The 115,343-nt window shown below is 64.4% G+C and carries 82 protein-coding genes, 2 other RNA genes and 1 riboswitch (2 of these 85 running past the window's edge); of the genes, 39 read left to right on the forward strand and 45 right to left on the reverse strand.

All coding sequences use genetic code 11. From position 1 onward, the window contains the following. From ACZZ0O_RS00955 to ACZZ0O_RS00975, 5 genes are all read right to left on the reverse strand, one after another. Positions 1 to 917: the 5' portion of a pyridoxal phosphate-dependent aminotransferase gene (locus ACZZ0O_RS00955; protein WP_463591965.1), read on the reverse strand. 286 nt of this gene lie to the left of the window's left edge; only the first 917 of its 1,203 coding nucleotides appear in the window; the start codon lies at positions 915 to 917; its stop codon lies off the left edge, out of view. A gap of 30 nt (positions 918 to 947) precedes the next feature. Next, entirely contained in the window at positions 948 to 1,451 is a 504-nt protein-coding gene (locus ACZZ0O_RS00960) for a RidA family protein (protein WP_323522226.1), read from the reverse strand. Between the two features lie 22 nt (positions 1,452 to 1,473). After that, complete coding sequence (locus ACZZ0O_RS00965; RefSeq protein ID WP_115528831.1) at positions 1,474 to 1,899, reverse strand: c-type cytochrome; 426 nt, start codon at positions 1,897 to 1,899, stop codon at positions 1,474 to 1,476. Continuing rightward, on the reverse strand, positions 1,896 to 3,503 hold the full coding sequence (locus ACZZ0O_RS00970; RefSeq protein ID WP_463591966.1) for a flavin monoamine oxidase family protein: 1,608 nt from the start codon (positions 3,501 to 3,503) through the stop codon (positions 1,896 to 1,898). The genes ACZZ0O_RS00965 and ACZZ0O_RS00970 overlap by 4 nt, the downstream gene beginning before the upstream one ends. 67 nt (positions 3,504 to 3,570) lie before the next feature. Further along, positions 3,571 to 5,853: a TonB-dependent receptor gene (locus ACZZ0O_RS00975; RefSeq protein ID WP_463592528.1), complete on the reverse strand. Its 2,283-nt coding sequence runs from the start codon at positions 5,851 to 5,853 to the stop codon at positions 3,571 to 3,573. Between the two features lie 392 nt (positions 5,854 to 6,245). On the opposite strand from ACZZ0O_RS00975, the gene ACZZ0O_RS00980 reads away from it, so the two are divergent. Then, positions 6,246 to 6,863: an HAD-IA family hydrolase gene (locus ACZZ0O_RS00980; protein ID WP_463591967.1), complete on the forward strand. Its 618-nt coding sequence runs from the start codon at positions 6,246 to 6,248 to the stop codon at positions 6,861 to 6,863. Between the two features lie 494 nt (positions 6,864 to 7,357). Here the strand turns inward: ACZZ0O_RS00980 and ACZZ0O_RS00985 are convergent, their stop codons facing one another. Continuing rightward, positions 7,358 to 8,584: an acetylornithine transaminase gene (locus tag ACZZ0O_RS00985; RefSeq protein WP_463591968.1), complete on the reverse strand. Its 1,227-nt coding sequence runs from the start codon at positions 8,582 to 8,584 to the stop codon at positions 7,358 to 7,360. 72 nt (positions 8,585 to 8,656) lie between these two features. Between ACZZ0O_RS00985 and ACZZ0O_RS00990 the strand changes: the two genes are divergently transcribed. Continuing rightward, positions 8,657 to 9,529 (forward strand): ion transporter, encoded by an 873-nt coding sequence (locus tag ACZZ0O_RS00990; RefSeq protein WP_115584534.1) that lies wholly within the window; start codon positions 8,657 to 8,659, stop codon positions 9,527 to 9,529. A 276-nt stretch (positions 9,530 to 9,805) separates the two neighbouring features. Here the strand turns inward: ACZZ0O_RS00990 and ACZZ0O_RS00995 are convergent, their stop codons facing one another. The 5 genes from ACZZ0O_RS00995 to ACZZ0O_RS01015 form a co-directional block, all read right to left on the reverse strand. Then, positions 9,806 to 10,747, reverse strand: coding sequence for a YiiG family protein (locus ACZZ0O_RS00995; RefSeq protein ID WP_463591969.1), 942 nt, complete (start codon positions 10,745 to 10,747; stop codon positions 9,806 to 9,808). A 125-nt stretch (positions 10,748 to 10,872) separates the two neighbouring features. Then, complete coding sequence (locus ACZZ0O_RS01000; RefSeq protein ID WP_463591970.1) at positions 10,873 to 11,859, reverse strand: YiiG family protein; 987 nt, start codon at positions 11,857 to 11,859, stop codon at positions 10,873 to 10,875. 21 nt (positions 11,860 to 11,880) lie between these two features. After that, complete coding sequence (locus tag ACZZ0O_RS01005; RefSeq protein WP_463591971.1) at positions 11,881 to 12,024, reverse strand: hypothetical protein; 144 nt, start codon at positions 12,022 to 12,024, stop codon at positions 11,881 to 11,883. A gap of 174 nt (positions 12,025 to 12,198) precedes the next feature. Further along, complete coding sequence (locus tag ACZZ0O_RS01010; protein ID WP_463591972.1) at positions 12,199 to 13,014, reverse strand: SDR family oxidoreductase; 816 nt, start codon at positions 13,012 to 13,014, stop codon at positions 12,199 to 12,201. Between the two features lie 127 nt (positions 13,015 to 13,141). Continuing rightward, on the reverse strand, positions 13,142 to 13,801 hold the full coding sequence (locus ACZZ0O_RS01015; protein WP_115562814.1) for a serine/threonine-protein kinase: 660 nt from the start codon (positions 13,799 to 13,801) through the stop codon (positions 13,142 to 13,144). A 162-nt stretch (positions 13,802 to 13,963) separates the two neighbouring features. On the opposite strand from ACZZ0O_RS01015, the gene ACZZ0O_RS01020 reads away from it, so the two are divergent. Continuing rightward, positions 13,964 to 16,051, forward strand: coding sequence for a bifunctional DedA family/phosphatase PAP2 family protein (locus ACZZ0O_RS01020; RefSeq protein WP_463591973.1), 2,088 nt, complete (start codon positions 13,964 to 13,966; stop codon positions 16,049 to 16,051). A gap of 152 nt (positions 16,052 to 16,203) precedes the next feature. Here the strand turns inward: ACZZ0O_RS01020 and ACZZ0O_RS01025 are convergent. The 5 genes from ACZZ0O_RS01025 to ACZZ0O_RS01045 form a co-directional block, all read right to left on the reverse strand. After that, a non-coding RNA gene (locus ACZZ0O_RS01025) (sX9 sRNA) lies at positions 16,204 to 16,280 on the reverse strand. A gap of 569 nt (positions 16,281 to 16,849) precedes the next feature. Next, entirely contained in the window at positions 16,850 to 17,734 is an 885-nt protein-coding gene (locus ACZZ0O_RS01030) for a bestrophin family protein (protein WP_115562816.1), read from the reverse strand. Positions 17,735 to 18,021: 287 nt separating this feature from the next. Further along, the gene (locus ACZZ0O_RS01035; protein ID WP_463591974.1) at positions 18,022 to 18,618 is read right to left on the reverse strand and encodes an LON peptidase substrate-binding domain-containing protein; all 597 of its coding nucleotides are present in this window, start codon (positions 18,616 to 18,618) and stop codon (positions 18,022 to 18,024) included. Further along, the gene (mpl, locus tag ACZZ0O_RS01040) at positions 18,618 to 19,985 is read right to left on the reverse strand and encodes a UDP-N-acetylmuramate:L-alanyl-gamma-D-glutamyl-meso-diaminopimelate ligase (RefSeq protein WP_463591975.1); all 1,368 of its coding nucleotides are present in this window, start codon (positions 19,983 to 19,985) and stop codon (positions 18,618 to 18,620) included. The genes ACZZ0O_RS01035 and mpl overlap by 1 nt, the downstream gene beginning before the upstream one ends. A 342-nt stretch (positions 19,986 to 20,327) precedes the next feature. Next, on the reverse strand, positions 20,328 to 20,891 hold the full coding sequence (locus ACZZ0O_RS01045) for an adenylate kinase (RefSeq protein WP_463591976.1): 564 nt from the start codon (positions 20,889 to 20,891) through the stop codon (positions 20,328 to 20,330). Positions 20,892 to 21,050: 159 nt separating this feature from the next. Here ACZZ0O_RS01045 and ACZZ0O_RS01050 point away from each other — a divergent pair, with 159 nt between their 5' ends. Continuing rightward, on the forward strand, positions 21,051 to 22,307 hold the full coding sequence (locus ACZZ0O_RS01050) for a 6-phosphofructokinase (RefSeq protein ID WP_463591977.1): 1,257 nt from the start codon (positions 21,051 to 21,053) through the stop codon (positions 22,305 to 22,307). A 359-nt stretch (positions 22,308 to 22,666) separates the two neighbouring features. Here the strand turns inward: ACZZ0O_RS01050 and ACZZ0O_RS01055 are convergent, their stop codons facing one another. Then, complete coding sequence (locus ACZZ0O_RS01055) at positions 22,667 to 23,338, reverse strand: hypothetical protein (protein WP_463591978.1); 672 nt, start codon at positions 23,336 to 23,338, stop codon at positions 22,667 to 22,669. A gap of 446 nt (positions 23,339 to 23,784) precedes the next feature. Next, positions 23,785 to 24,309 (reverse strand): hypothetical protein, encoded by a 525-nt coding sequence (locus ACZZ0O_RS01060; protein WP_463591979.1) that lies wholly within the window; start codon positions 24,307 to 24,309, stop codon positions 23,785 to 23,787. Between the two features lie 248 nt (positions 24,310 to 24,557). Here ACZZ0O_RS01060 and ACZZ0O_RS01065 point away from each other — a divergent pair, with 248 nt between their 5' ends. Further along, positions 24,558 to 26,585, forward strand: a complete 2,028-nt coding sequence (locus ACZZ0O_RS01065; protein ID WP_463591980.1) for a sodium-translocating pyrophosphatase — start codon at positions 24,558 to 24,560, stop codon at positions 26,583 to 26,585. Between the two features lie 205 nt (positions 26,586 to 26,790). Here ACZZ0O_RS01065 and ACZZ0O_RS01070 read toward each other — a convergent pair whose 3' ends face one another. Further along, complete coding sequence (locus ACZZ0O_RS01070; protein WP_463591981.1) at positions 26,791 to 27,273, reverse strand: hypothetical protein; 483 nt, start codon at positions 27,271 to 27,273, stop codon at positions 26,791 to 26,793. Positions 27,274 to 27,469: 196 nt separating this feature from the next. Between ACZZ0O_RS01070 and ppa the strand changes: the two genes are divergently transcribed. After that, on the forward strand, positions 27,470 to 28,006 hold the full coding sequence (ppa, locus tag ACZZ0O_RS01075; RefSeq protein ID WP_005990841.1) for an inorganic diphosphatase: 537 nt from the start codon (positions 27,470 to 27,472) through the stop codon (positions 28,004 to 28,006). Positions 28,007 to 28,153: 147 nt separating this feature from the next. After that, entirely contained in the window at positions 28,154 to 29,269 is a 1,116-nt protein-coding gene (locus ACZZ0O_RS01080; protein ID WP_055848462.1) for an HDOD domain-containing protein, read from the forward strand. 304 nt (positions 29,270 to 29,573) lie between these two features. Here ACZZ0O_RS01080 and ACZZ0O_RS01085 read toward each other — a convergent pair whose 3' ends face one another. The 4 genes from ACZZ0O_RS01085 to thiC all read right to left on the reverse strand — a co-directional run bounded on the left by ACZZ0O_RS01085 (position 29,574) and on the right by thiC (position 38,150). Then, on the reverse strand, positions 29,574 to 32,462 hold the full coding sequence (locus ACZZ0O_RS01085; protein ID WP_055848459.1) for a TonB-dependent receptor plug domain-containing protein: 2,889 nt from the start codon (positions 32,460 to 32,462) through the stop codon (positions 29,574 to 29,576). Positions 32,463 to 32,510: 48 nt separating this feature from the next. Further along, a complete protein-coding gene (locus ACZZ0O_RS01090) occupies positions 32,511 to 33,404 on the reverse strand; it encodes a helix-turn-helix domain-containing protein (protein ID WP_055848457.1) in 894 nt (297 codons plus the stop codon). A 110-nt stretch (positions 33,405 to 33,514) separates the two neighbouring features. Further along, a complete protein-coding gene (locus ACZZ0O_RS01095) occupies positions 33,515 to 35,854 on the reverse strand; it encodes a winged helix-turn-helix domain-containing protein (RefSeq protein ID WP_463591982.1) in 2,340 nt (779 codons plus the stop codon). A gap of 418 nt (positions 35,855 to 36,272) precedes the next feature. Next, positions 36,273 to 38,150, reverse strand: coding sequence for a phosphomethylpyrimidine synthase ThiC (gene thiC / locus ACZZ0O_RS01100; protein WP_463591983.1), 1,878 nt, complete (start codon positions 38,148 to 38,150; stop codon positions 36,273 to 36,275). A 115-nt stretch (positions 38,151 to 38,265) separates the two neighbouring features. Then, positions 38,266 to 38,363: riboswitch (TPP riboswitch) on the reverse strand. Between the two features lie 273 nt (positions 38,364 to 38,636). Between thiC and ACZZ0O_RS01105 the strand changes: the two genes are divergently transcribed. Beyond that, positions 38,637 to 40,607: a S9 family peptidase gene (locus ACZZ0O_RS01105; RefSeq protein ID WP_463591984.1), complete on the forward strand. Its 1,971-nt coding sequence runs from the start codon at positions 38,637 to 38,639 to the stop codon at positions 40,605 to 40,607. 12 nt (positions 40,608 to 40,619) lie between these two features. Here the strand turns inward: ACZZ0O_RS01105 and ACZZ0O_RS01110 are convergent, their stop codons facing one another. Together ACZZ0O_RS01110 and ggt are read right to left on the reverse strand one after the other, a co-directional pair. Next, positions 40,620 to 42,458, reverse strand: a complete 1,839-nt coding sequence (locus ACZZ0O_RS01110; protein ID WP_323537715.1) for a methyl-accepting chemotaxis protein — start codon at positions 42,456 to 42,458, stop codon at positions 40,620 to 40,622. Positions 42,459 to 42,537: 79 nt separating this feature from the next. Then, positions 42,538 to 44,247 (reverse strand): gamma-glutamyltransferase, encoded by a 1,710-nt coding sequence (ggt, locus tag ACZZ0O_RS01115; protein WP_055850281.1) that lies wholly within the window; start codon positions 44,245 to 44,247, stop codon positions 42,538 to 42,540. A 644-nt stretch (positions 44,248 to 44,891) separates the two neighbouring features. Here ggt and ilvC point away from each other — a divergent pair. The 5 genes from ilvC (at position 44,892) to ACZZ0O_RS01140 (ending at position 50,668) form a co-directional block, all read left to right on the forward strand. Further along, positions 44,892 to 45,893 carry a ketol-acid reductoisomerase gene (gene ilvC / locus ACZZ0O_RS01120; RefSeq protein WP_115528851.1) on the forward strand — a complete coding sequence of 334 codons (1,002 nt, stop codon included), beginning with the start codon at positions 44,892 to 44,894 and terminating at the stop codon, positions 45,891 to 45,893. A gap of 44 nt (positions 45,894 to 45,937) precedes the next feature. After that, positions 45,938 to 47,659 (forward strand): acetolactate synthase 2 catalytic subunit, encoded by a 1,722-nt coding sequence (gene ilvG / locus ACZZ0O_RS01125; protein WP_463591985.1) that lies wholly within the window; start codon positions 45,938 to 45,940, stop codon positions 47,657 to 47,659. After that, positions 47,643 to 47,900: an ACT domain-containing protein gene (locus tag ACZZ0O_RS01130; RefSeq protein WP_055848439.1), complete on the forward strand. Its 258-nt coding sequence runs from the start codon at positions 47,643 to 47,645 to the stop codon at positions 47,898 to 47,900. The genes ilvG and ACZZ0O_RS01130 overlap by 17 nt, the downstream gene beginning before the upstream one ends. A 90-nt stretch (positions 47,901 to 47,990) precedes the next feature. After that, positions 47,991 to 49,109 carry a threonine dehydratase gene (locus ACZZ0O_RS01135; protein ID WP_055848436.1) on the forward strand — a complete coding sequence of 373 codons (1,119 nt, stop codon included), beginning with the start codon at positions 47,991 to 47,993 and terminating at the stop codon, positions 49,107 to 49,109. Further along, entirely contained in the window at positions 49,106 to 50,668 is a 1,563-nt protein-coding gene (locus tag ACZZ0O_RS01140) for a 2-isopropylmalate synthase (RefSeq protein WP_115528854.1), read from the forward strand. Before ACZZ0O_RS01135 ends, ACZZ0O_RS01140 begins: the two co-directional genes overlap by 4 nt. Before the next feature lie 770 nt (positions 50,669 to 51,438). Here the strand turns inward: ACZZ0O_RS01140 and leuB are convergent. The 4 genes from leuB to leuC are packed head-to-tail and all read right to left on the reverse strand — an operon-like array spanning position 51,439 to position 55,478. Further along, positions 51,439 to 52,512, reverse strand: a complete 1,074-nt coding sequence (gene leuB / locus ACZZ0O_RS01145) for a 3-isopropylmalate dehydrogenase (protein WP_311238517.1) — start codon at positions 52,510 to 52,512, stop codon at positions 51,439 to 51,441. 37 nt (positions 52,513 to 52,549) lie between these two features. Then, positions 52,550 to 53,335: a class I SAM-dependent methyltransferase gene (locus ACZZ0O_RS01150; protein WP_161961685.1), complete on the reverse strand. Its 786-nt coding sequence runs from the start codon at positions 53,333 to 53,335 to the stop codon at positions 52,550 to 52,552. After that, a complete protein-coding gene (gene leuD / locus ACZZ0O_RS01155; protein WP_463591986.1) occupies positions 53,332 to 53,979 on the reverse strand; it encodes a 3-isopropylmalate dehydratase small subunit in 648 nt (215 codons plus the stop codon). The genes ACZZ0O_RS01150 and leuD overlap by 4 nt, the downstream gene beginning before the upstream one ends. 59 nt (positions 53,980 to 54,038) lie before the next feature. Then, on the reverse strand, positions 54,039 to 55,478 hold the full coding sequence (gene leuC, locus ACZZ0O_RS01160; protein WP_463591987.1) for a 3-isopropylmalate dehydratase large subunit: 1,440 nt from the start codon (positions 55,476 to 55,478) through the stop codon (positions 54,039 to 54,041). A 122-nt stretch (positions 55,479 to 55,600) separates the two neighbouring features. Between leuC and ACZZ0O_RS01165 the strand changes: the two genes are divergently transcribed. Further along, positions 55,601 to 56,479: a LysR family transcriptional regulator gene (locus ACZZ0O_RS01165; protein WP_463591988.1), complete on the forward strand. Its 879-nt coding sequence runs from the start codon at positions 55,601 to 55,603 to the stop codon at positions 56,477 to 56,479. A 36-nt stretch (positions 56,480 to 56,515) separates the two neighbouring features. On the opposite strand, the gene ACZZ0O_RS01170 is transcribed toward ACZZ0O_RS01165, so the two are convergent. Beyond that, positions 56,516 to 56,797 (reverse strand): hypothetical protein, encoded by a 282-nt coding sequence (locus ACZZ0O_RS01170; RefSeq protein ID WP_463591989.1) that lies wholly within the window; start codon positions 56,795 to 56,797, stop codon positions 56,516 to 56,518. A 98-nt stretch (positions 56,798 to 56,895) separates the two neighbouring features. Further along, positions 56,896 to 59,907 (reverse strand): two-component regulator propeller domain-containing protein, encoded by a 3,012-nt coding sequence (locus tag ACZZ0O_RS01175; RefSeq protein ID WP_463591990.1) that lies wholly within the window; start codon positions 59,905 to 59,907, stop codon positions 56,896 to 56,898. A 325-nt stretch (positions 59,908 to 60,232) separates the two neighbouring features. Here ACZZ0O_RS01175 and ACZZ0O_RS01180 point away from each other — a divergent pair, with 325 nt between their 5' ends. The 3 genes from ACZZ0O_RS01180 to ACZZ0O_RS01190 all read left to right on the forward strand — a co-directional run bounded on the left by ACZZ0O_RS01180 (position 60,233) and on the right by ACZZ0O_RS01190 (position 63,074). After that, a complete protein-coding gene (locus ACZZ0O_RS01180; protein WP_463591991.1) occupies positions 60,233 to 60,886 on the forward strand; it encodes a TetR/AcrR family transcriptional regulator in 654 nt (217 codons plus the stop codon). A 128-nt stretch (positions 60,887 to 61,014) separates the two neighbouring features. Next, on the forward strand, positions 61,015 to 61,671 hold the full coding sequence (locus ACZZ0O_RS01185; RefSeq protein WP_463591992.1) for a protein-L-isoaspartate O-methyltransferase family protein: 657 nt from the start codon (positions 61,015 to 61,017) through the stop codon (positions 61,669 to 61,671). Between the two features lie 20 nt (positions 61,672 to 61,691). Continuing rightward, positions 61,692 to 63,074 (forward strand): TolC family outer membrane protein, encoded by a 1,383-nt coding sequence (locus tag ACZZ0O_RS01190; protein ID WP_463591993.1) that lies wholly within the window; start codon positions 61,692 to 61,694, stop codon positions 63,072 to 63,074. Between the two features lie 559 nt (positions 63,075 to 63,633). Here ACZZ0O_RS01190 and waaA read toward each other — a convergent pair. Beyond that, positions 63,634 to 64,938, reverse strand: a complete 1,305-nt coding sequence (waaA, locus tag ACZZ0O_RS01195) for a lipid IV(A) 3-deoxy-D-manno-octulosonic acid transferase (protein ID WP_463591994.1) — start codon at positions 64,936 to 64,938, stop codon at positions 63,634 to 63,636. A 76-nt stretch (positions 64,939 to 65,014) separates the two neighbouring features. Here waaA and ACZZ0O_RS01200 point away from each other — a divergent pair, with 76 nt between their 5' ends. Further along, on the forward strand, positions 65,015 to 65,935 hold the full coding sequence (locus ACZZ0O_RS01200) for an LpxL/LpxP family Kdo(2)-lipid IV(A) lauroyl/palmitoleoyl acyltransferase (RefSeq protein WP_463591995.1): 921 nt from the start codon (positions 65,015 to 65,017) through the stop codon (positions 65,933 to 65,935). Positions 65,936 to 66,020: 85 nt separating this feature from the next. Here the strand turns inward: ACZZ0O_RS01200 and ACZZ0O_RS01205 are convergent, their stop codons facing one another. The 3 genes from ACZZ0O_RS01205 to ACZZ0O_RS01215 are packed head-to-tail and all read right to left on the reverse strand — an operon-like array spanning position 66,021 to position 68,656. Further along, positions 66,021 to 67,355 (reverse strand): O-antigen ligase family protein, encoded by a 1,335-nt coding sequence (locus ACZZ0O_RS01205; protein WP_463591996.1) that lies wholly within the window; start codon positions 67,353 to 67,355, stop codon positions 66,021 to 66,023. After that, positions 67,336 to 68,448 carry a glycosyltransferase gene (locus ACZZ0O_RS01210; RefSeq protein ID WP_463591997.1) on the reverse strand — a complete coding sequence of 371 codons (1,113 nt, stop codon included), beginning with the start codon at positions 68,446 to 68,448 and terminating at the stop codon, positions 67,336 to 67,338. Before ACZZ0O_RS01210 ends, ACZZ0O_RS01205 begins: the two co-directional genes overlap by 20 nt. Positions 68,449 to 68,458: 10 nt before the next feature. After that, positions 68,459 to 68,656: a zinc-finger domain-containing protein gene (locus tag ACZZ0O_RS01215; RefSeq protein ID WP_055848389.1), complete on the reverse strand. Its 198-nt coding sequence runs from the start codon at positions 68,654 to 68,656 to the stop codon at positions 68,459 to 68,461. Positions 68,657 to 69,370: 714 nt separating this feature from the next. Here ACZZ0O_RS01215 and ACZZ0O_RS01220 point away from each other — a divergent pair. Continuing rightward, positions 69,371 to 72,712, forward strand: coding sequence for a GH92 family glycosyl hydrolase (locus ACZZ0O_RS01220; protein ID WP_463591998.1), 3,342 nt, complete (start codon positions 69,371 to 69,373; stop codon positions 72,710 to 72,712). A 593-nt stretch (positions 72,713 to 73,305) separates the two neighbouring features. On the opposite strand, the gene ACZZ0O_RS01225 is transcribed toward ACZZ0O_RS01220, so the two are convergent. Both ACZZ0O_RS01225 and ACZZ0O_RS01230 read right to left on the reverse strand, forming a co-directional pair. Continuing rightward, a complete protein-coding gene (locus tag ACZZ0O_RS01225; protein WP_055848385.1) occupies positions 73,306 to 75,615 on the reverse strand; it encodes an NADP-dependent malic enzyme in 2,310 nt (769 codons plus the stop codon). 198 nt (positions 75,616 to 75,813) lie between these two features. Beyond that, positions 75,814 to 77,160 carry a dicarboxylate/amino acid:cation symporter gene (locus ACZZ0O_RS01230; RefSeq protein WP_463591999.1) on the reverse strand — a complete coding sequence of 449 codons (1,347 nt, stop codon included), beginning with the start codon at positions 77,158 to 77,160 and terminating at the stop codon, positions 75,814 to 75,816. 285 nt (positions 77,161 to 77,445) lie between these two features. On the opposite strand from ACZZ0O_RS01230, the gene ACZZ0O_RS01235 reads away from it, so the two are divergent. From ACZZ0O_RS01235 to ACZZ0O_RS01260, 6 genes are all read left to right on the forward strand, one after another. Then, entirely contained in the window at positions 77,446 to 78,618 is a 1,173-nt protein-coding gene (locus tag ACZZ0O_RS01235; RefSeq protein ID WP_463592000.1) for an OprO/OprP family phosphate-selective porin, read from the forward strand. Between the two features lie 204 nt (positions 78,619 to 78,822). Then, entirely contained in the window at positions 78,823 to 81,462 is a 2,640-nt protein-coding gene (locus tag ACZZ0O_RS01240; protein WP_323522191.1) for a hybrid sensor histidine kinase/response regulator, read from the forward strand. 412 nt (positions 81,463 to 81,874) lie between these two features. Continuing rightward, on the forward strand, positions 81,875 to 83,995 hold the full coding sequence (locus ACZZ0O_RS01245) for a TonB-dependent receptor (protein WP_463592001.1): 2,121 nt from the start codon (positions 81,875 to 81,877) through the stop codon (positions 83,993 to 83,995). A 1,259-nt stretch (positions 83,996 to 85,254) separates the two neighbouring features. Then, complete coding sequence (locus ACZZ0O_RS01250; RefSeq protein WP_115562840.1) at positions 85,255 to 86,325, forward strand: aldo/keto reductase; 1,071 nt, start codon at positions 85,255 to 85,257, stop codon at positions 86,323 to 86,325. A 16-nt stretch (positions 86,326 to 86,341) separates the two neighbouring features. Next, positions 86,342 to 86,887 (forward strand): nuclear transport factor 2 family protein, encoded by a 546-nt coding sequence (locus ACZZ0O_RS01255; RefSeq protein ID WP_463592002.1) that lies wholly within the window; start codon positions 86,342 to 86,344, stop codon positions 86,885 to 86,887. An 11-nt stretch (positions 86,888 to 86,898) separates the two neighbouring features. Next, the gene (locus tag ACZZ0O_RS01260) at positions 86,899 to 87,270 is read left to right on the forward strand and encodes an Atu4866 domain-containing protein (RefSeq protein WP_463592529.1); all 372 of its coding nucleotides are present in this window, start codon (positions 86,899 to 86,901) and stop codon (positions 87,268 to 87,270) included. 236 nt (positions 87,271 to 87,506) lie between these two features. Here the strand turns inward: ACZZ0O_RS01260 and ACZZ0O_RS01265 are convergent, their stop codons facing one another. The 4 genes from ACZZ0O_RS01265 to ACZZ0O_RS01280 all read right to left on the reverse strand — a co-directional run bounded on the left by ACZZ0O_RS01265 (position 87,507) and on the right by ACZZ0O_RS01280 (position 91,468). Next, the gene (locus tag ACZZ0O_RS01265) at positions 87,507 to 88,145 is read right to left on the reverse strand and encodes a response regulator (RefSeq protein ID WP_055850273.1); all 639 of its coding nucleotides are present in this window, start codon (positions 88,143 to 88,145) and stop codon (positions 87,507 to 87,509) included. A 194-nt stretch (positions 88,146 to 88,339) separates the two neighbouring features. Then, positions 88,340 to 89,389 (reverse strand): ABC transporter substrate-binding protein, encoded by a 1,050-nt coding sequence (locus ACZZ0O_RS01270; protein WP_463592003.1) that lies wholly within the window; start codon positions 89,387 to 89,389, stop codon positions 88,340 to 88,342. Next, positions 89,389 to 90,774, reverse strand: a complete 1,386-nt coding sequence (locus ACZZ0O_RS01275) for a sensor histidine kinase N-terminal domain-containing protein (protein WP_463592004.1) — start codon at positions 90,772 to 90,774, stop codon at positions 89,389 to 89,391. Before ACZZ0O_RS01275 ends, ACZZ0O_RS01270 begins: the two co-directional genes overlap by 1 nt. Continuing rightward, the gene (locus ACZZ0O_RS01280) at positions 90,767 to 91,468 is read right to left on the reverse strand and encodes a response regulator (RefSeq protein WP_463592005.1); all 702 of its coding nucleotides are present in this window, start codon (positions 91,466 to 91,468) and stop codon (positions 90,767 to 90,769) included. Before ACZZ0O_RS01280 ends, ACZZ0O_RS01275 begins: the two co-directional genes overlap by 8 nt. Positions 91,469 to 91,721: 253 nt before the next feature. Here ACZZ0O_RS01280 and ACZZ0O_RS01285 point away from each other — a divergent pair, with 253 nt between their 5' ends. The 4 genes from ACZZ0O_RS01285 (at position 91,722) to ACZZ0O_RS01300 (ending at position 96,815) form a co-directional block, all read left to right on the forward strand. Next, positions 91,722 to 92,915 (forward strand): OprO/OprP family phosphate-selective porin, encoded by a 1,194-nt coding sequence (locus ACZZ0O_RS01285; RefSeq protein WP_463592006.1) that lies wholly within the window; start codon positions 91,722 to 91,724, stop codon positions 92,913 to 92,915. A 216-nt stretch (positions 92,916 to 93,131) separates the two neighbouring features. Further along, positions 93,132 to 94,460 (forward strand): CitMHS family transporter, encoded by a 1,329-nt coding sequence (locus ACZZ0O_RS01290; protein ID WP_055848358.1) that lies wholly within the window; start codon positions 93,132 to 93,134, stop codon positions 94,458 to 94,460. Between the two features lie 175 nt (positions 94,461 to 94,635). Then, a complete protein-coding gene (phbB, locus tag ACZZ0O_RS01295; RefSeq protein WP_055848354.1) occupies positions 94,636 to 95,376 on the forward strand; it encodes an acetoacetyl-CoA reductase in 741 nt (246 codons plus the stop codon). Positions 95,377 to 95,783: 407 nt separating this feature from the next. Next, on the forward strand, positions 95,784 to 96,815 hold the full coding sequence (locus ACZZ0O_RS01300) for a LacI family DNA-binding transcriptional regulator (protein ID WP_115554568.1): 1,032 nt from the start codon (positions 95,784 to 95,786) through the stop codon (positions 96,813 to 96,815). A gap of 126 nt (positions 96,816 to 96,941) precedes the next feature. Here the strand turns inward: ACZZ0O_RS01300 and ACZZ0O_RS01305 are convergent, their stop codons facing one another. After that, positions 96,942 to 98,261: an MFS transporter gene (locus ACZZ0O_RS01305; protein WP_463592007.1), complete on the reverse strand. Its 1,320-nt coding sequence runs from the start codon at positions 98,259 to 98,261 to the stop codon at positions 96,942 to 96,944. Between the two features lie 266 nt (positions 98,262 to 98,527). On the opposite strand from ACZZ0O_RS01305, the gene ACZZ0O_RS01310 reads away from it, so the two are divergent. From ACZZ0O_RS01310 to ACZZ0O_RS01320, 3 genes are all read left to right on the forward strand, one after another. Further along, positions 98,528 to 100,981 (forward strand): TonB-dependent receptor, encoded by a 2,454-nt coding sequence (locus ACZZ0O_RS01310; RefSeq protein WP_463592008.1) that lies wholly within the window; start codon positions 98,528 to 98,530, stop codon positions 100,979 to 100,981. A 35-nt stretch (positions 100,982 to 101,016) separates the two neighbouring features. Next, positions 101,017 to 102,936: an amylosucrase gene (locus ACZZ0O_RS01315; RefSeq protein ID WP_463592009.1), complete on the forward strand. Its 1,920-nt coding sequence runs from the start codon at positions 101,017 to 101,019 to the stop codon at positions 102,934 to 102,936. A gap of 421 nt (positions 102,937 to 103,357) precedes the next feature. Continuing rightward, positions 103,358 to 103,428: non-coding RNA, sX9 sRNA (locus ACZZ0O_RS01320), on the forward strand. A gap of 8 nt (positions 103,429 to 103,436) precedes the next feature. Here the strand turns inward: ACZZ0O_RS01320 and ACZZ0O_RS01325 are convergent. The 3 genes from ACZZ0O_RS01325 to rsgA all read right to left on the reverse strand — a co-directional run bounded on the left by ACZZ0O_RS01325 (position 103,437) and on the right by rsgA (position 106,631). Further along, entirely contained in the window at positions 103,437 to 104,117 is a 681-nt protein-coding gene (locus ACZZ0O_RS01325; protein ID WP_055848341.1) for a type 1 glutamine amidotransferase domain-containing protein, read from the reverse strand. A gap of 160 nt (positions 104,118 to 104,277) precedes the next feature. Continuing rightward, positions 104,278 to 105,540, reverse strand: coding sequence for a flavohemoglobin expression-modulating QEGLA motif protein (locus ACZZ0O_RS01330; protein WP_463592010.1), 1,263 nt, complete (start codon positions 105,538 to 105,540; stop codon positions 104,278 to 104,280). Continuing rightward, positions 105,540 to 106,631 (reverse strand): ribosome small subunit-dependent GTPase A, encoded by a 1,092-nt coding sequence (gene rsgA / locus ACZZ0O_RS01335; RefSeq protein ID WP_463592011.1) that lies wholly within the window; start codon positions 106,629 to 106,631, stop codon positions 105,540 to 105,542. Before rsgA ends, ACZZ0O_RS01330 begins: the two co-directional genes overlap by 1 nt. Positions 106,632 to 106,783: 152 nt before the next feature. Between rsgA and ACZZ0O_RS01340 the strand changes: the two genes are divergently transcribed. From ACZZ0O_RS01340 to ACZZ0O_RS01370, 7 genes are all read left to right on the forward strand, one after another. Beyond that, a complete protein-coding gene (locus tag ACZZ0O_RS01340) occupies positions 106,784 to 108,055 on the forward strand; it encodes a pyridoxal phosphate-dependent aminotransferase (protein WP_055848333.1) in 1,272 nt (423 codons plus the stop codon). Then, positions 108,055 to 108,705: an SGNH/GDSL hydrolase family protein gene (locus ACZZ0O_RS01345; RefSeq protein ID WP_463592012.1), complete on the forward strand. Its 651-nt coding sequence runs from the start codon at positions 108,055 to 108,057 to the stop codon at positions 108,703 to 108,705. The genes ACZZ0O_RS01340 and ACZZ0O_RS01345 overlap by 1 nt, the downstream gene beginning before the upstream one ends. Before the next feature lie 135 nt (positions 108,706 to 108,840). Continuing rightward, complete coding sequence (locus tag ACZZ0O_RS01350) at positions 108,841 to 109,512, forward strand: class I SAM-dependent methyltransferase (RefSeq protein ID WP_055850271.1); 672 nt, start codon at positions 108,841 to 108,843, stop codon at positions 109,510 to 109,512. A gap of 23 nt (positions 109,513 to 109,535) precedes the next feature. Continuing rightward, a complete protein-coding gene (locus ACZZ0O_RS01355; RefSeq protein ID WP_463602858.1) occupies positions 109,536 to 109,919 on the forward strand; it encodes a hypothetical protein in 384 nt (127 codons plus the stop codon). 376 nt (positions 109,920 to 110,295) lie between these two features. Next, the gene (locus tag ACZZ0O_RS01360; RefSeq protein ID WP_463592014.1) at positions 110,296 to 111,210 is read left to right on the forward strand and encodes an AfsR/SARP family transcriptional regulator; all 915 of its coding nucleotides are present in this window, start codon (positions 110,296 to 110,298) and stop codon (positions 111,208 to 111,210) included. A gap of 525 nt (positions 111,211 to 111,735) precedes the next feature. After that, positions 111,736 to 112,059: a hypothetical protein gene (locus ACZZ0O_RS01365; RefSeq protein WP_463592015.1), complete on the forward strand. Its 324-nt coding sequence runs from the start codon at positions 111,736 to 111,738 to the stop codon at positions 112,057 to 112,059. A gap of 9 nt (positions 112,060 to 112,068) precedes the next feature. After that, a protein-coding gene (locus ACZZ0O_RS01370) for a papain-like cysteine protease family protein (RefSeq protein ID WP_463592016.1) crosses the window boundary here: on the forward strand, positions 112,069 to 115,343 show its 5' portion. The gene runs 304 nt beyond the window's last position; only the first 3,275 of its 3,579 coding nucleotides appear in the window; the start codon lies at positions 112,069 to 112,071; the stop codon falls past the right edge of the window.

Consider the following 115,343-nt stretch of genomic DNA (forward strand, 5'->3'; position numbering starts at 1 on the left):
TGACTGAGGAAATCGATGACGTCCTGCCGCGTAGCTGCAGTGCGTGCACGGCGCTGCGGCACCAGATCGGGGTCGCGCAAGCTGGCCAGACCTGCAGCGGCCGCCGTCACCGGCAAGCTGTTGACGCTGTAGAACATCAGCTTGGCAAGCAACTCCGGGCGCGCGGCTGCATAACCCAGTCGGATGCCGGCCATGCCGTAGAGCTTGGAGAAGGTGCGCAACACCACCACGTCCTCGCCGGCAGCCACCATGTCCACCACGCTGCGGGTGCTGCGCGCGAAGTGGATATAGGCCTCATCCACCACCAGCACGCTGCCCTTGGGCTTGTGCGCCAATGCGTAGTCCAGATCCTTGCGTGCGGTGACCGATCCGGTGGGATTGTTGGGGTTGCAGATGTAGATCACGCCGGCATTGGCATCGGCGGCGCACATCGCTTGCACGTCGTGCGAAAAATCCTTGCGCAACGGCACCTTGATCAACGCGGCGCCATTGCGCGTGGCAGCGCGCCACCCCGATTCGTAGGTCGGGTCGGCAGTGACCAGCGCGGCACTGGGCGAGGTGAAGGCCAGCATCGTGTAATCCAGCGGCTCGGTGGAGCCGGCGTAGGCCATCAGATGGTTCACCGGCAGCTTGAGCTCGGCCGCCAGCGTGGTCATCAGTTCCATCTGGACCTCGCGCAGATAGCGCCCGCCCTGCGGTGCAATCTGCGCAATGGCCCTGACCGCTGCTGCGGACGGGCCATCCGGGAACTCGTTGGAACCGATCATCACCGGCGACAGCGCGCTGGCGGTGGGAGGCACAACGGCAGCGGTGCGTTCGGCGGCGCTGGCCAGTAACGGGAGTGCCGCGCTCCCGGCGGCACCTGCAAACAGTGCGGAATCACGCAGAAATCTGCGGCGCGACAGCGGGGTATTCATGGTGACCTCCGGCAGGGCGGTGAGGTGAACTCAAGGACGCACGGCGACCACTTCGATCTCCACCCGATACAGCGGATTGCCCAGCGCAGCGATCTGGAAGGCCGAGCGTGCCGGCAGATTGGGCTGTTCCTTGGTGCCGAAGAACTGCCGGTAGCCTTCCATGAACCCGTTGAAATCCATCTTGCCGCCCATCGCCGGGTCGCCGACCAGAAACACCTGCATCTTCACCACATCGCCCATGCCCAGGCCGAGCGATTTGAGCTGGTCCTGGATCTGCTTCAACACGCTCACCGTCTGCGCCTTGGTGTCGCCGTAGGCGGCCGCAGAATCCTTCGGCACGCTGGTATCCACCACTGCCGGCACCTTGCCGCTGACATACACGGTGGCCTTGCCGGCCGGAACTTCCACCGCGGCGGCAATGGGGAAATCGCTATTCGGAATCTTGTGGCGGATCACCTCGGCAGCAGTTGCAGGGCTGAGGCCTGCAGATAACACGACGGTGGCAACGAGGGCATTGACGGCGGGACGGAACATGGCAACTCCTTGGAAGAGAGAATCAGTGACGCAGCAGCTTGACGTCGTCGGCGGTGACACGCTCGGCATGGTCGTTGCCGAAATGGGTGCGCACATAGCTCACCACTTCGGCCACCTGACGATCTGTGAGCATGTCGCCAAATCCCGGCATGCCGGCGTTGCCGTCGAGCACCATCATGGTGACGTAGGGCGCAGCCGCCAGCTTGGGATTTCCCGCAAGCGCCGGGTATTCACCGGCGCCTTGCGCACCGCTGCCGGCCGGCATGTGGCAGCCCTGGCAGACCGCACGGTAGACATGCTCGCCGGAGGCGGTGGCGAACCCCTTTTGTGGATACAGCGCGGTGGCGTCGGAACTTTGCGCCTGCGCATCGCGCAGACCGGGCGGAAACAGCGCAGCGCCGATGACCAGCGCAACGGCCGCAGCACACACACGTGGCAACAGACTCATGCGCGACCTCCGCCGGCAATGACCTTGCGATGCAGGCGGCCGACGACATCGTGTGCCGACAGGATCGCGCCCTCCTGCCAGGCCGGGATATAGGACACATGCTCGCCGGCCAACGCCAGGCGGCCGTCGATCTGGCAGAGCGGCTCGTAATGTTCGGCACGCGCCTGCTCGCTCCACATGCCGAAGCAGCCGTGGGTAAACGGCACACGGTGCCAACCGACCGCAATGCCGTTTTCGAATTCGCGCGGATATTGCGGGTGCAATTGCGTGCCGTATTCGACCGCCTTGCGCACCCGCTGCTCGGGACTCATCGAAGTGAATTGATAGGCATCCAGCCCCCACACGTAGGCCCCGAGTAGCACCCCCTTGCCGGCGCTGTGATAACCGGTGCTGGGATAGCTGATCAAGGTGATCGGCAGATCGGTGTAGCTGATGCCGCCGTAGATGGCCTCGTCCTCTTCCCAGAAACGTCGTTTGAATTGCAGGCCCACCTTGACCGATGCGGCGTACGGGACCTTGCCGATCGCGGTGGTCATCGCGTCGCTGGCGGTGGTGGGAATCCGGCTGAGCACCGACAACGGAATCGTGCAGATGCACCAGTCCGCGCTGGCCACGTGTTCTTCGCCGCCGCGGCTGGCGTCCTGCCAGGACATGCGCACGCCGCTGCCGTCCTGATCGATCTTGGTGACCTTGGCGTTGTAGGTGATGGCATCGCCGAGCTGGCGCGCGAACGCCTTGCCGATCTGGTCCATGCCGCCCACCGGCTGAAACATGGTGGTCTGCATTTCGTAGTTGTTGCCGGCCGCCAGCGTGGTCCATAGCCGCGAACGCAGCACGTCCTGCACGCTGAAGGGGTCTGAAAATTCCGGTTTGCCCGACAAGCCACCACCGGGGTAGCGCGCAAAGCCACGCCGCTCGCTGCTGTCCTTGCCTTTGACATAGCCGAAGTTGCGATCAAGCGCCCCCCAGGTGCGTAGCGATTCCAGCAGCACTTCCTGATCTTCGCGGCTGACTGCCGTATCCAGTGCGTGCTGCTGTGTGCACTTGGCCAGCAACTCGGAGACATGGCCCTTGTAATCGGCATCGATCGCGCGGAACCGCTGCGGTGTGCCATCGAAGCCTTTCTGGCTATGCAGCAGCGCGTTGTAGTTGACCTGGTTGAACGCTTCCAACGCCACACCGAACTGCTTGCAGTAACTCAACACCGCCTTGTGGTGATGCGGAATGCGCCACGGCCCCGGATTGAGATACAACCCATCGTCGAACTGGCAGTGCTGGGTTGCGCCACCGAGTTCGGTGTAACGATCGCCGCCACGCAACGTCCAGTTACGGCCACCGGGGCGGCCGTTGTATTCCAGCAGCTGCACGCGATAGCCGGCCTTGCGCAATTCGAAGGCCGCGGTCATCCCAGCCAGGCCCGCGCCCAGAATCAGTACCGATGCACCCTTCGGGTCGCCATCCAGCTGCAATGGGCCGGTAAAGCGCGATTCGGCCGCCATGCCCAGGCTGCTCATCGCCTGATACATCATCGCGCCGCCAGCGGTCATGCCGATGCGCGCCAGCAATTGCCGCCGCGTCATCGCCCCAGTGTGATTGCCTTGCATCAACGCACATCCCCTGCATGTCATGGACAGTCGCGCGGCCGGCCGCAATGCCGGCCGCGTCGATCACTCAGAATCGGTAAGACAGGCTTGCGAACAGCTGGCGTGGTGCGATCAGCTGGTAGGAGCCAGAGCTTTCGTTGGGAAACACCGCGCCGATCGCATCGTCTTTGTCGAACAGGTTGTAGGCCGACAATTGCAAACGACCACCGGCAAGAAACCCGGCAGCGCCGCCTTGATACCCAACGCTGCCATTGACGATGAAGGTGGCATCCACCTGGTCGGTATTGAGCGTGTCGCCGTAGCGCTTGCCGGTGTATTTGGTATCGAGGTTGGCGAAGAAGTGCTCGCCTTCCCAACCGCCGTTGACGCTGAACATCAGCTTGGGCGCATCGGGCACTTCATTGCCTTCCACCTGCACCAGCGCGCCGCTGACCGGGCCGAAATAGTTGTCCTGGAACTCGGAGGTGTTCCAGGTCAGCGATGCACCGAGCCGCCAGCCCGGCGCCGGCTTCCACATGCCGGACAGTTCCGCACCATAGGTCTGTACGTCGCCGACGTTGGCGTACACGGTGGGCGCCACCACCAGCGGGTCCGGGTCGGTCAGCGCGATGATGCGGTTGGAATAATCGATCTTGTAGGCGGCCAGATAACCGCTCCACTGCGTGGATTCGGCACGGATGCCGATATCGATGTTGGTGGATTCTTCCGGCGCGATATCCGGATTGAATGCACCGGAGGTCAGCGCCAGCCGCGGCGCGGAACTAAAGTTTTCCGCGTAGTTGGCAAACACTTGCACACCCTCGGCCAGCTGGAAGCTTGCACCGACCTGCGGCTGAAACCAGTCGCTGTTCTTGATCGTCACCGCGCGACGCACACCGACATTGAAGTCGTCCAGATTGGCGATCCCGTTGTAGTCGCGTTTGACATCCAGCCCCTTGGCACCGAACTCCATCGTCAACCGATCATCCAGCAGGCGCAGCGTGTCCTTGACGTAGAGCTGCTTCACCTCGGTGGAGAAGTGGTTGTCGTAATAGATGACGATGGGCAGAGCGTTCTTGAGTAAAGCGCCGGTGGCCGGGTCCAGGTTGTACAGCGGGCGCACCTGATCGAAGTCGTAACTCTCGTACCAGGCACCCACTTCCAGCTTGTTGTGCTCGGTCTCCCACGCCACGGCCGTGGTCAAACCGTAGCGATCGCCGCCCATGATTTCTTCGCGCCGCGTCATCGCACCGACGCGGGTGACATTGCCAGTGGCATCGACGATCTGCGGATCGTTGATGGCGATATCGGTGCGCCCTGGGGTGCCGGCAATCGCATCGTTGTACAACCCGGTGGCGGTACTCGGCGGCGTGCCGCCGACGCCGTAGCCGTGCTTGTTTTCGTAGTAGCCGGTGAAGGTAACCCCGATGGCGTCGTTGAACATAAAATCGCCATGCAGGCTGAGCAGCGAATCGCGGCGGCCGTTCTGCCATTCGCTGTAATGCTCGGCATCCACTTCCGGATTGCCGGTGATGCGTTCGTGCAGATCCCACGACACCGAACCGTCGGAGTTGTACGACTGCACGTCGTAATCCTTGCGGTTGTTGTAGATCCAGCCCAACGTCAGGCTGCCGGCATCCCAGGCCTGGCGCACCTTGGCTTCGAAGTGATCGCTCTTCTGCGTGGCCGGTTCCATGTCCCACACACCGCCCTGCGTGCGCGATGCGGAAAGGTAGGCACTCGGCCCGCCGTCCCACCACTCCGGCGTATCCAGACGCACAAAACTGCGCACCAGATCGTCCGAGCCGATGGTCTGGGTGAGATTGCCGCTCCAGCTATCGCCGCCCTTGGGTGGCAGGCTGGTGTAGCGGATCGCGCCACCGAGTGCGTGATAGGAGGGCTGGGTGACATCGCCCGAGCCGGCGGACACCGTGACATCGAGCAGGTTTTCGCTGGAGACGTAGCGCGTGATCGGCCCGCCTTCGCGGGTGTCGAAGGTTTCGATCGGAATGCCGTCCAGTGTCACGCCGATCTGGTTGGCGGAAAATCCGCGGATGGTCATCGAATCGCCGAACTCGTACAGCCCGAACGGGTCGGTGGTCTGCACGTTGACGCCGGGCAGACTGGCCAGCAGCTGTTGCGGTGCCACGCCCGGTACCTGGGCCTGGATCTCGTCCATCGAAATGGAGGCGGTGGTGCGTGTGGAGCCGGTGCCGACCACGCTGACCGCGTCTAGGGTGCGTGCGTCCTGCGCCAGTGCCGGCAGGCTGTGCGCACCGGACATCAGCAGGGTCATCGAGGCGAGCGTGTGGCGACGCGTGGCGGCGGTGAGAATGGCGGCCATCGCGGTCGCCAACTGATCGGTGTTCAAGCGCTTAGGCATGCAATCGACCCCTGGAAAGTGCTGCGTGCTGAGTGACCGGACCCGCTCCCCAAGACCGGCTGATACCGCACATGCGGCATGGATCGACCATACCCAGCGAGGTTGCGCCGCAGACGCGGTGCGGAGGGTAGGGTCTGCGCGTGCGGGTAGGTTCTTACCGAGCTAGAACCTTTGAATCCGTAGCGTAGATGCTCAGGTTGGCGTGCCGATGAACGTGCAGGGCTTTAGCGATAAGGCGTGCGCGACCGCCGTACGCGGGTGTGAGACGTCGCGCGCCACGCGCCTACCCGTTCGCGCGTATCCGGGCATAGGAGATCCCGCATGCTTGCGATGCAGCGGCAGATCGACAACGCTGCGTGCCCACCTCATGAGCACGCCCCATGTCGCCTGTACGCCCGTCCTTGCTGCTGCTCGATTTCGATGGCGTGTTGGCCAGCTATTCGCGTCCGCGCCGGCTGGCCGCATTGGCAACTGCAGCTGCATGTCCGCCGCAGCGCGTGCAGCAGGTCCTGTTCGAACAGGGACTGGAGCGTGCCTACGATGCCGGTGAGCTCGATACGCAGGCCTATCTGACGCAATTGAGCGACGGGCTGGGACATCCGATCGACCGCGCCACCTGGATCGCGGCACGCGTGGCAGCGTGCTGCGCGGATCCCGCGGTGGTAACGCAGGTGCTGGCGGTGTCGGCGACGACCGCGGTGGCGGTGCTCACCAACAACGGCCCATTGATGGCGGAGGCGATCGCGCAACTCGTGCCGTCGCTGTTTCCGTTACTGCAGGGCCGCGTACTGTGCAGCGGTGCGTTAGGCGGCAGAAAACCGCAGCTGCAGGTGTATCAGCGCGCGCTTGCGCAGCTGGGTGCGGAACCGGCACGCACCTTGTTCGTCGATGACCTATTCGTCAACGTCCGCGGCGCCCGCGCCGCCGGATTGCATGCCGATACCGTGCGCGATGCACGTGCATTGCGGCGTGTGTTGAAGCGGTATGGGTTGGGGTGAAATTGGGAATTGGGAATTGGGAATGGTGAGTCGGAAGTCGGAAGTCTGAAGTCTGAAGTCTGATCAGCGTTCGCCGACCTGCGTGAGAGATCAACGCTGTGCCGAGCGACCAGAGGCGGCTACATCTGCACGCGAATACGCTGCCAAGTACCACGCCCCCCGAGTGGACGCACGCTAGCCACGCAGCGATGGATCAGGCCAAGCACGCAGTCATCGATATCCCATCCGCCCGCGTGCACTCCTCCGCACACGTGCGCGAAAACACGGTCAATCGTGCACAAATACGCAACCAGACCAGTCGCAGTAAAACCCAACTGCACCAACTAGCCCCTCTCCCGTCGGGAGAGGGGTTGGGGTGAGGGTACGGTGTTGCGATGCAGGGCCGTCACCTAGACACCGCCTTACGCAATCCACAAACGCACCCGCTCACGCGTCACACGCCTTACCAATCAGCGCCCTACCAGCCGCCAACACGCAACCGACCAAGCAACCCATCACCGCTGCGCGGCGTACTCGGCAATCGCCAGGCGCAGACGCGCCAGGCCGTCGGCCAGCTCGGCGTCGGTCAGATTGAGTGCCGGCACAAAACGCAGCACATCCGGGCCGGCCTGCAATACCAACAAGCCATGCTTGGCTGCCAGATCCAGCAGCGCACCGGCCTGCCCGGCATGCGCCGGTGCCAGCACCGCGCCGAGCATCAACCCACGCCCGCGCACCTGTGCGAACAGGCCGAACTCGGCATTGAGCGCTTCCAGGCCCGCACGCAACGCCGCCGACTGCCGCTCCACATTTTCGGCAATCTGCGGCGAGGCCAGCTTGCGCAGCGCCACGCGCGCCACCGCAGCAGCCAGCGGATTGCCGCCGAAGGTGGTGCCATGCGCGCCGAACTGCATCGTCTCGGCGACCTTGGGGCCAGCCAGCATCGCGCCGATCGGGAACCCGCCACCCAGCGCCTTGGCCAGCGTCACGATGTCCGGCGTCACCTGCTCCTGCCAATGCGCGAACAACGTGCCGGTGCGGCCCATGCCGCATTGAATTTCGTCCAGCACCAACAAGGCATCGTGTCGATCGCACAATGCGCGCGCCTGCGCCAGGAAGCCCGGCGCCGCCGGCATCACCCCGCCCTCGCCCTGAATCGGCTCCAGCATCACCGCAGCTACGTCGCCACTGGCCATCGCCGCTTCCAGCGCTGCCACATCGTTGAAATCCACATAGCGGAATCCGCCCGGCAGCGGCTCGTAGCCTTCCTGATATTTCGGCTGCGCGGTGGCGGTGACCGAGGCCAGCGTGCGGCCGTGGAAACTGCCGCGGAACGTCACGATGACGCGCTTGTCGGCCGGGCGGCCCTGATTGCTGGCCCACTTGCGCACCAGCTTGATGGCCGCCTCGTTGGCTTCGGTGCCGGAGTTGCACAGAAAGACTTTCTCGGCAAAACGCGACGCGCCGACCAGTTCCTCGGCCAGCCGCAGCGGCGGCTCGCTATAGAAGATGTTGCTGGTGTGCCACAGCTTGCCCGCCTGCTCGGTGAGCGCGGCGACCAGATCCGCATCGTTATGGCCCAGCCCGCTCACCGCGATGCCGGAGGACAGATCCAGATACTCGCGCCCCGCGTCATCCCATACGCGACTGCCCTGACCGCGCTCCAGCACCACCTGGCGCGGGCGATACACCGGCAGGTAGTAGTGCGCGAGGGACAGGGGCGAATCGGCAGCGGTGCTCATGATGGTGGGTCGCAGAAGCGGAGGGAGAACCCGCATTCTCGCGCATTCGCCGGCCTGCGGCACAATGTGCGCATGCGCCCTTTCTCCGATCCTCAGCTCACTCCCGCCACTGCCGACGGCTGGCGCCGGCAGTGGTTCGACATCATCTACCGTCACGACACGCGCCCATCGCGCAATTTCGACCTGATGCTGGTGGTGGCGATCCTGACCAGCGTGATCGTGATCATGATCGACAGCGTGCCGCGCATCCACGCGCATTCGGCGCACTGGCTGGTGCCGCTGGAATGGGCATTCACGGTCCTGTTCACCATCGAATACGTGGCGCGCCTGGCGGTGGTGCGGCGCCCGCTGCACTACGCGCTCAGCGTGTGGGGCGTGATCGACCTGCTGTCGATCCTGCCCAGCTATCTGTCGTTCTTCGTGCCGGGTGCGCAGACCCTGCTGGTCGTGCGCGTGCTGCGCATCTTGCGCCTGTTCCGCATCCTCAAACTCACCCGCTATATCCAGGAAAGCGGGCAATTGGTGGACGCGCTATGGCGCAGCCGCCGCAAGGTGCTGGTATTCCTGTTCACTGTGCTCACCATCACCGTGATCGCCGGCGCCACGATGTATGTCATCGAAGGCCCGCAACACGGTTTCACCAGCATCCCGACCAGCATGTACTGGGCCATCGTCACCATGGCCACGGTGGGCTTTGGCGATCTGGTGCCGCAAACCACGCTTGGCCGCTTCGTCACCTCGGCACTGATCCTGATCGGCTATAGCATCATCGCCGTGCCCACCGGCATCTACACCGCCGAACTTGCCACCACGCTGCGCGAAGGCGGCCACACTGGTCGGCGCGACGTTCGCAACTGCGCCCGCTGCGGGCTGGAAGGCCACGCATCGGACGCGCGCTATTGCCGGCAATGCGCCGAGCCGCTGCCGGATATCGCCAACGGCTGACGCAAGGCGGCAGCGCGCAGGCAGCGCCGGGAGGCAAATCACGTGGTGGGCATCACCACCGTAAGCTGTGTGACCGGTGCGCAGGCAATCGACGCTCACACTGCCGCAGCACGAGCTTGGCGCATCCGTCTCGCAGCACAGTGGCCAACCAACAACCGGCGCGCGATCGCCGGCACGTTGCGGACCGCATGACCGAAGCAACCCACGTCCTGCCCATGCAGCCCTGGCACCCGAAAGAGCGCGCCAGGTGCTGAGCGCAGCCGCTGCAGGTCGCGCTTACTGCGACATGCGGTTACTCATGTCGATCAGATCGTTGTAGCTGGCCAGCACTGCCTGACGCGTGCCGCCCGGCGGGATCGAGCCGCTTTCCAGCAGCATCTGCTCGCTCTTGCTCAGCGGGGTGTTGGTGCGGATGCGTTCGACCAGACGTCCGGACTCGCGCGCCAGCTTATCGGCAGCGCGTTCCATGTGTCCCCACATCGCATCGCCCTGGCCCACCTTGGCCTTCTGCGCCTCTTCCAGAATGCTCTGGTAACGCGCGAGCTGGCTTTGCGCTGCCGCAAGATCCGGTGCATTGCTATCCAACACCTGCACCAGATGCTTGCCTTCGCCGGTGATCTTCAAGTGATACCAGGACGCGCTGCGGCCTTCTTCCTTCTCGATCGCATCGATCCGAGCCTGACGCCGGGTGTCTTCGTTGCGGTCCAGCGCCGCATTCATCGCGTCGCCCGCATCGAAGAACGCTGCGTAGGCCTGCATCAACGGCGCATGCAGCGCACGCATACCCTTGCCGTCGTCGCGCAGATAATCCTCGCGATCGTAATACCGCACCGCTTCGCCGATGCGCTCATTGAGCGTGGCAAACCGCTGCTGATAGGTCTTTGCTACCGGGTCGAGTTCGGCGTTGGCCGGTTGCTGCGCCAATGCAGCAGTCATCGGTGCGCCGCAGGCTTCGACCCGATGCGACAGCACCGTTCCCGGCGCACGGATATTTTCTTCCTTGCCCGTTGGCCCGGCCTGCGGGTCCTTCATCCAGCCGGTGTAGGTCTGGTAACTCTCATGCAGCGGCTGCTGGACACCGTTGAAGCAGGCGATGTAGGCATTGATCTTGTCGGCATCGGGCGCAGCCGCAACCGGCGCATCTTTCTGGCAGCCGGCGAGCAGTGCGGCAAGTGCAACCGCTGCGCTGAGCGGTGCGTAACGACGTGGATGGCGCATGCGGTGGTTCCTGTGCAGTGGTGAAGAAATGAGGTGAGGTGAGGTGAGCAACGGTCGATCGCGTGCGTTGTCGTCAGCGCCCGGCGTATGGCCGCACGCGCTGCATCGTGCGATGACGCTGGCAGTTACTGCCGATTGCTCTCGGACACCAACGCGTTGTAAGTATTGAGCAACTTGCGCGGCGATCCTTCCGGCGCCAGCGAGGGGCTATCGAGCCAGCCCTCTTCGATGCGGCTGTAGGGCGTCTTGTCGACCACGCGTTTCACCCGCGCCTTGGCCTGCCTGCGGAAGTCTTCTGCAGCGGTTTCGAAGCTGTTCCATTTGAGTTTGTCCGGCTCCTGGTCCGCCACCTTGGCATGCGCCTCGTCGGAGAGGCGGTTGAAGCCGTCCAGCAGCGTGTTTACACGCGCGGTGTCGAACTGATCTTCCTGCAGTACGTCGGTCAGTTGCTTGGCATCGAGCATCATCGACAGCCGGTAATACTCGCGCGTGCGTCCCTCCTCGCGTTCCAGTGTCTTGAGCGTTTCGCGATGCGCTGCATCGTTCTGCGCTTCCAGCTCGGCACCGAATGCGCTGCTGGCCTCGGCATAACGCTCCAGCGCCGCCATCAACGGCGCGTGCAGTTGCTTGCCCTTGGCGAACTGGTCGTCTTCATCATCCTGGCGCGCGTAGTAATCGGCCACCTGGTGACTGATCGGCCGCAGCGCCTGCAATGCCGCGTGATACTCCCGAGCCGCAGCATCCAGTGCCGGCAGCGACGGTTGCGCCGCAGCCGCCGCGCTGACCGGCGCATCGCACGCCTTCATGTCGACGTCGCTGATGTCGTAGGGGCCGGCCACGCGCGTTTCGCGCCCGCTAGGGCCGGCGGCTGCATCGTCGATCGAACCGATGTAATGCTTGGCACCGGTATGCACCGGCAGATCGACACGGTTGAAGCAATCGATATACGCACCGAGCTTGGCGTTGAGCGCATGCTGCGCATCGCTCGGCGCATCGGCGCTCTTGCTTGCCGCCGCGTTGCCGGTTGGCGTGGTCTGTTTGCTGCAGCCGGCGCAGAGCGCAAACACAAACAGGGCGGGCGCAAACGCGCCGGACTTCAGGAACACGGGCAAACGTCCTTGTTGGAAACGATTTCAGCCGCGCACGATAGCAAACTGCGGCGTGAAATCATCGTGCTCGGCAGTGAAGTGGACGGCGGCGTTCGTCTGCGCGGCAGGCGGTGATGCGCGCAAGGTCAATCCGTTTTTTCGTGGACGAATGACTCGCAGCGTCTGCATCGATGGATCGGCGCGCGGCCACCTGCACTGCGCTTGGAGCTATAAAAATCAGAGCGAACAGTCGTCAGGCAGAGGTGGACGGCGCGCCCAGCACCGCAACGGATGAGTGGTACACACCGCATCGAGCACTCGCCTTGCCAGCTTGGGGATGAGCACAGGCGTTCTGTCAGCCACTCAGTCGAGAAACAGATCCGGCAACAGGCTCCGTGACGGATCGACCGCATAACCGCTGAAGTCGGTGACGCCGGCCTGCGTCAGCACTTCTTCGTCGATCAGAAACTGCCCGTGGAAACCGGCCGCAGTGCGGGTCAGCAACGCATGCGCCGCATCTGCCACGATCTCCGGGCGACGGCAGGCAGCGGCGTCCACGCCCGGCAGCATGTTGACCGCATCGGTGGCAATCACCGTGCGCGGCCACAACGCATTGACCGCCACGCCCTGCGGGCCGAACTCAGCGGCCAGCCCCAGTGTCACCAGACTCATCCCCATCTTGGCCAGCGTGTAGCCGGTATGCGCACCCCACCACGCCGGATTCAACGATGGCGGCGGGGCAAGGCTGAGGATGTGCGGATTGGGCGCCTTCAACAGATGCGGCAGGCAGGCTTGCGCGCACACAAAACTGCCGCGCGCGTTGACCTGTTGCATCAGGTCGAAGCGCTTCATCGGCGTGTCCAGGGTGCCGCGCAACCAGATCGCACTGGCGTTGTTGACCAAGATATCGATGCCACCAAACGCTTCCACGGTGGCGGCAACAGCGGCCTGCACTTGCGCTTCGTCGCGGATATCGCATTTGAGCGCCAGCGCCTTTCCACCTGCCGCAACGACTGATGAGGCAGCGCTGTGAATGGTGCCGGGCAGCTTGGGATTGGCCACCGCCGATTTGGCCGCGATGACCACATTCGCCCCATCGCGCGCCGCCCGCAACGCGATCGCCAAGCCAATCCCACGCGAGGCACCAGTGATGAAGAGCGTTTTGTCTTTTAGCGTCATGGGAATCGGGAATCGGGATCGGCAATCGCAAGAGCTTAGCGCCTTGAACGTCCAGCAGCCGACCAACAATCAACTCACGCGATACGCTTTTGCGAATCCCCAATCCCTAATGCCCAATCCCGGCTACTCAGGGCTTCGGACCCTGCCCCTCGTTGTCTTCCCAGTGCAGGATGCGCCGAGTCACAAAGCGGTAGACCGGTTTGCCGGTGGCGAACCACAGCTCGCGCACCCACGACCTGCGCTTGAGCACGCGACGTTCCACTGGCGTGATCGCGGCCGGGCAATACATGCGCTTGTGCTTGAGCAGGTGACGCAGGTCCTCGCGTGCAAGCAGACGCATCCAGCGCGCGCGTGGGTGGCCGCGCACCGCCAGCTGGAAATCGATCACCGCCGGGCTGCCATCGTCCTGCACCAGCCAGTTGGCTTCCTTGGCCAGATCGTTGTGGGCAACGCCACACCGATGCAGCTGCTGCAACAGCCTGCGCGCCTGCCTGAAATACGCCAGATCACCGCGAGGCGGGCGCTGGTACATCGCATCGCCAGCCAGATAGCTGCGGTCCAGATGGCGCCCATCCCAATGCAACAAGCGTGGCGTGTGCGGCAGGCCATCCAGCTGCCGCAGCGCCAGCGCTTCGCGACGTGCCAGCCACCAGGCCACCCCACGCAGAAGCCATGGCGCCACGCTCAGGTCGCGCCGCACGAACACCCGGCCAGCGTCGCGGATCAACAAAATGCGCCCGAACGTATCGGACTTCAGCGGGAGATTGTCGGCGGGCTCGTGACTCATTCCCCATTGTAGGCGGGCGGCCCGCATCGCCGTACTGCCGTTGCAGAGCGTGCCGATGACACACGCCCGCACCTGGGCCTGGTTGCAACCTCAGGTGAAGCCAACCGGCCGATGTGAGCATGGCGCAAGTCAGTCGTCGCCCTGCCCACTTATAATTCGGGAATGAACTCATGGATCGACGCCACGCTGGAGTGGATCGGACACCACCCCACCTTGGCTGGCGTGGTGATCTTTGCCATCGCATTCTGTGATGCGGTGATCGTGCTCGGTGCCATCGTGCCCGCGCTGCCGTTGCTGTTCGCCATCGGCGTGCTGATCGGGCTCGGCCAGATCAACGGCCCGTACGCAGTGGTGTGCGCCACCCTGGGTGCGTTTATCGGCGATGCGTTGAGCTTCTGGGTGGGCCATCGCTGGGGCCACCAGTTGCACACGTATTGGCCGTTTAGGCGCTATCCCCAGTTGCTGGAACGCGGTGAGCTGCTGTTCCGACGCAACGCCTTCAAGAGCATTTTGATCGCGCGCTATGTTGGCGCGGTGCGGCCGTTCGTGCCCGCCATCGCCGGCATGTCGCACATGCCGTTCAAGCGCTATCTGTTCGCCAGCGGGCTGGCCTGCGTGTCGTGGGCGCTGCTGTTTCTGGTGCCGGGCTGGGTGTTGGGCACCGCCTACGACGCGGTCGCCGCAGTCGCCGGGCGCCTGTTCGTGGTGGTCACCCTGCTGGCCGCGGTGATCGGCCTGGCCTGGGCGGTGGTGCTGTATTCGTACCGCTGGTCGGCGGGCCATCTGGATGCCCTGCTGGCGCGATTGCTGGAGTGGTCGCATCGGCACCCGGTGCTGGGCAACTGGTCGGTCAGCGTGTTCGACCCACGCCGGCGCGAATCGGTCCCGCTGGCGATGATGGCGCTGATGCTGTTGCTGCTGGGCTGGGGTTGGTTCGTGTTGCTGATGGTGGTGCTGGCGCATGGCGAACCGCTGCGCGTGGACTTGGCCGTACACGACCTGATGCTGGCGCTGCGCAACCCGCTGGCCGACTACCCGATGGTGGCGCTGGCCTCGCTGGGCGATTGGCAGGTGTTGTTGCCGGCGATCGCCGCAGCGATGGGCTACCTGGCCTGGCGTCGGCGCTGGATGGCGGTGGCGCATTGGGTGATCGCACTGGCGTTTGGCCTGGCCCTGACGCAGTTGCTGGGCGCCACCGTGCAGGTGGTGCGCCCGCCGGCTGCCAGCAGCGGGTTCGGATTTCCGTCGGTGGCAGTCACCATGGCCACAATCGGGTTCGGGTTTTTCGCGCTGTTGATCGCGCGCGAACTGCCCGGCCGCCGCCGCGTCTGGCCGTATCTGGTCAGTGGCGCCATCGTTTCGCTGATCGGCTTCGCACGCCTGTACCTGGGCGCGCACTGGCTCAGCGACGTGGTCGGCGGCATGTTGTTCGGCATCTTCTGGCTGCTGGTGCTGGGCATTGCGTATCGCCGCCGCGCCACGCGCGCGTTCTGGGTCAAGCCGGTGTCGTGGATCTTCTACGGCGTGTTCGTGAGCTGCGCGATCTTCTTTGCGCCACGTAATCTCGGCACCAAGCTGGCCAAGTTCGAACCGCCACCGCCGCTGCTGATGGACCTGCCCGCCAGCGACTGGTGGGAGGGCCAATGGCGGCTGCTGCCGGCACGTCGCAATGAATTCGACGACGACCAGCGCTGGCCGCTGGACGTGCAAGTGGCCGGCCCGCTCGCGCCGCTGCAACGCCAGCTCGAAGCACGCGGCTGGCGGACACAACCGCAGGCCGGATGGGAACAGGCATTGCACCTGCTGAATGTCAGCGGCCGCCCGGACGAAGTACCGATTCTGCCGGCCACGCTGGACACACAAGTGGAAGCCCTGCTGATGGTGCGTCACGCCGCGCCCGGGCACGTGCATGTGTTGCGTCTGTGGCCTGCAGCCGCGCGACTGCAGCCCAGCGCACAGCCGCTGTGGGTAGGCAGCACGCAGACCTTGCGCTACAGCCGCCACTTCAGCCTGATCGGCCTGTGGTACCCATTACGCGGCGTGGACCCTGCACTCAGCGCGTTGCGCGACGCACTCGGCCCGCTGCCGCATCGCGTGGAGCAGCGTCGCCGCTCGCAGGTGCCGGTGATCCTGATCGACAGTACGTCGGGAAATGCGGTGCGGCGAGAGGACAAAGACAACGCCGCACCGCAGACGGAAACCTCTGCGTCCGATCCGGCTGCATCGGGTCAGCTACAACAGCGCCGTTGATCGATCGGGTAACGGCGGCGATTGGCTGGCGAACGCGCAGTCCTGTAGATAAGAACTGCTAGTAAAACTTTTTGAACGCTGTCTCGATGGTGGCAACGCGTTGCGTCGCTTAGATGCAGCCGGATGTTTAGGTCAACAGCCTTGGTAAGAGCGGCTAATAAAACGTAGCGAGCAGTCGTCAGGTGGGTGTGGACGGCGCGCTCAGAACCGCAGTGTACGAGTGGTACTTGAGGATTCCGAGCACCGGCCGCGCCTGCCTGGCGGCTGCACAGTCCTTTTGTTAGCTGCTCTTAATCGAGGGCGCGGCGCCCTCGCCGCTCGCGGGACACGCCGTGAATCCATCCCTGGAGGCTCGGTGGCGGCATCCATGCCGCCACACGGTCCCGCAAGCGGCGAGGACACCGCACCAGGACGTTGGTCGGTAGCTGCGTAAAAGAGCTGGTCGTCTCGCGCGTCGCAGTGGCCTGCTGATGCGGATCGCACACACATGTGAGCTAGCAAAGTAGAAGCACATCATGCATTGCTTGCACCATGCACACCGACCATCTCGACCGGTCCTTGCCCGCCCACCGTCGCGGGACCTTACGCGGCATGGATGCCGCGTAAGAGCCTCCAGGGACGGATTCACGGCGTGTCCCGCGATGGTGGGCGGGCAAGGGCCCTGCACCCAAGCCGCAAATCAGCCGCTCTACAACCAACGCATCCGCACCGTTCCATTACCTCTCAAGGTGACCGAGAGCTTGTGCTTCAGCGCCGTTTGGATGCGCACAAGCCGCACTGGTCAGGGGCGCGACGCACTCACCACAACACCCCATCCACCGGCTGCATCGGCTCCGGAGCGGGTTCACCAATCGCCTGCAGGGCATCGATTTCCACCGTGCGGCACATGGTGTCCAGCGGCAGATCGTGGATGGTGTTGGCGAACGGATCGACCAGCTCATCGCCGATCTTCAGCACCGCCAAAAACATCAAGCCGGCGACCGTCGATCCTACCGGCGTGGCGTATTGCAACGTTTCCACCAGGCCGATCGGCAACAGCACGCAAAACAGGCGCGTAAACAGGTTCGGATAGAAGCGGTACTGATACGGCAACGGCGTATTTTTCAGACGCTCCATGCCGCCCTGCGCGTTGGCGATATCCACCAGAATGCGCTCGACGCTGGCCTGCTGGATGCTGTCGATCCAGCCATCGCGACGCGCCTGTTCCACCGCACGGCCGGTCGTGTCGAGCAAGCCATTGGCCACGTTCGTGCGCGTGATCACCGCTGCCACTTCGTCGGCATCCAGCCGCGACTGCAAGGCCATCGCCACCGGCAACCGCCGCAGCTGGCAGCGCAATGCATTGACATAGGCAATCTGCCGTAGCGCGATCGTGCGCCCCAGCGCTGCAGCTTCTGGCGCAGACAGGATGCTGACGCTCAGGCGCACCAGATTGCGCGATGCATTGATCATCTGGCCCCACAGCACGCGGCCTTCCCACCAGCGTTGATAGGTGGAATTGGCGCGAAAGCCCAGGAATAACGCCAGTGCCGAACCGAAAATGGTCAACGGCAATGCCGGCGCGCGGAACGGCAGCACGTAATAGATGATCGTGATCAACACGTCCCAGACAAACAACACTGCCAGGGTCCGCCAGACCTGACTGAACACATCCGCCACACGCGGTTTCACATCGATGATCAAGGCACACTCCCTCACTAAAAACGGGTATCGCCCTTGCGCGCATCCAGTGCATGGATGCCATCGCTAGCGCACTCAAGCGTAAGAAGTCTGCCGCCACGGCGGTGCAAGTGCGGTGATGGGGGCGATAAAAGCAGTGCCTCGCGAGTGCAAAACACTTCTGCGCGATCATTGACTAGGTGCGGCCGATGCCCGGAAGCGGCATGCAGTGCCTATCCACGTTCGTCTCCTTCGCACCCGATGCGCAGCGGCGCCTGCTGATTGGCCGCACTACGTGATTGCCCGCGCGCTCAGGGCATCCAGGCCAGCAACTGCTCCAGACGCTGATGCGGGTCGTCCTGCTGCAACAACGACAAGCGTTGCTGCTCGGTCAATGGCAACAACTCGGCCAGCCGCCACCCCACCCACGCGGACTGATCCAGCAACCCCGGACCGACCGAGGCAAATTCGCCGCCCACCTGTTCGAGCATGCGCTCGAGCACGGTTGCCAACAGGCTGTGCTCGGGGCGCAATTCGTCATCGGAGTCGGGCTCGCACCAGCTCACCTCGCCCACCAACAAGCCGTTGTCGCGGATACGCGAGCGCTGCACATGAAAGCGACGCGTGCCGCGTAGGCGCAGCACCAGCACGCCATCGGCGCCGACATCGAAATCCTCGATCCGCACCTCGGTCCCGAACGCCGCCGGCGTTGCCGGTACGCCCACCTCATTGCCATCCAGGATCAGACACACGCCGAAGCTGGTGCCGTTGCGCCCGCATTCGCGCACCAGATCCAGATAGCGGCGCTCGAATACGCGCAGCCCCATCGCCGCGCCCGGCAACAACACGCTGTGCAACGGAAACAGCGGCAAAGCGCTGGTGTCGGCAGTGTCTGCGATCGATGCCATCACGACAGCTGCGCCAGAAAGCGACGCGGTGCGCCGTCGAATCCGCCATTGGACATAAACACCACATGGTCGCCCGGCTGCGCGATGTCGCCCAGCGTCTGCAGCAACGCCTCCACGTCATGCGCCACGTGTGCCTGCCCGCGCACCTGCGCGATGATCGGCGCCGCATCCCATGGCAGCTCGGGACGATGCAGGAACACCACCGCATCGGCATCGTGCAACGACGGTGCCAACGCCTGCGCATGCGCGCCCAACCGCATCGAATTGCTGCGCGGCTCCATCGCCACCAGCACGCGCGCCGCGCCCACCTTCGCACGCAGCCCCTGCAAGGTGGTCGCAATGGCGGTGGGGTGATGCGCGAAGTCATCGTAGACGGTGATGCCGCGCGCCTGCCCCAACACTTCCAGTCGGCGTTTGACACTCTGAAAGTGCGCCAGCGCCGGCATCACCGTTGCCGGATCCACGCCCACCGCATGCACAGCGGCCAGCGCCGCCAATCCGTTGAGCACGTTGTGCCGGCCCACCAGCGGCCACTCCACCTGGCCGATCTCCACGCCGCGATGCGCGACCGCAAACACGCTGCCATCGGCGGCAATCAAGCGCGCGCGCCACTCCAGCGCCGCATCGAAACCGAAGCGCTCCACCGGCGTCCAGCAGCCCATCGCCAACACCTCGGCGAGCCGCGCGTCTTCGCCATTGACGATCAGCCGCCCGCGCGCCGGTACGGTGCGGACCAAATGATGAAACTGCCGTTGGATGGCGGCCACGTCAGGGAAAATATCGGCGTGGTCGTATTCGAGGTTATTGAGGATCGCCACCAGCGGCCGGTAGTGCACGAACTTGCTGCGCTTGTCGAAGAAGGCGGTGTCGTATTCGTCGGCTTCCACCACGAACGCGCGCCCCTGCCCCAGCCGCGCCGACACGCCGAAATCCTCGGCCACGCCGCCGATCAAAAAACCCGGCGCGCGCCCGGCCGCCTCCAGCAGATAGCTCAGGATGGTGGTGGTGGTGGTCTTGCCATGGGTGCCGGCGACCGCCAGCGTGTCGCGGCCCGGCAGCACCTGCTCGGCAAGCCATTGGGCGCCGGAGCTATAGCGGCGGCCTGCATCGAGCACCGCTTCCACGGCCGGATTGCCGCGCGACAAGGCATTGCCGATGACCACCTCGGTGGCGTCGGCGGAAATATTGGACGGCGCGTAGCCCTGGGCCAGCGAAATCCCGAGCGTTTCCAGCTGGGTGGACATCGGTGGATAGATAGCCTGGTCGCTGCCTTCTACCTGCCAGCCCAGCTCGCGCGCCAGGGCGGCCACACCGCCCATGAAAGTCCCGGCGATGCCGAGGATGTGGAGTTTGCTCATGGAGCACATTGTCGCCGATCACCGGAGTTGCAGGACATTCCGATCCGCACCCGGCGCCGCTGTCAGGAAACTCCTACCGTACTGTCGGGAATTTCCCGATATGCGAACTGCGTCACATCCCTCACTATGCTGAACGCCAGTCGCAGCACCCTTTGGTTCTACTCCCCAAGAGACCAAATCCCCAGGGAGCTCATGCTGTTGGGGCTCTGAGCAAGCTCATTACTGGCGTTATTCTGCCCCGGCCATCTTGTATGGCCGGGGTTTTTCTTTTCCGGGGTCTTGATCTGCACACGGCGCGGCCAACAGGCACGCGGTAAACACAGACCGGGCGTTGCGCCCGGTCCGGGTGACTCAGCGGCCGAGCGCCTTGCTGATGCGTTCCAGCACTTCGTCCAGCGACCCAACGCCATCCACACGCGCCAACTTGCCGCGCTGCTCGTAGAAGCCGATCACCGGCGCGGTGGAATCGGTATAGACCTGCAGACGCTTGCGCACCGATTCGGGGTTGTCGTCCTCACGGCCTTCGGCCTTGGCACGCCCGGCGATGCGCTCGACCAGCAACTCACTGGCCACATCTAGCTGCACCACCGCATCCAGTGGCTGACCGATCTTGCTGAGCAGGTTGTCCAGCGCATTGGCCTGCGCCACATTGCGCGGATAGCCATCGAGGATGAACCCCTTGGTGACATCGGCCTGACCAAGCCGCGACTCCAGCATGCCGAGCAGGATGTCGTCGGACACCAGATCGCCGCGTGCCATGACTTCCTTGGCCTTCAGGCCGAGCGGCGAGCCGGCGGCCACTTCGGCACGCAGCAGGTCGCCGGTGGAAATGTGCGGGATCTCAAACGAATCTTTGAGACGTGTCGCCTGGGTGCCCTTGCCCGAACCGGGCGGTCCCAACAGAACCAATCGCATCAGTGGACTCCACTTTCGAATAAAAACGCGTTGCGGTTGGCGGCGTTAGACTCAAGCCTTCGCCGGCACTGACCGTATGGTCGTGCAGCTTACCCCATCCGGGGAATGTCCCGGCACTGTCCCCTGCGCCATGTTTCCATGTGAGGAGCCCGTCCCCCTATGTCCACTGGCAACTTGTTGTATGCCCAATCCGGCGGCGTCACCGCCGTCATCAACGCCACCGCTGCCGGCGTTATCACCGAAGCGCGTGCGCGCAAGATCAAGGTATTGGCCGCCCGCAACGGCATCCTGGGCGCGCTGCGCGAGGAGCTGATCGACACCTCCAAGGAATCGGCGTCCGCGATTGCCGCACTGGCACAGACACCCGGCGGCGCGTTCGGCTCGTGCCGCTACAAGCTCAAGTCGCTCAAACAGGACAGCGCCAAGTACGAACGCCTGCTCGACGTGCTGCGCGCACATGACGTGCGCTGGTTCCTCTACAACGGCGGCAACGATTCGGCCGACACCGCATGGAAGGTCTCGCAGCTGGCCAAGGCCTACGGCTACCCGCTGCACTGCATCGGCGTGCCCAAGACCATCGACAACGATCTTGCGGTAACCGACACCTGCCCCGGCTTCGGCTCGGCGGCCAAATACACCGCGGTGTCGGTGCGCGAAGCCGCACTGGATGTCGCCGCGATGGCCGACACCTCCACCAAGGTTTTCATCTACGAAGCGATGGGCCGCCACGCCGGCTGGCTTGCGGCCGCAGCAGGGCTCGCAGGTCAGGGCCCGGACGATGCACCGCAGATCATCCTGCTGCCCGAGCGCGCCTACGATCAGGCCGCGTTCCTGGCCAAGGTGAAACAGGTCGTCGAAAAGGTCGGCTGGTGCGTGGTGGTCGCCAGCGAAGGCATCCAGGACGCACACGGCAACTTCGTCGCCGATGCCGGTGGCGCAGCCGACTCATTCGGCCACGCGCAACTGGGCGGTGTCGCCGCATTCCTCGCCGCACAGGTCAAACAGGAACTGGGCTACAAGGTGCACTGGACCCTGCCGGATTACCTGCAGCGTTCCGCGCGCCACCTCGCCTCCAAGACCGACTGGGAACAGGCCCAGGCCGTCGGCAAGGCCGCCGTGCAATACGCACTCAAAGGCATGAACGCGGTGATTCCGGTGATAGAACGCGTCAGCGACGCCCCCTATCGCTGGAAGATCGTGCCCGCCCCGCTGCACAAGGTGGCCAATCACGAAAAGAAGATGCCGCCCAGCTTCCTGCGCAAGGATGGCTTCGGCATCACCGACCGCGCCCGCCGCTATTTCGCCCCACTGATCAAGGGCGAAGCCCCGCTGGCCTACGGTAACGACGGCCTGCCCAAGTATGTGACGTTGAAGAACGTGGCGGTGGCGAAGAAATTGCCGGTGTGGGAGGGGTGAGGCCGCCCCAGTGCGGCGCCCTCGCTAGCGCATCCGTGCCAGGACGCCCACGCTAGCAGGCGCTGGGCCGTCTGCGGCATCTCCGACTGCGGTGCTCTATAACGCAGGCAACCGCCATCAGGAGGCGGCTGCCTGCCGAGCCATTCGATATAGGGAACCTCCCGATTGCCGAGCTGGGGGGCCGCTGACTAACACTTGCATGTATGCCTCTCCACCTTTGCAACGCGCGGCATGGTCCGGAATGCAGACCACTGCAATCGAAGAGCGACAGAACCTCGCCTTCAATGAGCCGGCAGAGCGGGCGCGGATGGAAGCAAGGCGGTATTGCCTAGCGCTGAGATGCGCTGAGACCAGAAAGATCACGGCGACATTGCCAGGTTGACCCCCAGCGTGATCCATCCGCGTGGTGCTGCTGTCTGGTCACGCCCGATCACTAGGTCGACGCTGGACGTCTTGCCCATCAGCCGGCGCATGCCAAATTGTGCGCCCTGCCCGTTGTGATCGTCTCCGGACGCTTCGGCCAACACTGTCCATTTGGGGGTAAGCACTTGCTCCAGACCACCCCCTGCAGTGGTGGCATCGGGCCCGGTATGCATTGCGACGACACCAAGGTTGAAATGAATTCGCGTGGCCGCATCTGCGCCAAGCGACCATGTCAGCGGAACGGTGAGATAACTCGCGCGTTGCTGTGGTTCCTGCCAGGCACGCTGCAGCCCGACCGCGACTGCCAACCCCAAGGCATGCTGTTCCGGATCGCGAAGCGTGTGTTTGGCCCCTAGATCGAGCGCGGCAGATCCATGCCGGACATCGGTTATTCCCAATGAAAATTCCGTACCCAGGACATTGCAGGCAGGTACCGCCGTGGCCGATGCACCACCTGGCATTGCACGCCACCAGGCTTCCAGCTGGCATTGGCCACGCGGCGTGACGCCGGCGTCGTCGACCACCATGCTCGCCGCTGCGCGCACCGTTACCGGGTGCCACAGTGCGAAGAAGGCAAGCAGGCCCGGGGAACAACGCAATACCTTCATAGACGTTCTCAAAAATCAGCGTAGCTGCTGCGCGACTCGTTACAGCGCCAAGCGCAGCGGCATATCGTTGCCAGCGCCCATCAGATGCGGGCGACTGGCCTTCCGGGTCCGGAGTGCACGCGCGGCACAAGCCGATGCCGACCACTAAACCGCTAACCGGCGGCAACACGCGTTTTGGTTCGCAGTACCAGTGGTCACTCCAAATGCGCAGGGCAGTGACCATGCGTAAATGCAAGCCGGTACGACGGTGCTTCTTAAAGCTTGAGCGATGCTTGGATCACTGCGCCAATGTGGATACGCAAACAAGGCCGCGGCATCGATAGCAACACCGGCATCATTCCTCATCGATGCGTCAACTGCATGGCATGCCGCTACGAAGTCTCATGTCATGCGGATGCCCGCATCACTCAAGCAGCCGTAGTGCCCCAGCATTGATGCCGCAGAGGTTACTGGCAGGCCTTGCCTTCCATCGTCTGCTGCGCAGCAAACATCGGCACCTGCGGGATCTTGCCGGCGGCCGCTTGTTGCTTGGCATCTTCCAGGTAGATGCGTGACTGGCCTTGGCCGTCGAGCTGCGGTTTGGCATCGACCGGTTTGCGCCACACGCGCACGACCGCCTGTTGACTCGGGCAGGCCGCGCTTGGGACGCGGATCACGTCGTTGAAGATCCAGCCCGACGCAACACTCGGTGTTGCCTTGGCGTAGTCCACAAAGCGCGCACGTGGCTGACAGGTGGGGCTGCTGCGCACAACCGAGAACGTGTAGGGCTGTGCAGCATTGCCGGTGAACACACCTTCCAAGCGGGCACAGGCTTCTGGAATCTGTCGCAAAGTGTGTACTGCACCGACGGCTTGCGCAGTGCCAGGCGGGCGTGCCTTCAACTCCGGCGTTGGATCTGCAGCGATTGCGCTACCGGTAAACAGCATGGCGGCCAGCACAGCAGCGTACCTGGACGCGGCATCGTTCGACATAGTTACTCCTGGATCGGCTCGGTCACGTTGGCCGCAGGCTGTCATGTCGCGACTGAACGACGCGCCAAAGCCGCGGTGGTGGCACCCCTGCAAGCTGCGGCGCATACTCGATCGCGATCCGGCCACCTGAACATCGCGACGCGCATTACGGCCCTTGTGGCCGTCGAGTCCGTATTCGTTGTCACTCGTTGCGTGCGTCGCCCTTGGTTCGTCCCGACCGGATGACATCCATTCTCTTGGGAGGGGTCATGCTGGAACACTACGGGTTAGGGCTTGCGCTGGGCTGTGCGGTATTGGCAATTTTGTACGGGATCGTGTCGGCGCGCTGGGTGGTCGCGCAGCCAAGCGGTAACGCGCGCATGCAGGAGATCGCGGCGGCGATCCAGGAAGGCGCACGCGCCTATCTCAACCGGCAGTACCTCACGATTTCGATCGCCGGCGGCGTGCTGTTCGTATTGGTCGGGCTATTTCTGAGCTGGTACACGGCGATCGGGTTCGCGCTCGGCGCGGTGCTATCGGGCTTGGCCGGCTACATCGGCATGAATGTGTCGGTGCGCGCCAATGTGCGCACTGCCGAAGCCGCACGGCATGGCATCGGCCGTGCGATGGATGTGGCATTCCGGGGCGGCGCCATCACCGGCATGTTGGTGGTGGGACTGGGCTTGCTGGGCGTGGCCGGTTATTACGCCGTGCTGCAATCCATGGGGTTGCCGCTGGAGCAGAACCTGCATGCCTTGGTCGGCCTGGCGTTTGGCTCATCGTTGATTTCGATCTTCGCGCGTCTGGGTGGCGGTATTTTCACCAAGGGGGCGGACGTGGGGGCGGATCTGGTTGGCAAGGTCGAGGCCGGCATCCCCGAAGACGACCCGCGTAATCCTGCGGTGATTGCCGACAACGTCGGCGATAACGTGGGCGACTGCGCGGGCATGGCAGCGGATCTGTTCGAGACCTACGCCGTCACCGTGATCGCCACCATGCTGCTCGGCAGCCTGACCCTGGCTGAAACCGGGCCGCATGCGGTGCTGTATCCGCTGGTGTTGGGCGGTGTCTCGATCATCGCCTCGATCGTGGGCGCGGCCTTCGTCAAGGTCAAAGCAGGCGGCTCGATCATGGGGGCGCTCTACAAAGGCGTGATCATCTCCGGCGTGCTGGCTGCGCTGGCCTATTGGCCGATCACCCAGAGCCTGATGCGCGACAACAGCCATGGCGCGACGTCGCTTTACGTCTGCGCATTGATCGGCCTGGTGCTCACCGGCCTGATCGTGTGGATTACCGAGTACTACACCGGCACCCAATACGCACCGGTGCAGCATGTCGCCTCTGCCAGCACCACCGGACACGGCACCAACATTATTGCCGGGCTTGGCATCTCGATGAAGTCCACCGCGCTGCCAGTGATCGCGGTGTGCGCAGCGATCTGGGGTGCGTTTCACTTTGGCGGCCTGTACGGCATTGCGATCGCTGCCACGGCGATGCTGTCGATGGCCGGCATGATCGTGGCGCTGGATGCGTATGGCCCCATCACCGACAACGCCGGTGGCATCGCCGAAATGGCCGAACTGCCACCGGAAGTGCGCGCGATCACCGACCCCTTGGATGCCGTCGGCAACACCACCAAGGCGGTCACCAAAGGCTACGCGATCGGCTCGGCCGCTCTAGCCGCGCTGGTGCTGTTTGCCGACTACACCCACAACCTGCAGGCGGCCAATCCCACTGAAGTCTTCGCCTTCGATCTGTCGGACCACACCGTGATCATCGGTCTATTGATCGGCGGATTGATCCCCTATCTATTCGGCGCCATGGCGATGGAAGCGGTGGGCCGCGCGGCGGGCGCAGTGGTCGAAGAAGTACGCCGTCAGTTCCGCGAGATCCCCGGCATCATGGCCGGCACCGCCAAGCCGCAATACGACCGCGCGGTGGACATGCTGACCCGCTCGGCGATCCGCGAAATGATCGTGCCCTCGCTGTTGCCGGTGGTGGTCCCGATCGTGGTCGGGCTGTTGCTTGGACCACGGGCACTGGGTGGATTGTTGATCGGCACCATCGTGACCGGGCTGTTCCTGGCCATTTCGATGACCACCGGCGGCGGGGCCTGGGACAACGCCAAGAAGTACATCGAAGACGGCCATTTCGGCGGCAAGGGCAGCGAAGCGCATAAGGCGGCAATCACCGGCGACACCGTCGGCGACCCGTACAAGGACACTGCAGGGCCGGCAATCAATCCGTTGATCAAGATCATCAACATCGTGGCGCTGCTGCTGGTGCCGCTGCTGTAGCACGGCATGCCCGCAGGGATCTCGGACCTGCGGCCATATGGCCGCAGGTCATTGCGCGGGAAAGCTGACTACCGCGTCGGACAATATTGACGTCACCGTCTTCGCAGCGAACGTATTGGCGCTCGTTTGGCGTTCCTGCGACGCTGCCAGCACGCGCCGTCACAGGCGACAACGTGGCAGCAACGACACCCGCCGTTGCAATCTCTCAAAGACAGCCAATCAGTCCATCGTAGATCGGCGGCGCGCCGCCCGGCAGCGGCTCGAACAAGGGGTTGGTCACCGCAAGCACACGGTACATCTCGTCCAGGCGCGTGCCGGCTTTCAGGGGCGCCGTGCAACGCCAGACCCGGCTGTCGGAGCGGAGATAGCCGCTACGCGGGTCGACGCTGATCTCACTCGCACCGAAGGTCCAGATGCAGCTGCGCACCACGCCGGTGACGCGGTGGACCGAGCAACGAAAGCGCAGCGGCTGGTAGTCGCTGAATTCGCCTCCGCAGAAGGTGTCGCCGCAAATATTGTCGAAATCACGGTCCAGGCGCTGCTCCAGATCACTGAAGGCCTCCCAGCCCTCTCCATTGGCGGGCCAGTCCACCGCGTCCACGTAGGTGGGCAGTGGCGTTGCCGCAGCGGCCACCTGGGCCGTGAGAGACAGCAGCAGTACGAGGAGCAAGCGTGCAAGCCTGAACATGGCGTTTCCCGAGCAGTGGATGAGCCTGCAGCGTGCGCCGTGTCCCCAGGCCCTACGATCAGCCGGCCACCCGTGATGAATGCAGGCTATGCCGCACCGGACCCTCAGAAGATTGCCCATTCAGTGTCGCTGCAGCGCAACAGCCGAACGCGTAGAATCGCGCTCCACACACTGCTGACGCTTCGGAGCTACCCGCATGGGCCTTGAACTGGTCACCTCTGGCAAGAATCTGCCGGAAGAAATCAACGTCGTCATCGAAATCCCCAAGGATTCGGAGCCGGTCAAGTACGAAGTGGACAAGGCCAGCGGCGCGATCTTTGTCGACCGCATCCTGTCGACCCCGATGCGTTACCCCTGCAACTACGGCTACGTGCCCAACACCCTGTGCGGCGACGGCGATCCGGCCGACGTGCTGGTGGTCCTGCCGCTGCCGCTGGTCCCGGGGTCGGTGGTGCGCTGCCGTCCGGTCGGCGTGCTGCGCATGAGCGACGAGGCCGGCAGCGACGAAAAGATCCTGGCGGTGCCGATCGAGAAGATCTTCTCCGGCTACGCGCATATCGAAGATATCAACCAGGTGTCCAGCCACTGGATGGAGCGCATCGGTCACTTCTTCGAGCATTACAAGGATCTGGAGAAGGGCAAGTGGGTCAAGCTCGACGGTTGGGGCGGCGCGGCCGAGGCCAAGCGCATCCTGGTCGAATCGGTGGAACGCTATAATTCCGACGCGCCCTGAGCCGTTGGCCGTAACACTGCTCCGCACTTGCGGAGCGACCGGGATCACGCTTTTGCCGTGATCCCGGTGACCGCCGCCGGTAGATTGGGTACATTGCCGAGTTGCGTTTGGCCGGCGTCTACCGTCGGTGACTTCTGGGGAAGTGTCTTGCGTATTCTGTTTGTTGGGGACGAAGCCAGTCTTCCGTCCGACCTGGTCGACTACGTCGCCGATCTCGGCGACCAGTGGCAGGCGCAGCAGGTAGCCGATGGAAATTCGGCGATCGAAGCTGCCGCGTTGTCGCCATTCGATGCCGTCATCGTTGCCCCGGTGTTACCGGACCTGACTGCTGCCACGTTGCTGGGGCAGATCCGCACGCTGCGCCCGGATACGATCCGCATCGCGCTGATCGATGCCCAGGACGGCCAGCGGACGCCGCCGGCCCGCATCATCGGCGTGGCCCATCGTTTCCTGCCGATGCCGCTGGCGCCGGAAGTGCTGCTCGAGGCCGTCACCAGCCTGGAAGAACTGCGCGACCTGCTCAGCAATCCGCGCTTGCGCGCGGCGATCGGGCGTATCGAAAAGCTGCCCTCGCCGCCGCATCTGTATCTGAGTCTTATGCATGCGCTGGAAGAAGACGATGGCGCCGATGCGGCCGACATCGCCAAGCTCATCGCCGGCGACCCGGCGATTGCGGCCAAGGTGCTGCAGCTGTGCAATTCGGCGTTCTTTTCCGGCGGACGCAGCATCACCGACCTGCGCACGGCGGTCACCCGCCTGGGTGTGGCGACGCTGCGCGACCTGGTGCTGGCCAGCGAAGTGTTCTCGGTGCAGACGCTGACCCCGGCCGAGCGCAGCGCGATGCAGCGCCGCGCCCTGCTCTCTTCGCGACTGGCGGCGAAAGTGTTGCCCCCCACCAGCGCCGAACTCGGCTCCACCGCCGCCTTGCTGGCCGACATCGGCCTGCTGTTGCCTGGCGTGCGCGACGAGCGCGAACCGCCACTGGAAGGCGGCGACGAGCGCCTGGGCCATACCGAAGCCGGCGCGTATCTGCTTGGCCTGTGGGGCCTGCCGATGCCGATCATCGAAGCGGTGGCGTTCCATCGCCATCCGCAGCGCTCCAGCCTGCGCAGTTTCTGGGTGACCGGTGCGGTGCACGTCGCCACGGCACTGGCCAGCGGCGAGACGGTGGACGAAGAGTATCTGTCCAAGGTCGGCGTCATTTCCCGACTGCCGACCTGGCGCGAGCAGGCCGAGACGTTGCTGGGACTTGCCGAGGCGTGAGTTGCCGCACCAATTGGTGCGAATAATGAAACAAGAAAAGGCGCGAGAGATTCGCGCCTTTTTCGTTGGCGTTGCAGATAGCGCGGAGGGGTGCAGCAGCCCCTTGCAGCGTGCAGCGTGCAGCGTTCGCATGGTTGCCCTGGACACCGGGATGCGCCCTTCCAGATGGCTATGCAGGTTTCTACGCAGCGCTGGCGCACGACACAACGCATGAGCATTGTGTTCGTCGCATCCCGGCACCAGGAATGACGGACATAAAAAAAGCGGGCCTTTCGGCCCGCTTTTCGTTACGACGCTTCGATGATCAGAAGCGCTGGTTGTACTGCACGAACAGGAAGCGGTCGTAATCCAGCATCGGATCGATCGCCGCAGTGCTGCTGTTGGTGATCGAGTAGGTCACCGGCGGCTGCTTGTTCCAGATGTTGCGGGCACCAACGGTCACGCTGCCATCCCACGGAGCCTGCCAAGTGACAGAGACGTCCTGATAGGAGATCGAGCCCTTCTTGTTGGAACCGGTACCGCCGCCCCAGCCCGGATTCGGGGTCTGGTAGTTCGGGTTGTTGCACTCGATGCCTGCCGCTGCATCCCAGCAGTAATCGCGGAAGCCGCCGTAGTAACGCAGGTTCCAGTTGGCCGACAACGCGCCCAGCGACCAGTCCAGACCCAAGGTGGCACGCACGCGCGGGAAGTTCCAGTAGCCGGCGGAGTTTGCCCACTCGGCACCGGCTTCTGCCTGCGACTTGTAGGTCGCCAGGTAGTTGGTGTCCAGGTTGACTGCGAACTTGCCGTACGCGGTTTCCGGCATGCGGTAACGCACACCGAAGTTGTAGCCTTCGGTTTCCAGACGGCCCAGGTTGACGTTGCCGCGGCTCAGCGTGGTGACCTGGCCGGTGACCGCGTCGCGACCGTAGTCGGCGCAGTAGCTGGCCAGATTGTTGAGGTAGCAGTTGTTCAACACATCATTGGCCGTCAACGCGGTGATGATGTTGGAGATCGAAATGCGGTACCAGTCCAGCGAGAAGTCCAGGCCCTGCACCCAATGCGGGCTGTAGACCATGCCCACGGTGCGGGTGATGCTGTACTCGGGTTCGAGTTCGGCATTGCCCACGCCAGAGTTGAACGGTGCGTTGCCCTGCACGTCGCGACGCGTGACCGCGTTGCCCGCGGTATCGGTCTGACGGAAGCCAGCCGGCAAGCCTTCGCCAGCGCAACGTGCTGCCACGCCCGCGTTGCCCAGCGAGCCAAAGGTGGCGTCGCACGGATCGGTGAAGGTATCGAACGTCTGCGAGCCGCCACCGAAGGTGTCCGACAGGGTCGGCGCACGGAAACCGGTGCCGTAGGTACCGCGCACCAGCAGGTCGTCGATCGGCTTCCAGGTGAAGCTGAACTTGCTGTTGGTGGTGTCGCCGAAGCGGCTGTAGTTGCTGTAACGCGCGGCCACGTCGAACGACAGTTCCTTGGCGCCCGGCAGATCCTTCAGCACCGGAATCAACAGCTCCAGGTAGGCTTCGTTGGTCTGGTAGCGACCTTCGGTGGCCTGTGCCGCCAGGTCGGTGGTGTAACCGGCGCTGGACAGCTGATCCGGATAGTCGTAACCGCTGATTTCGCGGTGCTCGACGCCTGCGGCGAAGCCCAGCTCACCGGCCGGCAGATCGAACAGACCACCGGTGACGTTGGCGGTCCACTGCTTGCTCAGGCTCTGCTGCGTGGCCTGACCAAGTGCATTGATGTACTGCAACGCGTTCGGCGTGGAAGCCGACGGGCCACCAAGGATGTTGAACGGGGTGCACTGGCCCAGCGCATTGCTGGTACCTAGCGCGATCGGAGCCGCTGCGGTACCGCACTGCACCTGACCCTGTGCATTGAGGAACGACGGGCCCAGTGCCTTCTGCAGCGCCAGCAAGTTGATGTTGCCGCGCGAAACCTGCGTCACATCGTACTTGTTGTAGTTGAAGCCAACGTCCCAGTTCCAGCCGTGGCTGCCGACGTCGAACACGCCTTCCAGCGCTGCATCGAAATGCAGGGTCTTGACGTTGCTTTCGGTGGTGCGCGGCAACTCAACCGTACGGCGGAACCAGCTGTTGATGTCCTGGCCAACCGGGTTGTAGTAGCTGCTGCCACTGATCGCCACCGGGAACTGCGGCTGCGAAGAAGCCTGCAGCGGGTAGCCGGCGATTTGACGGTTCGAGTCGCGCTCGGAGTACATCGCGGTCGACTTGAAGGTCACGCTGTCGGTCAGGTTGTAGCTGCCGGTCGTGAAGATCGACTTGTTGCGGCTGGACTGCTGCAACATCATCTGGTCGACGGAATTGAAGTAGTCGTCGGTGGTGATGTCGTTGTGGTAGTTGGCGATGTTGCGCGAATCCGCGCCCACGCCACGGCCGTCGAACGAACCGGTGTGGTTGAGGATGTAGGTCTGGTCGTTGGAGGTGAAGCGACCCCACGGGCCGGTTGCACTCAGACCATCTTCGATGTGGTTCGGGCCGGCCGAGTAACGGGTCAGCGCGCGGTCCTTGGCCCACACCGGGTCTTCGTTGGTGTAGTTGACGCCGAACACCAGCGAGGCGCGGTCGGTGGTGGTGCCGGCGGTGAAGGAGTACTGCTCCTTGGAACCGTCGCCACGACCGTTCTGGCCGAAGTACGCCGAGGCTTCCGCACCGTCGTAGTTCTGACGCAGGATGATGTTGACCACACCGGCCACAGCGTCGGAGCCGTAGATCGCCGAGGCGCCATCCTTCAGGACTTCGATGCGCTCGATCAGCGAGCTCGGGATGGTGGACATGTCGGTCAGGCCGTTCAGGCTGCTGGTCCAACGCTTGCCGTTCACCAACACCAGGGTACGGTTCTCACCCAGGTTGTAGAGGTTGACGTACTGGCCGCCCTGTTCCGGATCGGAGGTCAGCACAGCAGCCTTGCTGTAAGTCTGCGTACCGGCAATCGACAGGTTCTGGAGGATGTCACCAACGCTCACCAGGCCGGACTTCTGAATGTCCTGCTGGGAGACGGTGAAGACCGGCTGTGCGGTTTCGACGTCGACCGAGCGGATGCGCGAGCCGGTGATTTCGATGCGGTCCAGCGTCGTGGTCGACGGGGCGGACTGCTCTTGTGCGTTGGCGGCAAAAGCCGGCGTCAACGCGATCGCAATACCGGCGGGCAACAGGCCCAGCCGCACTGCGGAGGTGCGAAGGTTCATCAATCTCTCCAGGGTTCGTTAGTGGCGCGTTAAGCGCCCCCGTGCAAATTACGTTTGCGTGAACGCCGTCGCTTTGCGCGTCACGTTCCGTGGCTTTGCCGAATCTGGCGGATTGGTCGTCTGCTCGCGATAACGCGATGCAGAGACACCAAAACGCGCACGAAATGCGCGTGCGAAGCTGCAGCAATTGTCGAACCCGCTTGCGGCCGCAACCTCACCAATCATCATCGAGGTATCGCGCAGCAAGTCGGAGGCTCGCTCCAGCCGCAAACGTGCCGACAACGCCTGCGGGCTCTCTTCGTACAGGCTCTGGAATGTCTTGGAGACGTACCAACTGGAGAAGTTGGTCAGCTGCGCCAGTTCGCTGATACGCACCACGCGGTCGCTGTTGCCTTCCAGATAGAGCCGGGCGCGCTGCATGCGGCCGAACACTTGACGGCGGCGGCTACGCGAGCGACCCGGGCAACGCTGCTCCTGCTCGACGAAGTCGCGCTGCATTGCCGCCAGATGCAGCAACAACGGGCGCGCCGATGCGCTGCCGCTCTGCAGTGCCGCGTTACGCCACAGCCGCAGCGCAATGCGCAGGTCGCTGCGCGACAACTGACTACGGCCCGGGTACAGCGTGGCGTCGGTCAACTCGGCCAACGACTGCAAGCTGGTGCCATCCAGGCTGACGCCAACGCACAGCGCGCTGCGATCTGCCTGCACGGTGGGATGCGAATCCTTGTCGAAGGCGATCCAGTCGCCGGCGCGCAGCCGGAAACGGCCTTCCTTGGACTCTACCCAGGCGCGACCCCGCAACTGCACCCACAAGGTGAATGTCGCAGCGGCGGTACGGATGCTGCCCAAACGCGAGACGGCCAGACAGGTGGTCGATGTCGAGTCGCTGGCACCGTCCAGGCAGAGTGCGAGCCCGCGATCGGCAGTGATGACCTGTTGCATGTTGGCAGCCCCTTGTACAAAAGAGGGCGTAGTGTTTTGCCGAATCTGGCGTGAGTCAGGACGTTTCGACGAAGCTCTGCCGAAATTGCCACGAAGCCTTTCCGAAGGAGTTACGAGGCTATTTTTCTCAACACCATCAACAGGTTGGAGATAAAGCCGACGGACACCGATGGCTGCTCCGGCAATGCCATGTAGGCGATCGCGCTGCCGTCTTCTTCGGCCAGCGCCACATACATCGCACCGCTGCGCTGATCCAGGCTGAAACCGTTGATGGTGGTGAACTTCGCCGCGTCCAGGCACTGCGCGCGACCACCACCGAGCGCACTGTCGTGCGTGGCGCAACTGTCATTGGACGACAGGTAATGCACCTGACCCTGGGTTCCCGGCGCCCAGCTGCGATAGCGCCAACGCGATGGTTGCTGCGCGTCCACCGGCTGCACTGTATCGGCAGCCAGGGTTGGCGCAACCTGCCACAGCCCTGCCCCACTCAGATGCGTGAACAGCACCTGCCCACTGATGCGATCCAGGCGCAGTTGCGAGACATCCTGCAGCGTGGCCAGCGCGCGCCAGGGGCTGCTGCTGCGGTCGTATAGCGTGGCAAAGGTATGACCATCGTCGGCCGCAGCCACGACCAGCAACCGGTTGGGATCGGGAAGATGGATCGCCTGCAATGGCCGCGGTTGCGGGACCGGCAGGCGCACCGTCTTGCCGGTGCTCGGAGTCACTTCAAAGAGCGCAGCGTGTCCATCGGCGTCGCTTCCGCTGACCAGCACTTGCTGCGAATCGGCCGACCAATCGGCAGCCTGTCGCGCATCCGGGCGGATCCCTTCGATCAACCGCACCGAGCCAGGATTGGTGACATCGCCCCACCACAACCCATACGCACCGGAGCGATTGGACGCGAAGATGAGCTGATGCCCGTCGGGCGCAATCATTGGTTGATCGTCGCGCCCATTGGAGGGAAACAGGCGACGCCGGATGTAGCCACCATTCATGGGGTCGTGGATGACCTGATACACCCCGAATTGCGGCTTGCGCTGCACGAAGACCAGATGCCCGTGCGCCACGTCCGGCGCCTGCGCATCGTCCACGCCCACATCGTGCAGGCTGCGAGCGACCAGATCGAGCCGATACAAACGCGCTTCGCTATCTACGCGACGCCCGAAGATCAGGCTACTGCCGTCCGGCAACCAGCTCCAACCACGGATATCGGCATTGTCGTGCGTCAATCGCTCCGCGCTGCCACCTTGCGCGGGTATCCGCCACAGATCGCCCAGCTGCGGATTGCGCAGAAACACAATCCATTGCCCGTCCGGGGAATAGCGCGGTGCGTAGTCGAAGTCGGTCGGTTGCGCGCTGTACGTCAATCCCTGCCATTGCCCGGTCTCAAGATCCAGACGCCGGATTCGGAGCGCACCTTGCGGTCCGGTCATGCTGCCGAACAACAACGCGCGGCCGTCGGGCGACCAGCTGAAACTGAGCATGTCCGCGCCATCGCAGCGCACTACCTCGCGGGCTGCAGACTCACCTGCCGCAGCAGCGATCATGATCCTGCAACTTCCATCCGGCGATTGCCGGGAGAACGCGATTTCGCGCCCATCCGGCGACCAGGCGGGCAGTCGATCCGAGATGCCGGGCGCAGGCGCTTCCAGCACGCGCGGATACGCGTTGTCGGTCGTCTTGACCAGGATCGAGGTCCCCTGCCGATCGCTGGTCAGCGAGGCGTAGGCCACCCTGCTGCCGTCGGGCGAGAGGCTGGGCGTGAGGTCGAATCCGCCGCCTGCGGTGATGACCTGGTACGGCCGCTTGGGGCTGCCCGGAACAGCTGCCGACGTTGCGCCCTCGGTTGCCGGCGCACGCAGCCACAGCGTGCGTGCCGCAAGGCCTAGCACCACCACCAGCGCCAGGCTGGCCACAGCCAGCGTCATCCAGCGGCGTCGGCGCGGCGTCATTGCTGCAGCAGGCGACGGCGCTGTAGCCTGTTCCGGCGTGCGATGACTGGCCTCAGCCGCAGTGCTCACCGCATCTGTAGCGAACGGCGCGTTCTGCATGGACTGCTGCACGCCAGGCGACGCAGGCGTGGATGCGGTCTGCGCCTGCATCGCCGGCACATCCGCGTACGCCTCCCACGCCACCGGCGCCATCAGGCGGTACCCGGTCTTGGCAATCGTCTCGATGTACTCGGAACGCTGACTGCCGCTACTGGCAAACGCTTTGCGCAGCTGCGTCACCGCCTGGGTCACGACATCGTTGGTCGGCAGGGTATCCGGCCACACCTCGGCGAGCAGCTGCTCGCGCGTGACCACCTGCCCTGGCTGTCGTGCCAGGGTCAGCAGCACCGCCAACGATTTGGGAGGCAATCGCAACGCCCGCCGCGCGCCCGGTGCGTGCACTTCGCGCGAGGCAACGTCGACCACACACGGCCCGACACGCAGCCGGCCAGATGACATTGCAGTAGCAGGAGGAACACTCATCGGCAAAGACACGCATCGGCATGCAAGGACTACAAAGACGCATCGCACAGAGTGCGAAACGCCAAATTCAGCAAAGGACCACGACCAACTGTGTCATGCATCCAATTGGTGCAAATTTTACTCTATGCCTCGTTGCTTCCTATGACAGGCGGCGACGTCAGGCTCTCTCTCTCTCGCCGACGAATTCAAATAATTACGATGTTCCCTTCGCGCCTTCTGGCGCGATTTTTTTATCTGCGATTCAGCTAAAACGCCGCAAAGCCTTATCTGTTGTAACCGCTTGCAGCGCGATCGCATCGCGGCACTTGCGCGCAGCGATGCGATCTGGTCAACCAAAGCTGAATTTTTGATAAGCGGGCCGTGCGCTACGGGCAACCCAATGCAGATCTGCGGACTAGGAGGCGCGATAGACCTGCGCGCCCTGCGCCAGAAACTGCGAGGCCTTCTCTTCCATGCCAGCCGACAAGGCGTGCTCTTCGCCCATGCCATGTTCGGCCGCGTAGTCGCGCACATCCTGGGTGATCTTCATCGAACAAAAGTGCGGCCCGCACATCGAACAGAAATGCGCCAGCTTGTGCGCGTCCTTGGGCAAGGTTTCGTCGTGAAACTCCTTGGCCTTTTCCGGATCGAGCCCGAGATGGAACTGGTCGTCCCAACGGAACTCGAAGCGCGCCTTGCTCAGCGCGTTGTCGCGCACCTGTGCGCCTGGATGTCCCTTGGCCAGATCGGCCGCATGCGCGGCAATCTTGTAGGCCATGATGCCGTCGCGCACGTCCTGTCGGTTGGGCAGGCCCAGATGCTCCTTTGGCGTGACATAGCAGAGCATCGCGGTACCGAACCAGCCGATCATCGCCGCGCCGATCGCGCTGGTGATGTGGTCGTAGCCGGGCGCGATGTCCGTGGTCAACGGCCCCAAGGTGTAGAACGGCGCTTCGCCGCATTCGCGCAGCTGCTTGTCCATGTTCTCCTTGATCAACTGCATCGGCACATGACCCGGTCCTTCGATCATGGTCTGCACGTCGTGCTTCCACGCCAGTTTGGTCAACTCGCCCAGCGTCTCCAGCTCACCGAACTGCGCGGCGTCGTTGGCATCGGCGATGCAACCAGGACGTAACCCATCGCCCAGCGAAAACGCCACGTCGTAGGCCTTCATGATCTGGCAGATATCTTCGAAGTGCGTGTAGAGAAAGTTCTCTTTGTGGTGCGCCAGACACCACTTGGCCATGATCGATCCACCACGCGACACGATGCCCGTCACCCGCTTCGCAGTGAGCGGCACATAGCGCAACAGCACACCGGCGTGGATGGTGAAGTAGTCCACGCCCTGCTCGGCCTGCTCGATCAAGGTGTCGCGAAAGATTTCCCAGGTCAGTTCTTCCGCACGACCATCGACTTTTTCCAGCGCCTGATAGATCGGCACCGTGCCGATCGGCACCGGCGAGTTGCGGATGATCCACTCGCGCGTTTCATGGATGTGCTTGCCGGTCGACAGATCCATCACCGTGTCGCCGCCCCAGCGGATCGACCACACCAGCTTTTCCACTTCTTCGGCAATGCCAGACGACACCGCGCTGTTCCCGATGTTGGCGTTGATCTTGGTCAGGAAATTGCGACCGATGATCATCGGTTCGCTTTCCGGGTGGTTGATGTTGTTGGGCAGGATCGCCCGCCCGCGGGCGATTTCGTCGCGCACGAATTCCGGCGTGATGCGTTGCTGGATCGACGCACCGAACGCTTCGCCGGGATGTTGCTTGCGCAGCATCGCATCGGTGACGGCCTCCAGGCGCTGGTTCTCGCGGATCGCCACGAACTCCATCTCCGGAGTGACGATGCCACGCCGTGCGTAATGCATCTGGGTGACATTGGCACCGGCGCGCGCCACCCGTGGCAGGCGGCGTGCGGGGAAGCGCACCGCATCCAGCCGCGCATCGTGTTCGCGGCCGCGCCCGAAGTGCGAGCTCAGGGTGTCCAGCGCCACCGTATCGCCACGTTCGGCAATCCAGTCGGCACGCAACGGCGCGAGGCCGGCAGCAAGATCGATCGCCGCCTGCGGATCGGTGTACGGCCCGGAGGTGTCGTAGACGCTGAGGGGCGCATTGTCTTCGCCACCGAATAGCGTCGGCGTGCGCGTCAATACGATCTCGCGCATCGGCACCTGCAGGTCGGCACGCGAGCCGGAAACGAAGATCTTGCGAGAGCCGGGGATCGGCTGGGTCACAGCCTCGGATAACGATTGGGCTTGTTGTTGCAAAACGGTGGGCGCGGCATTCATGGCGTTCGTCCTGTGTGCTGGAAAACCAGCACCAAGGGCGCTGGCTCTGCGAAGAAGTCGCAGTGCGGACGAAGCGGCGGCGCTCAACACTCAGGTGCCCGTGCAGTCACGGACCCTCGCATCTAACGAAGCTTCCCTACGCCGGTATGAGCCGGATCAGGTTCGAAGGGACTATCTCAACCGCAGCGCACTGCGGTACCCCCACTTCGGCGGCGATTAAACCACATCGCCGATACCGGCAGCATGCGCAGTTGCGTGCATGCCGCACTGACGCGCCGCGCGGAAGCTGCCCGATGAACGCAGAAGTGCAGCTGACATGCCCAGACATGTTCACGGCACATCGGCTGGCTAGCGTGGCCGCACAACAACCAGAAAACTGCTCTCTCTCCCTTGCCGCCGTACTCCGGCGGCATTTTTTATCGGCCACTTGCAGCCGCCGGCTACGTTTCGTTATCGTCGTGTGAAACACAGGGATGGACGACGCGAATGCAATGGATGCAACGGTGTGCGTGGATCGCAGTAGTGCTGATCGGGACGGTGGGACCTGGCGCAGCGGCCGAGCCGCTACCGGCGGAAGCATTCGTCGAATCCGGCCCGATCTCCTCGCCCGCGATGTCGCCGGACGGCAAGCACCTGGCGGTGAGCGCCGATCTTGGGGATGGCAGCTACGCGCTGGTGGTGTATCGCATCGCCGACATGCAATCCACCACCATGTTGCGCCTGCCGCGCTACGAGTTGCCGGTGCGCATTGCCTGGGTCAGCGATCGGCGGCTGGTGATCGGCAAGGGCCGCAAGCTCGGCTCGCTGGAAGAACCTGTGCCGATGGGCGAGATCATCGCCACCGACCTGGATGGCAGCAATCAGCGCTACGTCTACGGCTACCAGCAAAGCACGCGCAATGCGGGGCTGGAGCGCGGCTTCGGCTACATCGAAGGGCTGCCGAGCCGGCGTAACGGGCACTTCTACATGCGGCGGCTGTCGCTGGATTCGCGCCATTCGATGCTGTACGACGTGGACGCGAGCACCACCACCCACCGGCTGATGGCCGACATCGACGTGCCGCGCCTGAGGTTCGTGCTCGACAACGATGATGTGGCGCAGTACGCCTACGGCACCGATGACGACGACAATTCGCTGCTGTTCCGCCGCAACGGCAACGGCTGGACACCGCTGACGCAGGTCCAGGCCAATTGGCGCCCGATTGCGTTTGCCGAACAGTCCGGTCGTGTCTATGGCTGGTACAGCGTCTCCGGCGGCCCGGCGGCATTGGTGTCCAGCGATCCGGACGGCCAGCAGCGCAGCATGCTGGCGTCCGACCCGTTCTACGACGTGGATGATCTGCAATGGAGCCCGGCACCCTATGCACCGTTCGCGGCCCGACTGGGACCGGGCCGGCCCGCGCTGCGCTATGTCGCGCCCGACAGCGCACCGGCGCAGTTGCATCGCAGCCTCAGCGAGACCTTGGCCGGTCAATACGTGGATTTCGTCAACTTCACCGAAGATGGCAGCGCCGTGCTGCTGAAGGCCTATAGCGACCGCGATGCCGGCGCCTGGTACATCTTCAATCGCCCGACCAATACGCTCAAGCTCGTCATCAAGGCCCGTAGCGCCCTGCCAGCGGCACTGATGAGCGAGCGGCGCATGGTGCGGTTCCAGGCTCGCGACGGGCTGACGCTGGACGGCGTACTGACCGTTCCGGCAGCGGCCGGCCAGGGCGCGCCCCTGCCGATGATCCTGCTGCCGCATGGCGGCCCGCATGCCGACGGCGACGGTTGGGCGTTCGATACCGATGCGCAATTTCTCGCCAGCCGCGGCTATCTGGTGCTGCAGGTCAACTATCGCGGCGGCACCGGCCGCGGCAATGCCTTCGAACGCGCGGGCCACCGCCAGTGGGGAGAAAAGATCCAGGACGATCTGGTGGATGGCGTGCGTTGGGCGATTGACCAGGGCCTGGCCGATCGATCGCGCATCTGCAGCTATGGCGCCAGTTTTGGCGCGTACGCGGCGATGATGGTGCAGGTGAAGGCGCCGGACCTGTTCCGCTGCGCGGTGGGGGTGGCCGGCATCTACGACCTGCAGATGATGTACACCAAAGGCGATATCAATCAGAGCGCGTCCGGCACCAATTACCTGCAACGCGTGATCGGCCGCGACGCAGCCGAGCTTGCCGCGCACTCGCCGGTTTCGCTGGCCGAGCGCATCAAGGCACCCGTGCTGTTGGTCCACGGCGAAGAGGATGAGCGCGCACCCTTTGCCCAGGCCAAGAGCCTGCGTGCTGCGCTCACGCGTAGCGGCAACGCGCCCGAATGGATGGCGGTGCCCAAGGAAGGCCACGGGTTTTACAAGGACGACAATCAGATCGCCTTTTACCGCACCCTGGAAGGCTTCCTGACCAAAAAGTTGGGTAATCCGACAACCGCAGCGGCGGGCGGCACTACGCCGACCACGCCGCAGTAACGCCGGCTCACGTCACTCCAGCGTATAGCCCACCCGCAGGCCGCCCCAATGCTTGCGGCCGACGAAGATCGGGGCAGACAGATCGAACATGATCTGGCCGGTATCGCGGCGGTAGACCTGCAGGCGGTATGGGTCGGTATGTGCACCGACGCTGCGGCCAACGCGGTCGGAGAACTTGCGCTTGGTGCGGTTGCCGACCAGATCGCGCTTGGGGTCGCCGGTCAGTGGCTGGGTGAAACGGAGATTGTGGGTAGGCACGTAGCCGTCGGGATTGGCGCAGATCGCAAACACGATCCACGGATGCGCATCCAGCAAGGGCTCCTGCAACGGAGGCAGCACGTGATCGCACACCGCGTCGAAGTCGGTGCTGAACTTGGGCGGCTCCACACCGGCAATCGGGGTGTAGGTGCGCGCGAACAACGCCGCTTCGTCGATCTGCCCACGCGCGATGGCCTGCGCCAATGCAGTACCGATCTTGCCCGCCGTGGCGACGGCGAGTTCCTTGACGCGCGCGTGCCTGGGCACCTGCAGCGGATCGGCCGGCAGGCGGAACAGGCCCACGCAGTCGCGCAAGGTTTCGGTGCCGCGTTCCAGCGCTTCGCTGCGTTCGGCCACGTGCGCGGCGTGCTGCAGATTGCTGCGGCCCAACGCCACCACGCCATCCACCGCACGCTCGATGCCGCGAATCTCGCCGTCCTGCGCCTGGATGCGCCCGGCCACCGTGGTCATCGCGCTACTGGCCTGCCCGAGCACGCGGGTGATGCCATCGAGCACCGCCTCGGTGCCGCGCGCGGAGGCCGCACCCTCGCCGACCGCAGCGCTGGTTTCGGCCAGGATCGCGCGCACATCGCGCGCCGCCGCAGCGGCACGTTCGGCCAGACGGCGAATCTCGGTGGCGACCACCGCGAAGCCGCGCCCGGCAGCGCCGGCATGCGCCGCTTCGATACTGGCGTTGATCGACAGAATATTGGTCTGAAACGCCACCGAGTCGATGACTTCGATGACCTCGCCGGCACGTGCCGCGCGGCGTTCCACTTCGTGCATGGCCTGGCCCAGCGCGTGTGCCGCGGCCACGCCTTGACGCGCGCTTTCATCGGCGCTGGCGGCCAGCGCGATGACCTGAGCCAGCTCGGTATTGACGTCCTGCAGGCTCGACGACAGCCGCTCCACCGCAGTACGTGCGCCGTCCAGCGCCTCGGTTTGCGCCTGCGACTGGCGCACCATCTCGTCGTTTTCGGCCACCAACGGCGGGACTTCGGCGGCGATCTGCACCGACAGCGCCACTGCCTGTCGGATCGCTTCGGCCAGATTGCCGAAGCCGGCCTGCAGCCGGCGCCCCATGTCGGTGTCTGCCAGACCGGGCGGGAGCAGCAGTTCCAGTTCGCAGCCAGCCAACGCCTGCGCGGTGCGCTCCAGCACGGTGCGGTCTTCGTGTTCGGCCTGCAGGCGCGCCACCAAGGGCTGCAACAGCGGGGAGATCGGCACCGGGCGGCTACCGTCGGCCAGCCGCGTGGCTTCGCGCAACAAAATGGCGGTCTCGACATGCGGCAACGACAGCATCCAGCCGCCGTGCTCGCGGTCGCGGACGTAACGCACGCGCCGGGCCGGGTCGTCGCCCGGCGCAGCCCACACGCCTTCGTCGCCAACCAGATCCGTGGCGCTCAATCCCCACAGCACGGATGCCGGCAGACCATCCAATTCAGTGGCGGTCTTGCCAAGCACGTCCAGGCCGGCGCGGTTGCAGGCCACCACACACGCCTCCGCCGACAGCCGCAGCAAGGCGACCGGCGCGTCGGGAAGCAGGGCCGCACGCGTGTGCGACGGCAGGTCAGGCGATTGCATCGAGCTCATGGGGATTCCTAAACCATCAGTGTCATTAGCGGCGCGCGGCGGGCAGAATTGAGCGGCGTACTCATCCGTGGCGGCTTGCTCAGTAGCCGGCGGCCTGCCCATCCTTGCGGCTTTCCGAGGCGCCGTAATACACGCCGTTGGCCGGGTCGCGCGCGATCGCCTGATAGCCGCCATACGGGCCGTCGGCAAAGATCACCCGGTGGCCTTTGCGCATCAACGCGCGAATGGTGTCGTAGGAGAATCCGGTTTCCAGATTGAGCTCGCCGCCGTCGCTCATTGCGGTGGCCTGGCCGGTCGGCTCGGTGGAGCCCTCGTGCTGGATGCGTGGCGCATCGCCGGCTTCCTGCAGATTCATATGAAAGTCCACCAGGTTCATCACGATCTGCACGTGCCCCTGCGGCTGCATCGCCCCGCCCATCACGCCAAAGCTCAGCCACGGCTTGCCGTCCTTGGTGACGAACGCCGGGATGATGGTCTGGAACGGCCGCTTGCCCGGCGCGTAGCCGTTGGGGTGGTCCTTCTTCAGCACGAACATTTCGCCGCGGTCCTGCAGGATGAAGCCCAGCCCCGGTGGCGCCATGCCGCTGCCCATGCCGCGATAGTTGGACTGGATCAACGACACCATCATGCCGTCGGCATCGGCCACGGTCATGTAGATGGTGTCGCCCTCTTCCAGTTGTTTGGGCGTGCCGGGCTGCACTTCCTTCAAGGCCTTGTCCATGGAGATGAGCGACCGGCGCTGGGCGGCGTACTCCTTGGACACCAGCTTGGCCAGCGGTGCCGGCTGGAAGGCCGGGTCGGCGTAGAAGCGCGCACGGTCGGCAAATGCCAGCTTCTTGGCCTCGGTGAACAGATGCACGTGCTCGGCCGAGCCGAACGGGATCTTGGAAAAATCGTAGCCTTCCAGGATGTTGAGCATCTGCAACGCCGCGATGCCCTGACTATTGGGTGGCAGCTCCCACACATCAACGCCGCGGTAGTTGGTGCTGACCGGCTCCACCCATTCGCCCTGATGGCTGGCCATGTCCTCGTAGCTCAGGTAGCCGCCATTGGCCTTGAAGTAGGTGCCGATGGTGCGCGCGATCGGCCCCTTGTAGAACGCATCGCGGCCGCCGTCGGCGATCTGCTGCAGGGTGTTGGCCAGGTTCGGGTTCTTCCACAGCTCGCCCTTGCGCGGGGCGTGCCCGTCGATGGTGAACTGCTCCTTGAAGCCTGGGTATTGCGACAGCCGCGGCACCGAGCGGTCCCAGTAATAGGCAATGGTTTCGGCCACCGGGTGGCCTTCGCGCGCATAGCGGATCGCCGGGGCCAGGTTCTGCGCCATCGGCTTGCGCCCGAAACGCTCGTGCAATGCGAACCAGCCATCCACCGCGCCCGGTACCGACACCGGCAGCGGCCCGGTCGGCGGAATGTCTTTCAGCCCGCGCCGCTGAAACTCGGCCAGGGTCAGCGACTTGGGCGAACGGCCCGAGCCGTTGTAGCCGTAAAGCTTGCTGGTCTTGGGATCCCACACGATAGCGAACAGATCCCCACCCACCCCATTGCCGGTCGGCTCCATCAAGCCCAACGCCGCATTGGCGGCGATCGCCGCGTCCACCGCCGAACCGCCGTTCTTCATCACATCCAACGCGATCTGGGTGGCCAGCGGTTGCGAGGTCGCCGCCATCGCATGCGGGGCGATCACTTCGGAGCGGGTGGCGAAGGCTTGTCCGGTGACACGGTCGGCGGCGCCAAGAGGCGGCGCAAGCAGCGCCAGAGCAGACACCAATAAGACGGGTACGCGACGCATGATCAAGAGCTCCCCCATGACAAAACGAATGAAGCACCAACCATAACAGCGGCCTCCGTCGCAGCGTTCGATCCCGGTCGCACTGAGGCGATAAAACCGCGCAGTTGGTGATGCAGGTTGGCGTTATTGACACGCCGCCGATCCGGTTTCAGCAGAAACCATGCTGCTGCCATGCGGCTTCGCGCTGAGCGCATGCTGCCAATACAGATGTTTCACCCGCAAGGGTTGACACCTCACCGGCGGCGATGGTTATCTCAGTCCATGCCGCACCGCCCCACCACCTCGAACGCTTTGATGTCCGCGCCCTTCGGCGCGTTGGCAGCGTCGCTTCTCGTGCTCGTACTTATTACCTCGCCAACCGATGCGGGACGAGACTTCGTGTAAGCAACAGACACACAAGGCTTCGATCAGACCCCGCACCGGCAACGGCGCGGGGTTTCGCGTTTCAGGGACCCCCAAAAGTTTCGAATGACATGAACGACATCACTGACATCGCCGCACCGTCTTCCATCAGCGCCAGCCATTGCGCTGCTGCAAGCGTCTGCATGCGCAGCGTTTTCGCTCATCCCCGCTTTGCTCGGCCGACCAGCGTCTGCGCTGCCAGCTGATCTCTTTCCCACTGCCAACCCCGCAAGGATTACTTCATGAGCAACGACACCCAACCGAAAATCGCGATCATCGGCTACGGCAGCCAGGGCCGCGCGCATGCGCTGAACCTGCGCGATTCCGGTTTCGACGTCACCGTCGGCCTGCGTCCCGGTGGCCCGACCGAATCCAAGGCGCAGGCCGATGGCTTCACCGTGGTGGCGCCGTCCGACGCGGTGAAGACCGCCGACCTGGTCGCGATCCTGACCCCGGACATGGTGCAGAAGAAGCTCTACGAAGAGGTCATCGCGCCGAACATGAAACAAGGCGCCTGCCTGCTGTTCGCGCATGGTTTGAACGTGCATTTCGACATGATCAAGCCGCGCGCCGATCTGGACGTGGTGCTGGTTGCGCCCAAGGGCCCGGGCGCGCTGGTGCGTCGCGAGTATGAAATCGGCCGCGGCGTGCCGTGCATCTATGCGGTGTACCAGGACACCAGCGGCAAGGCCGAGCAGTTTGCGCTGACCTATGCCGGCGGCCTGGGCGGCGCGCGTGCCAACATCATCAAGACCACGTTCAAGGAAGAGACCGAAACCGATCTGTTCGGCGAGCAGGCCGTGCTGTGCGGCGGTGCCTCGTCGCTGGTACAGGCCGGTTTCGAAGTGCTGGTGGAAGCTGGCTACCAGCCGGAAATCGCGTATTACGAAGTACTGCACGAACTGAAGTTGATCGTGGACCTGTTCTACGAAGGCGGCATCACCCGCATGCTGGAATTTGTGTCCGAAACCGCACAATACGGCGACTATGTCAGCGGCCCGCGCGTGATCGACGCCAGCACCAAGGCGCGCATGAAGGACGTGCTGACGGACATCCAGAACGGCACCTTCACCAAGAACTGGGTGGCCGAATACGAAGCCGGTCTGCCGAACTACACCAAGTTCAAGCAGGCCGACCTGGAGCACCCGATCGAGGAAGTGGGCAAGAAACTGCGCGCAAAGATGGTCTGGCTCAACGGCGAACAGCAAGCCGCTGCCGCACCGGCGAATCAACAAGCGGCATAACGCCGCCGCATCCCCCACCGCTTAACACCGAAGGTTCGCAACGCATGAATACCTCCGCACACAGCACGCCCCGCAATGGCGCGCGCTGGCTGACGCAGGCCCTGGAAGCCGAGGGCGTGGAAACGCTGTTCGGTTATCCGGGCGGCACCATCATGCCGTTCTACGACGCCCTGGTGGATTCCAGGCTCAAGCACATCCTGGTCCGTCACGAACAGGGCGCCGCCCTCGCCGCCAACGGCTACGCCCGTGCCAGCGGCAAGGTGGGCGTGTGCGTGGCGACCTCCGGCCCGGGCGCGTCCAATCTGGTCACCGGCATCGCAGACGCGATGCTCGATTCGGTGCCGATGGTGTGCCTGACCGGCCAGGTCGCGACGCCCTTGCTGGGCACCGATGCGTTCCAGGAACTGGACGTGTTCGGCATGACCATGCCGATCGTCAAGCACAGTTTTCTGGCGCGCAGCGTGGACCAGTTGCCGGAGATCGTGCGCGATGCGTTTCGCATCGCGCGCGAAGGTCGCCCGGGCCCGGTGTTGATCGACTTGCCGAAGGACGTGCAGATCGCCGATGCCTCGCATCTGCCCGAGCATGTGCCGGCCGCAGTGCTGCCGCCGCCGGCACCGTCGGACGCGAAACTGGCCGACGCGCTGGCAGCCATCGCCAGCGCCGAGCGCCCGGTGGTGTACGGCGGTGGCGGGATCGCGTTGGCCGATGCGGTGGAGGCATTCCGGCGCTTTGTCGAAGCCACCGGCATCCCGACCGCGCTGACCTTGCGCGGGCTGGGTGCGTTGCCGCACGCGCATCCGGATTACCTGGGGATGCTGGGCATGCACGGCACGCGGGCCGCCAATATGGCGATCCAGGAATGCGATCTATTGGTGGTAGTCGGCGCCCGTTTCGACGACCGCGCCACTGGCAAGTTGAGTGAGTTCGCACCGTTTGCGCGTGTCATCCATCTGGATGCCGATGCGTATGAAATTTCCAAGCTGCGCACTGCCGATATCGCTGTACCTGGCGATGTGGCAACCAGTCTCAAGGCGTTGAGTGCAGCACGCGGCAACTGCCAGGCATGGCGGACACGCTGCTTCGCCAATCGCGAAAAATTCGGTGCGCGTTACGACGCGCCCGGTACCGATATCTACGCACCGGCGCTGCTGAAGCGCCTGAGCGAAGTGGCCCCGCCCGACACCATCATCGCCTGCGATGTGGGGCAGCATCAGATGTGGGTGGCCCAGCATTGCCGCTTCAACGATCCGCGTAATCACCTCACCAGTGGCGCGCTCGGCACCATGGGCTTCGGCCTGCCAGCGGCGATGGGCGCGCAGTTCGCCTGTCCCGAGCGCACCGTGGTGCTGGTCTCCGGCGACGGCAGCTTCATGATGAACGTGCAGGAGCTGGTGACCATTGCGCGCTGCAAGCTGCCGGTGAAGATTGTGCTGCTCGACAACAGCTCGCTGGGCATGGTGCGGCAGTGGCAGGAATTGTTCTTCGCCGAGCGCTACAGCGAGATCGATCTGTCCGACAACCCGGATTTCGCCGCGCTGGCGCAAGTGTTCGGTATTCCGGCCAAGCGCATCATCGCGCGCGGCGATGTCGATGCAGCGCTGGCGGAGTTGCTGGCCCAGCCGGGCCCCGGCCTGCTGCATGTGGCCATCGACGCACGCGCCAACGTGTGGCCGCTGGTGCCGCCCAATAACGCCAACAGCACCATGCTGGACAGCAATCCCGCACACGCGGTCAAGGAGACGACACATGCGTTACCGGCTTGACCTGGTGCTGAAGCCGGCCGAAGGCGCATTGGTGCGCGTGATCGGCATGACCGAGCGCCGCGGGTTTCGCCCGTGCGCCATCCAGGGCGCTGCCGCGCCCGACGATGCCGGGCGCTGGCATTTGCAGCTGGACGTGGACAGCAGCCGGCCTCCGGAAACACTGCGCCTGCAGCTGGAAAAGGTCTACGACTGCGAGTCGGTGGTGATCACGGCGCTGGAAACGGTCGAGGCGGCCGCATGACCACCCAGACCTCGGGCATGCAGACTTCGCGCGACCATCAGACTGCCATCCGGAGGTGTCTTCTTCCGGATCGGCCGCGCGCGTGCCGCAATGCCTGATTCCGGCCGCTCCTCTTCGCAGGAACCAGACGTAAGCGACGTGGCCGTCAGCGTGGCCGACGTGCTGGCCGCACAGGCACGTCTGCGCAAATATTTGTCGCCGACGCCACTGCACTACGCCGAGCGTTTCGGCGTGTGGCTGAAGCTGGAAAACCTGCAGCGCACCGGCTCCTACAAGGTGCGCGGCGCACTGAACGCACTGCTGGCGGGGCTGGAACGCGGCGACGAGCGTCCGGTGATCTGCGCCTCGGCCGGCAACCATGCGCAAGGTGTGGCGTGGTCGGCGTATCGGCTCGGCGTGCAGGCCATCACGGTGATGCCGTACGGCGCACCGCAAACCAAGATCGCCGGCGTCGCGCACTGGGGCGCCACCGTGCGGCAACACGGCAACAGCTATGACGAAGCGTTTGCGTTTGCACGCGAGCTGGCCGACCAGAACGGCTATCGCTTCCTGTCGGCCTTCGACGACCCGGACGTGATTGCCGGGCAAGGCACGGTCGGCATCGAACTGGCCGCGCACGCACCGGATGTGGTGATCGTGCCGATCGGTGGCGGCGGCCTGGCCTCCGGCGTGGCGCTGGCGTTGAAGTCGCAAGGCGTGCGCATTGTTGGCGCGCAGGTCGAGGGCGTCGATTCGATGGCGCGTGCGGTGCGCGGCGACTTCCGTGAAATCACCCCCGTCGCCACGCTGGCCGACGGCGTCAAGGTCAAGATTCCCGGCTTCCTGACTCGCCGCCTGTGCGCGAGCCTGCTCGACGATGTAGTGATCGTGCGTGAAGCCGAACTCCGCGAAACCTTGGTGCGTCTGGCACTGGAAGAACACGTCATCGCCGAAGGCGCTGGCGCCCTGGCATTGGCCGCCGGTCGCCGTGTTGCAGGCAAACGCAAATGTGCGGTGGTCTCTGGCGGTAATATCGACGCAACCGTTTTGGCCGCACTCTTGTCCGAGGTGCGGCCGCGTCCGCCACGCAAACCGCGGCGTCGCAATACCGAGCGACTTCGCAACGAACGCAGCGTCAAGCCTCCACCCCAAACACCCGCTCTTTCCCGCCCATCCGCAGTCGCTTCAACGCCTGTCACCGCCATCGCCGTAGAGGAGTCTTCCTGGTGAACACGACCGTATCCAACCAGACCCCGCGTATCCGAATTTTCGACACCACCCTGCGCGACGGCGAGCAATCCCCCGGCTGCAGCATGACGCCCCAGCAAAAGCTGGTCATGGCGCGCGCGCTGGACGAACTCGGCGTGGACATCATCGAAACCGGGTTCCCGGCCAGCTCGCACTCCGACCGCGAAGCTATCGCGATGATCGGCCGCGAGCTGCGCCGCCCCACCCTGGCGGTGTTGTCGCGCTGCCTGCAGGCCGATATCGAAACCTCGGCAAAGGCGCTGGAAGCTGCAGCCAACCCGCGCCTGCATGTGTTCCTGTCCACCAGCCCGCTGCACCGCGAGCACAAGCTGCGCATGAGCCGCGAGCAGGTGCTGGAGTCGGTACACAAGCACGTGACGCTGGCGCGCGGCTATATCGATGACGTGGAGTTTTCTGCCGAAGACGCCACCCGTACCGAAGAAGATTTCCTGGCCGAAGTCACCCGTGTGGCGATTGCGGCAGGGGCCACCACGATCAACCTGCCCGACACGGTGGGCTTTACCACGCCGGAAGAAATCCGCGGCATGTTCGCGCGGCTGATCGCCAGCGTGGAAGGTGCCGACAAAGTGATCTTCAGCGCGCACTGCCACAACGATCTGGGCCTGGCGGTGGCTAATTCGCTGGCGGCCATCGAAGGCGGCGCGCGTCAGGTGGAATGCACCGTCAACGGCATCGGCGAGCGCGCCGGCAACTGTGCGCTGGAAGAAATCACCATGGCGCTGAAGGTGCGCGGTGCGTTCTACAACATCGATTCGGAGATCAACACACCGCGCATCGTGTCGACCTCGCAGTTATTGCAGCGCCTGGTTGGCATGCCGGTGCAGCGCAACAAGGCCGTGGTCGGCGGCAACGCCTTTGCACATGAATCGGGCATCCACCAGCACGGCATGCTGCGTCACCGCGGCACCTACGAAATCATGCGCCCGGAAGATGTGGGCTGGGAATCGTCACAGATGGTGCTGGGCCGCCACAGTGGCCGCGCAGCAGTCGAGCAGCGCCTGCGTGCGCTGGGGTATCTGCTGGAAGAGGAAGAGGTCAAGCTGGTCTTCGAACAATTCAAGGCCCTGTGCGAGAAGCAGCGCGTGGTCACCGATGCAGATCTGCAGGCATTGATGCAGGACGCCACCGTGCAGGAAGGCTACCGCCTGGCCTCGATGACCATCAGTGACGTCGGCAGCCGCGCGAACGCGTTGGTCGAACTGTCCGACCCGGATGGCAATCGTGTGGCGGAAACCGCGCAGGGCAATGGCCCGGTTGATGCGCTGTTCGGTGCATTGGCGTCCGCCACCGGCGTGAAGCTGGAGCTGGACAGCTACCAGGTGCACAGCGTGGGCATCGGTGCGGATGCACGCGGCGAAGCCAGCCTGAGCGTGCGCCACGACGGTGTGGAGTACGAAGGCACCGGCACCAGCAAGGACATCATCGAGGCCAGCGCACTCGCTTGGCTGGATGTAGCCAACCGACTGTTGCGCCAACGCGAGCGCGGCGTGGTTGCTGGCAAGACGGCTGCGGTGGCGTAACGCCGCACCGACTGACAGTTTGCAACAGACCTGACGGCCAGCGGAGCGATCTGCTGGCCGTTTTGGTTTTTGGGCTTTGGGTTTTGGTTTTTGGGTTTTGACTTTTGGCTTTTGGCTTTTGGCTTTTGGTTTCGTCTTCAGCCTTGCCCCACTCGCTGTTAACGCTTAATTCGTGGTTGTTCAATCTTGTGCTGGCACCGACATGCAATGTGTTTTTGCTCTTCGATCCGCAGCAATGAAATCGAAAGCACGGTGTCGTCTCCGGGGTCGGGACCACGTGGCGGCATGGATGCCGCCACTGAGCCCCACGGATGGATTCACGGCGTGTCCCGACACCGGAGACGGCACGGCACCACCGGCATATCGACACACGAAGTCTGTCAGTTCCGGGCGGAAGCAAAGATTTACTGAGGGGCGCTTGCACGCGCGCGGCCGTAGGACACGCCGCAAGTACGTCCTATAGGCGCTTATGCGGCATCCATGCCGCATACGGAAATATTGCGTTCAATGACGGCGTTAGCCAACGCGGCAGATTCTGGCGCTTTTCGATACACAGCAATGAAATTCATAGCGCGGTGTCGTCTCCGGGGTCGGGACCATGTGGCGGCATGGATGCCGCCACTGAGGCTCCACGGACGGATTCACGGCGTGTCCCGACACCGGATGCGGCGGCACGCACCGATGGACCCCGCAAAAACGAAAGCGGCCATCTCCCAAACAGGACGATGACCGCCAGTACGTTCGACAAAACGATACATCCAACCAACGCTTTACAGCGCAGCAACCACCGCATCACCCATCGCGACCGTGCCAACCTTGGTCGTGCCTTCTGACCAGATGTCGGCGGTACGCAGGCCCTGGTCGAGCACCTTGCCGACGGCCTTCTCGATCGCATCCGCAGCGGCAGCCTGTGCGAAGGTGTAGCGCAGCATCATTGCCACCGACAGGATGGTGGCGAGCGGATTGGCGATGCCCTGCCCTGCGATATCCGGCGCCGAGCCGTGACACGGCTCGTACATGCCTTTGCTGTTGGCATCCAGCGAGGCCGAAGGCAGCATGCCGATCGAGCCGGTGAGCATCGACGCCTGGTCGGACAGAATGTCGCCGAACATGTTGTCGGTCACGATCACATCGAACTGCTTGGGCGCGCGCACCAATTGCATGGCCGCGTTGTCCACATACATATGCGATAGCGCGATGTCCGGATAGTCTTTGGCGACTTCTTCCACCACCGCGCGCCACAACTGGCTGGAGGCCAACACGTTGGCCTTGTCGACCGAGCACAGTTTCTTGCCGCGCAAACGCGCCATCTCGAAACCGGCCTTGGCGATGCGACGAATCTCGCTTTCGCTGTAGGGCAAGGTGTCGTAGGCCTGACGCTCGCCATTTTCCAGCGTGCGATTGCCGCGCGGCTGGCCAAAGTAGATGCCGCCGGTGAGCTCGCGCAGGATCAGCAGATCCAGTCCCGCAACAACCTCCGGCTTGAGCGTGGAGGCATCGGCCAACTGCGGATACAACAACGCTGGACGCAGGTTGGCGAACAAACCCAGCTGCGAGCGGATCTTGAGCAAACCACGCTCCGGGCGCAGCGACGGATCGATGCTGTCCCATTGCGGCCCACCCACGGCGCCCAGCAGCACCGCGTCGGCAGCGCGCGCGCGCTCCAGCGTTTCGTCGGCTAGCGGGCTGCCGTACTTGTCGTAGGCCGCACCACCCAGTTCGTCGTACACCAGGCTGAAACCCAGGCCATGTTGTGCGTCGACCCGCGTCAACACCTTGACCGCTTCGGCCATGATCTCCGGGCCGATGCCGTCGCCAGGAAGAATCAAAATCTGCTTGCTCATGCAATCCTCGTGAGTTGGTGCCGTAGCAACCTGAAAATCAACGTGCTGCCCATACCACCAGCACGTCACTGCTGAAGGAGCCATCGGCTGCAATCTGAAAGTAATCGCGTACTTCGTCTACCGCCGCGTCCTGCAACCCGCGAATGGCTGCGCGCAACACCTCGGGCGTGCGCATGCGGTCGACCCAGCTCAGATAGTCCAGCTGTAGCCGTTGGCAATGATGACGCTGCACCTGCAAACCGGCATCGCCCAGCATCTGCAACCACTGCGCAACACTGTAGTCGCGCACATGACTGGTATCGCGCAACACCTCGATCGCCTGCAGGTGCGTGTCCAGCAATGGCAACCCCGGCGCGACCACATCGATAAAGGCGGCAACGCCGCCGGGACGCAACACGCGCCGCACTTCGCGCAGTGCCTGGCCCACGTCGCTCCAGTGATGCGCCGAGTAGCGGCTGACCACTGCATCCAGGCTACCGGTCTCGAACGGCAAGCGCTCGGCAACACCTTGCACAGTGCGCACCTGCGTCAGCCCACGCTCGGCGGCGGTGGCCGCCACGACGGTGAGCATATCGGCAGACAAATCGTAGGCCACCACCTCGGCCATCAACGGCGCCAGCTGGAAACTCACATGCCCGGCACCGCAGCCAAGGTCGAGCAATCGCCCATTGCGATGACCCGCTAGGCCAGCGCGGAGCTCGGCGAACTCGGCGCCTTGCGCATGCACGTCGCTCTGCAGATACGCGTGCGCCTGCGGCCCGAACTGCGCAGCGACATGTTCGCCCAGCGCCCCCGTATCGGCGGTGTTGGCAATCGCGTTCACTGCAATGCGCCGAATAACCACGGTTGGCGCATACGATGGCCTTGTTCGAAGCGGCCGATTGCATCGGCGTCCTGCAAGGTCAGGCCGATGTCGTCCAGCCCGTTGAGCAGACAGTGTTTGCGGAATGCATCGACCTCGAAGCTGTACTCCACGCCATCGGGGCGGCGCACGCGTTGTGCGGCCAGATCCACGGTGAGTTGATAGCCCTCGGTGGAAAAGCATTGCTCGAACAAGGCGTCGACTTCTGCTTCGGTCAGCACAATCGGCAGCAGGCCGTTCTTGAAACTGTTGTTGAAGAAGATGTCGGCAAAGCTCGGGGCAATCACCGCACGAAACCCGTATTCGTCCAACGCCCAAGGCGCATGTTCACGCGAGGAACCGCAGCCGAAATTCTTGCGTGTCAGCAACACGCTGGCGCCTTGATAGCGCGGGAAATTGAGCACGAACTCCGGGTTGATCGGCCGCTGGCTGTTATCGCGCCCAGGCTCGCCGATATCCAGATAGCGCCATTCGTCGAACAGGTTCGGACCGAAGCCGGTGCGCTTGATCGACTTGAGGAATTGCTTGGGAATGATCTGGTCGGTATCGACATTGGCGCGATCCAGCGGCGCCACCAGTCCGGTGTGTTGCGTGAAAGGAGTCATAGAAAGGCCAGGAATTGGGAGTGGGAAATAGGAAGAGCGAAACGGGGCGTGGCGATTCCCTATTCCCGATTCTCGATTCCCTGCAGCTCACGCACATCGACAAAATGACCACTCACCGCCGCCGCTGCAGCCATCGCCGGGCTGACCAGGTGGGTGCGGCCGCCGGCGCCCTGGCGGCCTTCGAAATTGCGATTGGAAGTGGAAGCGCAATGCTCGCCGCTGCCGAGCTTGTCCGGATTCATCGCCAGACACATCGAGCAACCCGGCTCGCGCCATTCGAAACCGGCCTCCAGAAAGATCTTGTCCAGGCCTTCGGACTCGGCCTGCGCCTTGACCAGACCCGAGCCCGGCACCACCAGCGCCTGCTTGATCGTGGACGCCACCTTGCGGCCCTTGGCCACTGCGGCGGCGGCGCGCAGGTCTTCGATGCGCGAGTTGGTGCACGAGCCAATGAACACTCGGTCCAGGCGGATGTCGGTAATCGACTGATTGGCCTTCAGGCCCATGTATTTGAGCGCGCGCTCGATCGAGTCGCGCTTGGTCGGGTCTTGTTCGGCTGCCGGGTCAGGTATCTGCTGATCCACCGCCAGCACCATTTCCGGCGAGGTGCCCCAGCTCACTTGCGGCTTGATGTCTTCGGCACGCATCTCCACCACGGTGTCGAAGTGCGCCCCCGGGTCGGAGACCAGCGTCCTCCACAGTGCAACGGCGGCATCCCAGTTCGCACCCTTGGGCGCGAACGGGCGACCTTTGACGTAGGAGATCGTCTTGTCGTCCACCGCCACCATGCCCACGCGCGCACCGGCTTCGATGGACATGTTGCAGATGGTCATGCGCCCTTCCATCGACAGCGCTTCAATGGCACTCCCGGCAAATTCCAGGGCGTGCCCGTTGCCACCGGCCGTGCCGATCTTGCCGATCACCGCCAGCACAATGTCTTTGGCAGTCACGCCGAACGGCAGCGTGCCGTCGACACGCACCTGCATGTTCTTCATCTTCTGGGCGATCAGGCACTGCGTGGCGAGTACATGTTCGACCTCGGAGGTACCGATGCCGTGCGCCAGCGCGCCGAACGCGCCATGCGTGGAGGTGTGCGAATCGCCGCAGACCACGGTCATGCCCGGCAAGGTGGCGCCCTGCTCGGGGCCGACCACATGCACGATGCCCTGGCGCGCATCGTTCATCTTGAACTCGAGGATGCCGAAGTCGTCGCAGTTCTCGTCCAGGGTCTGTACCTGCAGGCGCGACACTTCATCGCTGATCGACTCCAGGCCGCCCTGCCGCTCGGCGCGCGTGGTCGGCACGTTGTGGTCGGGTGTGGCGATGTTGGCGTCGATGCGCCACGGCTTGCGGCCGGCCAGTCGCAGTCCTTCGAAGGCTTGCGGCGAGGTCACTTCATGCAGGATGTGGCGGTCGATATAGATCAGCGACGAACCGTCGTCGCGGCGCGTGACCTCATGCAGGTCCCACAATTTGTCGTACAGGGTCTTGGCAGTCATCGCGGCGATCCGATGGAGTGGCGGTTGGTGGGTGCACCACCTGGCTGCGTTCGATGCTAGGAGCTTGCCTTCGATAACGCAAATTCATATTGTTTATTCAACAAATGAAATTCAGGAATGGCATGGATCTGGCGAGTCTCAGCGCTTTCGTCGCAATTGCTGACAGCGGCAGCTTTTCGGCAGCCGGTGAAGCGCTGCATCTCACCCAGCCTGCGGTGAGCAAACGCATCGCCTTGCTGGAGGGGCAATTGTCGGCACGGCTGTTCGACCGCCTGGGCCGCCAGGTGGTGCTGACCGAGGCCGGCCAAGCCTTGTTGCCGCGCGCCCAACGCATCCTTGCCGAACTGGAAGACACGCGCCGTGTGCTGGAGCACCTGGGCGCGTCGGTTGGCGGGCGCTTGAGTCTAGCCACCAGCCACCACGTCGGCCTGCACCGGCTTCCTGCATTGCTACGCAACTTCGCCGCGCAACACCCGCAGGCCGCATTGGACATCCAGTTTCTGGATTCTGAACTGGCCTATGCGGCGGTGCTGCGCGGGGAGGTGGAACTGGCGGTGACGACGTTGGCGCCGGACACGCGTGCACCGCTGCGTGCGCAACCGATCTGGCACGACCGCCTGCAATGCGTGGTGGCCCCCGACCACCCGTTGGCCGCATTGCGCAAGGTGACGCTGGACGATGTGGTGGCACATCCGGCGGTGCTACCCGACCCCGGCACGTTTACCCATCGCATCGTCGCCGGCCTGTTTGCCGAGCGCGGCCTGGTGCCGCACCTGCGTATGACTACCAACTATCTGGAGACGATCAAGATGCTGGTCTCGGTGGGGCTGGCGTGGAGCGTCCTGCCCGAACGCATGATCGATCACCAGATCGTGGCGCTACCGCTGGCCGATGTGGCGCTATCGCGTGAACTGGGATGCGTCACGCATGGCGGACGCACCTTGTCGCGTGCGGCACAGGCGTTTGTTGCGTTGTTGCAGGCGCAGGCGGAGCGGCCTTAGGGCGCCCGAGACAACCTCGAATGGGTTGTTGAACGCTCAATCATTGCGCGGCAATAGCCCGGCCTTTTGGTACCAACGAATACAAGCACCCTCCAACACAGCCCAGACAATCAAGACAGGAAGAAACAGTGCGCCATGCCAAAAAATCGTGCGAACGCAGAGCGGAATCACACCGAACCAGCAACACCACTTGTCAGGCAGTGGCAACACTTTGTAACGCTCGCCCTTTTCCGGACTCCGGCGAAAATCCGCCTTGTTGAGCACAGCGTTCAGACCCAAGATTGCGAAATAAGTAAGCACCATCCATAGCAGCAACATAAGTTCTCTAGCCTTCACGATTCGATACACCACCACGCGCCTGAAACTTACGCACCGGTGTCACAGCGCAGTCTTCAACGCACCACCGTGCCATCGCACTACCGATCAACCAATCGATCGCGCCCCTGCCGCTTGGCCTGATACAGCCGACGGTCTGCCAACGCGAGCAATTCGCGTCGGGTCGGCGCTTCATCGCTCATCGCCATACCCATGCTGGCGGTGCACCGCACCGTGATGCCTTGCGCATCGACGTCGATTGCCGCAAGACGTTGCCGCATGCGTTCGAACAGCGCGCGCGCCTGCACGGCATCCAGTCCCGTAGCCGCCAGCAGAAACTCTTCGCCGCCATGGCGCGCAGCGAAGCACTGCGCCTGATCCTGGTCGCTCAATGCCTCGCCCAGCGCGCTCAATACCGCATCGCCGACGTCATGGCCATACTCGTCGTTGATGTGCTTGAAGTGGTCGATATCCATCAAGGCCAGCGCCAGCGCGGCACCACCGCTACGCGCATCGTCGAACCATTGCTGCAGCACGCGCTCGGCTTCGCGCCGGTTGGGCAATGCGGTCAGCACATCGTGGCTGGCGCGGTATTCCAGCTGGCGCATCAAGGCTTCGCGCTCCTGGCTGGCCTGTTGCAGCGCGAGATTCTTGTCGCTCAGTTCGCGGGTGCGCTTATCGATCACGGTATTGAGTTGGCGCTGGCTGCGCCGATAGCTGGCCGTGCGCCACAGATAAAATCCGTAGATCAGGCTCGCCAGCGCAAGGATGCCCAATGCGATGACTTCGCCACGGCGCCACCAGGGCGGCGCCAACGCGATGACCAGACTGGATTCCCCCAGCAGCGCGGTCTGACGCCAATCCACCGGCAGCGACATCGCCTGCACGCGGAAGCGAAAACGGCCCGGCGGCAGGTTGGTGTACACCGCCTCGGTTGCGTTGTCGGCATCCACCCAATCCGGGTCGAAGCCGTCCAGGCGATAGCGGTAACGCACCTTGTCCGGGCCACGGAAATTCAGGCCGGCATAGGTGATTGCAATGCGGCGGGTCTCTGCGCCGAGCTGGTGCGGGCCGCTCAACGGTTGCACCATGCCGTCGACCAGCAGGCGCTCGAACACGATCGGCACGCGATGGCCTTGCAAGGTGCCGACACGCGCCGGATCGATCACGCCCAGCCCGGCCGAGGTGGGAAACAACAACTGCCCGGCCTGTGTCAGCCAGCCGGCGGGGGCGCTGCTGCCATTGCCTTGATTGCTGGGCATGCCATCGCTGCGGTCCACAACCTCCACACTCAATTGTTCGCGGGTACCGGCATCGATCTGGTCGAAGTCGTTGCGCGCGATGCGGAAGACGCCGTGGTTGCTGGATAACCACAGATAGCCGTGGCCATCGTCGATCACGCGGAACACCTTGTCGCGTGGCAATCCGACGCGATGGTCGTAGACGCGGAAGTGGTCGCCCTGCAGGCGCAGCAAGCCGCGATCGCTGGCGATCCAGAGATCGCCACCGGCATCGCGCAAAAAGTCGAAGGCGTTCTGCCCGGGGAAGTCCTGTTCGCCCAGCCACGCCCGCGTGCTGCCGCCCGGCGACAGCCCGGTCATACCGCGATCGGTGCCGATCCAGATGATGCCCTGCGTGTCGCGATACAGCGCCTGCACCGAGCCGTCGGGCACGCCATCGGCGGCGGTGTAGCGGCGCGCCTTGCCATGCCGCCAGCACACCAACCCGCCGGTGGTGCCGATCCACAGATCGTCGCCATCGGGCAGCACCGCGCGCACCGACAACGACGGCAGGCCATCGCCCGCGCCGATGCGCACCAGCACCTTCCCTTGCGCATCCAGCCGCAGCACGCCCTGACTGTAGGTACCCGCCCAGACCCCGCCGTCACCGGCATCGGCCAGCGACAACACCGACTGCTCCAGCACGCGGCCGCCTTCGGCCGGCGACAGCGATATGCGGCTGATCTGATCGTCGCGCCAACGGTCCAGACCCACCGCGCTGCCCACCCACACGGTGCCGTTGCTGGTCTGCAACACGGTGCGCACGTAATCGGAGGCAAGGCCGTCCTCATGGGTCACACCATGCGCGGCGCCTTCGGCAATCCGGAACAGGCCATGCGTGCTGCCGACCCAGATCAGGCCTTCGGCATCTTCCAGCAATGCCGGGCTGGCGACGCCGGTGATCGAAATCTGCTCGTCCGGCACGGCCACCCCGCTGTGCACCACCAACGTACCGGTGGGCATGCTCATCCACAGATGCCCGCGCCGATCCAGTAGCAGCGCATCGACCCGCTGCCCCTGGCGAAAACGCTGCAGCCCGCCGCCGCGACTCCACCACCACACACCGTCATCGCCGGCGACCAGCAAGCCGCCCTGGCGATCGCTGGCAAGCCGGCGCACCGGCACCGCCTGCATGCCATGCATTGTTCCCCAGGCCTCGGCGGCGCCGCCATTGCGGGGCAGACGGTACAACCCGACCTCCGTGCCCACCCACAGATCGCCAGTGTCGTCGGCCGACAACGCGGTGATGCGTGCGCGTGGCAGGTCGGTCTGACGCCCGACGTCGACCAGGCGCCCATTCGCTTCGAGCCGATACAGCGTCTGCGGCGTGCCCACCCACAGGGCGCCGTCGGCACGACGCAACAGTGCGCTGACCGCCAGATGGCGCGCCGTAGCGTCCCCCAGCTGCTGCCAGTGGCCGTCCTGATAGTGATAGACCCCGTCGAACGCGGTGCCGAACAACATGCCGCCGGTGCTGTCGCGCACCACCACGAAGACGCCGCCCAATTCGGCGCCCGGCGTGTTCTGGCGGTCGTACACGGTGAAATCGCGGCCGTTGAAGCGCGCCACGCCTTCCCAGGTGCCCACCCAGATCAGCCCGTCTTCGCCCTGGGCTACGGCGTGCACCAGGTTGTGCGGCAGGCCGTCGTCCATGTTCCAGCGCGTGACGGTGTGATAGGCGGTGTGATCGAGCGCCTGTGCGCCAGCCTGGGACAGTCCCAGAACCCCGCAACACAGCCCAAACCACAGCCACACAAGGGCCGCCCGCAGCACGCGTGTGCTGCGAACGCAGCTTGCATGCGTCTGCGCCCCGACCCCGTCCACGTTCCCCATTCCCCTCATCCGTGCCCGCTGACCATGCGTGCCGGTATGTACCGACAGGCCTGAGGCAATCTATCACCGGGGTTTTCGGGCCGCCCTAGGTGGATTCCCCACAGCTGCCGGGCCAACCATGACACCGGGAGCATTCAACTGAAACAATGAATGCCCATCATCATCTGCATGGCGGTTGGGCATTGCGCCCACCGTGTCGTCGCTTCGCCGCGGCGTAGTCCGTTGCCTCGGTCGCTCCCAGGTTCGACCAGTTGAAGCACCCGCGCGCTGATGCATTCAGGCCGTCGAGTATAAATATAGAACCCGATGGTCTAGTATTGACCGTATGTCCAGCTCGCCCCCCCTCAAGTCCAAGGCCAAGAGCAACGGCCCTGGGCGTCCCAAGGATCTTGGGAAACGTGCCGCCATCCTGGGTGCTGCCCGCGCCCTGTTCATGGAGCTAGGCTATGCCGGGGTCAGCATGGATGGCATCGCTGCCCAGGCCGGCGTCTCCAAGCTCACCGTCTACAGCCACTTTGGCGACAAGGAGAGCCTGTTTTCCGAGGCGATCCGTGCGCAATGCCAGCAGATGATGCCGGACGACCTGTTCGACCACGCGCCCGAGGGTGCGCTGCGCGACCAGTTGGTCGAAATCGCGCATGCGTTCTTTGCCATGGTCAGCACCGAGTCGGCCATTTCCACCCACCGCATGATGATGGCGCCCGGCACCGGCGATGTGCATGTGCGCGAAATGTTCTGGGAAGCCGGCCCCAAGCGAACCCAACAGGCATTGGCGGATTTCCTGTCGGCGCGTGTGGCCGACGGCCAGCTCGACATCGCCGATCTGGCGCGCGCGGCCTCGCAATTCTTCTGCCTGCTCAAGGGCGAGCTGTATGCCTTGATGATGTGCGGCCTGCATGGCCAGCCCACCCGCGCGCAGGTGGATGAGCACATTCAGTCCAGCGTGGACTTCTTTTTGAGGGCGTATGCGCCCCTTTGATCGCCCCGGGCCTTTGGTGGCGATGACTTCCGGCACTGCGCCAGCGGCCGGCGCCCAGCGATGCTAGATGCGCCAGTTGCTCCGTGCACCGGTAAAATGTTCGCCCCACCGCGTTGGATAACCGCACCATGACGATCGATTTCACCCAGGCCCGCGAAAAGATGGTCGAACAGCAGATCCGGCCGTGGGACGTGCTGGACCTGCGCGTGCTCGACGTGCTGGCGCGCCTGCCGCGCGAAGCCTTCGTGCCGGAGGCCTACAAGACCCTGGCCTATGTCGACGTGGAAATTCCGCTGTCGGCCGGTCACAAGATGATGAAGCCGGTAGTAGAAGGCCGGATGTTGCAGGCGCTGGATCTGCAGCCGGGCGAAGACGTGCTGGAAATCGGCACCGGCAGCGGTTTTTCCACCGCCTGCCTGGCCGCACTCGCGCGCGAAGTGGTCAGCCTGGAGATCGATCCGGCACTGGCAGCGGCAGCACGCGCCAATCTGGATAGCACCGGTGTGGGCAGCAATGTGCGCACCGAAACTGCCGACGTGTTCGGCTGGCAGAGCGAGCGTCGTTTCGATGCCATCTGCGTGACCGGCGCGGTCGATACGCTGCCGACGCAGTGGCTGCAGTGGTTGCGCCCGAACGGCCGGTTGTTTGTGGTGCGCGGTCACGCACCGGTGATGGAAGCGGTCCTGGTGCGTGGCGACGTCAACGCTCCGCGCATCGAATCGTTATTCGAAACCGATCTCGCTTATCTCCAGGGCGCCACACCGACGCCCCGATTCCAATTCTGATTCCCAAGGAAGCTTCCCCGATGATCCGCCGATCCCTCGCCCTGGCCCTGGCCGCCGCCCTGTCACCGATGGCAGCGCATGCCACCGATCTGCTGCAGGTCTATGAAATGGCCCGCAACGGCGACCCGCAGCTAGCCGTGGCCGAGTCCACGCGGCTGGTGAATCGGGAGGGGCAGGTGCAGGCGCGTGCGGCGCTGTTGCCACAGCTGGACGGTAGCGCCGGCTACACCCAGGCACATCGCGAGCTGGAAGGCGTGGATGGTCGCTCCACCACCAAGCAGCGGCAGTACACGGTTCAGGGCAGCCAGACCATCTTCAACTGGGCGCAGTTCGCCAACCTGCGTGCGCAGCGCGAAGTGGCCAAGGCCGCAGACTTCACGTTGGCATCGGCCAACAACGACCTGATCACCCGCACCTCGGCGGCGTATTTTCAGGTGCTGGTCGGTATCGAGTCGCTGGCGGCGGCAGAAACCAACGAAGCGGCGGCCAAGAAGCAGTTCGACTACGCCGACAAGCGCCTGGAAGTAGGCCTGGCGCCGATCACCGACGTGCACGAAGCCCGCGCGCAGTACGACCAGGCGCGTGCCGACAGCATCAACGCACGCAATACGCTGAAGGATTACTACCAGGCGTTGACCGAACTGACCGGCCAACCGGTAGTCGGCCTGCGTGCGCTGCCGGAAGACTTCCGCCCGGAAGTGCCGGCTGCTTACAGCAACGTCGATCAGCTGGTATCCGCCGCCATCGCCGACAACCCGGCGCTGAAGGCGCAGCAGCTGCAGGTCAGTGCAGCCGAGGCGCAGGTCAATGCGGCGCGTGCCGGCCATTACCCCACCTTGAGCCTGGGCGCCAATATCGGTCGCAGCAATAGTTGGGGCGGCCAGGGCACGGTCGATCAGGCCGCAGGTAACTTCACCACCGCGGGCCGCGATATCGATACCGATTCGATCGGCATCACGCTGTCGATCCCGATCTTCGCCGGCGGTGCGACGCAGTCGGCCGTGCGTCAGGCACTGTCGCGTCGCGATATCCAACAGGACACCTACGAGCAGCAGAAGCGTGCGCTGGACCGCAATACGCGCAATGCCTATCAGACCGTGGTCGCCGGTATCAGCGAAGTGGAAGCGCGCCGTTTGGCAGTGGTCTCCGCGCAAGCCGCCTACGATGCCTCGCAGGTCGGTCTGGAAGTCGGCACGCGCACCGTGCTGGACGTGGTGCAGAACCAGCGCACCCTGTTCCAGGCGCAGCTCAATTACGCGCAGTCGCGCTATACCTTCCTGCAAAACCGCCTACTGCTCGGCCAGGCCATCGGCAAGCTCGACATCACCGACCTGCAGGATGTGAATCGCCTGCTGTCGCAAGATGCCGAAGCCAGGCTGCAGGGCAGCGGCTCGCTGCAGTAAAGCGAGCGGATAGGTCACTAAAAAGGCGGGCGAAGGCCCGCCTTTTTTATGTCCGATGCAAGCGCGTACCTGGCTGCGTGCGATACCTGCGATGACTGCCGCATCAGCGGGTGATCTGCCGCTTGGCTGGAGGGCCCGTGCCGCCCGCCATCGCGGGACGCGCCGCAAGTAGGTCCTTGTAGCGGCATCCATGCCGCGTAAGAACCCGCGACGGTGGGCGGGCAAGGACCAATCAAGATAGTCGGTGTGCGTAGCTCTTCTCAAAGCAACCCACACCTTGTCTGGTGCGGCGCCCTCGCCGCTTGCGGGACCGTGTGGCGACATGGATGCCGCCACCGGGCCCCCACGGACGGATGCACGGCGTGTCCCGCGAGCGGTGAGGCACCGCGCCCTCGAGCAATGCGGCTTGAGACTCTCCAGATGACGCCAAAAAGCGGCTAACGAAACGACCGCGCGATCGCCCCGTTTGATTGGTCGCTCCAAGACCGCTTGATGATGTGACTTGGCATGACTGCAACAGGTTCTCTGCAACGATGCAGCACGCACGCAGTTAGATCTTTCAAGACTCCACCACCGGCGGCAAATCAGGCGCGATCTGCACCAGCGTGCGCGCCACTGCGCCCTTGCCATTGGCGACCAATGCCAGGCCTGCGGCTGCCATCGCGTCGCGCTGCGCTGGGTCGGACAGCAAACGTTCGAGATCACGATAAACACAGTCGGCGTCCTCGCAGATCGCGACCGCATCGGCCTCGCGCATGCGCCGCGAAATTTCCGAGAAATTATGCAGATGCGGGCCGGTCACTGCCGGCGTGCCAACCGCCGCAGGTTCAAGCAAATTGTGCCCGCCGATCGGCTGCAGGCTGCCACCGACGAAAGCGACCTGCGCGCATGCATAAAAACTCATCAGCTCGCCCAAGGTATCGATGACGAAGACCGTATCGTGCGCTTGTGGCCACTGCTGCGCTTTGCGTGTCGCCACGCGCCAACCGCGCTCGCGCGCCAACGCCTCGACCTTTGGAAACCGCTCAGGATGGCGTGGCGCCCACAGCAGCAGCAGGTCCGGAAACTGCACCAGCAACTGCGCATGGATATCGGCCACCGCCGCCTCTTCGCCCTCATGCGTGCTGGCGGCAATCCACACCGGCCGCGTGGCCGGCACATGGGTACGGAACTGCGCGACCAGGGCCTGTAATTGTTCGGGGGCGGCGATATCGAATTTGAGATTGCCCAGCGCCACCACTTGGTCCGGGCGCGCGCCAAGGGTGATGAAGCGCTCCGCATCGTCCTGCGACTGCGCCGCCACGCAGGTCACCGTGCGCAACGCGCGGCTGATCAAGGGCGCCAGCACGCGGTAACCGCGTAACGAGCGCGCCGACAAACGTGCGTTGAGGATGTACAGCGGAATCTGGCGGTCGCGGCAACCGAACAACATGTTCGGCCATAGCTCGGTTTCCAGAATCAGCGCCAGCCGCGGGCGAAAATGTTCCAGAAACCGCCCCACGCTGCCGGGCACGTCGTACGGCAGATACACATGGTCGACCGCATCGCCCCACACCGCGCGCACGCGCTCGGAACCGGTGGGCGTGATGGTAGTGATGACCCAGCGGATATCCGGGCGTTGCGCGCGCAAGGCGTTGACCAGCGGCGCGGCGGCATTGACCTCGCCCACCGACACCGCATGCACCCACACCCGCGGGCGGCCGCAGGCATGCGTGTACGACGCATAGCGCTCGTTCCAGCGGTTGAAGTATTCGCGCACGCGAAAACCGCGCCACACCAGGTGGTAAACCGTGACCGGCAACAACAGGTAGAGCAGCGCCGAGTACAGCCCGCGCAACAGCCATTCGATCGGGTCTTTCCGCATGTGTGCAGGATACGGGAGCGCCTGCACGTGCGCATGTGCACGCTGCCCGATGCGCCCGATCCCTTAGAATCGCACTATGTCCGAGTCCGCCAACGTCGCCGTCCGCCCCTCCCTGCGCAACCCCAAGCATTGGCCCATGTACCTGGTCCTTGCGGTGATGGTGCTGGCCGGGCGCCTGCCCTGGACGCTGCAACGCGCAGTTGGCCGTGGCGTGGGCTGGATCGCGATGCGCGTGGCGGGCACGCGTCGGCGTGCTGCAGAGGTCAACCTCAAATTGTGCTTTCCCGAGCAGGACGATGCGTGGCGAGCGCGACTGCTGCGGGATAGTTTCGATGCGCTGGGCGTGGGCCTGTTCGAATTTGCGCGTGCGTGGTGGGGCAGCATCGACGCCATTCGCCCAGGCGTGCAGATCGAAGGACTGGAGCATCTGCAACAACTGCAGGAACAAAAGCGCGGCGTGCTGCTGGTGTCCGGCCACTTCATGACGCTGGAAATGTGCGGGCGGCTACTGTGCGACCACATACCGCTGGCCGGCATGTACCGCAAGCACCGAAACCCGGTGTTCGAATGGGCGGTCAAGCGCGGCCGCTTGCGCTATGCCACGCACATGTTCGCCAACGAGGATCTGCGCGCCACCATCAAGCACCTCAAGCGCGGCGGTTTCCTGTGGTACGCGCCGGACCAGGACATGCGCGGCAAGGACACCGTGTTCGTGCCGTTTTTCGGGCACCCGGCCTCCACCATCACGGCCACCCATCAGCTGGCACGGTTGACCGGTTGCGCGGTGGTGCCGTATTTCCATCGCCGCGAAGGCGGCCGCTACATCCTCAAGATTGCGCCGCCGCTGGCAGGGATTCCGTCGGAGGATGTGATCGCCGATACCACGCAGGTCAATGCGGCGATCGAGGACATGGTGCGCGAAGCGCCGGATCAATACCTGTGGATCCACCGCCGCTTCAAGCGTCAGCCGGGTGGGCGCAGCGCGTTCTATCAGTGAGCTGTCGCCGCAGGTGGCGCGCCGATGACGGCGGGTGGCGCGCAGGTCTCCCCTGCCCGACACCCGCCATTACGATGCCAGCTACTCAACCCAGCGGCGGCTGATCCGCGTCGTCGTTGAGCAACGCGCCGGCATACAACCCGGCCAGCATCAGACTCAAGCCACCCCAGAAGCTGGAATAGAACGCCAGATGGGTATTGAGCGGGAAGACGGTGGCCACTAACGCGATCATCGCCGGCCGCGCCTGCTCGCGCGCAGCCACACTGGAATAGCGCCACGCACGCCAGGCCTGCGCCGCACCGGCCAGCCATAGCAGCAAGCCGATCACACCGGTTTCGGCCAGAATTTCCAGCACGATCTGATGCGCGTGGAAGGCCGGGCCATCGCCCCAGGCCGGCGCCTGTGTAGGGGCCGGATTGCAGGCTGGATATGCCTGTCGAAACCCGCGCGCGCCCACCCCATTGAGTGGATGTGCGCGGATCATGCACAGCGCTGCGCCCCAGATCTGGCCGCGCCCGGACAAGGCCTGATCCACGCCCTGCTCGCCATTGCCAAATGCCAGGGTGGTGCGCTGGATGCGCTCGCGTGCCTGTGGTGCCACCGCCACAACGCCACCAGCCAGCAGCACGCCAGCCACCGCAACTGCCAGCAGGCGCCGGCCGCCCAACAGTTGCCAGCCGGACAGCAGCACGATCACGCCGTAGGTGATCCACGAGGCGCGCGACCCCGCCAACACCAGCACCACGCCGACCGCCGCCGCCGCGCCCGCCCAGGCCCAGACATTGCGCCGCCCCAGTGCCAGCAGCAGGAACGGCGACAGGCTGGCCAGGGTCTGCCCGAACTTGAGATTGCACGGCCCCAGCACGCCGCTGAGGCGGTCGGCCAGCGCCAGCTCCTGCGGCGTGCACAGTCCGTGGCCGCTGATCAGCTGCTTGAGTTGATCCAGCGCGAAGAACAAGGGGCTGCTGCCGATGGCAGCCTGCAATAGCGCGTCCAGCGTCCACACCCCGCCGATCACCGCCAGGCCGATGAAGGTGCGGCGTCGCCGCTGCGCATTGGCCACCGCCATCGCGCACAGCCACATGAAAGGCAGATAGCGCAGATCGGTGGCTGATTTACGCAACGCGCGACCGACATCCATCGCATCGAACGCGGACAGCATCTGCGGCAGCCAGTACGCAAAGAACAACACACTGGTCAGGGCCCAGGCCGCACCGCTGAGCAGGCGTGTGCCACCGCGAAAACGTGCGTGCAGCAAGCGATACGCCGCGAACAACGCGCCCAGCGACAGCACCGTTTCGGCCAAGCCGGGCGTAGGCCACAGCGCGACAAACAGGAGTACCCATAGCGGCGCCCAGCGCCCGGCATCGGGCGTCAATGCGGGCGCGCTTATTGGAGCGTCAGCGGCGGAGTTCGTCATAGACCTTCAAGGTGGCCGATTGCATGGCCTGCAACGTATAGGGGAGGACCGCCGGCGGTGTGGGCGGGTGCTGCAGAAGCTGCAGTGCCTGAGCGCGCAGTGCATCGGCATCGAAGGCCGGCACCGCACCGTCGGGCTGCAGCTCGGCAAGCAATTCGCCAACGCCGCCATGCTGCCAGCCCAGGACCGGCCGGCCCACCGACAAAGCCTCGACCACGGTACGGCCGAAGGCTTCGGGCTTGCGCGACAGCTGCAGCACCAGATCGCTGGCGGCATAGGCATCGGCAATGCGCGTGGTGGGCTCGGTGAAGGCGACCGCTTCGGCCACCCCCAACCGCGCTGCTTCGGCTTCCAGCTCGCGCACATACGCCTCGCGCCCGGGTTCGCGCGCACCCGGCAGCCACAGCCAGGCCGGCACGCCGGCAGCGCGCACATCGGCCAGCAGTTGCAGACCATCGGCATGGCCCTTCAAGCGCGTGCCGCGCCCCGGCAGCAGCAACAGCGGTGCGTCGGACGGCAGCCCAGGCAAGAGGGTCTGCGCCCAGCTGCGCGCGCGCCGATCCGGTCGCAAGCGGCGCGGAAACTGGGCGATGTCGACGCCACGCGGAATCGTGCGCAGATGCGCCGGATCGGTCTGCGGATAGTGCGTGCAGACATAGTCGCGCACGGTTTGCGAGACGCAGATGACGCGTTCGCCATAGGTCATGACCGCGCTGTAGCGGCTGGGCGAATTGAGCCCGTGCACGGTGGTGACGAAGCGCGGGCGCGTGGCTGCGGGCATCCCGCGCAGCGCGTACCAGCCCAACCAGGCCGGCAGCCGCGAACGCGCGTGCACGATGTCGGCACCGAGTTCGGCAAACAGACGACGCAGGCTGACCACGTGGCGCAGAGTCAGCAGCGACTTGCGGCCGATATCCAGGGTCAGGTGCTCACCGCCGGCTTCCAGCAACTGCGGGACCAGGCGCCCGCCAGCCGATACGACCACGGCGCGATGGCCGGCGCGCACTAGCGCGGCAGTGATTTCCAGGGTGGAGCGTTCCACGCCGCCGGACTGCAGCGCCGGCAGCAATTGCACCACGGTCAGGCGGTGCATGCAGCCAGGATCAGTCGGCGAGTACGAACAGCGAGCCGCAATACGGGCACTTGGCTTCGCCGTTGGGTTCGTCTTCGATCGGCAGATACACGCGCGGATGCGAGTTCCACAGCGCCATCTGCGGCGTCGGGCAGCTCAGCGGCAGGTCTGCCCGCTGCACGGTGTAACGCTTTTCGGCATTGGCGGGCGCGGTGGCGGTCTGGCTCATGGCGGTGCGATCGGTAAACGAAGACAGAGCCCGGATTCTAGCAGCCTGCCTGCATGCGCAGGGCCGCGCAGTTGCGGGCGTTTTGCTTGCGCATGCGATTGGCAGCCGGGAAGACGGGCGTGGCCCACATGAATGAGCGTGAGTTGCCGAGCCAGGGGCGGCATCGGGATCGTGGGGTTGGGAGCGCTAACAAAGCGCACCGGAGGGCGCCACCCGGGAACGGATGACCGAATCGTGCTGCCCAAAGGGCGCTGGCCGGTGCTGCGTATCAATGCACCTTGCTGCCGGACGCGCAGCGCGATTGATGGTCGCTCGCGTTGATGCAAGGCAGAACTGCTTGCCCACCACAGAGTCGTTACGCAGGTCTCGCCGTTGTCGGTAGCAACCGGAGCGGTCGAGATGTGCGGTGCCTTGCATGGTGAACGGTCATCGGTGAGCGCTCATCGAGGTGACTGCGCAAACGTCGATATGGAAGAGCGGCATTTGGATGACTCTCTCACCTCCCGCACGCCCAGCGGCGCAGCATCCAGCGCACAGCTCGCTTGCGTGCGCTCGGTGTTTTGTCCACGATCGGCCGGCACCCGAATCTGTGCGGATCGAACAGCACGCATCCCTCTCGGCCGCTGCCGGCATTGCAGCGCAGCGTCCATGCGACGCAACCGGGGCGGCGATGAACGCGCTGCTGCTGGTCCGCCCTCAAGGAGACACCACCACGTGAGTCTGTCGGTCGTTGTGCGGCGTTTGCCGTTGGTTGTTGCGTTGGCACTCGCATCTGCGCATGCAGGTGCGGCAGGCGGGTTTGCCAGTTCCTTCGATCAAGGGCAGCCCATGCCGCTCCAAGCGATGCCTGGCGATGTGCGGATCGCGGTCGGCAGCGGCCCTGCTGCGCCCTACGCGGCCAAGCCCAGCGCCGGCTACAGCGGCGCGCATGCGCTGCGTTACGACAGCAGCGGTACGGGAAGGCGCACCTTGTTTGCCACCGACATCGTGATCGACGCGCAGACCACCTTGTCGTGGATGGTGCTGCCGGAGAGCGTCGGCACCGATCATGTCGCCTCGACCTATGTATCGCTGGATCTGGTCTTTGACGATGGCACGCGGTTGTCGGCGAGCCAGGCGCACGACCAGCATGGCGTGGCGATAGGTGCGCGTGCGCAAGGACAGTCGAAGACCTTGTATCCGCAGCAGTGGGCGCGCAAGGAAGTGCGACTGGGCGAGGTGACCGGCCTGCGTGGGCGACGCGTGCGGGCGATCGAGCTGGAGCTCGCACCGCCCGCAGGCGCATCAGCGGCCGGCTGGATCGACGACATCGCGCTGGGCGATGTGCCGCTGCCGACGCCAGCACGCCCGTCGGACTGGGTATTGACCACGCGGGGTACGCAGTCCAACGGCACGTTTTCGCGCGGCAACAATTTCCCCGCCACGGCGGTGCCGCATGGATTCAACTTCTGGACGCCGGTGACCGATGCGGGAACGCTGACCTGGCTGTACCGCTGGAACGAGCAGAACGATGCCGACAACCGGCCACGCCTGCAGGCGCTGGCGCTGAGTCATCAACCCAGTCCGTGGATGGGCGACCGGCAGACCTTTCAAGTCATGCCCTCAGTCGGCGCGGGTGTGCCCGAAGCCGATCGCAGCAAGCGTGCGCTGGCGTTTTCGCATGCCAATGAAATAGCGCGCCCGTACCGCTACGCGGTGCAGTTCGACAATGGCCTGCACGCCGAGATCGCACCGACCGACCATGCGGCACTGTTCCGCTTTCGCTTCCCGGATCACGGCGATGCCAATCTGCTGTTCGACAATGTAGATGCGCGCGGCGGACTGCGTCTGGATGCCGCGACGCAGACCCTGTCCGGTTACACCGATGTGCGCAGCGGGCTGTCGACCGGTGCGACACGCATGTATGTGGTTGCGAGCTTCGATCGGCCGTGGACATCTAGCGGCCGCATCGATACCGGGCGACCCACCGGCTGGATCAAGTTCGATGCTGGTAAAGCGCGTCAGGTGCAGATGCGCATCGCCACCTCGTTGATCTCGCTGGAACAGGCCAGACACAACCTGGCGTTGGAAATCGCACCGCAAGCATCCTTCGAGCAGATCGCCGCGCAAGCGCAGGATGCGTGGGACGCATTACTGGGGCGGTTCGATGTGCCCGATGCGACTGCCGACCAGAAAACCACGCTGTATTCCAATCTCTATCGGCTGCATCTGTACCCGAACTCCGCGCATGAAAACGCAGGGAATGCAGACGCACCCGACTGGCGTTACGCAAGCCAGAACAGCTGGTTGGACGACAACATCGACGGCAGCGCGGTGCGCAGTTTTGCACCGATCCGCGATGGCCGGGTCTACGTCAACAATGGGTTGTGGGACACCTTTCGCACCGCGTGGCCGGCCTATGCGCTGTTTGCGCCCGACGCTGCCGGAACCTTTGTGCAAGGCTTTATCGAGCAAGCGCGTGCGGGGGGATGGATTGCGCGTTGGTCTTCGCCCGGCTACGCCGACCTGATGGTCGGTACCAGTTCGGATGTGGCGTTTGCCGATGCCTGGCTCAAGGGCGTGCAAGGCTTCGACCCGGCCGAGGCGTACACCGCTGCGCTCAAGAACGCCACCGTGGTGGCGCCGGATCGTCACGTAGGCCGCAAAGGCATGGCGCGTTCAACCTTCCGCGGCTACGCCGATACCGATACGCACGAAGGCATGTCGTGGTCGATGGAAGGCGCGCTCAACGACTTCGGCATCGCCAACATGGCCGATGGATTAGCCAGGCAGGCGACCAACGCGAACGTGCGCGAGCGCTATGCGACCGAGGCGATGTATTTCCGCCAGCGTGCGGCCGGGTATTCGGCACTATTCGATCCGGCAATCGGTTTTTTTCAGGGGCGAAACGCGGAGGGGCGCTGGCGGGTGGATGCGGCGCACTACGACCCGCGCGTGTGGGGCAATGACTACACCGAATCCAGCGGCTGGACGTTCGCGTTCACCGCGCCGCACGATGGCGAAGGGTTGGCCTCGCTCTACGGCGGGCGCGCCGCATTGGCGGCAAAACTGGATACTTTCTTTGCCACACCGGAAACCGCCGAGGCAAAATTTGCCGGCTCTTACGGAGACACCATCCACGAAATGACCGAGGCGCGCGACGTGCGCCTGGGCATGTATGCGCACAGCAACCAGACCGCGCACCATATTCCGTGGATGTATCTGTTCGCTGGCCAGCCGTGGAAAACCCAGCAACTGACGCGCGAGATCCTGTCGCGCCTGTATCTGGGGAGCGAGATCGGCCAGGGCTATGCCGGCGATGAAGACAACGGCGAGATGTCGGCGTGGTATCTGTTCGCAGCGCTGGGGCTGTATCCGTTGCGCATGGGCACGCCGGAGTATGTGATCGGCTCGCCGCTGTTCAAGCATGCAAAGGTGCGCTTGCCCGATGGCGGTACGCTTGTGGTCAATGCGCCGCAGAACTCGCCGCAAAATGTGTACGTGCAATCGCTCAAGCTCAACGGCAAGCCGTGGCACAAGACCTGGTTGGCGCATGCGGACATCGCCAAGGGCGCGACGCTGGAGTTTGTGATGGGCCCCACGCCATCGCGCTGGGGGAGCGGACCGAAGGATGTGCCGCCATCGTTGACGCCGGCCGGGCAGCGCCCTGCCCCGTTGCACGATCTGCTGGGTGCTACCGCGCGCATTGTGATGGACGATGGCCGCGATATCGCGGCGCTGCATGATGACGATGCAGGCACGGTCGGTGCGCTATCGGCCGTGTCGACGTTGACGCTGAGTGGACTCGAACCTGGCAAGGCGACGCTGTACACCTTGACCAATGGCAGTGCGGCGATTGCTGCAGCTGGCTGGACGTTGGAAGCGCGCAATGCAGGTGGTGCGTGGCGGGTGGTCGATCAACGCAGCGACGAGCGTTTTCAGTGGCCGTTGCAGACGCGCCCGTTTCGGATTGCGACGCCTGGCGCGTATGCGGAGTATCGGCTGCGGCTGACGATGCCTGCGCGCGCGCAGTTGGCCGAAATCGAGCTATTGGGTGCTGTTTCGGATGCGCGTTGAGAAGGGGATGACTGCTGGCGTGATCGCTTTTGAGTGACGAAGGAACGCGAGGCGTTGTCGCTTGCGTCGTTGATCAGCGTTTCAGTGGGTGGCAACGCTGATTCGCTGCTGAGGGTGGATCGTGCCCTCACCCCAACCCCTCTCCCGAGGGGAGAGGGGCTTTCAGGCAGTGACTGCGCACTGGGTGTTGCGCTGCTCGATGTCTTGTAGCAACAAGGTTCTCGACAGGTTTCCGTCGTTGCCCTGTCGACCGAGCGCTTGCCACTTCGGATCAACTGCTCCTTGTAGGCTGACTGCTGGCACTTCAGATCAACTGTTGCTTGTCAGCTGACTGCTGCCACATCAGATCAACTGTTGCTTGTCAGCTGACTGCTGCCACATCAGATCAACTGCTCCTTGTCGGCTGACTGCTGCCACTTCGGATCAACTGCTACTTGTCGGCTGACTGTTGGCACGTCGCTCAGCCATTGCCTCGCCGGCTGATTGCTAGCACGTCGATAACCGTCGCCTTGCGGCCGACTGCTGGCACTCGATCAACCATTGCCCCGTTGATCGAATGCTTGCCAGCACAACCCAGCCGTTACCGCATCAACTCAAGCGTTGCCCTTTTCAGCCGCCGCTTTTTCCGCATCGCGTTGCCTGCGGATCTGCGCATCTACCGCGGCGATCGCGGTCATGTTCATCACCCGGCGCGAGGTGGCGCTGGTGGTGAGGATGTGCACCGGCTTGGAGATGCCCATCAGGATCGGGCCGATCGCCACGCCGTCGGTGAACACGCGCACCAGGTTGTAGGCGATGTTGGCCGCTTCCAGATTCGGCAGCACGAACAGGTTGGCGCGGCCCTTCAAGGTGCTGTTGGGCATGATCTGCTTGCGCAGCGCTTCGTCCCAGGCGGTGTCGCCCTGCATTTCGCCGTCGATGTTGAGCTCGGGCTTGCGCTTGAGCAGCGCTTCGCGCACCTGGCGCATCTTCAGCGCGTCGCGTGAGTCGTGGCTGCCGAAGTTGGAGTGCGACAGCAGCGCGATGTTGGGTTCGATACCGAACAACTTGAGGCGATAGGCGGCCTGCAGGGTGGCTTCGACCACCTGTTCGACAGTGGGGTCTTCCTGCACATGCGTGTCCAGGAAGAAGAACACGCCCAGCTGGTTGATCACCCCGGTCATCGCCGAGGTGGAACTCACGCGCGGCTCCAGCGGGATCACGCTGCGGGCGTAGCCCAGCTTCTTGTGGAAGCGCCCCACCACGCCGGACAGCATCGCATCGGCTTCGCCGCGCGCCACCATCACCGCGGCGATCAGGGTCGGGCGCGAGCGCATCAGCTCCTTGGCGGCAGTGACGGTGACGCCGCGACGCTCGGTGAGCGCGTGGTAGTACTGCCAGTATTCGTTGAAGCGGGGGTCGTCGAGAATATTGGTGATCTCGAAGTCCACGCCGGCGGTCAGGCGCAGGCCCATGCGTTCGATACGCGCTTCGATCACGTCCGGGCGGCCGATCAGGATCGGGAAGGCCAGGCCTTCGTCGACCACGTTCTGCACCGCGCGCAGCACCACTTCTTCTTCGCCTTCGGCATACACCACACGCTGCTTGTCGGCACGCGCGCGGTCGTAGACCGGCTTCATCATCAGGCTGGTGCGGTAGACGAACTGGCTGAGCTTGTCGCGATAGGCCTCCATGTCGGCGATCGGGCGCGTGGCCACGCCCGAGTCCATCGCCGCCTGCGCAACCGCCGACGACAGCTCCACCAGCAGACGTGGGTCCAGCGGACGCGGGATCAGATACTCGGGGCCAAAGCTCGGGGTCTCGCCGCCATAGGCCGCGCCCAGGTCGGAGGCCTCGCGCCGCGCCATCGCCGCAATCGCCTTGACGCAGGCGATCTTCATCTCTTCGTTGATGCCGGTGGCACCCACGTCCAGCGCGCCGCGGAACAGATACGGGAAGCACAGCACGTTGTTGATCTGGTTCGGATAGTCCGAGCGGCCGGTACCAATGATGCAATCCGGACGCACTGCCTTGGCCGCTTCCGGGGTGATCTCCGGGTTGGGATTGGCCAGCGCGAAGATCACCGGCTGGCGCGCCATCGTGGCGACCATTTCCGGCTTGAGGATGCCGGCCGCCGACAGGCCCAGGAAGATATCCGCACCTTCGACGATCTCGGCCAGCGTGCGCTTGTCGGTGTCGCGTGCGTAGCGCTGCTTGTCCGGATCCAGATCGGTGCGGCCGGTGTGGATCACGCCGTCGCGATCCAGCGCCAGGATGTTCTCCGGCTTCAGGCCCAGCGAGACCAGCATGTTGACGCAGGAAATACCGGCGGCGCCCATGCCGGTGGTGGCCAGCTTGACCTCTTCGATCTTCTTGCCGGTGACCACCAGCGCGTTGAGCACCGCGGCGCCGACGATGATCGCAGTGCCGTGCTGATCGTCATGGAACACCGGGATGTTCATGCGCTCGCGTAGCTTGCGCTCGACGATGAAGCATTCCGGCGCCTTGATGTCTTCCAGATTGATGCCGCCGAAGGTCGGCTCCAGGCTGGCGATGATATCCACCAGCTTATCCGGGTCGTTCTCGTTGATTTCGATGTCGAACACATCGATGCCGGCGAACTTCTGGAACAGCACGCCCTTGCCTTCCATCACCGGCTTGGACGCCAGCGGGCCGATGTTGCCCAGGCCCAGCACGGCGGTGCCGTTGGTGATGACCGCCACCAAGTTGCCGCGCGCGGTGAGCTCGCTGGCCTGGGTGGGTTCTTCGACGATCGCCTCGCAGGCGAAGGCCACGCCCGGCGAATACGCCAGCGACAAATCGCGCTGGGTCAGCATCGGCTTGGTCGCGGTGACCTTGATCTTGCCGGCCGGCTGCTGGCGGTGATAGTCGAGGGCGGCCTGTTTGAAGTCGTCGTTGGACATCGGCTGTGTGAGTCTCGAAGGCGCAGGAGGGCTGAATTCTACCCTCCTGCCTGAACAAGGGCCTGTCGCGCAGCTGTCAGCGCGGCAGGGAGATTGCATGCTGCGGCGCGTCGTGCGCTGCAGCCGGTGCTAGCTGGAACCGAAAACGGCCCTGCACCCCGCCGGATACGCCGACGGAGAACAGGGCCGTAGGAAGCATCAGCGCGCGCTGATCGGGGCGACGCCGCCGGCCGAGGCCACCGGCGCCTGCAACGGCGGCTCGCCGCCATCCAGCACCAGCTTGAGCTGGTCGCGGTCCAGCGCGTTTTCCCAGCGCGACACCACCACCGTGGCCACCGCGTTACCGATGAAGTTGGTCAGCGAGCGGCACTCGCTCATGAAGCGGTCCACGCCCAGGATCAGCGCCATGCCGGCCACCGGCACGTCCGGCACCACCGACAGCGTGGCCGCCAGGGTGATGAAGCCGGCACCGGTCACGCCAGCCGCGCCCTTGGAGCTGAGCATCGCCACCGCCAGCAAGGTGATCTGCTGGCCCAGGGTCAGGTCCACGTTGGTGGCCTGGGCGATGAACAGCGCCGCCAGGGTCATGTAGATATTGGTGCCGTCCAGGTTGAACGAATAGCCGGTCGGCACGACCAGGCCCACCACCGACTTCTCGCAGCCGGCCTTTTCCATCTTTTCCATCAGCGACGGCAGCGCCGACTCCGACGAGGAGGTGCCCAGCACCAGCAGCAACTCGGCCTTGAGGTAGCGGATCAGCTTGAGCACGGAGAAGCCGCATAGACGGCAGACGATCCCCAGGATCACCAGCACGAAGAACAGCGAGGTCAGGTAAAACGAGCCCACCAGCCAGGCCAGATTGACCAGCGATTCCACACCGTACTTGCCGATGGTGAAGGCGATCGCACCAAACGCACCGATCGGCGCGGCCTTCATCAGCATGTGCACCAGGCGAAACACCGGGGCGGTCAACGCTTCCAGGAAGCTCAGCACCGGGCGGCCACGTTCGCCCACCAGCGCCAGCGCGATACCGAACAGCACCGCCACGAACAGCACCTGCAGGATGTTGCCATCGACGAACGCGCTGATCAGCGTGGCCGGGATGATGTCCATCAGGAAGCCGACCAGGCTCAGCTCGTGCGATTTCTGCACGTAGGTGTTGACCGCACTCTGGTCCAGCTCGGCCGGGTTGATGTTCATGCCGGCGCCCGGCTGCACCACGTGCGCGACGATCATGCCGACGATCAGCGCCAGCGTGGAGAAGAACAGGAAGTAGGTCATCGACTTGGCGAAGACCCGGCCCACCGTCTTGAGGTGGGTCATGCCGGCGATGCCGGTAACGATGGTCAGAAAGATCACCGGGGCGATGATCATCTTCACCAGCTTGATGAAAGCGTCGCCCAGCGGCTTGAGGCTTTCGGCGAAGGCCGGCTCGAAGTGGCCCAACAGGGCGCCGAGGACGATCGCCACCACCACCTGGAAATACAGCTGGCGGTAGAAGGGCACGGACGCCGGCACCGGGCCGGCAGGCTTGCTGATGTGCATGACACCACTCCGAAGGAACTGGAGGGTGCCTGAGCAGGCACCCGGTGCAGGCATTCTGGGCGCACGTCACAGGCAGGGCCGATAACCCATTGGTACTACGCACTGTCGGCGGGCTGAACGTCGCCTTACACTTCAGCCGCGCCGCCGCCGGCCGTTAATTCCATTTAACGCAGACACCGACGTTTCTGTGCAGTCGCCGCCCGGACCTGCGCGCTTGCTGAAGCTGTTCACCGCGATCGCCATGGCAGGACGCCCGACCCCTTTCATTGCCGAAGACCATTCCATATGCGCCTCAATCTGCTTGTTCTGGCGTTGGCTATCGCCATCGTCCCCGCCGCTGCCAATGCAGCCACCTCGATCGAAAACTGGCCGACCAAGTACACCTTCGGTGATGGCACCGAGCTGGGTCTGACCGGCAACTACGCCTACGACGACAACAACTTCTCCGGCGACGATCGCCTGGAAGACCGCAACGATTTCCGCCGCAAGGAATTCGGCGCCACCATCAAGAAGAAGGGCGTCTACGACGCCATGGTGTATTTCGACTTCGAAGCCAAGCTGTGGCTGGACGTGTTCTTCCGCGTCGAGACCAAGGCGCTGCTGGGCCAGGATTACGGCCGCGTGCGCCTGGGCTACATGAAGGTGCCGGTGGGTCTGGAAGCGGTGCAGAGCTCGCGCGCGGGCAGCTTCATGGAACTGGGCCTGCCGGTGCAGGCAGTGTTCCAGGGCCGCCGGACCGGCGTGGAATGGACCCTGGAGCGTCCGCAGTACCTGTTGCAGGCCGGCGCGTACGGCGGCAAGGATCTGCAGGGCGACAATCCCGGCACCACCCAGGCCGTGCATGCGGCATGGACCCCGTTCAAGGCCGAAGGCGACGTGCTGCACCTGGGCATCGCCGGCTCGGTCGAAAACCCGCGCGGTTTCAGCGATGGCCGCGGCGTGTCCTTCAGCCCGCGTGTGCGCCTGCGTGCCCGCCCGGAAGCCGGCCTGACCGATGTGCGCCTGATCGACACCGGCACCATCCTTAATGTGGACCACGTGATCCGCACCGGCGTGGAAGCGGTCTGGATCCATGGCCCGTTCTCGCTGCAGAGCGAAGCCCTGCGTGCCGAAGTGGCGCGTAATGCCGGCCAGCCGCACTTCATCGCCCAGGGCCAGTACGTCTACGGCACCTGGTCGCTGACCGGCGAGTCGCGCAGCTATGCCGGCGGCGTGCCGGGCAACATCAAGCCCGCACACGACTACGGCGCGGTCGAACTGACTGCCCGCTATAGCCGCCTGAATCTGGAAGACAACAACATCCACGGCGGCCGTCAGCACGACACCACGATCGGCGCCAACTGGTACCTCACCAGCCACTTCAAGTTCCAGGCCAACTACAGCTGGGTGGATTCCTCGCGCAATGGCGTGCATGAAACCCCGCACGTGATGGAGCTGCGCGCACAGGTGCAGTTCTAAGCATCGCTGACGCAACCCAGCGCGCGGGCAATGTACTGCCGCGCACTGGTGTGATTCACGCGCTGCTGTCGTCTTAGACGGCAGCCAATGTTCCGATACGGCCGCACCCTGTCACGGGTGCGGCCGTTGTCGTTTTGGCGCGCTTGTCTGTCGCGCGATCAGGCGATGGCTGCGCGTGCGGGAGCGGAACGCCATACTTGCCGCATGTATGTCTCGCATCGCCGCCGTCTGCTGCTCACCCTGGTCATCGTGCTGGGCGGAATGGTCGTGGCCATGCTGGCGGCCAGGCACTTTGTCGAACAGAACGCGCTGCGCGAGGAAAGCGCCACCGTGCGCCGGCAGCTGCGTCTGTATGCGCAAGCGCTGCAACAACGCATCGACCGCTATCGCACGCTGCCGCAGATTCTGGCGCTGGACCCGGAGCTGCGCGCGGCGGTCTCCGGCCCGCTGTCGCCCGCGCAGGTGCAGCAGCTCAATCGCAAACTCGAACGTGCCAACAACGTCACCCAGTCGTCCACGCTGACGCTGATCGACCGCAGCGGCATTGCGCTGGCGGCCAGCAACTGGCGCGCGGTGCGCAGCAATGTCGGTGTGGATTACGCCTTCCGCCCGTATTACCAGCAGGCGCTGGCCACCGGCAGCGGCAGTTTTTACGGCATCGGCATGACCACCAGCGAGCCAGGCTATTTCCTGTCGCAGGCCATCGTCGATGCTGCCGGCCAGGTGCAGGGCGTGGTGGTGATCAAGATTGCGTTGGCCGCACTGGAGCGCGAATGGCTGCAGACGCCGGACATCGTGCTGGCCTCCGATGCGCATGGCGTGGTGTTTCTGGCCAGCCGCGCCAGCTGGCGCTACCGCATGCTGGCGCCGCTCACCCCGCGCGACCGCACCGAACTGCAGACCACCCGCCAATACGCCAATCAAGGGCTGCTGCCGCTACGTCGGCGCTTGATCGAGCAGACCGGCAACGGTGGCGTTCTGGCCGAGGTGCGCGACCCGCCACTCGGCGCGCCAGTGCTGTGGCAAACGCTGGAAGTCCCGGACAGCGGCTGGCGCCTGCATCTGCTGCACGACACCCGCGCCAGCGCCGCCGCCGGGCGCGCCGCAGCCATCGCCGCTGCGGGTGCCTGGCTGGCATTGGCGTTGTTGTGGTTATTCGTGCAACAACGCCGGCGGCTGTCGGCACTGCGTCAGCGCAGCCGGCATGAGCTGGAAACCCTGCTGCAACAACATGCAGAAGAACTGCGCACCGCCCAGGACGGCGTGGTCACCGCCGCGCAGCAGTCCAACGCCGGTCTGAGCCGCAGCCTGGAACATCTGCCGCAAGGCGTGGTGGTGATCGACGAGGCGCTCAATCTGGTGGCGTGGAATTCGCGCTATGTGGAGCTGTTCCGCTTCCCGCCGGAGTTGCTCAAGATCGGCCGCCCGATCGAAGACCTGTTCCGCTTCAATGCCCGCCGTGGGCTGCTGGGGCCGGGGCCGATCGAGGCGGCGATCGAGCGACGGCTCAATCACCTGCGCAGCGGCAAGCCGCACATGCGCGAAAGCGAGAAAGAAGACGGCACGGTGCTGGAAATCCGCGGCAATCCGCTGCCCGATGGCGGGTTTGTCACCAGCTACGCCGACATCACCAGCTACAAGAACGCCGCCCGCGAACTGCGCTCGCTGGCCGATGCACTGGAACATCGCGTGGCCGAGCGCACCCGCGATCTGGCCGCCGCCAAACGCGAGGCCGAAAGCGCCAATCGCTACAAGACCCGCTTTGTCGCCTCGGCGGTGCATGACCTGCTGCAGCCGCTCAATGCCGCGCGCATGTTCGTGTCGGTGTTGCGCGGGCAGGTGCGCGAGCCCGGCAGTGCGCGCGTGGTCGACAACATCGACGGCGCACTCGCTGCGCAGGACGCCATCCTCAACAGCCTGCTCGACATCTCGCGCCTAGAAGCCGGCAGCCTGAAGACGCAGGTCCGCGACTTCGCACTGGCTCCCTTGCTGGAAACGCTGGCGCGCGAGTTCGGCATCCTGGCCGAAGACCGCGGCTTGGTGCTGGAGTGGGTGCCGACATCGGTGGTGGTGTTGAGCGACGCAACCCTGCTGCGCCGCATCCTGCAGAATTTTCTGTCCAACGCGATCCGCTACACGCCGCGCGGGCGCGTGCTGATCGGCTGCCGTCGGCGCGGTGGCTGGCTGCGCATCGAAGTGCATGACCAGGGACCCGGCATTCCGGATGCCTTGCAGCACGAAATCTTCGAAGAATTCCGCCGTCTGGACGATGGCGTGGCCAACGACCGCGGCGCCGGGCTGGGGCTGGCGATTGTCGAACGGATCGGCCGCCTGCTGGGCCACCGCATCGGCCTGCATTCAACGCTTGGCAGCGGCAGCGTGTTTTCGGTCACCGTGCCGATCGGCGAACGCGCCGCCATCGCCACGCAGTTGCCGCCGCCCACCGCCGAACACGGCAACGACCCCATCCTGCACGGTTGCCGGGTGTGGTGCGTGGACGACGACCCGCGTGTCTGCGAGGCCACCCGCGCCCTGCTGGAACGCTGGGAATGCCGCGTGGATTTTTCCGGCGGCCCGGACGAAGCACTGGCCCATGCAAGCGCCGACGAAGCACCGGAATTGCTGCTGCTGGATGTACGCATGGGCACGCACTATGGCCCGATGCTGCTGCCGCAATTGGTGAGCCGCTGGCAGCGCGAGCCGCGCATCATTTTGGTCACCGCCGAGCCCGACCCGGCCCTGCGCGAACACGCACAGGAATTGGGCTGGGGCTTTCTGTCCAAGCCGGTCCGCCCGCCTGCGCTGCGCGCGCTGATGACGCAGATGCTGCTGCGGCGCGGGTGATTCGGTGGCGGCTTCGTGCGTCGGTAAAGGCGCCAGCAGCTGACCCATCGCGTTGTCGAGGCCGGCGTGTTCGCACGGAGAGCGCTGCGCGCGCGCGCGTGATCGTGCGGAATCCATCGCGCGCGTGTTCAACCCATCTTTGGTACGTCACTCTCTGATGCAGGCAGCCGCATGCGTGGACATACAAGAGGCCTGGACATGCGCGATGCCTGCACTGCTATCGCCTCGCTCCGGCACCGCAGCAGTGCTGCCGACGCACGCGCATGCGCGCATCGCTTTGGACTGACGCGCCGAACACCAAGGCTCACGCCTGCTAGACTATCGATAATGATTCCCATTTGACTATCGTCTTTTTTGCGTCGCCGCGCATCTACTGCATCGATGCCGAGCGCGCGTTGGAGTGCTTTGCCCCATGAAATCTCCCCTCTCCGGATCGGCCGGCGTGCCGCTCGTTGCGACCCTCTGCCTGCTCGCGTCTGCCAGCGCATCCGCACAATCGGATGTCACCGATACCCTGGATACGGTGGTGGTGGCCGCCTCGCGCTCTAGCATGACCGTGGCCGAATCGCCGCAAACGGTGTTGATCATCGACAAGGCGCAGATCCAGCAGCAGCTGACCATCTCCAGCAACTCGTCCGACGTGCTCGCCAACTTGATTCCGTCGTACACGCCCAGCCGCGGCAAGATGAACGGTAGCGGCGAAACCTTGCGCGGGCGCACACCGTTGATCCTGATCGACGGCGTGCCGCAGTCCAATCCGATCCGCCCCACCGGGCGCGAGGCGCACACCATCGACTACGCGATGGTCGAGCGGATCGAGGTGATCCAGGGCGCCAACGCCATCAACGGGCTGGGCGCCACCGGCGGCACCATCAACATCATCACCCGGCGTCCGCAAGACGGTGAGCTCAATCAGCACGTCGACGTGCAGGCCACCGCACCCACCTCCCAAGTGCGTGCAGAAACCGCCAGCGTCGAGACCCGCTACCGCGTGGACGGCCGCACCGACAAGCTCGATTACCTGTTCTCGGCCAGCTACAGCGATCAAGGCCTGTATGTGGACGGACAAGGCCGGCCGATCGGTGCCGACAACACCCAGGGCGACCTGATGACCTCCAAGAGCTACGACGTGCTGGCCAAGCTCGGTTACGCACTCACCGATGCGCAGCGCCTGAGCGTCAGTGTCAACCGCTACCGCATCAAGAACGACAACGACTACATCGGCATCGCCGGCAACCGCGCGCAAGGCCTTCCCACCACCTCGGTGCGCGGTACGCCGCAGGGCACCGCGCCATGGAACGACGTGCTGACCTCCAGCCTGTCCTACACCGATGACGATCTGGCCGGCATGCAGCTGAGCGCGATGGTGTTCAACCAGGAATTCGAAGGGCTGTTCGGCGCGGATAATTCGTCCACGTTTCAGGACCCGCGTATCGCACCGGTCGGTACGCTGTACGACCAATCGCGGTCAGTGGCCTCCAAGTGGGGCAGCAAGGTCAGCCTGACCAAGGACGATCTGTTCGACAGCCGGCTCAAGCTCACCGGCGGCATCGACCTGCTCGCCGACACCGGCAAGCAGGATCTCTACGGCACCGGACGCACCTACGTGCCCGAGTCGGACTACCGCAACCTGTCGCTGTTCGTGCAGGGCGAATACAAGCTGCTGCCCACGCTCACCTTGCACGCCGGCGTGCGCCGCGAAGAAGCCGAGTTAAAGATCGACAGCTACCAGAGCTTGTGGCGCTACAACCGTGTCGATGTCGAAGGCGGCACGCTCGACTTCAACCAAACCCTCTACAACACGGGGCTGGTCTACACACCAGTCGAAGGCGTGAGTTTCTTCACCAGCTATTCCGAAGGCTTCGGCATGCCGGATGTGGGCCGGGTGCTGCGCGCAATCAATACGCCGGGCACGCGTGTAGCCAACCTGAGCACGCTGGAGCCGATACTGACCAAGAGCGTGGAAGCCGGCACCCGCCTCACGCGTGGCGCGTTCGATGCGGATCTGAGCTACTTCCAGTCCAATTCGGATCTGGGCACGCGCGTAGTGCCGATCAACGGCGCTTTCATGATGAGCCGCGAGAAGACCCGCGTGCAGGGCGTGGACGCCAGCCTGGGCTATCGCCTGGATGCCGCACATCGCCTGCGCCTGTCCTACGCGTACACGCGCGGCCGCTACGACAGCGACAACGATGGCCAGCTGGATGCGCGCCTGGACGGGCTCAACGTGGCGCCCAATCGCGTGATCGCTTCATGGTCGGCGCAGTGGACGCCGAAGCTGTCATCATTCGTGCAGGCCCAGCATGCCTTCAGCCAATCCTTCGACGAAGCGGACAAGCGCTTCAGCGGCTACACGCTGGTGGATGCGACGTTCAACTACGCGCTGCCGCGTGGTGCGCTGCGCATGGGTGTGTCCAACCTGTTCGACAAGCAGTACATCACCTACTACTCGCAATCGGCGCTGGTCGAGCCGCTGCGCTATTTCGCCGGCCGCGGCCGCACGCTGACGCTGGGGTATTCGCTGGATTTCTGATGGCGTCGCGTAATTGTCAGCAGCTTGCGCACGGTACGCCTGCGCAAGCGTGCTGCTGCGCGCGGATGCCGCCATAGAGCCTGCTCAGATACACGTGCGGCGTGTCACGTGGAGGTGGGCGGGCAAAGCACTATCGCTCAGCAACCGACGTGTCTACATCGTTCAATCCGCGTACGGCGATAGCGATAGCGATGTTGAGTCGTGACGTCGTTTAGATGCAGCCACGTCGGTCGAATGCGCGGTGCCCTCGCCGCTCACGGGACACGCCGCAAGTACGTCCATGTAGGCTCGGTGGCGGCATCCATGCCACCACACGGTCCCGCAAGCGGCGAGGACACCGCACCAGAGAGTGAGTCGGTTGCTTTGCTAGAAACCAGACGCACCGACCATCTCGACTGGTCCTTGCACGCCGACCGTCGCGGGACCTTACGCGGCATGGATGCCGCGTAAGAGCCTCCAGGGATGGATTCACGGCGTGTCCCGCGATGGTGGGCGGGCAAGGGCCCTGCAGCAAACTCACAGCGTCGAGAGTTCGGCAATGACACCGCATCAGACAGTTTGCTAACTGTTTTATCGAAAGCTATGCACACCGATCAACTCAACTAGCCCCTGCCCGCCCACCCTCGCGGGACATTACGCGGCATGGATGCCGCAGAAGAGCTCACGTGGACGTACTTGCAGCGTGTCCCGCGAAGGTGGGCGGGCAAGGGCCCTGCAGCAAACTCACAGCGTCGAGAGTGCGGCAATGACACCGCACCAGACAGTTTGCTAACTGTTTTATCGAAAGCTATGCACACCGATCAGCTCAACTAGCCCCTGCCCGCCCACAGTCGCGGGACCTTACGCAGCATGGATGCCGCAGAAGAGCCCACATCGACGTACTTGCAGCGTGACACGCGAAGGTGGGCGGGCAAGGGCTCTGCGCAGCGAAGTCGCAGATCTTGGCGTCTTGGTCGCTCGCTCGCCAACCCAACAAGGCGCACCGCCTTGTCTCTGATACGCGCACCCACTGCAGGGGCTGTGTGACCGCTGCGTGCGTGATCGTTGGCGCCTTGCACTCGACGTGGCAACGCCCCGCGCACATCGAACCGAGCACTGCAATACATGCAAGCGGCTGCGGCTGCGGCTGCTTGACGATGCTGCGTTAACGATTCGGACGATCAGGCAAGGATGCCGGATCACCAGGCTCACGCTGACTCACCGGCCGGCGGCACAGTACATCGCATGACGCACGACACCACTACCGGGAGATACAACGCATGAGTCAGACACTTTCCCTGGACCACTATCGCCTGCTCGGCCGCTCCGGGCTGCGCGTCTCGCCGCTGTCGCTGGGCACCATGACCTTCGGCGAGGAATGGGGATGGGGCGCGGATGCAGGCGAAGCCAAGCGCATCTTCGATGCCTATGCAGACCGCGGCGGCAACTTCATCGACACTGCGGTCAATTACACCAACGGCGGCTCCGAGCGCATCGTCGGCAGCCTGATCAAGCCGCGTCGCGAGCGCTTTGTGGTGGCGACAAAATTCACCATGGCGCGCGATGCGGACAACATCAATTCCGGTGGCAATCACCGTCTCAATCTGATCCGCTCGGTGGAGACCAGCCTGCGTCAACTCGACACCGATCGCATCGACTTGTTGTATCTGCACGCGTGGGACTTCACCACCTCGCCGGACGAAGTGATGCGCGGGCTGGAGCATCTGGTGCAGTCGGGCAAGGTGCTCTACATCGGCATCTGCAACACGCCGGCCTGGCGCGTGGCGCAATTGCAGACGCTGGCCGATCTGCGTGGCTGGTCGCCCTTGGTCGCGCTGCAGATCGAATACAGCCTGGTCGAACGCACTGTCGAACATGAATTGCTACCGATGGCGCGCGAGCTGGGCCTGGGCGTATTGCCGTGGTCGCCACTGGGCGGCGGCATCCTGACCGGCAAGTACAGCCGCGCCGATCTGTCCGACGACAACGCGGCGGATGTATCCACTAGCCGCAAGGGCGTGATCGCCTCGACCGGGCATCTCACAGCGCGCTCGCTGGAGATCGCCGATGTGGTTGGCACGGTGGCCGACGAGTTGGGCGCCTCGCGCTCGCAGGTGGCGCTTGCCTGGACCTTGCGCAATCCGGCGGTCGTTTCGCCGGTGATGGGCGCACGCACGTTGCAACAGGCCGAAGACAACTTCGGCGCGCTGGAGATCGTGTTCAGCGACGACCAACTGGCGCAGCTGGATCGGGTCAGCGGCCTGGCGCCGATCTTCCCGGAGCGTTTCATCGGCCGGCCGATGGCGCAGCAGCTGATCTACGGCACGCACGCGCTGCAACTGCGCAGCTGACGCGAAGGAGCACAACATGATCAGAACATCCGCCATCGCGGCAGCACTGTTCATCGCCGCCAGCGCGTTCACCGCAGCCGGGGCAATCGCTCCGGTGCCCACAGCCGCCGCCGACAGCTGCGCCGGCACATCGCAGCAGATATGCAATACGCAACGCGTCGATGCCGCATTCGCACGCTGGCAGGCAGGCGGCACCGGATTCTTCGAAGAACTGCTGTCGCCGGACGTGGTGTGGACCATCCACGGCTCCGGCCCGAGCGCAGGCACCTTGCGTGGCCGCGACACATTGATCGACACGGCCGTGCGCCCATTGACCCAGCGCCTGGCGTCGCCGCTGCGCCCACTGCAGCGGCAGCTCTGGGCCGATGGCGAACACGTCATCGTGCAGTGGCAAGGCGCCGCCAACCTGCCCAACGGCGGTCGCTATCGCAATCATTACGTGTGGATCCTGCGCATGCGCGACGGCAAGGCCGTGCAGGTCGATGCGTACCTGGATCTGGCCGCCTACGACGCGGTGCTGCAGCGTGCACCCGCCCAACTGCAACGCAGGACAGACACATGACCGATACACGTATGAGCGCCGCTATTGCCGTTGCACTCGGCGCAGGTGCTGCTGTGTTCTGCAACGCCACACCGCTTGCTGCCGCTGCACGCCATGTGGCGGCGACGCCTTCCCCACTCCACAGAGCCACGCCCATGCAACAGCATTCCTACGTCGGCATGTGGGTCACCCGCGATGGGCAGATCCGCCAAGCCTTGTTGGCCAACGGCCGTTACGACGAGGCACGCCATACACGGCAAAGCGCCTACCAGGGCCGTTATGAAGTGACCGGTAACACCATCCACTACTGGGACGACAGTGGATTCACTGCCGACGGCCGCTTTGTCAGCGCAGACGAGCTGCACCACGGCGGCATGGTGTTCTATCGCCAGCGAGCGGACTGACATGCATCATGGACGGCACCTCGCATTTCGAGATCGCGGTGCGCCCGGCCGCGTCGATCTTCAGCCCGCGGCCTGCCCCGCTCAACCAAGAACAGCCAACACAATGACTGCGCGGCCGGTGCTCTCTGCGGCAGGCACCACTCGCACACTTCGATGATGAGGACGCCGTCCACACTCAACTGACGACTGTTCGCGACGTTTTTTGCCCCTCCAAGCCCGTCAGCGATGCCGCGCCCTCAGCCCTCGCCTTCCGGCTCCAGCGCCTTGACCAGTACCGCGGCCTGCGTACGGCTGTAGCAGTCGAGCTTTTTCAAGATGGCGGTGACGTGCACCTTGACGGTGTTTTCGGCCAGGCCGAGTTCGTGGGCGATCTGCTTGTTGAGCAGGCCATCGGCCAGGCTTAGCAGCACGCGGAACTGCTGCGGGGTGAGCTGGGCGAGTTTGGAGGCCAGCTGCGCATCGGCCTCCGAACGTTCGGCGGTCATGGGCGGAAACCAGGTGCCGCCATCCAACACGCTGGCCACGGCGGTGCCGATGGATTCGGCCGGCGTGGATTTGGGAATGAAGCCGGCCGCGCCAAACTGCTGCGCACGCCGGATCACCCGCGGGTGATCGTTGGAGGAGATCACCACTACCGGGATATCCGGATGCTCGCCGCGCACATGCAACAGCGCCGAAAAGCCGCGCGCGCCCGGCATGGCCAGATCCAGCAGTACCAGCTCTGCCTGCGGGTGCGAGCGCAGCATCGCGCTCAGCGTGGCGGCGCTGGAGGCTTCCACGACCTGCGCCTGCGGCAGGGTCTGCTGCAGTACGTGGATTACCGCGGCACGGAACAGCGGGTGGTCGTCGGCGACGAGAATGGTGAGATCGGCCATCTGCCAAGTCTGGCACATGGGCGCGTCGGTGTGCCGCACCTGCGCCCGGCTGGCTGCCCACGGTTGGTGGCTGGGGCCCGCTGACACTGTGCGGAGCAGGCGACCACTGTATCGACATTGCGCGACCGCCGATGATGCTGGCCGGCAACGACCACACCAGCATGACGCTCTGCGTCACCGCGAATGCCGCTACCCTACCGCGGCGGCTGCGTACTCGCACGCCACGCTTCCAGGAACTGGCGGCGCTTGAGTTTGTCCAGATACACCAGCAGGCCGGGGCCGAGCGGAATCGGCCGGAACGGCGGTTGCGCCGAGCCGCCACGACCACCGGCGGCCGGCAGGATCGGCATCAGCCGCGCTTCGCGCGAGAGCACCTGCTGCCCGCGGGGCGACAGCAAATAGTCGAGAAACCTGCGCGCTTCCGGTGCGTGCGGTGCGGTCTTGGGAATCACCGCAGTGCGCAGCGCCACCAGCGTGTAGTCCTGCGGCTGCACGATGCCCAGCGGCGCACCGGCATCGATGCGCGCCTGCGCGTAGGAGCCGAGCACGTTGTAGGCCAGCAGCAACTCGCCACGACTGACGCGGTCGAGCAAGGTGCCGGTACGCTCTTCCAGCTTGACCTGATTTGCGCCCAACGCGGCCAGTAGCGCGCCGGCAATGCTGCCCACCTGCCCGTCCTGGGTGGCGAACAGATAGCCCACCCCGCTGCGCGCCACATCGTAGGTGCCCACCTTGCCGCGCAAAGGCGCATCCGGCGCACGCAACAAGGCCAGCAGCTGGCGTCGCGTGCGCGGCACGCGTGATGGGTCGAGTTTGCGCGTGTTGTAGACGATGGCCACCGGCTCGTAGCTGATGCCGAATACCTCGTGCCGCCATTGCGCCCAGGCGGGCAGCGCTTCGGTCTGCGCGGAGCGGTGAGCCAGCGCGTGCCCATCGTTCACCAGCTTGGTCTGCAGATCCATGCTGGCGCTGATCAGCATGTCCGCCATCGGCGCACCGGCACCCGGATGCAGGTAGCGCGCATAGATGTCCCAGGCAATCACATCTTCGTAGATCACCTCGGTGCCCGGATGCAGGCGCTGGTAGTCCTGAATAACCGCGCCGAACACTTCCAGATCGGTGGACCCCTGCACGCGCAGCTGCGCATGCATCGGCCCCTGCGCGGGAAAGCGCCGCACATCGCCCGGCGCTGCACAGGCCAAACCGTGCACCAGCAGCAACACCATCACCCACAGCCTGCGCATCACGCGGCTCCTCCCGGGAAGTGCAACGAGGCGATCAACCCACCACCGATGCGATTGGCCAGATCGATGCGCCCGCCATGCGCTTCGACCACGCGCTTGACGATGGCAAGCCCCAGGCCTGCGCCGCCCGCGGGTGCATCCGGACCGCGAACGAAACGCTCGAACACACGCTCGGCTTCGGCGGCCGGAATGCCCGGCCCGTGATCGGCAATGGTCAGCACGTGCTGATTGCCATCGCTGGTCAGCGCCACCTGCAGCGGCGCGCCCGCGCCGTATTTGCAGGCGTTGTCGATCAGATTCTTGAGCGCTTCGCGCAGCAGCAACGCGTCGCCATGCAGCAGCGCCGGTTGCGGGTCGATGGCCAATTGCACACGTGGCGCGCCTTCGCTGCGTGGCAGCGCTTCATGCAATGCCTGGTGCAGCACCTCGGCCAAGTCCACCGTGGCAAAGCGCTGCAGGTTGGAGCGATGGATCACGCTGGCATCGCTGAGCAATTGATTGAGCAAGCGGCTCATGTGGCTGGCGTTGCGCTCGATCGCCGCCAGGCTGCGTTGCATGTCGCGCGGGTCGTCGTCGTCCATGGCCAGCTGCGCCTGCGCACGCAACGCGGCCAAGGGCGTGCGCATCTGGTGCGCAGCCTCGGCCATGAACGCACGCAAGGTCTCGTTGCTGGACGACAGCCGCGCCATGAAGCGATTGAGCGCGGTCACCATCAACTGCATTTCCTGCGGCGCCGGCACGTTGAGCGGCTTCAGATCCGATGGCTCACGGCGCGACAGGTCGCGCTCGATGCGCTGCAACGGCCGCAAGGCGCGGTACACGCCCAGCCACACCAATCCCAACGCCAGCAGCGACAACACGCCGATTGCGACCAAGGCATTGAGCACCACATCGCGCGCCACCGCATCGCGCGCGCGCCGGGTCTGGCCCACCTGCACGCGCACCTCGCCCTGCCCCGAGGCCGAGGCAACGCGATGCATGACCACCGCAAAACGCACCGGCTCGCCGCTGTAGTGCGCATCGAACAACAACGGGCGCTCATCGCTGGGCGCGCGCGCCGGCAACGGCAACGTGTCTTCGCCGGTGATGGTGCGGCCCTGCGCATCGAATACGCGGTAGAACACGCGATCTTCCGGCGCCATGCCAAGCAGATCCAGCGAGGCGTAAGGCAGATCCACCTGCCAGTCGCCACCGACCAGCGCCACGCTATCGATGATGGACAGCGCCGAGGACACCAACAGGTGATCGTAGGACCGGTTGGCCGCACGCTCGCCGTAATCGCGTGCCGCAAAAAACAGCACCACCGCGCCCAGCAGCGACAGGCTGCCCAGATACAGCAGCAAGGTGCGCCGGATCGACGGCGCCACCGTCAGCGGCTCAGCCATCGCTACCCGGCTCCATCGGCGCATGCGGGTCGGCTTCTTCGAGTTTGTAACCGGCACCGCGCACGGTGACGATGCGTAACGGCGCGTTTGCCAGCTTGCGGCGCAGACGGCCCACATACAGTTCGATCGCATTGGGCCCGGCATCGTCGTCGAAGCCGAATAGCCCGTTGCCGATGTCGTCCTTGCCGACCACCTGACCCAGCCGCCCGATCAGGATTTCCAGCAGGCGGTATTCGCGGTTGGGCAATTCGATCGGTGCACCGTCGAGCATCACCGTGTGCGCAGCGTTGTCGAACACGAATCCACCGATCTGCACCACCTCGCTGGCCTGCCCGCGATTGCGGCGCAGCAACACACGGCAGCGCGCTTCGAATTCGCGAAAATCGAACGGCTTGCCCAGGTAATCGTCCGCGCCCACGTCCAGCGCCTGCACGCGGTCTTCGATGCCGTCGCGCGCGGTGAGCATCAGCACCGGCGTGGTATCGCCACGCTCGCGCATCCCGGCCAGCACGCGCAGCCCATCGAGCTTGGGCAGCCCGATATCCAGCACCACCAGATCGAAGCTCTGATAGCGCAGCACGCTGGCCGCCGCCAACCCGTCGGCCTGCCAATCCACCGCATGCCCGCTACGGCGCATGCGCCGCACGATGGCATCGGCGAGATCGGCATTGTCTTCGACTAGCAGCAGGCGCATTGGGCGGGGAATCGTGAATAGGGAATGAGGAATCGGAACAGCATGTTGTTGCGGCCGGAAGGTAACAGGCTAGGCAGACAAAAGCTCTTCCGCTTTGGCGATTGCGCTATTGCGATTCCCCATTCCCGATTCCCCATTCCCACGCCCTGACAGGTCCATGACAGCTTTGCGGGACTAGGCTGCAGCCAACGCGCCACGGCAGTCGTCGTGGTGCATCGCTGAACGTGATTCACACATGTACCTGGGAGGGTCTGTGATCAACGACACTTTGCGTCTGCGCGCCTTCACCGCCTGCGCGGCGATCTGCCTGGCACCGGCGGCGCACGCGGCCGATGACGCGGGCCCGGTCACTGCCGAGGTAGGCGGACGCGTGCACTGGGATTTCACCGTGTTCGACAACGACGAACGCGGCACGCCCGAGCGCAACGACACCCAGTTCCGCCGCGTGTGGCTGGATGTGGCAGGCAAGTTCTATGGCTTCAATTACAAGGCCGAGGCGGAATTTGCTGGCCTGCAGTACGAATCTGGCAGCCGCGGCATCCTGGCGCGCGATGTCTATATCGCCAAGAAGTTTTCTGCCGGCACGCTGACCGTGGGCCAGTTCAAGCAGTACTTTTCGCTGGATGACCGCACCGGGTCCAACTATGGCCCGTTCCTGGAACGCGGCTATGCCTCCACCACACTGGCGCCGATCTATCGCAAGGCCATTTCCTGGCAAGCCAAACGCCCCGATGCCACTTGGTCCACGGCGCTCTACAGCCTGGAAAGCATCGATAACTCGTCCACCAAGGGCGGTGCGCTGGGGACACGTCTGACCTTTGCGCCGGAGATGGGCGAAGCGCGCCTGCGTCACCTCGGCATTTCACTGGCGCATGAGCGCTATTCGCATCCGGGCAGCGATGGTGCGGCATCCCTGTTGATCCGCCCGCGCCCTGAAAACGATCTCGCCAACAATAGCCGCATCACCTTGGCGCGGTTTGCCGATGGCCGCGATACCGACTTCGACAAGTGGTCGCTGGAATATGCCGAAGTCCTTGGCCCGTGGTCGTGGCAGAGCGAATTCAGCGGCGGCCTGCTCGACGATGGCAGCCAGCATGCCAAGGTGTTGGCAAGCTATGGCCTGGTCAGCTGGTTCGTTACCGGCGAATCGCGCGGCTACGATCGTAAGACCGGCCGCTTCAGCCGCATCAAGACGCCCAATCGCCCCAGCGGCGCGTTCGAGCTGGCATTGCGCTACGACTACATGCGCGGCGACCAAAATCTGGATGGCCAGCCCAACTTCATCGATGCCAGCACGCAGTCGTGGACGCTGGGCGGCAACTGGTATTTCAAGCCCAACCTGCGCGTGATGCTCAACGTGATCGACAGCCGCAACCGCGACCGCACGATGAATGCGGTGGTCGATCACACACTGGCGGTGACCGGCCGGTTTCAGTACGACTTTTGATGCGCTGCTGCGACGCGCCAGGTTTTCAAGGTGTTTTGGCGTGCGTCGCAGCGATGCAGCGCGAGCGCCTTACACGCGCAACGGCGTTCACCTTTGCTGTTCTGGCAGCCGCGCAATGACTCGCGTTTCTAGGTTTTCGCATCACCACCGCAGCGCGCCCTGCGCAGCGGTGCGCTCCACCCTCTCCCTGCTGCACGCCCCAAAGGATTTGCCCGCATGCTGACCGCGCTCGGTTTCGGAATGGTGATCACCTTCATGTACCTGATCATGAGCAAGCGGCTGTCGCCGCTGGTGGCTCTGATCACGGTGCCGATCGTGTTCGCACTGCTGGGCGGCTTCGGCACCGGCATCAACGACATGATGCTCGAGGGCATCAAGAAGATCGCGCCCACCGGCGTGATGCTGATGTTCGCCATCCTCTACTTTGGGGTGATGATCGATGCCGGGCTGTTTGATCCACTGGTCGGGCGCATCCTGCGGCTGGTCAAGGGCGACCCGCTGAAGATCGTGATGGGCACCGCGATTCTGGCGATGCTGATCTCGCTCGATGGCGACGGCTCCACCACCTACATGATCACCGTGTCGGCGATGCTGCCGCTGTACCAGCGCCTGGGCATGAATGCGCTCAACCTCACTTGCGTCACCATCTTGGCCAGCGGTGTGATGAATCTCACTCCGTGGGGCGGCCCGACCGCACGTGCCGCTACTGCTCTGCACGTGGACGCGGCCGATGTGTTTGTGCCGCTGGTGCCGGCGATGTTGCTGGCGATTGCCGGCATCATCGCGCTGGCCTGGTATCTGGGCATGCGCGAGCGCCGCCGCCTGGGCGTGGTGCGCTTGCCGGCCGATGGCAGTTGGCTGGACACCAGCATCCCCGAAGACAACGACGCCTTGCCGCGCGTGGAAGACACCGAGGACATGAAACGTCCCAAGCTGCTGTGGGTCAATCTGATCCTGACCCTGGCGCTGATGGCCGCATTGGTGGTGGGCATTCTGCCGATGCCGGTGCTGTTCATGATCGGCTTCGCGCTGGCACTGATGATCAACTACCCCAACCTGGCCGAGCAACGCCGCCGGCTGGTCAATCACGCCGGCAATGTGCTGTCGGTGGTGTCGCTGATTTTTGCCGCCGGCATCTTCACCGGCATCCTGTCCAACACCGGCATGGTGGAGGCGATGTCGCGCAGTTTTCTGGCAGTGATCCCGGATAGCTGGGGACCGTATCTGGCGGTGATCACGGCGATCGTCAGCATGCCGTTTACGTTCTTCATGTCCAACGACGCGTTCTACTTCGGCGTGCTGCCGATCCTGTCAGAAGCGGCCGGCCACTACGGCATCACTCCGGTGGAAATGGCCCGCGCCTCGCTCGCCGGCCAACCGGTGCATCTGCTCAGCCCGTTGGTGCCATCGACCTATCTGCTGGTCGGCCTGGCCAAGGTCGACTTTGCCGACCATCAACGCTTCACGCTCAAGTGGGCGGTGCTGATTTCGATGCTGATGCTTGGCGGCGGGTTGTTGTTTGGTCTGTTTCCGTTGGCGCGCTGATCGCGCGCCGGGAATGGGGAATCGGGAGTGGGGAATCGTAAGAGCGGCGCTGTGCCGTCGTGACGGTTCCTGACTTCCACATGGAGAACGCAGGCCGCAACGGCGGCTCCTGCTCTACCGATTCCCCACTCCCGATTCCCCATTCCCCATTCCCAACTCCAAAGGAGTTACACCAATGACGCTTCGCATTGCATACGTCACCAGCGGCATGGGCAGTGTCGGCACCGCGATCTGCCAGAAGCTGGCGCGCAGCGGGCATACCGTGGTTGCCGGTTGCGGGCCCAATTCGCCGCGTAAATCGGCCTGGTTGCGCGAGCAGCGCGAGCAGGGCTTCGACTTCGTCGCCTCCGAAGGCAATGCCGCCGATTGGGATTCCACGGTTGCCGCCTTCGCCAAGGTCAAGGCCGAAGTCGGCGAAATCGATGTCCTGGTCAACAACGCCGGCGGTAGCCGCGACACCTTGTTCCGGCAGATGACGCGCGACGACTGGAATGCGGTGATCGCCAGCAACCTGCATTCGCTGTTCAACATCTCCAAGCAGGTGGTGGATGGCATGACGTCGCGTGGTTGGGGACGCATCGTCAACATCGGCTCGGTCAGTGCGCACAAGGGGCAGATCGGGCAAATCAACTTCGCCACCGCCAAGGCTGCGATGCATGGCTTCAGCCGTGCGCTGGCGCAGGAAGTCGCCTCGCGCGGGGTCACCGTCAACACTATTTCGCCCGGCTATATCGCCAGCGCATCGATCAGCAGTTTTCCGCCGGACGTGCTCGACCGCCTGGCCACCTCGGTGCCGATGCGTCGGCTGGGCAAGCCGGCTGAAGTCGCAGGCCTGTGCGCGTGGCTGGCTTCCGACGATGCCGCTTATGTGACCGGTGCCGACTACGCGGTCAACGGCGGCCTCTACATGGGCTGACACGGACCGTGGGCCGCAAGCGGTTGTCGGAGTGCAACTCGGCACGCCAGCCGCGATCACGCAACGCGACCAACATAACGACTTCGCGACCGGCAAACAGGAGCGGCCGATGTTCGGCATCGGCAGGTCTGAGGCGTCACACTCCGGTTGCTGTGTACCGCCCACACCTGCTTGGCAGCCGCTCGCTCCGTGTTGTTGTCGGTTCTTGGCCCCGCACGTGCGGATGCACAATGACGCGCTGCCCAGCCCCAGCACCCTGGCGGCACGCGACACCCAACCGCGATCACAAAGCTAGGACCCGTGTGCGCGATGGCGTTGCGCGGTTGCGCACAAGCGGCCGCCACTACGCGAACAACCCGCCTCTAGTGCGAACTGATTACACTCTGGCTTTTCCGCAGTGCGCTGCCATGGCCAAACCCTCAGAACGCACCTCGCAGAATGCACGCCCGCAGATGGCTGACATCGCCCGCATGGCGGGCGTGTCCGAGTCCACCGTGTCACGCGCCCTTGCCGGTAGCCCGGTGGTGGCAGAGCGCACCCGCGCCTACATCAAGCAGATTGCCGCCGATGCTGGTTATCAGGTCGACCCGGTCGCACGCAGCTTGCGCGCCAAACGCTCCAACACGGTGAGCGTTGCGGTGCCGATGATGCACGCACTGGATCAACCGCTGTCCGATCCGTTTCTGATGACCATGCTGGCGTTGCTGGCCGAAGAGCTCACCGGACGCGGCTACAGCATGCTGCTGTCCAAGCTGGACCGGCACCAGGATGGTTGGGTGGAACAGCTTGCGCGCGGCAGCCGCTCCGATGGCGTGATCGTGCTCGGGCAGAGTTCCGAACATGCCGCGCTGGACGAAGCCGCGCGCGATGGTCTGCCGATGGCCGTGTGGGGCAGCCGCATCGATGGGCAGGCCTACATCAGCGTGGGCAGCGACAATTTCCAGGGCGGCGCGCTCGCCACCGAACACCTGATCGCCAGCGGCCGCAAGCGCATCGCGTTTCTGGGCGACGACCAGTTACCCGAGGTGGCGCCGCGTTTTGCCGGTTACCGTCACGCATTGGAGCAGCACGGGCTGGAATTCGACACCCGCCTGCATGCGCGCAGCCATTTCGTCAGCGAGGATGCTTACCGCCTCACCCGCGCCATGCTCAAGAAGACGGACCCGCCGGATGGGCTGTTTGCGGCCTCCGACGTGATCGCCGTGGGCGCCATTCGCGCCTTGGTTGAAGCCGGCCATCGCGTTCCGCAGGACATCTCACTGGTGGGTTTCGACGATATTCCGCTGGCCGCCTACAGCCAGCCACCGCTGACCACCGTGCGGCAGGATCTCGGTCTGGCCGCGCGCTTGCTGGTGGACCGGCTGCTGGCGCTGATCGCGGGCGAAGCGGTGCAATCGGTTGAAATGCCGGTGAAACTGGTGGTGCGCGAGTCGGCGTGAGGCCGGGAATCGGGAATCGGGAATCGGGAATCGGGAATCGGGAATCGTAAGAGCGTGCGCGCTGTGCGGCGGCGGCCGCGCGCTCATACTCGCTATTGTGCCGGCATAACAACGCAAACGCAGCGGTTACACCGCTACAGCCTTGGGCTTACGAATACGCACGCATAGCATTGCTACCGCTGCGGCAAGCATCAATGCACCGGCCAGGCGAATCACGTTGCGCGGGTCACCGTGCAGCAACCGCTCGTAATACAGCGGCAGGGTGACGATCTGGATCAGCATCGGCAGCACGATAAACAGGTTGAACAAGCCCATGTACACGCCGGTGCGCTCGGGCGGAATGCTGTCGGCGAGCATCAGATACGGATTCCCCATCATGCTGGCCCAGGCCAGCCCGATGCCGATCATCGGCAACAACAACAACCAGCGGTTCTCGATGCCCGGCAACACCCACATACCGACGCCGGCAGCCAGCAGACAGGCCGCGTGCGTGTATTTGGGGCCGAAGCGGCGCACCACCGGCACCATCGCAAAGGCCGCCAGAAACGCGATGAAATTGTAGAACCCACCGATCTGCCCATTGACCAGACCAGCCTCGCGAAACCCGTGCGAGGTGGCGTCGGTGGTGCCGAACAAGGTGGTCGACAGCGACAGCACGATGTACTGCCAGTAGCAGAAAATCCCGTACCACTGGAACAACATCACCGGCGCCAGCTGGCGCATGGTCGGCGGCATCGCGCGCAGGGCGCTGACGATTTCGCGCACGGTCGCGCCCAGGCCGGCACCGGTCTGACGCATGCGCGCAATCTCGGCCGGCGCAATCGCAGGCTCGCGCACGCTGCGCGCGGTGATCAGGATGGACGCGGCCGAAAACCCCGCACCGATCACGAACGCAGCAATGGTGATGTAGGGAATATGATGCGCGTTGGCGGCATCCTGATTCATACCGAACCACACCAGCAACGGTGGAGTGAGATAGGCCAGCGTCTGTGCCAGGCCTGTAAACGCGCTCTGCGTGAGATACCCAAGTGGCCGCTGCGGTGGCGCGAGCACGTCGCTGACCAACGCACGGTAGGGCTCCATCGCCACGTTGTTGGCCGCATCCAGCACCCACAGCAGGCACACCGCCATCCACAACGCCGTACTGAACGGCATCGCCAGCAGGCACAGGCTGCACACCAGCGCGCCCAGCACCATGTACGGCATGCGGCGGCCCCAGCGCGTCACCGAGCGATCGCTCCAGGCGCCGACGAACGGCTGCAGCACCAGCCCGGTGATCGGCCCGGCCAGCCACAGGTACGGCAGGCTGGCGTGGTCGGCGCCCAGGTAGTTGTAGATCGGGCTCATGTTGCTCTGCTGCAACCCGAAGCTGTACTGCACACCGAAGAAACCGGCGTTGAGCGCCAGGATGCGCGCGAAAGAAAGCGGAGGAGCGGTCGACGACATGCAAGGCCCTGGGCATCGGTGCGGCTCCCAGTGGCCGCAGCGCACTGTACCCTGCGACTTATGCAATCGATTGTAACGCTGCGCCGCAGCACGCGATCGTTAAGCAAATTGCGGCTTATGAAACCAATTCAAATGCTGCAACGCAAGATTGCAATCGATTGTATTCGAGCGTATTACTGCGCTCGCACTGCAGGCCGCACGGCCATTCCCTGGGAGGGGACGATGCAGGCGTCGGCATACCACCACCTGTGAGAGAGAGAATCGCGATGTCCACCTTGCACACCCTGCGCCTGCATGCCCTGGCCTGCGCGGTCGTTTCCTGCCTGTGCGCGCCCGCCGCGCTGGCTCAGGACGCCGCCGCCGCGCCCGCCACCCCGCCGGCTGCCGACAGCGCCGCGGTCAATCTGGATTCGGTGTTCGTCACCGGCACCTCCACCGCCACCACCAAGTTGAAGTCCAGCGTGTCGGTCAGCACCGTCGGCGCCGAGGCGATCGAACAATCGGCGCCGCGCAGCACCGCTGAAATCTTCCGCAACATTCCCGGCATCCGCTCCGAGTCCAGCGGTGGCGAAGGCAACGCCAACATCGCCGTGCGCGGTCTGCCGGTCGCCTCCGGTGGCGCCAAGTTCCTGCAGCTGCAGGAAGACGGCTTGCCGGTGATGGAGTTCGGCGATATCGCCTTCGGCAACGCCGATATCTTCCTGCGCTCGGATTTCACGATGGATCGCATCGAAGCGATCCGCGGCGGCTCGGCGTCGACGTTCACCAGCAATGCGCCCGGCGGCATCATCAACTTCATCAGCAAGACCGGCGACACCGAAGGCGGCAGCGTCGGCGTCAGTCGCGGTCTGGACTACGACAACACCCGCATCGACTTCAATTACGGCGCGCCGTTCGCCGAGCATTGGCAGTTCAACATTGGCGGTTTCTTCCGCCAGGGCGACGGCGTGCGCGATGCCGGCTACACCACCGACAAGGGCGGCCAACTCAAGGCCAACCTCACCCGTCTGTTCGAGAACGGCTACGTGCGTGTGTACGGCAAATACCTCAACGACCGCGCCGCTGGCTACCTGCCGGTGCCCACCTCGGTGCGTGGCCGCGACGGCTCGCCGGACCTCGGCGGCTTCCCCGGTTTCGATCCTGGCAACGACACCTTGTACAGCCGTAATTTCCGCACCGATGTTGGCCTGGATGGCAATAATCAGCCGCGCCGCACCGATCTGGGCGACGGCATGCACCCGATCTCGCGCACCATCGGCGCCGAAGCCTGGTTCGACCTGGGCAATGGCTGGAACCTGAGCGATAAATTCCGTATCGCCGACAACAGTGGCCGCTTCGTCAGCCCGTTCCCGGCCGAAGTCACCGACGCCGCCTCGCTGGCATCGTCCATCGGTGGCGCCGGCGCGCAGCTGGTGGAGGCCGGTGGCCCGAATGCCGGCCAGGCCTACACCGGCAACGCCATCCGCACGCATCTGTTCAACGTCGCCATCAACGATCTGGGCAACGTCACCAACGACCTCAGCCTCTCGCGCGAGTTCGATGGCGACGGCCGCACGCTGAATCTGCGCATGGGCTATTACAGCTCACGCCAGACCATCGACATGGACTGGACCTGGAACTCCTACGTGCAGAGCCTGGGTCGCGACTCGCGCCTGCTCAACGTGGTCGACGCAGCAGGCGTGTCGCGCTCGCAAAACGGCCTGTATGCCTACGGCACGCCGTTCTGGGGCGATTGCTGCATCACCCGCAGCTACGACGTGCGTTACGACGTCAACGCGCCGTATGTCGCGCTCACCTTCGACAGCGGCAAGTTCAGCATCGACGGCAGCCTGCGCTACGACATGGGCGATGCGCGCGGCAACTACAGCGGCACTGCGATTGCGCCAAATCTGGACGTCAACGGCGATGGCGTGATCCAACCGGTGGAACAGCGCGTGGCCACCGTGGACACCGCCAACGCACGCCCGGTGGACTACGACTGGAACTACTTGTCGTATTCGTTGGGCAGCAATTATCTGATCAGCGACGATCTAGGCGCATTCGCCCGCATCAGCCGCGGCGCACGCGCCAATGCCGATCGCCTGTTGTTCGGCGTGGTGCGCGACGACGGCTCGGTGTCGTCCGATGAAGGCGTCAACGTGGTGCGGCAGGCCGAAGCCGGCCTGAAGTGGCGTCGCGACGGTCTGAGCCTGTTCGCCACCGCTTTCTCTGCGCGCACCCAGGAACAGAACTTCGAAGTCACCAGCCAGCGCTTCTTCAACCGCAGCTACCAAGCGCACGGCGTGGAGCTGGAAGCCAGCTACCGCTACGAGGGCTTCACCGTCAACGGCGGCCTGACCTGGACCGATGCAGAAATTTCCCGCGACCAGATCACCCCGGAAAACACCGGCAATGTGCCGCGTCGCCAGGCTGATTTCGTTTGGCAGCTCACCCCGAGCTATCGCGGCGACGGCTACCAGTTCGGCGTGAATCTGATCGGCACCACCGATGCCTATACGCAGGATTCCAACCAGCTGAAGATGCCCGGCTATACGCAGGTCAACCTGTTCGGCGACTACCGCGTGACCGATTCGCTCACCGTCGCGCTCAACGTCAACAACCTGTTCAACACCTTTGGTCTGACCGAAGCCGAAGAAGCCACGATTCCGGCCAACGGCATCATCCGCGCGCGCTCGATTGCCGGCCGCACCACCAGCATCAGCCTGCGTTACGACTTCTAAGGACCCCGCGCCGGGCCCAGGCCCGGCGGCTTCCAATGAGCACCTCCCCCATCGATTCCACCGCATCACGCGCGGCCTTTGCCGCGCCGCTGGATGCACAGCGTGCCGAGCCGTTGTTGGCGCGTTTTGACGAACATGCACCGCGTCTGCTGGATGCACTGCAGTCGCTGTATGGGCAACGCCCCGATTACGCAGCGTGGTTGACGCAGTGGTTGGGCGCGCTCGGCAGCAGCGCGCAACACCGCCCGCAGGCATTGCAACAGCTCGACGCCACCCGCAAGCCGGGCTGGTTCGGCGCACAGCACATGCTGGGCTACAGCGCCTACGTGGACCGCTTCGCCGGCACCTTGCAGGGGGTAGCCGAGCGCGTGCCGTACCTGCAGGAACTGGGCGTGCGCTATCTGCATCTGCTGCCGTTTCTGCGCGCACGCGCCGGCGACAACGACGGCGGCTTTGCGGTCAGCGACTACGGCCAGGTGGAGCCGAGCCTGGGCAGCAATGACGACCTGGTTGCGCTCACCACGCGGCTGCGCGCGTCGGGCATCAGCCTGTGTGCGGATTTCGTGCTCAACCACACCGCCGACGATCACGCCTGGGCACAAGCCGCACGCGCGGGCGATGCACGCTATCTCGATTACTACCATCACTTCACCGACCGCAGCCTGCCCGATCAATACGAAACAACGCTGGCGCAGGTGTTTCCGCATACCGCGCCGGGCAACTTCACCTGGGTGGACGACACCGCACAATGGATGTGGACCACGTTCTATCCCTACCAATGGGATTTGAACTGGAGCAACCCGGCCGTGTTCGGCGACATGGCGCTGGCGATGCTGCAGCTGGCCAACCTCGGAGTGGAAGCATTCCGTCTGGATTCCACCGCGTATCTATGGAAGCGCACCGGCACCGACTGCATGAACCAGCCCGAGGCGCACACCTTGCTGGTGGCGCTGCGTGCGGTTGCCGACATCGTTGCGCCGTCGGTGGCGATGAAGGCCGAAGCCATCGTGCCGATGAGTCAACTGCCGCCCTACTTCGGCAGCGGCGCCGATCAAGGCCACGAATGCCACCTGGCCTACCACAGCACGCTGATGGCAGCCGGGTGGTCGGCACTGGCGCTGCAACGCGGCGATATTCTGCATCAGGTCATTGCGCACAGCCCACCGCTGCCCACCAACTGCGCGTGGCTAAGCTATGTGCGTTGCCACGACGACATCGGCTGGAATGTGCTGCAGCACGAAGCCGCGGGCAATGCCACGCAACCAGCGTTTTCGCTGCGCGATGTCGCGCGCTTCTACGCCAATGCGCTACCGGGCAGCTACGCGCGTGGCGAAAGCTTCCAGAGCAGCGGCGATGGCGTACACGGCACCAACGGCATGGCGGCCGCACTCGCCGGCATCCAGGCGGCGCACGATGCGGGTGATGCGGCAGCTTTGGCGATGGCAGTGGATCGGCTGGTGCTGCTCTACGCGGTTGCCCTGGCGATGCCGGGTGTTCCGCTGATCTACATGGGCGACGAACTCGCCTTGCCAAACGACGTTAGTTACCGCGTGGATACGCAGCGCAAGCACGAAGGCCGCTGGTTGCATCGCCCGGCAATGGACTGGCAACGCGCCGCGCAGCGCCACGACAACAGCAGCGTGAGCGGGCAGGTCTATCAGCGGTTGCACGCATTGATTCAGCAACGCACAGCACTACCGGCACTTGCTGCGGATCAACCGTTGGGCATTGTGGCGTTGGATAACGCGCAGTTGTTTGCGCTGACACGCGGTGACAGCTTTATCGCCGTCCACAACTTCAGCGATCAACCGCTCGACGTGACGCTTGCGGGCAAGCTGAGTGGCCGGTGGCAGGTGTTGGCCGACAAGCACGATGCAGTTGCAGAACCGCTGGGCGATGATCTGCGTCTTGCGCTGCATGGGTATGCGGTGCGCTGGTTGCAACGTATCGACTGAGCGATGTGGGTGCGGGGTCTTGGCGATGCGGCAACCGTACCCTCACCCCTCTCCCGACGGGAGAGGGGCTAGCGTTACTGCATTGGTAACACGCGTGCTCACTTCATCGCGTCGGCGCGTCTTACAGCCACTGCGCCGGAATGTCTTGAGCCACTGCGCTGGAGTGTCTTGCGCGGGAATGGCTAGGCCTCCCACGACTCGGCAGCAACCATGCAGCGGTGCCTATTCGATATCAAGCGTGCGGTAGCGTTACTCATGCCGCCGAGCGTGAGTTTGCGGCAGCGACACGCATCCGCGAAAGCTGCTGCACAAACCACGCACACCACTAATACAGCGCTTCGACAACGCTTCGACAGCAAAGAGCAGCCAACAAAGCTAGCGCGTAGTCGCCAGGGAAACGCGGACGATGCTCAGAATCGACATGCACCACTCGTACACGTCGGTTCCTACGCGCCGTCCACGCTTAACGACTAGTCGCTACGCTTCTTGGCCACTCTCACTCAACCCTTCAACAGCGTCAGCAGGGTTTCTGCAGTCTTTTCCGACGACGCCGGGTTCTGGCCGGTCACCAGGGTGCCATCGGCAATCACATGTACTGCCCAATCGGCCTTCTTTTCGTACTTTCCACCGAGTTCGGTCAGCACGTCTTCCACCAGGAACGGCACGATCTTGGTCAGACCGACGGCCTCTTCTTCGCCATTGGTGAAACCGGTGACGCGGCGACCGTTGACCAGCGGCTTGCCATCGCTGCCCTTGACGTGACGCAATGCGCCCGGCGCATGGCAGACCAGCCCGTGCGGCTTGTCGGCGGCGGCGAAGGCTTCGATCAGCGCGATCGACTGCTTGTCTTCGGCCAGATCCCACAGCGGGCCGTGGCCGCCCGGATAGAACAGCGCATCGAAATCGTCGGCTTTGACGTCAGCAAGACGATGGGTGGTGGCCAGCACCTTTTGCGCATCACTATCCTGTTTGAAGCGCTTGGTGGCCTCGGTCTGCGCATCGGGCTCGTCGCTCTTCGGGTCCAGCGGCGGCTGGCCGCCCTTCGGCGAGACCACGGTGATGTCGGCGCCAGCGTCCTTGAAAACGTAGTACGGCGCGGCGAATTCTTCCAGCCAGAAGCCGGTCTTCTTGCCAGTATCGCCCAGCTGGTCGTGGGACGTTAGCACCATCAAGATTTTCATCGCATTGCCTCGTGTTATGACCCAGAACGGGCGAGGCATGCAGTGTGCAGTCCGGTTCGTTGCAACATCGTGTAGAACGCGCGGCCTTGCATGCGCAGGTTCACCGACGCGATCAAGATGTGATCGCGCACGTGCATTTCATCGAACGCTGTGTGCCATCTCAGACATTCATTGCCGGCGGTTGCAATTGATCCATGCGTATGCGATTGGCGAACAGCGAAAACGCCAGCATGCCGGCCAGCCCGCTGACCCGGCTCACCCACGGCGGCAGCCAGCGCGGCGCGACCAGCACCCCGCTATCGAACAAGGGTGCAAACCGCGCCACATCGCCCAACGCCATCTTGCCGGCGAACAGATAACGGCATAGCTGCAGCTGGTCGCGCTGCAAGGCATGCCGGAAGAAGGTATGCACCGCGACCAGGCCGCGCAGGTAGACGGTGTCCTTGGTAAATGCACCGCCGCCTGCCGTTGGCACACCGCGGAACACGCGTTGCGCCGACGAAAAACTTTCGGTTGCGCTCTGCCCGCTCTCGGTGAAATAGCGGAACACCTCGATGAAGTCGGCGCCCGAGCGCGCCATCGCAATCGCTTCGATGCGCAGGCTGATGCGTTTCATGCGTTCGATATCGATGCTGCCGGTGATCTGCTCCGCAAACGTCGCCAGGCCCTCCTGGGTTGCGGTGGTGCGTGGCGATGAAATGCCCAGGCTGGGCAGATGCACCTGCGCGCGGCCATTGAGCGCAGTGAGCGAATGCACCAACGCCTCGTGATGAAACAGCTGCGCACGGTCGTAATCGCTGAAGGTGGCGCCGGTGCGCAAACGGATCCGGTGCGCGCCGGCCGCGGCCTTGGCGAGCAGATCCGGATCGAGCGTGACGGTGATGACGCGTCCTTCAAAAAACGCATCCAGATCGTTCTGTAGCTGCATGCGCAAGGCGGTGGCAGACACCGGCACCTGCTCTTCCGGCGCCAGCAACTCGCGATCGAGTTCCTGCGCGATCTGGATGAAATGCCGCGCCGCTTCGCGCGTGGTCGGGCCGTTGCCCGGCATCGGATCGTCAGGCACGCCAAACAACTGCGCCGAATAGTCGCTGACCGCACTGGTGCCAAGCGATTCCAGCAGACCGGCCGCCAGGCTCCAGCTATGCGTCGAATCGATCAGATACGCGCCGATCGGGTGATGCGGGTCGGCGGCTTTCGCAATCGCGGACAGCTCGCGTCGGGTGTCGCCAAAATCCAGCACCGGATAGTCCACCTGCGGCAGCTCCGGCTGTCCGCGCGCCACACTCTGCAGAAACGGCTCCTGCAGCGAGCGCGGCCAGCTCGCCAGGGCGAGCAGACGCACCCCGCGCACGGCCTTGACCAGGCGCGCATCCAGCGCCGCGTGATGGACGATGTCCGGCGGCCCCTTGCGCGATGGCATCAGCGCCGTCCGGGACGATCGACGCTGGCTGGCCGCCTGCCCGAGCCTTTGCCGCGGTTGTTCTGCGCAACACGGGTGGCGAGCTTTTCGGCAGCGCTGGCCACTTCCTCGCGCAGCTTCATGTAGTTGGCCACACGCTCCGGATCCAGCGTATCGGCATCGATCGCCGCGCGCACCGCGCAACCGGGCTCGGCGATATGCGCGCAATCGTTGAAGCGGCACTGCGCCGCCAACGCTTCCACATCAGAGAAACCGCCTTCAGCCAGATCTTCCTCACCGGTTGGCTTGAGCTCGCGCATGCCGGGCGTATCGATCAGGCAGGCACCGGTTGGCAACGGGATCAACGCACGGTAGGTGGTGGTATGCCGGCCACGCGAATCGTTTTCGCGCACCGCATTGGTCTTCATCTTCTGCGTGCCGAGCAAAGTATTGGTCAGCGTCGACTTGCCCGCACCGGACGAGCCCACCAGCACCGCCGTGCGCCCGTCGCCCAACCACGGCCGCAGCGCTGCCACGCTCTCTGGATCCTTCGCATTGACCGCACGCAGCGGGATGTTCTGCGCCTCCAGCTCTTCCAATACCGCCAAGGCATCCTCGGCGTACTCGGTCTGATCGGCCTTGGTCAGCACCACCACCGGCTGCGCTCCGCCGCCGCCCACCAGCAGCAGATAGCGTTCGATGCGGCGCGGATTGAAGTCCGCATCCAGCCCGCACACGATGAACACCGTATCGATATTGGCGGCGATCACCTGCTGGTGGTAATGCTCGCCGGCCGCCCCACGCTTGATCGAGGTGCGCCGCGGCAGCAGCGCCACGATGCGCTTGCCCTCCATCAGCACCCAATCGCCCACCGCCGCCCGCTCATGGCTCGGGAAGCGCGGCCGCTGCCACTCCGGCAACGACTCGGCCTTGAGGCTGGCCTCCGGCGTATCGGCCACCACATAGCCGGTGCGGTGCTGCTCCACCACCCGCGCCGGCAGCGCCTGCGGATGCGCGGCAAACACCGCCTGCCATGCAACCTCCTCAGGAGGACCGGGCCAGGGCCAGCCGATGGATTGGAGGGTGGAGTAGTTGGGGGGTGTGTGGCTCATCGGGGGATTCTAGCTGGCTGGACGCAGGGGCTTGTGCAATCGACCTGCAGCCGGGCTTGAAGCCCCACTTGACATCGTTGCCGATGCAAGCATGTCCGCTTGTCATATTTCCGCTACCATGCCAAGCCTCACGCCTACAACCGGCCCGTCGCATGTCCACTACCCCGCAAAAGCCGCTCGCCATCCGCGAGCGTCTGTCCGAAGTCCGCTACGAGATCCGGGGCGAGCTGGCGCGACGAGCGCGGGAGTTGGAGGCGCAGGGCCGTAAGCTGATCAAGCTCAATATCGGCAACCCAGGTGCATTCGGGTTCCGCGCGCCGGAGCATCTGCAGCGCGCGATTGCCGACGACATGGGTCGCACCGATCCCTATACCCATCAGCAGGGCCTACCGGAAGCGCGCGAGGCGATCGCCAAAGCGTATTCGCGTCGTCAGCACCCCGATGCCCACCCTGACCGTATTTTTGTCGGTAACGGGGTCAGCGAGCTGATCGACCTGTCGTTGCGCGCCCTGCTCAACCCCGGCGACGAAGTGCTGGTGCCCTCGCCCGACTACCCGCTGTGGTCGGCTGCCACCATCCTCAACGATGGCCGCCCGGTGTATTACCGCTGCGCGCCGGAGAACGGCTTCCAGCCGGACCCGGTGGAGATCGAGACGCTGGTGTCCTCGCGCACCCGCGCCATCGTGCTGATCAACCCCAACAATCCCAGCGGCGCGAGTTATTCGCGCGAGTTGCTGGAGCGCATCGTGGCAATTGCGACCAAGCACAACCTGCTGCTGATGGTCGACGAAATCTACGACCAGGTGCTGTACGACGGCGCGGCTTTCGTGCCGGTGGCGCCGCTGGCCGGCGCGCACCCCTGCATCACCTTCGGCGGGCTGAGCAAGGTGCACCGCGCCTGTGGCTGGCGCGTGGGTTGGGCGCTGCTGTCGGGCGAGCAATCGCGCATCAACGACCTGCGTAATGCGATGGACCTGCTCGGCGCCTTGCGCCTGTGCGCCAACGTGCCGGGCCAGTACGCCATCGATGCCGCGGTCAATGGGCCGGACACCATTTCCGCGTTGTGCGCGCCCGGTGGCCGTTTGTACGAAACCCGCCGTGCGGTGATCGAGGCCTGTGCGGCCAGCGAGCATCTGCAGCTGGTGGCACCGGCCGGGGCGCTGTACGCATTCCCGGCGGTGGTCGGTGCGGCCGCACGCAATTTCGACGATCACGAGTTCGCGCTGGACCTGATGAACGAAGAAGGCGTGCTGGTCGTGCCCGGCTCCAGCTTCAACGTGCCGTACCGCCATCACTTCCGCGTGACCTTGATGCCGGAAGCCAGCGTCATGCGCGATGTGTTCGCGCGCATCGACCGCGCACTGGCACGCCGTGCCGAGGCCGTGACCAAAGTGGTGCCACTCAAGTCGCGCAGCGTCGCTTGATGGCGGCGCCTGGTACGCCGCTGCGCTATCTGGCGCTGGGCGATTCGTACACCATCGGCGAAGGCGTCGAGCCTGCGCAGCGCTGGCCGATGCAGGTGGTCGATGGTCTGCGTGCCCACGGTTGGAACGTGGCGCCACCGCAGATCATCGCCACCACCGGCTGGACCACCGACGAATTGCAGGCCGGTATCGACGCGGCCGCACCGCAGGGCACGTTCGATCTGGTCAGCTTGCTGATCGGCGTTAACAACCAGTACCGCGGGCGCTCGCTGGACGAATACCGCAGCCAGTTCGATACGTTGTTGCAGCGTGCGATCGGATTTGCCGGCGGTCATGCCGCGCGCGTGGTGGTGCTGTCGATTCCGGATTGGGGGCTGACACCATTCGCGCATGCGCAAGGTGGCGATGCGGGGCTGATCGCGGCGCAGATCGACGCTTTCAACAGCGTGGCGGCAGAGCGTTGCGCAGCGCGCGCCGTGCGGTTTGTCGACATCACCGCCATCAGTCGCGATGGCGGTGATGCTGTCGACATGCTGGTCGACGATGGCCTGCATCCCTCCGGTGCGATGTATGCACGTTGGGCAGCGATGGCGCTACCTGCAGCGCGCGATGCGCTGGGCGCTGTCGGATCTGTGGACACGCCTGCCTAAAGCGCCACGACGCGCAGCCGCGCATCGCGAAACCGCCAACCGGGCCTACCGCAATCGGGGCGACTGGCTCTAAGCTAGCCACGCAGCACGCCTGATTGCCAAGGAACGACATTGCACAGCACCGCCACCCAACCGATGAGCCGCGCCCAAGCGCTGGCGATCGCACGCGCTTTTTTGCCCAAGCATCCGCTCGGCAACCGCTACGATTACTACTACACGCAAGCCAAGCTGCGCACCGACCCGTTGTATCCCGGTGTGCTGGCCGAGCTGCGCAGCACCACTGCGCCGGTGCTGGATCTGGGCTGCGGGCTGGGCTTGCTGGCGCATGCATTGCGTGCCGATGGCCAGGCGCTGGCGTATCACGGAGTGGATGTGGATGCCTCCAAGATCCGCCGCGCGCAGCACATCGCGCAACGCTCGCATCTGGGCAATACCAAGTTCGAGGTGGTCGATCTGAGCATCGCGTGGCCGCAGCATCAGGGCAGCGTCACCATTCTGGACGTGCTGCAATATCTGCAGTCGGACATGCAGGCCAGCCTGCTGCGCAGCGTGGCGCAGATGCTCACGCCCGGTGCCAAGCTGGTGATTCGCAGTGCATTGGGCGATGCCAGCGGCCGTGGACGCACCAGTCGCGTGACCGACGTGCTGGCGCATCTGAGCGGCTGGATGCAGCGCATGCCGCGCAGCTACCCGACCCGCGACAGCCTGCAGGCCCACCTGGATGCGGCCGGCCTGCGCGCAACCTTTGCGCCGCTGTACGGCAACACGCCGTTCAACAACTGGTTGATCGTGGCCGAACCGCGCTGAGCACTGCCGTCTTGGCGACAGCGGTGCAAGCAGATGCGCCGTCTGCATGCACCGTCTCCATCGCTGACGTGCGCACGCGACACACGCAACGTGCTGCCTGGAACTCCCTTGGCTCCGACTTCGTAGCGATTGCCTTCCAGCAGGGCGAGATAGCAGCCACCACGGTCGCGGTTGTTCCGTTGTTTGAAGATGCCGGTGTAGCTGACCTACAGCGCATGGCGATCGTGCAGATCGAACATCAGACCGGCGTAGAGCCTGGTGCGGCTGCGGCGCTCGGACGAATTTGCCGACACAAGCTGATGGGTGTTTTTCCAGTCGGTATCGCTGTCAATACGCAGGCGCATCGCCTACCCGCCTTCGCCCGCAACGGCCTCGGCGAAAACGGCCGCGCAGGCCGTGCCTGGTAAGCCGCGCGCGATGCCGCGCATTCGCCCGGGATAGCCGTCGCGTGCAGCGGCGGAAACGGCCTTGGAGGACGGTCGTCGCATGGTGTCGACTGTAGGATGTCGACTGCATGGTCAGCGATGCTGACGCAGCGCCTCTGCTGCGCGGCTGACACGCGACTGCCGTCTGTCCGCCATCGCTACGCCTGCGCGAACAGCCGTGGCATGATCGCGCCCTCACACGCCGGCCGTCCTACGGCACGGGATGCCGGGACAACAAGGGGATGTCTCGTATCGGTGTGGATCGGACTTTTTGCCCACCATGGGGCGCTCGCGGAAGGGGCCGCAGGCGTAGGTGTGCCGAATGGACATTGGCTGCATTCGAGCGAGGATGGCGAGGATGTTCAGGATCTGGTTGTTCGGTTCGGTTTCCGTTGCCCAGGACGAAGGACGCGCAGTTGCGGTCTCCGGACGTTGCGGCAGTCTGCTGGCCTATCTGGCCATCGGCCAGCATCGGTATTTCAGTCGTAGCGAGCTCATTGCCAGCCTGTGGCCCGAACGCGATGCCGGCGCGACGGCGGGATCGTTCAATACCGCCCTGTGGCGCCTGCGCCGCATCGTCGAATCCCCGCCACTGGATCACGGCGATCTGATCGTGTGCGACCGGCGCGGCGCGATCGGCCTGGATGGCCCGATGGACGTCTGGCTCGATGTCGCCGAATTCAGCAAGGACATCGCGCCAGGCCTGAGCAAGCCACCCGAGCAGATGACCGAGGCGGAAATCGCCGGACTGGAACGCGGCGTCGCGCTGTACCGCTCCGACATCCTGATGGATGTCTCCGACGATTGGGCGCTGCGCGAACGCGAAAAACATCGCCGCAGTTATCTCAACGCGCTCTGGCGCCTGGTTCAGATCGCCACGATCCGGCGCGACTACAGCGAAGGAATCCGGCATGCACAAGCGATTCTGGACAGCGACGCGCTGCGCGAAGATGTGCACCGCGCACTGATGCAATTGTTCGTACTCAACGGACAACGCGCACATGCCTTATGCCAGTTCGAGCGCTGCCGCGAGCTGTTGCGGCGCGAGCTGGCGATCCAACCGATGCGCGAGACGATGACGCTCTATCACCGCATTGCCGACGGTGCCATCGGGACCAGCGTAGAAGAAGCGGTGCCTGCACCTGCTGCACGCCCCTTCCCGTTTGCCGACAGCGCCGGCCAGCACGCACAGATGCTGATCGAAAACGCACGTCGTGGCCTGGCCGCGGCAGATGCGCAACTGCAATTGAGCCTGCAGTTTCTGGAACCCTGAGTTCTCCAACGCTGGAGGATGCCGCGCTGCGCGATGCCGAGCGCGTAGGTATGTGCGCGTTCGTTGCGGTGCCGCGCTGCTGCAACCAGCCAGGTCCATCGCGCGCAGCGGCCTTGCTGCACCATCGGCGAGCCCGGCGCATGGCGTACGAAGTACGGCCTGCCGCATAAGGCGAATGCCGCTGTGCCGGCGTGCGACCCGACCGAGGTGCCGCTGCTACGCGATGCGCGCGACCGACCCTCTCTGCAACCGGCGCTGCCGACTGGGATACCTACTGGGATACCGGCTGGAGCCACAGTGGCGACTAGCTGGTGACGCGCCATCGCTTCCCCATGCTGTCCCTTTTCCAACCCGTACGCGCCCCGGCAACCAGGCGTGTGGACCGACGCTGCCTGCGCTGCACGTCGCGATGCATCACTGCTGCATCACACAGGAAGACGGCGCGGTGACTCACCGGTGATCTGGCGGTGATGCATCGGTGATGCAGGCGGCCTAGCGTGAATCCACCTCACCCGGAGCGCGGGCATGGCACTGCTGGAGGACCGAACCGCCGCCTTCATCGTCCGGGTTTGGGGAGAGCGTGGCGATGGCGACGACACGGTACGGGAATGGCGCGGCTCGATCGAGCACGTGCAATCCGGCGAACGCACGTTCTTCCGTCATCTCGAGCAGGCCATGAGTTTCATGCAAGCCCATCTGGAGAGTATCGGCATCGACACCCAGCAACGCTTCTGGGAACACATCGCGACCGACATCGACAGCGCACCGAATCCCACTGCAGCTCTGCCCGCTTCTCCCGTCTCCACGCCACCGCCGCACGCCGCTCTTCCACCCCGCAAGCGCCGCTAGGAGTTCCGTATGGCCCGCATCCGCGCCACCCGCGACAGCGTCAACGACCGCTTCAATGTGCTGAGCTTCAGCGTGCGCAGCGACACCCCGCTGTTCGAGATCGGGCTGGCCACCGACCCGGAGTTGCTCAAGCCGGAAAACCGCGCCCGCCGCACCTCGCGCACGTTCTTTTCCAGTCTTGTGCAGCCCGGCACCAAGGGGCGCGATGCGATGTATCTGGTACCGCCGAGTGTGGTTGCGCGCTTTGTCGGGCAGCCGCGGTTGTACTTCGGTTTGGCGACCTACAGCGAACGCGACCGCGCGCGGCCGATCGAGGTGCAGATGCCCGATCGCGGCAATATGTACGTCTCGCTGTCCGGGCTGACCGAACGCAGCCTGCGACGTACCGCGCGTAGCGATGGCAACAACGGCTACGGCGGCGACAGCGCGTCGCTGGCATGGGGCGCCGATGCGGTGGTCGGCGCGGCGCCCGCGGCGGCGGTTGCGCCGGCCAGCGATCCGGGCCGCGGCGGCTACAGCGATGGGTACTCGGATGAGCTGTGGCAAACCCCTGCCTCCGCAACGCCGCCCGCGCAAACCACGCCGGCCGCCACCGTGTCACCAGAGGCATCAACGCCGGTCGCGTCCCCATCGCCCGATGCCGCAGCAGCAACCGCAGCCGCGCAGAGCTGGCGCCCGGCATCGCAGGCGGTGCCGACGCTGCGCTCGGCGCCAGTTGTGCGCGCGCCGTCTTCGACGCAGACGCCACGTCATGGCTCGGCCCCAGTCAACGCACTGCGCGTGATCGATCAATACGACAGCCCCACAACGTTGGGCGAAGCGCTGCTGGCGCAGCTGGCGTTCTTTGCCAGCAGTGCGCGCTGGGTGTTTGGCGTCGTCAATACCACCGTTGCGCCCTACAGCGCGATCTGCCAGGTGCGACGTCTTAATGACAGCGATGAAGGAGAACCGGCGGGCACCGCATTCTTCATCGCGCCGCGTCTGCTATTGACCGCCGCCCACGTAGTAGATGGCAAGCGTGCGCTGATCATCGTGCCCGGCAAACACGATGCAGGAACAACCACCGAAAGCGAGCCGTTCGGGCGCTTTCAGGTCACTTCGGATGCATGGGTCATCCATCCCGGATACAACGCATCCCAACGCGATTTCGATATGGCACTGATTCGCGTGCCGGAGGCCAACGCGGTTGCCTACCCGCAGTACTTCGACATTCTGGAAGAACTGACCCAATCGCGCGAAGAACAGATCGTCGTGAGCGGCTATGCAGCGCGTTCGCTCGATAGCAGCACTGCAGGCACCGTGGTCAATGCCGTTATCGACCCGGATCGCCAGCATATGCACGGCGGGCGTATCCGCCAGCTCCCGACAGACGACACGTTTGCCTACGATGTGCAGTCGTTGGGCGGTACCAGCGGCTCGCCGGTGTACTACATCGACACCACCGAGGCACCGCGTGCCCACGTAGTCGGCGTGCATGTGGCCCAACATGACGCGACGACCAATCTCGGTTGCCGCATGACTGACGCAAAGCTGGCCTGGATCCGCCAGCAAGCACTGGACTGGAGCCAGGCGGTCAGCTTCTCGCTGGGCGTACAGGACTCGCAGAATGGCGCCACGCCGCGCCGGTCTGGCTCCGCCGCGCAGACCGGGCAGGCAATGTCCCCACCGCATGCGCGACCCGCACCACCACGCAGCACAACCAACGCGCGCGCACTGATCATCGGGCCGGACGATGTGGAACGCGCCCAGCGCTACGCGCCGCAGTGGGCCGACCTGTTCAACTGGCGCGCACCGGCCGCGGTGGAACAGGCCGTCAGCGCACGCGGGATGTCGGTTCAACGCATCGCAGATGCACAGGGTGAACTCAGCCTGGACCGTTATGAAGTGCGTTGCGAGCGTCTGCCCGATGGTTGGAGCGGTCCTGAGGTTCTCGAACACCTACGACTGCATCTCAACGATTTTGTCGATACCGCCTACAGCGAATTCATCCCGTACGACAGCGGTGTGGACGACATTCGATGGGAGTCGTCCACTCCCGTCGGCACCGTCTTCAAAGTCAATATCGGTGGTCCCGACAATGCGTCGGTTGTCGTAAGCCTGGTAGAGCCGACGCGTTGGCGTTTCACCACCGTGCATACCGAGTGGTCCGGTGATCATCCAGTGAGCGGTCACCGCGAATTTGGAATCCGCGATGACAACGGCACCACCGTGTTCTACACCCGTGGTGCCGACCGCTGGACCGGTGGACCGGGCGCGTTTATCGGCTTTTTTGCTGCCGACCGGCTCTGGAAGAGCTTCCAGGACAAGCTCGTTAGCTGGCTGATGGCGGGCGATGGCGGCGGCAGCGCCAGCGCGCCTGCCCCCTTCAGCGAACGCTTCCATCCGGAGGTGGTGCGCATCCTCTACCCGACCACTGCGCAGTCGTTGTCCACGCGTTCGCTGAGCGATGCGCCCGTCCACGAATACGACGTGCCCTTGATCGCGCAACCGGACAAGCGCGCCTGCTGGGCGGCGGCGATGGCAATGCTGTTGTCGTATCGGCGCCACGCGTCGATCGACCCGGAAACGCTGGCCAACGAGGTTGGCACCACCCTGTCGACGTCCTATAGCTTCGAGTTACTGGACGCTGTCAGACAGCGCTACGGCTTTAACGCCATCGAACAACCTTCCAACACCAGCCTGTACCACACGCCGCAACAGTGGGCGGACTGGCTGAACCGGCATGGCCCGCTATGGGTGGTCATCGTGGGTGCGCCGCATGCGGTGGTGCTCAGCGGTATCTCTGGCGATCTGGCCGATCCGTCGAGCGCAATCGTCAACATTCTCAATCCCTGGGATACCCGGCAGACCTTCGACAACGATCCGGTCGTCTTCAACCCACCCAATCAAGGCTATGCCGACTGGTTGCCGTTCCAGGAATTTGCAAGCGCATTCGGTGAAATGGCTGCCGACGACTATGGCGACTGGCGTGTGCTGTACCTACCGGCAGCGAGCACGCACGCCGCATCGCTTGGCGGTGCTCGGTTGCGCCTGGCCAGGCCGCCAGCGGCGGTGCGCGCGCAGGCATTGGAGACAGCGTCTGTCACCGGCGAACAGCGCGAGCCAGTGACGCCCAGCCGGGTGGCCGGTACCCGCATGAGTGTGGTGCGCGGCAGTGCGGGCGCTTGTCGCTGGAGCCTCGACCAGCTGGAAGGCCGCAAGCCTGCCGTGTCCACGCCGATCGATTCCGGCAACGCCGCCATCGATGTCCGTCTTGTGCTCGACGACTGGCCGGCGTTGGAGGG

This window comes from Xanthomonas sp. AC360 (assembly GCF_979258225.1).

Bases quoted from the DNA above. Each gene is read 5' to 3' on its own strand.
- leuD (WP_463591986.1), bottom strand. From the start codon at position 53,979: ATGACTCCTTTCACGCAACACACCGGACTGGTGGCGCCGCTGGATCGC.
- ACZZ0O_RS01135 (WP_055848436.1), top strand. From the start codon at position 47,991: ATGCCTGATTCCGGCCGCTCCTCTTCGCAGGAACCAGACGTAAGCGAC.
- ACZZ0O_RS01180 (WP_463591991.1), top strand. From the start codon at position 60,233: ATGTCCAGCTCGCCCCCCCTCAAGTCCAAGGCCAAGAGCAACGGCCCT.
- leuC (WP_463591987.1), bottom strand. From the start codon at position 55,478: ATGACTGCCAAGACCCTGTACGACAAATTGTGGGACCTGCATGAGGTC.
- ACZZ0O_RS01350 (WP_055850271.1), top strand. From the start codon at position 108,841: ATGAGCCGCGCCCAAGCGCTGGCGATCGCACGCGCTTTTTTGCCCAAG.
- ACZZ0O_RS01230 (WP_463591999.1), bottom strand. From the start codon at position 77,160: ATGCACATCAGCAAGCCTGCCGGCCCGGTGCCGGCGTCCGTGCCCTTC.
- ACZZ0O_RS01260 (WP_463592529.1), top strand. From the start codon at position 86,899: ATGAGCGCCGCTATTGCCGTTGCACTCGGCGCAGGTGCTGCTGTGTTC.
- rsgA (WP_463592011.1), bottom strand. From the start codon at position 106,631: ATGAGCCACACACCCCCCAACTACTCCACCCTCCAATCCATCGGCTGG.
- ACZZ0O_RS01240 (WP_323522191.1), top strand. From the start codon at position 78,823: ATGTATGTCTCGCATCGCCGCCGTCTGCTGCTCACCCTGGTCATCGTG.
- ACZZ0O_RS01020 (WP_463591973.1), top strand. From the start codon at position 13,964: ATGAACTCATGGATCGACGCCACGCTGGAGTGGATCGGACACCACCCC.
- ACZZ0O_RS01090 (WP_055848457.1), bottom strand. From the start codon at position 33,404: ATGCAACAGGTCATCACTGCCGATCGCGGGCTCGCACTCTGCCTGGAC.
- waaA (WP_463591994.1), bottom strand. From the start codon at position 64,938: ATGCGGAAAGACCCGATCGAATGGCTGTTGCGCGGGCTGTACTCGGCG.
- ilvG (WP_463591985.1), top strand. From the start codon at position 45,938: ATGAATACCTCCGCACACAGCACGCCCCGCAATGGCGCGCGCTGGCTG.
- mpl (WP_463591975.1), bottom strand. From the start codon at position 19,985: ATGTGCTCCATGAGCAAACTCCACATCCTCGGCATCGCCGGGACTTTC.
- ACZZ0O_RS01210 (WP_463591997.1), bottom strand. From the start codon at position 68,448: ATGCACCGCCTGACCGTGGTGCAATTGCTGCCGGCGCTGCAGTCCGGC.
- ACZZ0O_RS00995 (WP_463591969.1), bottom strand. From the start codon at position 10,747: ATGCGCCATCCACGTCGTTACGCACCGCTCAGCGCAGCGGTTGCACTT.
- ACZZ0O_RS01175 (WP_463591990.1), bottom strand. From the start codon at position 59,907: ATGGGGAACGTGGACGGGGTCGGGGCGCAGACGCATGCAAGCTGCGTT.
- ACZZ0O_RS01005 (WP_463591971.1), bottom strand. From the start codon at position 12,024: ATGCAGACGCTGCGAGTCATTCGTCCACGAAAAAACGGATTGACCTTG.
- ACZZ0O_RS01255 (WP_463592002.1), top strand. From the start codon at position 86,342: ATGATCAGAACATCCGCCATCGCGGCAGCACTGTTCATCGCCGCCAGC.
- ACZZ0O_RS01010 (WP_463591972.1), bottom strand. From the start codon at position 13,014: ATGACGCTAAAAGACAAAACGCTCTTCATCACTGGTGCCTCGCGTGGG.
- ACZZ0O_RS01305 (WP_463592007.1), bottom strand. From the start codon at position 98,261: ATGTCGTCGACCGCTCCTCCGCTTTCTTTCGCGCGCATCCTGGCGCTC.
- ACZZ0O_RS01290 (WP_055848358.1), top strand. From the start codon at position 93,132: ATGCTGACCGCGCTCGGTTTCGGAATGGTGATCACCTTCATGTACCTG.
- ACZZ0O_RS00990 (WP_115584534.1), top strand. From the start codon at position 8,657: ATGCGCCCTTTCTCCGATCCTCAGCTCACTCCCGCCACTGCCGACGGC.
- ACZZ0O_RS01270 (WP_463592003.1), bottom strand. From the start codon at position 89,389: ATGCGCAGGCTGTGGGTGATGGTGTTGCTGCTGGTGCACGGTTTGGCC.
- ACZZ0O_RS01105 (WP_463591984.1), top strand. From the start codon at position 38,637: ATGCAATGGATGCAACGGTGTGCGTGGATCGCAGTAGTGCTGATCGGG.
- ACZZ0O_RS00980 (WP_463591967.1), top strand. From the start codon at position 6,246: ATGTCGCCTGTACGCCCGTCCTTGCTGCTGCTCGATTTCGATGGCGTG.
- ACZZ0O_RS01060 (WP_463591979.1), bottom strand. From the start codon at position 24,309: ATGTCGAACGATGCCGCGTCCAGGTACGCTGCTGTGCTGGCCGCCATG.
- ACZZ0O_RS01070 (WP_463591981.1), bottom strand. From the start codon at position 27,273: ATGTTCAGGCTTGCACGCTTGCTCCTCGTACTGCTGCTGTCTCTCACG.
- ACZZ0O_RS01360 (WP_463592014.1), top strand. From the start codon at position 110,296: ATGTTCAGGATCTGGTTGTTCGGTTCGGTTTCCGTTGCCCAGGACGAA.
- ilvC (WP_115528851.1), top strand. From the start codon at position 44,892: ATGAGCAACGACACCCAACCGAAAATCGCGATCATCGGCTACGGCAGC.
- ACZZ0O_RS01310 (WP_463592008.1), top strand. From the start codon at position 98,528: ATGTCCACCTTGCACACCCTGCGCCTGCATGCCCTGGCCTGCGCGGTC.
- ACZZ0O_RS01055 (WP_463591978.1), bottom strand. From the start codon at position 23,338: ATGAAGGTATTGCGTTGTTCCCCGGGCCTGCTTGCCTTCTTCGCACTG.
- ACZZ0O_RS01300 (WP_115554568.1), top strand. From the start codon at position 95,784: ATGGCCAAACCCTCAGAACGCACCTCGCAGAATGCACGCCCGCAGATG.
- ACZZ0O_RS01330 (WP_463592010.1), bottom strand. From the start codon at position 105,540: ATGCCATCGCGCAAGGGGCCGCCGGACATCGTCCATCACGCGGCGCTG.
- ACZZ0O_RS01275 (WP_463592004.1), bottom strand. From the start codon at position 90,774: ATGGCTGAGCCGCTGACGGTGGCGCCGTCGATCCGGCGCACCTTGCTG.
- ACZZ0O_RS01245 (WP_463592001.1), top strand. From the start codon at position 81,875: ATGAAATCTCCCCTCTCCGGATCGGCCGGCGTGCCGCTCGTTGCGACC.
- ACZZ0O_RS01215 (WP_055848389.1), bottom strand. From the start codon at position 68,656: ATGAGCCAGACCGCCACCGCGCCCGCCAATGCCGAAAAGCGTTACACC.
- ACZZ0O_RS01265 (WP_055850273.1), bottom strand. From the start codon at position 88,145: ATGGCCGATCTCACCATTCTCGTCGCCGACGACCACCCGCTGTTCCGT.
- ACZZ0O_RS01235 (WP_463592000.1), top strand. From the start codon at position 77,446: ATGCGCCTCAATCTGCTTGTTCTGGCGTTGGCTATCGCCATCGTCCCC.
- ACZZ0O_RS01250 (WP_115562840.1), top strand. From the start codon at position 85,255: ATGAGTCAGACACTTTCCCTGGACCACTATCGCCTGCTCGGCCGCTCC.
- ACZZ0O_RS01110 (WP_323537715.1), bottom strand. From the start codon at position 42,458: ATGAGCTCGATGCAATCGCCTGACCTGCCGTCGCACACGCGTGCGGCC.
- ACZZ0O_RS01190 (WP_463591993.1), top strand. From the start codon at position 61,692: ATGATCCGCCGATCCCTCGCCCTGGCCCTGGCCGCCGCCCTGTCACCG.
- leuB (WP_311238517.1), bottom strand. From the start codon at position 52,512: ATGAGCAAGCAGATTTTGATTCTTCCTGGCGACGGCATCGGCCCGGAG.
- ACZZ0O_RS01280 (WP_463592005.1), bottom strand. From the start codon at position 91,468: ATGCGCCTGCTGCTAGTCGAAGACAATGCCGATCTCGCCGATGCCATC.
- ACZZ0O_RS01345 (WP_463592012.1), top strand. From the start codon at position 108,055: ATGGCGGCGCCTGGTACGCCGCTGCGCTATCTGGCGCTGGGCGATTCG.
- ACZZ0O_RS01340 (WP_055848333.1), top strand. From the start codon at position 106,784: ATGTCCACTACCCCGCAAAAGCCGCTCGCCATCCGCGAGCGTCTGTCC.
- ACZZ0O_RS00985 (WP_463591968.1), bottom strand. From the start codon at position 8,584: ATGAGCACCGCTGCCGATTCGCCCCTGTCCCTCGCGCACTACTACCTG.
- ACZZ0O_RS01085 (WP_055848459.1), bottom strand. From the start codon at position 32,462: ATGAACCTTCGCACCTCCGCAGTGCGGCTGGGCCTGTTGCCCGCCGGT.
- ACZZ0O_RS01200 (WP_463591995.1), top strand. From the start codon at position 65,015: ATGTCCGAGTCCGCCAACGTCGCCGTCCGCCCCTCCCTGCGCAACCCC.
- ACZZ0O_RS01170 (WP_463591989.1), bottom strand. From the start codon at position 56,797: ATGTTGCTGCTATGGATGGTGCTTACTTATTTCGCAATCTTGGGTCTG.
- phbB (WP_055848354.1), top strand. From the start codon at position 94,636: ATGACGCTTCGCATTGCATACGTCACCAGCGGCATGGGCAGTGTCGGC.
- ACZZ0O_RS00965 (WP_115528831.1), bottom strand. From the start codon at position 1,899: ATGAGTCTGTTGCCACGTGTGTGTGCTGCGGCCGTTGCGCTGGTCATC.
- ACZZ0O_RS01130 (WP_055848439.1), top strand. From the start codon at position 47,643: ATGCGTTACCGGCTTGACCTGGTGCTGAAGCCGGCCGAAGGCGCATTG.
- ggt (WP_055850281.1), bottom strand. From the start codon at position 44,247: ATGCGTCGCGTACCCGTCTTATTGGTGTCTGCTCTGGCGCTGCTTGCG.
- ACZZ0O_RS01165 (WP_463591988.1), top strand. From the start codon at position 55,601: ATGGATCTGGCGAGTCTCAGCGCTTTCGTCGCAATTGCTGACAGCGGC.
- ACZZ0O_RS00960 (WP_323522226.1), bottom strand. From the start codon at position 1,451: ATGTTCCGTCCCGCCGTCAATGCCCTCGTTGCCACCGTCGTGTTATCT.
- ACZZ0O_RS01065 (WP_463591980.1), top strand. From the start codon at position 24,558: ATGCTGGAACACTACGGGTTAGGGCTTGCGCTGGGCTGTGCGGTATTG.
- ACZZ0O_RS01325 (WP_055848341.1), bottom strand. From the start codon at position 104,117: ATGAAAATCTTGATGGTGCTAACGTCCCACGACCAGCTGGGCGATACT.
- ACZZ0O_RS01015 (WP_115562814.1), bottom strand. From the start codon at position 13,801: ATGAGTCACGAGCCCGCCGACAATCTCCCGCTGAAGTCCGATACGTTC.
- ACZZ0O_RS01185 (WP_463591992.1), top strand. From the start codon at position 61,015: ATGACGATCGATTTCACCCAGGCCCGCGAAAAGATGGTCGAACAGCAG.
- ACZZ0O_RS00970 (WP_463591966.1), bottom strand. From the start codon at position 3,503: ATGCAAGGCAATCACACTGGGGCGATGACGCGGCGGCAATTGCTGGCG.
- ACZZ0O_RS01050 (WP_463591977.1), top strand. From the start codon at position 21,051: ATGTCCACTGGCAACTTGTTGTATGCCCAATCCGGCGGCGTCACCGCC.
- ACZZ0O_RS01095 (WP_463591982.1), bottom strand. From the start codon at position 35,854: ATGTCATCTGGCCGGCTGCGTGTCGGGCCGTGTGTGGTCGACGTTGCC.
- ACZZ0O_RS01365 (WP_463592015.1), top strand. From the start codon at position 111,736: ATGGCACTGCTGGAGGACCGAACCGCCGCCTTCATCGTCCGGGTTTGG.
- ACZZ0O_RS01035 (WP_463591974.1), bottom strand. From the start codon at position 18,618: ATGGCATCGATCGCAGACACTGCCGACACCAGCGCTTTGCCGCTGTTT.
- ACZZ0O_RS01225 (WP_055848385.1), bottom strand. From the start codon at position 75,615: ATGTCCAACGACGACTTCAAACAGGCCGCCCTCGACTATCACCGCCAG.
- thiC (WP_463591983.1), bottom strand. From the start codon at position 38,150: ATGAATGCCGCGCCCACCGTTTTGCAACAACAAGCCCAATCGTTATCC.
- ACZZ0O_RS01205 (WP_463591996.1), bottom strand. From the start codon at position 67,355: ATGACGAACTCCGCCGCTGACGCTCCAATAAGCGCGCCCGCATTGACG.
- ACZZ0O_RS01315 (WP_463592009.1), top strand. From the start codon at position 101,017: ATGAGCACCTCCCCCATCGATTCCACCGCATCACGCGCGGCCTTTGCC.
- ppa (WP_005990841.1), top strand. From the start codon at position 27,470: ATGGGCCTTGAACTGGTCACCTCTGGCAAGAATCTGCCGGAAGAAATC.
- ACZZ0O_RS01045 (WP_463591976.1), bottom strand. From the start codon at position 20,891: ATGCGATTGGTTCTGTTGGGACCGCCCGGTTCGGGCAAGGGCACCCAG.